Raw genomic sequence first — 84,030 nt, 5'->3', positions numbered from 1 at the left:
CTGAAGGGTTTTTGGCGATATAATCAAGAGCTTTTTGCCCATCATCGATTGATGTTACTTTGTATCCATGCTTATCTAAAACGGAACTGAGCAGTTGTTGATTAGTTGCCGAATCGTCTACACATACGATATGAAATGTTTTTTGATTAATATTGCTCATTTAATTATGCTTACTTAACTTTCATATATTGAGTTTTAAGGTAAATAAAAATGCCTAAAAATCGGTTTTGGAAATCATAAATTTACTCCACCAAAATAGACTTATTAACTATTATAACTTTGAAGTTAAAATATGTTGTTGTTAAATATAATTATAATACTAAAAGGTTTTAAAAGTGTTTTTACAAACTTAAATTTTGCATAAATTATATTTAATACTCAATTCGGATCTTATGAATGGAAAATGGATTCCACTCAATAATGGAAAAAGAGACTAGATTTAACAAACTATATAGAATAAATCTGAGTGAAAAGCAAAATAAAAAAATAGCCTTGAAAATATAAAGCTATAATTAAACATAATAAAGATAAAAATTAATCAATTATATTTTTATCTATTAATTATTTCTAAATATAAGAAAGGATTTGTATGAGTCATTTTCTAAATATCTCTCTTCTCTACGTCGAGGATGAAGAAGGGATCCGTAATTCAGTTGCCCGAACTCTTTCGATGATAACAGATAAGATAGCCACTGCAGAGAATGGTGTTCAAGCCTTGGAATATCTCAAATCCCATACGGTTGATCTTATTATCACCGATATACGGATGCCTGAAATGGACGGACTCAGCTTCATCGAAAAACTTCGACTGAAGGGGATCGATACACCGGTTATCATCACATCCGCATTTAATGAGATCGAATTTCTGAACAAAGCGATTGATCTCAAAGTGGAAAAATTTATCAATAAACCGATACGTGTTACTGATTTGATCGAAGTTATTAGCCGTATAGCCGAGATTATTGAGAATAAGCGGCAGCTTCGAATTCGTATACAAGAGCTTGAGCATTATCGTCAGGCTATCGATCAAACCAATTTTGTCATCCGTATTACAAATGATGGAACCATTATCGATATAAATAAAGACCTCAAAAACTATTTTAATAATCACTGCTGCATAAAGCACCCTTTGTTAACCATCAAAGATTTTTTTACTTCTGAAGTGAGTGAAGAGATACTAAAGTATTGCAATGATTATAAAGTATTGAGTAAAACGGTGTCACTTACAATGGATAATGAGCGTTATACCGTTTTATTTACCGCTTTTGCTTCTAGACTCGAAGAAAATAGTATCCAAGAAATCTCAATAATGATCAGTGATATTACCCCTGTTGTCAAAGAGAAAGAAGAGACGATCAATCGGCTCTATACTGACCCGCTGACAGGTCTTCCAAACCGTATCAAACTGTTTGAAGAGTTGGCCAAAAATGAATCGACTATGGCTCTTCTACTGATTGATATTGAAAATTTTTCTAATATTAATCATCTGTACGGTTTCGAAGCCGGAGATGAAATACTGCTGCACATGGCCCACATATTAAAAGATTATTGGCCGGATCAACGTCCTAGAACTCTTTATCGTACCGATACCGACCATTTTGTGATTCTAACCGAAAAAATGGCAAACTTTGAGCGCGATACGGCGGAAGATCTCGCACTCAAACTCATTAAACGGATCGAAAATGAGAATTTTGTCATTGCGAAGACTCTTAGCATCAATATCGGTGTCACCATGGCCGCCAGCTGTATCGGAGAACATGATCTTTTCAGTGAAGCATCGATGGCATTAACGGTTGCTAAGAGTCGCAAAGTACCGTTTATGTGTTTTGCCGACCTCAATGGAATTCGGGAGATGTTTAAATCCAATCTCATTATGCAGAATAAGATAAAAACCGCATTGAGTGAAGATCTGATTGTTAACTACTATCAGCCGATTGTAGATAGCAGTGGCTCGTTGGTTAAATACGAAGCGCTCGTACGTATGATAGATCCCGAAGAACCGAACAACATATTCACACCCTTTCATTTTCTGGATATAGCACGACAATCAAAAAACTATCCCTTATTAACCCGTAAAGTAATGACGAACGCATTTAGAGATTTTGGTGAGAGTTCTATTGATTTTAGTATTAATCTCTCTTTTGATGATATCGCCAATCCAGAAACCACAACTTGTTTAGAAGAGCTGTTTCAACGCTATCCCAAAGCCAATGTCACATTGGAGATTTTAGAAAGCGAAGGATTAAAAGATATTGATGAAACCCTCCGTTTTTTCAATTATATGAAAGGGTTTGGAGCCAAGATTGCTATCGATGACTTTGGAAGCGGATATTCCAATTTTGCCTATTTCTTCGACATGCCGCTGGATATCTTGAAAATTGACGGTTCTGTCGTCAAACGGATTCATGAATACCGGGGGTATCTTGCACTCGAGACGATTGTCAAGTTTGCCAACAACCTTGGCGTGAAAACCGTCGCAGAATTTGTCGAAGATGCGACAATTTTTGATAAACTGAAAACTCTGGGTGTTGATATGTTCCAAGGATACTATTTTGCTCAACCTAAACCTTTTGAGGCACTGTAAGGAAGCTGATGCGTAATTATCTTGCCCACTACCGTTTTAGTACAAAATTATTGCTGCTGATTGTTCCTCCTCTTCTTGTCATCGTCTATTTGACGATGGGCGATATCATGCGTCTATATGCCAAATACCACAAACTTGAAGAGATGGAACAATCGATCCAAATCTCAATCCAAGTTGCATCGCTTGTTCATGAAATACAGACTGAAAGAGGTATGTCAGCTGGTTATCTGGGATCAAACGGCGCACAATTTGCCAAGCAATTGAGTACACAACGCAAAAATGTAGATATTCAATATGATGCCCTTAAGGCACTGATGTCGCATTACAACAAAGCCGTATGCAATCCTAAAATAAGAGAAGCTTGCAACAAGCTCGATAAAATCGGAATGATACGCAACAAAATCAGCACCTACTCCATGAGTGTACAACAGGAACTGGATTTTTATACCCGTATTATTACCTTGTATTTAAATGACATATCCTCAATTTCCAAAGATTCCAACGACCCATTCCAAATGCGTGAAATTGCCGCATACGCAAGTTTCTTGAATGCAAAAGAGCGGTTGGGAATCATACGTGCCATCGGTGCCAATACTTTTGCACACCACCGGTTTGAACCGGGGATGCGTACCAAACTCACGATGACAGTCGCTGAAAAGAAGCTCTACCTTTCCTATTTTTCTACGTATGCAAGTAATAAATCGGTTGCTATTTTTAACCAGACCATGGAAACGCATTCTTTTAGGGAATTGAGTCTGTTGGAAGAGATGCTGATGGAAAGCAATAATGATGCTGTTTTTGACATCAATCCGGAAGTTTGGTTTGATCTCATTACTCAGAAGATGGATGTCATGAAAAATATTCAACAATCGCTTTCCATCCAAATGATCAATTATATCAATATGGAACGTTCCCAAATCTATCAGAATCTGTTAGTTACTTTTGCATTGTATATACTTATGTTTGGGGGAATTTTTGTCATTGCCGGGTACATTTCTAAAGAACTCTATGTAGAAAACAATGATCAGCAGAAAATTCTTTCTCAACAGAAGAAGATACTGCTGATGCATGAGATGATCGACAACAACGTTATTACATCACGCACTGATCTTCATGGGGTTATAACCGATGCTTCCGAAGCATTTTGCCAGATCAGCGGTTATAGCAAAGAAGAACTGATCGGGCAGAGTCACCGTATCATCCGCCATCCGGATATGCCGTCTTCACTTTATCAAGAGTTATGGGACACCATTCAAGTAGATCAAACATGGATAGGCGAGATCAAAAACCGCAAGAAAAACGGGGAGTTTTACTGGGTTAAGGCGGTGATCTCGCCGCTTTTTGACAACAATGGAATCAAGATCGGATATAGCGCTATTCGCCACGATATTACCGATGAAAAACTTCTTTCTGAGGAAGAGGAAAAGCTAAAAGTTTTTTCATTGCGGATGACTTTAGCGTTACAGGCAGGCAATGTCGGTATCTGGGAGTGGGATTATGCCAGTAACACGTTGATATGGGATGATAGAATGTATGAAATATATGGAATTGAACCATTACAAAAAAGCAATCCTTATACGATGTGGAGTAATGCGATAGATCACGATGATAAGCCTAAGGTTGAAGAAAATTTGAACAATGCAGTCAAAAATAACGGCGAATATTGTGCGGATTTTTGGATCACTACTCCTAATGGAGAGAGACGCTATATACGTGCACTGGGGAAAAATGAAGTCAATCAATCGGGTGTTGCTTATCGCATGGTTGGTATCAATATGGATATTACTGAACAAAAACATACGGAAGAGCATCTGAATGAATTGGTAAAAAGAGAGACTTCTAAACGTCTTGAACAGGAAAAGCTTCTTATCCAGCAATCTAAACTTGCCGCTATGGGGGAAATGATCAGCATGATCGCCCATCAATGGCGTCAGCCGTTAAACGCGGTGGGTGTGCTTTCACAGGAGATCCGGCTCAAATACCAGTTTAATGCTTTGGATCAAAAAGAACTCGATCTTCTCAGTGAAGAGATTCAGAAATATTTAGAGTATATGTCAAAAACAATTGATGATTTTCGAAACTTCTTCAAGCCATCCAAAGAAGTCAAATCCTTTGATGTCGTCAAGGCAATAAATGATTCGCTAAGTATTGTGGGGAAACAGCTTGAAAATCATAATATTGAAATTATGCTCGATGCAAAATGTACGGATAATTCTATGGATTCTTCTCAAGCGTATGTTCTAACCGGATATGAAAGTGAATTTAAACAAGTGATCATCAACATCATCAACAATGCACGTGATGCAATTGATGACCATGTAAAAAAAGCTCCTATACAGCATAAATTTATTCATATAAATGTGGTGCGTTCAACAAATGAGATAATTATCACTGTAACCGACAATGGAGGGGGTATTCCAACAGAAATGTTGGATACAATTTTTATTCCTTACATCTCTACTAAAGAAGAGCAGCAGGGAACAGGATTGGGCCTCTATATGTCCAAGCTTATTATCGAACGTAATATGCGCGGGCAATTAAGTGCACGAAACACACAGTTGGGTGCTGAATTTAAAATTGTTTTACATGTAAATTGATGCAGTCAGTAGGGGTCGGTTCAGGAAACGGAAAATATAGCACGCTAAGCTAAAGTGATATGTCTAAGCGGCCTGAATTTGCCTTCTTTGATTTTGATAATACACAAATCAAGTATTTTTCGCATATTCTATTCCTCTCATAAACAATAGACAAAGCAGTCATGTTAATATACGAAAAACACTGTCGAAATTATTTATATACGGAAACTAAAAAATTAGGTTTTCCGGCATAACGGATTTATCTTAAATACAGAAAAATAGATTATAAAGGCAAGGATTATAATATCTGAGATTCATACTTATGTATGTTTTCTATTGTAGTACTAAGTATTTATTAATTTACACATTGCAATATACTATTCTATTTCTTCACTCACACACCGCACATGCACCGATTCTTTTTTCGGTGCGGTTGCGATACCTCCGAGTTTGAATCCTACGACGTACGCTTCTTTGTCGTTCAAAAAATCGCTTGTCCAGTAATACCGCTGCATCATGACTCCGAAAAACTTCATATCGACCGTAGGGCGGGCAAACGCGTAATCGACGATACCGTAGAGTTCATCCGTAGTCGGCAGACGCCATGAACGCCCATAGAGGGTAAGATTGCTGCACATCTCTTTGGCATCATCATACGTATATTTGACCCGTTTATCGGTTGCGTCGAGAGGAAGCCACGTAATTCCGGAATACGGATCGACAACCCCTTCCGGTGTAATACGATACTCTCGTATTCGTTGAGCTTTTACTTCATTCGTACAGGCTGCTGAGATACGTTTCCAACCGGGAGAGAGGGTAATATTACGCTCTTTGGGATAAAAGCTGTACCCGAGCATCGGGATAATGCCGCCATCTCCCTGACTCCCGGTTCCGATCTCTGTGTTATCGGCAGCCGTTTGATCCGACGACCAATAACTGTATCCGGTATTAAACGGGGTGGTTTTTGGAAGATGATAAATCTCTTCAATACTCATCAAACGCCACCCGCTTCCAAGCGATCGACAATACTCTCCTGCAGCTTCTTGGGTAAAGTCTTCACTTGTAGACAAATGAATCTCTCCCCACACTGCCGGAGTGATTAAAATGAATGAAAGGAGCGCTTTAGAGAGTTTCACAATAACCAGCGAGAAGTCCGTCTCGAACTTTTTCATACGAAGCTTTTCCGACAAGTTTTTTCACAATGGCAAGCCCAAAGCAAATTGCCGTTCCCGGACCGCGTGAGGTCATCACGTTGGCACTCTCAACAACAGCATGCTTATCTCCCTGAAATCCGGATACTTCGATCTCTTCTTCAATGCCCGGATAGCAGGTATACCCCTCTTTAAGGACTCCGGCCGCATTCAGTGCAAACGGAGCGGCGCAGATAGCTCCGATATTTTTCCCTTTGGAATCCATCTCTTTGAGCAGGTTTTGAACCGTTGCATCGGAAGCCAACGCTTTTGTGCCGCCCCAACCTCCGGGCAGAACGATCATGTCGAGATCATCGGCACTTAGCCCTTTGATCGGACGGTCTGCCTGCATAATAACCCCATGTGCCCCTTTGACGGAAAGTCTTGCATCCAGTGACCCCATGATTACCTCTATCCCACCTCGACGCAAAATATCTATGATACAAATTGCTTCAATTTCTTCAAATCCTTCAGCTATAGGCACTAAAACTTTTGGCATAACAACTCCTTTTGATCACTGTTTTTAATTCAATTTATGTAATGTAAAACAACAGATAGAACTATATTTTTGTTTTAGAAACAATTAATACAATACTTAATACAATTAATTAAGTGCATAACTGTATTCTAATGCATTGTTCGTAAATATCCAAAGGAGAGATGATGAAAAAAGTATGTGAATATTCAAGATTGCTTTTTATCACGATGTTTTTGCTAACAAGTATTTCAGCTTTTGCAGCAATTGAAGAAAATCAAGGTTTATTTCACCAGCGGATAAAACTTTTTACCGGTTCTGAAGATGATCCCTACGTCGCCTATTTTCCTATAGAAGTAACACAGCCGGGACGAATCGATATCCGGGCAAAAATCACGAACTATGACAGCGATAAAGTTTATAAACTTGGGGACATTCCTTTCGAATGGGCGTTGGTGGATTCTCGGTTTTTCGATGGCAAAAAACCGATAAAACCTAATGAATTTCAACAATTCATTCAACAAGTAAATAAATATAATCCGGCCGAATATCTTGCCGGAGATGAGATACGTACCGTCGCAAAAATCGTAACAGATGCCCCAAAAGCTGTTAAAACAACTGTCAAATCACTTTTGGGATACAAAAAAAAGAAAAAACAGCCTCCTGTGTATTTGCATAAAATATCTGAAAATTTTGAATACGCGGATTTTGCTGAAAACCGCCGCATACCGTTTTTTCACGATGTCAATTTAAATGAATTGGGGGAAACCCAAGGGATGTATTTTTTAATCCTAAAAAATACCAGCCATTCTCTCACGCCCGAGTTTGAAATCACTGTTTCTTTTCCGGGGACCCAGCAATCTGTAGACGAAGAGTTCTTAAAATCCAAGGACCTCGGCATCACAAATATCAGCGTAAATGAAAACAATCAAATCACGGTTACGCTCAAAAATATAGGAGAAGGTGTAATACCAGAAACTATTTATAAATCTAAAGGCAAAAGTGCAGTTACCCTTTTACTGCAAATCGACGGCAAAAATTGGGGTGGACAGACATTGGAAGGATTAGATCCTGAGCGCAAATTAGCAAAATCCGGCGCTGAAGTGACAATGGTATCGAATGCCAAAATCACAAAACCGACCAAAGTAACTGCAACCTTAGTCATACCGTCCTTTAAAGACGCTAATCTTCAAAACAACACATTGAGTAAAACACTTGATATACAGCCGACAAAATTACAACCCGTATATCAAATGCGTCAATAACCCTAAAGGATGTATTATGAACTCTAAAATAATATCCGGTTTATTCCTGACAACGCTGTTAGGTTTGCAGTCTCTTCATGCCGAAACCACTATTCGGCCTGGAGTATGGGAATACACATCTACTATCAAAAGTCAAAGTGGCGAAATAGAAAAATCTATGGCTCAAATGAACCGGCAAATGGCATCACTCCCGCCTGAGCAACGTAAAATGATGGAAAAGATGATGGCTTCGCAGGGTGTTACACAAAATGCCAAAGGGACCACAGTGAGAGTCTGCGTCACAAAAGAAAATACCAAAGAAGGTTTAATACCGCCATCAGATGGACAATGCCAGCAAAAAGTTCTTCGCCGCAGCGGAAATACCGTTTGGTTCAAATTTACCTGCAAAGGAAATCCTCCGAGTACAGGAGAGGGGGAATTCACTTTTGTTGGGGATAATGCGTATAAAGGTAAAACAACTATACGGACAACGTCAGAAGGTAAAACAGAAGTTATACAAATGGATCAAACGGGGAAATGGATTTCAAACGATTGTAAAAAAGTCAGCAGTATTCCGACAAAGAATTGAATTTAAGCCGAAAAAAATAATTCCCCGTACAAAGCGGGGAAAAGATCTTTATTTTACTTTTTCCATGTATTCACCCTCAACGGTGTTAACACGAATAATATCACCCTCAAGGACATGATAAGGGACTTGAACCACTGCACCGGTTTCAAGCGTAGCCGGTTTTTTAGAAGCACTTGACGTATCGCCTTTGAAGTTCGGCGGAGTTTCAACGATTTTAAGTTCCATGATTTCAGGTGCTTCGACACTGATTGCATTGCCGTTATGAAAGATCATTTGAACATTGGTACCGTCTTTGATCCATTTCATTGCATCTTCGCATTGTTCGTACGTAAGACCGAGTTGTTCATAGCTCTCGTTATCCATAAACTGAAGCATTTCACCGTCATCATACAAAAATTGCATTGTTGAATGCACAAGATTCGGTACTTCGAATTTATCACCTGCATGAATGGTTTTTTCGATCACTTTACCGTTCAAAAAACTCTTTACTTTACAACGGACAAACGCCGCCCCTTTACCCGGTTTAACGTGTTGAAACTCGACGACTTTATACGGAACGCCCGTAATCTCCAAACGTACACCTTTTTTGATATCACCCATACCGACTGTTGCCATCAGGAAACCTTTTACTATCTTTATTTGTCCGAATTTTACCCGAAACTGCGTCAAATTTCAAACTTGATGTAACTTATGGTATTATCTTAACCATTAACACCTCCTTGTTTAAAGGGTTTTTAGCTCGGTTCAATTCGTTAAAGTGTATAATATTCCTTATATATTTAATTACAATCACAAATACATCACAAGGATTATGTTTATGACAGCCCTTTCACGTGTCTTCAGCGCATCGCTCTTGATCGGTTCATGCCATCTCATGGCTTCGGGCCTTTCGCTCCCTGCCGCGTTGGAAATTTTAGAAAACAACAACCTTGAAATCCGTTCTGCCAATCTCGACGTCCGAAGTGCTTCAAGTGATACGGCAATCGCAAAAGGCTACAATTACGGCTCACTCGATTTTACCGAGACAGCAAGCCGCTCAAATGATGCAGGAAATGTTTTTGGCTTTAAACTCAGTTCACGGGAAGCAACATTTAGAGATTTCAGTGCGGATGAGTTTATGGCAGGTATCGGATATGATACACCACCTAGTCGTTTAAATTATCCCGGCTACCAAAACTATTTTCAAAGCAAACTGACCTATATGCTTCCTCTTTACACAGGAGGCAAACTCAGCGCGTACAGTGATATCAGTGAAAAGATGGAAAAGATCAAAAAACTCGATGCAGAACAGATGAAAACTGAAAAACGCTATGAATTGCGCAAAAGCTATTACGATATGGCACTCCTTCAAAACAGTCTCGATCATATGAAAATAATCCATAAAAATATTACGACACTGGAACATACTACCGATATGATGATCCAAGAAGGGTATGCCAAAAAAGTCGATCTTCTCGAAGTAGAAGCCCGAAAGGCGAACGTTGAGCGCAGTATCACCGAAATGGAAGCGAATAAAAAGCTCCTTTACCATTACATCAGCTTCCTTTTGAATGAAAATGTCACTGAAATTGAACTCCCGAAAAAAGATTACCCCTCATCAGCCGTCAGTGAATCAGACGTATTGGCAAACAATACCGATTTGCAAAAAGCGTCTCAAGGGTTGGAAATCCGTGAAAAAATGGTTGATGTGGCCTATGCCCCTTTTCTCCCTCAAATCGGTGCATTTGCAGAAGCTTCCAGTGCAGATAATACATTCTTAGGAAATTTTAACGATCATAAAGCGTTTACGATCGGTGCAAAACTCAGTTGGAATCTCTTTAACGGTGCAATTGATAATAACAGCCTCGAAAAAGCCCGTATCGAAAAGCTTAAAACCGTGACACAGGTAGAACTCGCCAAAAAAGGGATTGCGCTACAATACGACAAAATCCGTACCGAAATCGAGAGCCTGAACTCTCAAATTACCAGTCTTGAAAAAGAGTTGGAACTTTCCGATCAAATCTACAAAAATTACGAGGGACGGTATCACGAGCACCTCGCATCGATGAGCGACGTGATCATCAAGCAATCACAGCAAATCGAAAAAGTATTAAATTTGCAAGCGGTTAAAAATAAACGTAACGAGCGTATTTTCGCTCTTGAAAAACTAAGTAACGGAGTTAAATAATGAAATTTTGGATTACCTCTCTCGCCCTCGCCTCAACACTCAGTGCAGCAGGACTCAGCCTCTCCGGAAGCGTTATCAGCGATAACCAAAAGATGATTACCAGCCGTAATATGGGCTTTGTCACCAGTGTTAATGTCTCAGAAGGTTCCCGTGTCACTAAGGGACAACTTTTGTACACTATCGATTCCAGAGAGATCGATTCGGCTAAAACGCAAGTAGAACTCGGCATTGCGCAAGCCGAACTTTCCCTCCAAATGTATCAAAATCAATATGCCAATTTGGAATTGAATTTGGAACGCAACAAACGTTTGCTTGCACAGGATATGGTCTCTAAATATGAGGTGGAAAACCTCGAACTTTCTAAAAAGAATCTCCAGAATATGATTGAAATCGGACAACGACAGGTCAATCAAGCCAGAGCACGGCTTAAAGAGGTCAACAATCAGTACAATTATTTGAATGTCACCGCTCCGAATAACGGTGTTGTCGTCGCCAAAAATATCAAAGTGGGTGAAATGGCAATGCCGGGGATGCCCGCAATCGTACTATCGGATTTAAATGCTCTCAAGATCGAAGTAGAAGTCGCTGAAAACAATTTACAGATGGTGCCGATCGGACAAAGAGTCAAAGTCACTATTCCGTCTGTAGGATTTGTAGGAATCGGAAAAGTAAGTGCCATAATACCGAGTTCAAACCCTATGACCCACTCCTTTAAAATCAAAGTATCGTTCAATGCTAAACAAACCGTTTATCCCGGAATGTACGCTACTGTCGATATCCAGTAGGAGTCCTGATGCACATCCCTCACTCTTACCAGCCTAAAGACTCTGCCGGAAAACTCGCAAAGGCTTTTTTACGCAACCCACTAACGCCGATTCTCGGGATATTTCTCCTTGTCATCGGATATATGGCGCTAATGTTGATGCCGCGCGAAGAGAATCCCCAAATGGTGGTCAGCGGTTCCACGGTTATCATTGCCCTCCCCGGAGCAACTGCCAGTGAAGTCGAAAACGTTATCGTAAAGCCGCTTGAGCGCAAACTCAAAGAGATCAAAGGGGTCGAACACATCTACGGTATGGCCATGGATAACGTCGCCGTTATCAACGCCGCATTCTTCATCGGTGAAGCCAAAGAAGACTCGAATCTCAAAATCTACGACAAAATCATGCAAAACATGAGCATTCTTCCCAAAGGGGCCATGCAGCCGATCATCAAACCGCTTGACATTGATGTCGATATCCCTATCGTGTCGGTCGCCTTTTATTCCAACAATCCGAAAATGGATCCGACCGTACTCTACGATCATGTCAAAGAGATTCAGCATCACATCAACGGTCTTCCCAACGTCGCCGTAACCGACATTAAGGGAGCAAAAAAACATCAGTACAATGTATTGGTCGATATGAACCGTTTAGCAGGTTACAACCTCTCTCTCGGTCAAATCGTTCAAGCAACCCAATCGTTGGCGTATAATGTTCCTGAAATCAAAGGAAAAACGCAAGACAATAAAATTGTGATGATCGGGGTTCGTAACGCAATAGAGAGCGTCGAAGACGTAGGCAACATTATTGTCGCCCAATACGGCGGTTCGGCAATCTATCTGCGTGATGTTGCAACCATTTCCAATGGTCAGGACATCCAAAACTTTAAATCAGCTCTTGTCAGCGTCAAAGGTGAAGACGGGAAATTCTCTCCGTTGAAAGATCAAGTAACATTGACGGTATCGAAACTTCAAGGGACCAATGCCGTTATTATCGCTGAAGCGGTCAAAACGGAACTCGAAAAATACAAAGAGCAAATGAAGAGTGAGGGGATCAGCTACGTCATCACACGAAATGATGGAGAACGTGCTAACGAAGCCGTTAACGAACTCGTATTCCATCTGATCCTCTCGATCGTGATTATCGCTATTTTGTTGGTATTCGTACTCGGCTGGCGCGAATCGTTGATCGTCACCTTTACCGTTCCGGCGATTTTGGCGATTACCCTCTTTATCGCCTATCTGACCGGGCAAACGATCAACCGGATCACCCTCTTTGCCTTTTTGCTCAGCCTCGGGCTTCTGGTCGATGCGGCGATTATCGTTATCGAAAATATTCACCGCCACTTCCATGCACCCGGTGCAGCGGATCGGGATGCCGATGAATTGATGATTGAAGCGACCGATGAGATCGGTGCTCCGACCAATATCGCGACTTTGGCGATTATCCTTACGATGGTTCCGATGGCGTTTGTCGGCCAAATGATGGGTCAATTTATGAAACCGATTCCTGCCAATGTTCCGGTAGCACTCGTGGCATCCTTGTTTGTTGCCTATATTTTTACCCCGTATTTGGCAATACGATTGCTGAAAAAACCCGAACACCACGGAGACTCTCACTGATGTATAAAAAATTTGAAAATTATTTGCTTCTTATTCTCAATACCCCATCCAAGAAAAAAATGGTGTTATTGGGAACCCTTTTGGCCTTTATTTTATCGGTAGCTCTCATACCGACTAAACTCGTATTGGCAAAAATGCTTCCGGGGAAAAATAACGATACCTACACCGTTTATATCGATCTAGCAAACGGCAGTTCTATCGAACAAACGCGCCAAGTGAGTGAATGCGTTGTCGGAGTATTACAACACGAAAAAGAGGCTTTGGATACCGAGGTATTTTTAGGAAGCGGTTCACCGCTGGATTTTGCCGGACTTATCAAAGGATCTCACTTTAAAAACAGTGAAAATGTCGCTGAAGTAGTTGTCAACCTGACCAAAAAACATAACCGAGATGAACCTTCCTATATGATGGTACAACGTCTACGCCCTGTTATCGTAAAGCAATGTGAAAACTTATATCCTCAAACCAATATCAAATTTATCGAACCGCCAGCCGGTCCTCCGACAATGGCGGCTATCGTAGCCGAAGTATACGGAAACAAAGCCGAAGGGATTCGTCACCTGAGTGAACGCATCGAGGGAGTTTTCCGTAAAACAGACGGCCTTGTCGATATCGATATTATGCAAGATGAAATTTACGATAAATTCGAAGTTCGTGTCAATACCGATAAAATTACAAAATCCGGATTAAATGTAAAACAAGTCAATGACATTCTCTATCTTGCATTCGAAGGAATGGGGATTGCTGTTAAAAACTCTCAGAGTGCAACCGATCAAATCCCTATTTTCTTGACCTTGACTCCTGAAGGGAAAAAATTTGCATCGCGTGATAAAACGTCGGTTGAAATGAAACTTGCTAGTCTCAAATTAATGAACCAGATGGGAATGATGGTTCCTATTACTGAGATTGTCGATATCGTACCGGTCAAATCCAATCCGATGATTATGACAAAAGATCTCCATCAGATGACAAACGTCGTTGCCGAAACCGATATGGTTTCACAGGTTTATCCTTTGATGGCGGCACGCAACGTTATCCTTGACACGTTTAACGACGAATATGAAATTACCAAAACAGGATTGTTCAACCTTCAGCTTATCGACAAAAAAACCAAAGATGTTTATGATCTTAAATGGGATGGCGAGATGAAAGTGACACTCGACACCTTCGTCGACCTGGGCGGTGCGTTTATTGCCGCATTGGTATTGATTTTCCTTCTGATGGTTGTATACTACAAAAGTTTTGTCATAAGCGGAATTGTATTATTAGGAAGTTTCCTCTCGATTATCGGAGTTATTTTCGGGCATTTTATCATGAATATTTTTACCGCCGATACGTTCTTTCTGACGGCAACATCACTGATCGGATTTATCGCACTGATCGGTATCAGTTCACGTAATTCTCTGTTGTTGATCGATTTTACCAAATCATTGATGCTGGATAAAGGGATGCATAAAAAGGAGGCAATTGCTTATGCTACCGCTACCAGAGCGAAACCTATTTTCCTCACTGCCGCTGCCATTATCCTCGCTTCGACACTGTTAGCAAGCGATGCGGTTTTCGGAGGGCTTGGCGTATCATTAATTTTTGGTACAATAGCGGCAGTCATCGCATCGCTCATTGTTGTACCGGTTCTAATCGATAACTCCGATTTGGAACGCCATTTTAACTTTCATGAGCGCAAAGCAGTATCAATATTGGAGCCTTAAGCCATCGTGAATACGCCTGTTATTCTAATATCAACCAATGTTATGAATGATTTGCTGAGCGTAGCAAAAGATCAGAGAATCCCTGCTGATGGACTTGATTTCGACCTTCTCTCCTACGAAACCTATTATAAAGGAACCGTAGATGAAGAGTGGCAGCATCTGATCGGAAATAATCTTTTAGAGAGTACGACCGAAGTCGAAATACGATCCAGTGTATTTTTACTTCGACAAGAGTACCAGATTCGTATTCGAAAATTAACACCTCATCCTTATCTGGATCTACGCTTCACTATCGCTACCGACAAACACAAAACCAAAGCGGTTGCCATCATCGATCCCCGTTCCACGATTCCCCTTAAAAAAGGGGTACAGGAGTGGATCAAAGATGCCATCATGCGAAAACAGCTTCGACATAGGTTAATGATCGGCATTTTTGATGTCAATATAGATCAGGAGATTAATCGTCTTCTCCTAAAAATTCAAAAAGAAGGCCCTCTAAAAGAGCCCTATCGTCTTCCGATATCCGAATGTTTTCCGCCTGTTCAACCTATCAGTGATAAAGTACTACTCCACTATAAAGAACTCAGCAAAACCAATACCCTTATACACGGGGTTCAACCGGGTGATTTGATTTTAGAATACATTTTTCCGAAACACGGGCGTGACGGACGCTCTTGCGACGGTGAACATATCGAGGTAGATGAACCGAGTGTCAAATATGCCAAATACATTGTGATCGATGAAAAAACCATTACCTCTCAAGAAGACTCCGCCAGTATCCGTTTTTATGCCAATGCCTCCGGGTATATTCAACGCCATAAAGGTATCTTTTCGATTTCGCATGAGCTTCAAATCGAATCTGCCAGCTTTAAAAAAACGGGGTCCATCGAAGCGGGAATCGACAAAGAAATTTCACTCAAAATCAAAAAGAAAGTTTCCAACGAAGACTCCATTGGATCAGGGGTCAATATCGATGTTCAAAAACTGGATGTCAGCGGTACGGTAGGAAGCAATTCGAATATTCAGGCTTGTGAAGTCAATATCGGTGCCCAAACCCATAAAAAATCGCAGATTAACGTCACTGAAGTCGCCACTATCCACCTTCATCGCGGCAATCTCAAAGCCAAAGAGGCGAATATTGACATTTTGGAAGCAGGGAAAATCGAAGCGGAAATTGTCCGTATCAAAACGATGGTAGGGGGGGAGATTGTCGCCCACAAAGTGTACATCGACACCCTCCATTCCAACGCCAAAATTACGGCACTGGAACTTATCGAAATACAACGTATCGAAGGGGGAGGAAACAACCTCATCATCAATCCGGACGGTATCGAGAGCTATCATGAAAAAATTGCATCCATGGAAATGAATATTCGGGATAAGACTTCTCGATTACAAGAACACAGTAAAGAATTTATTACAAAACAACTTTCTTTCAAAGAAAAAAACAGCCGTATAAAACAGTTCCAACTGCGGGTTCTCGAAGCTCAAAAAAATGGAAAGGAACCCACGAGAGGAGATGTTGTCCGTTTGATGCAGTACAAAGCAGAAGCCAATGCACTCAAAGAGTTTTCCGAAAAACTAAAAGAAGACGAACTTTCTCTTCATGCTTTGCGTGATGAACTCGAAAAAATCTATGCTGCCGATATTCATGCTGAAATCATCCATCATAATCTCTATAACGGGCATAACCGGGTTGTATTTATCGATCCAAAAACGCATCGTGAATATGCCATCTCACCTGAGGGAAAAGTGACCCATATACGATTGCGCCAAGTAGGGGACGAAAAAAAACTTCTCTTAGAATCCTAAAAAAAACAAACTCCTTTTAGAACACACCGTGGGTTTTAACTTCTTACGGTAAAACTCTTCTATGAAATTATCCAACCTAACCCTCAGCACCCCTTATTTAGCACTTGATCCAATCTTCTACCATGAAGTTGCACCTACTCCTCTGCATAATCCGCGTCTTGTCAGTTTTAATCCGGAAGCCGCCAAACTCTTAGGTCTTGATCCGGCTCACCTCAGTGATAAAGAACTCGAAAAGCTTCTCAACGGGACTTTATTGTTAGAAGGCTCACGCCCCTTTGCCATGTGCTATGCCGGTCATCAATTCGGCTACTACGTCCCGCGTCTCGGCGATGGCCGTGCCATCAATCTAGGATGTGCAAACGGATGGAACCTGCAGTTAAAAGGTTCTGGACAAACCCTCTATTCCCGTCAAGGAGACGGTCGAGCCGTATTACGCTCATCCATTCGCGAATATCTCATCAGTGAAGCGATGCACGCTCTTGGAATTCCTAGTAGTCGGGCACTGGCATTGATCAGTTCTGATGAAAAAGTAGCTCGGGAGAAATGGGAACGGGGTGCGATCGTATTGCGTTTGGCTCCGTCATGGATACGGTTTGGAAGCTTTGAATATTTTTTTCATACCAACAAATACAAAGAACTTGAAAATTTAGCCGACTTTTTACTCCAAGAATCGTTCCCGCAGTTTGTCGGAGTCGAAGACGGCTATCTCAAAATGTACGCTGAAATTGTCAAACGAACCGCAGAGATGATCGCACACTGGCAGTCGGTAGGATTTAACCACGGAGTCATGAATACCGATAATATGTCGGCCATCGGCATTACAATCGATTACGGTCCCTTTGCCTTTATGGATACTTTTGAAAGCGGATACATCTGCAACCATACCGATACGCAGGGACGATACAGCTACGATAATCAGCCCAATATCGGATACTGGAATCTTGAACGCCTCGCCCACGCCCTCTCGCCGCTCATACCTCATGCAAAACTCCAAACAGAGTTGGAGAAGTACGGCAGTTATTTCACGACCCGACTTATGGAACTTTTGCGTGCAAAACTAGGTCTGGATACACCTCAGGAAAGTGACGGCGACCTCTTACGAACACTCTTTTCCGTCATGGAAAACGGACGCATCGATATGACCCCGTTTTTTCGAATTCTAAGCCGTTATGGGGGTGACCGCGAAACTCTGCTGGCATTGACGCTTGCACCGAATCAGCTACATGAGTGGCTTGATACCTATGATATACGTCTTACACAGAACTCTCTCACTACCTACGAACGTCACACGCAAATGCTCCGTACCAATCCAAAATATATTCTCAAAAATTATATTCTCCAAGAAGCGATAGACGCTGCGGAAAAAGACGATTTTACCCTTGTCAATGACCTGCTCATTTTGGCGCAGAACCCTTTTGATGAACATGAAACGTTTGAACGCTATGCCGGAGTGACCCCTCGGCAACACATGAATCTAAAACTGAGCTGCTCCTCTTAGGGGGCAGTATTTCATCCCTTTCCAAGCAGTATATTAATTAAACAAACACTCCGTAATCAAAATGTAATTAAATAAATAGTGATTATTTTTTGATCAATACAGCTCCTGATTTTTTTCAATACCCCTTTATACTGTCACCGTTATTCAACCTAAATTATTTTGTGCAGGAACATTTATGCAGCGCAGTCATCTTATCGGTTATATGCCCGACGTCCAAAATTTTGAAAAAAATATGAATACCCTCTCAGGAAAATGGGATTTACTCACGCTTCTGGGATCAATGTCCAATATAGGTATGGACACGAGTGAAACACGCAAAGCGTTCGAAGACTTACTTGATGAGCCTCTAAAACGTCTGATCGAAGAGACCTTTAACAAAAGTCTCAATGAACTCGAATCCAAAGCACAAACAGCGATTGATATTCTGATCCGAAATCTTTTCGAGCGTACCGCCGATATCGGTTTTCTCGCTACCGATGATGATATCCGCGATTATCTCCTCTTTTTGCATTCGGCCGATATGACCGCCTCCGAAGAGATACGCGAAATCAAAATCAAGAAAAAAGAGGCACTTACGGAACGATTTGCGGAATACGTATCCAAATACAGTGTCTATGAAAACATCATTCTCCTCGATCTAAAAGGGAAAGTGCTTGTGCAACTCGACACGGCTAATCCTGTCACATTTTCAAAAGATCCTCTGATCCAAGAGTCACTGCGAACTCATCAAGGATATGTCGAAACCTATCGCTCAAGCGATCTTACCCACCATAAACCCTCCCTCATCTATTCTTATCGTGTCTGCAACCCGGATAATGATGAACCGTTGGGCGTATTGTGTCTGATTTTCCGATTTGAAAATGAGCTCAAAAGTATTTTTAACAAACTTACCCGTGATAATCCCTATATCGCACTCGAACTGCTCAATCCGTACGGAGAAGTCATCGCCTCATCATCAGCCCATCATGTTCCGGTCGGTTCACATCTGCCTCCTCGCAACAATGAAGATCAGCAGACCTATTATGCCGGCTTTGAATACCTCTACAAAGCCGTTAAAACCACAGGTTATCAGGGATACAACGGTTCGGGATGGATCGGACATGCAATGGTACCGCTGCACTTAGCGTTTCGCACCTCTTCGCGCTCCACATTTTTAAAAAATGATTTGTTCGATACCGTAGCCAATGCCAAAACCTATTACCCCCAAGAGCTCCAAGATATTTTGGCAAAAGCCAAAAAAATCCAAAGCGAACTCGATATTACGGTCTGGAACGGAAATGTCCAGATCGCTAATTCGGCCGGTCACGAAAGCCCCTTTACCAAAGCGCTCCTCTCAGAAATATCCAAAACCGGGGAAGAGACAAAACGGGTTTTCGATCATACCGTCGCCAACCTAAATACGGCAATGCTGATCCAACATCTTGAAGCGTTAAAATTTCAATCTTCTCTTGCAATCGACATTATGGACCGTAACCTGTATGAACGGGCGAATGATTGCCGATGGTGGGCATTGACAACCACCTTTCGCGAATCCCTCTCACATACACATCCGAGTCATGAAGAACGGGAAAAGATGAATACGATTTTAGAGTATATCAACGGTCTGTATACCGTGTACAGCAGTATGTTTATATACGATCGCGAAGGGACTATTATTGCGGCCTCCAATCCGTCTGATCATTCAATCATCGGGAAAAAAGTCGGCTATTCATGGGCACTTGAAACACTTGACCTTAAGACAACACAGGATTATGTCGTTTCAGCATTCGAGCCGAGCCCTTATTATGCCAACCGTTCCACCTATATCTATAATGCCTGCATCCGCAATTTCAATGAGGAAAATGTCGGAGGGATCGGAATCGTCTTTGATGCGGAATCTCAATTTGAAGCGATGCTGCACGACACTCTCCCAAAAGATGAAAATCATCTCATCCCGGAGGGGATGTTTGCCCTCTTTGTCGATCGCAGCGGGCGCGTCATCTCATCCACATCGTCAACCATCAACGTAGGAGAGGTTCTCCCTCTTCCGGTTTCCATCTTGGAACTGACTCCGGGACAAAGCGATGCACAGATACTCCCGTATAACGGGGTCTATTACGCACTCGGCGCAACCTGCTCAAACGGATATCGGGAATACAAACAAAGCGACGGCTACGATAACGATCTTATCGCACTTCTCTACCGTCCTATCGGTGAAATGCAAGTCCTTGTAACTGAAGCCCCTGCACAGCGTGTCTACACCTATCCAAAAGCAAACGGCACCGAAGAGACTACTGAAATCTCTACCTTTTTCGTCGATGGATCGCTCTTTGCAATCGAATCAAAAAATGTGGTCTGTTCACTTTCGCATCAAGAACTCACTTCAATCCTGCACGCCAGTGAATACAATCTCGGTGTCATCAGTTATGAGAAACGGATGATTAGCGTTATTTCACTTGCCAAATTGCTCGGAAAAGAGAAAAAATATGACAAAGAACGCGATACTGTCATTCTGGTAAAAACAGTGCTTGAGAAACAGGTCGTTTATCTGGGATTGGCCGTAGATGCTATTTACAGCAGTCCCGAAATCCCGATCCGCTCTATCAGCCACTACAGCAATATCTTGAAAAATGAAAATTCGCTGACCAAAGCGGTCATCATTCCCGATCGTGCTGAAGATTTCGGAAATGAGATGATTTCGATCCTAGACATTCCGAAAATTTATATGCAGCTTATACAGCCCTACTCGCACCCGATGCATAAAGTGATGGCGTAAACCTACCGTTCGGTATTTTCGCTGTAACTGAGTCTCAAACCGTCCTCGCCCATTACAAATCCATGGATGGAAATTTTTCCCTCATGGACGAGGCGATGGTGCTTGGCACACAACGGAATGAGGTTATAGCGGTGATTCATCCCGTAATGACCGATCGATCCGCCGTCATCCGCATTCGCCTGAGGGACGATATGATGTACCTCATCGACCGCTTCATCGCACAACGCACATTTGGTCAAAAAGAGTTTGTTGTTATAACGGCTTTTCTTTTCACGCTTCAACATAGACGCCTCATGCGTTTTATCGGTGATGCGTCCGCGAATCTCATACGCCTTTTTCAAAAAGGTCTCATCCATATGAAGCGATTTGGCAAATTCCAACCCGTACAGCGTTGAACCGCTTCCGCTTTTGAGCTTGCGGTCATAGACGAGTTTGTCGCTTGCCTCGTCGTAATAGACCCCCAAATGGAGCAATACGATCTCACGCGCTTTTTGGATTTCACTCAAGGAAGAGAGCTGATGCAAATGAGTCGCAAAGATAAACATACTCCCGATCTCACGGAGTTTGAGGATTGCACTCGCCACAATCGCCAGCGCCGACTCTGTCTCCGTTCCGTGGCTGATCTCATCACCGAGAATGAGGGTATTCTCCGTCGCACGGTTAAAGATGTTTCGCAGCTCCAGCATCTCGACCGCAAACGTCGATAGCCCTTTGTAAAGGTTGTCTTTGGAGACGATACGGGTGAGGAGTTTATCGACCGGAGAAAACCGCATCATGGCGCACGGGACGAAGAATCCCCCCTGCGCCATCACTACCGAGAGACCGATACTTTTCATCAACGACGACTTCCCGCTGGAATTGATCCCGTACAGTAAGACCCCTTTGACATCTTCACCGTTTTCGATCGTCGTATGTTCTTCATAGGTATGCTGATCGACCGCACCCAAGAAAAGATCGTTCGGAACAAAAATACCATTCTCTTCACGCGATTCGATCAGAGGATGACGCAGTCCAACCGTTTCAATAAATGCTTTAGGAGACGAAACAATCGTCGGTCTGACGTAGCGGTATTGTTTAGCGCATTTTGCACTGCTCAAGCTAACATCCACGATGGCAAGAAATGAGATTAAATGCTCGATTGCATGGGAAAAGCGCCGTTCAATCTCTTCGAGATGCTCCCGATAACGTTCTTTGACCTGCGCAACCATCCGTGATTTGGCGCCGGCATTTTCGATGGAAAGTTCATCCAAAAGGGTCGAAGAGAGTTTAACCGCTGTTTTGAGTTTGCGCACTTGAAAATCGCGGAAAAAGTAGTGCTGACCGTCCAGGGTAAAAAAACTGTTATGAAGTGCGTCTTCAACACTGACATAACGGTTACGGGTCATCAGCAGATGATACCCCTCGCTCTCCAGCCATCCGACCTGTGCATAAGAACCGCCCGATTCGAAAAAGGTATCGATATGTTCGATGATCGTATCCAGTTTTGAGAGGTTATTGCTCTGTAATTGTTCCAGTGCATCGATGGAAGGATCGATCCCCTCGTTAAAGAGATTTTCATCCACCTGATCGCGCCGAAATTTCGCACACGCTTCGATATTAAAGATCCGTCTTATCTCAGAGGCACATTGACGGCACTCCTGAGCACTCGATTTATCGTACCTGACGCCAAGTCTGTCCGCATCCACAAAGAGACTCTCTGCGGCACTGAGCGATGCATAAAAATAGGCCAATTCGAACGGATGAAGCTTTCCGAGTTTGAGACGGCGCAAGATCCTCTCCAGATCATATACTTCTTTGAGCTTCGTTTCAAAGGGGGCTATATGATCGCCCATCTTATCGATCAGATCATACCGCTCTTCGAGGAGCTTGACATCGCAGATCGGGTTCAAAAGCCGTTCGCGCAACAGCCGTTTTCCCATTGCAGTCGACGTTTTGTCGATGAGTTTGAGGAGCGTCATCTCATCATGATCGCGCGAAATGATCCCCAACTGTTCCGCCGCATTATTCCCCAGATACATGTATCGGTTGGTTCCCAGAAACGTCGGACGGTTCATTTTTTCGATAATCGCAGGATCGTGATCGATAATGACGTTGATAAGGATGCAGAGCGATTCGGAAGCATACGGATAACGTTCCAAATCAAGATACTCTATAGGGCTTAGAAGAGAACGTATCTGATAAATCCGTTCAAACAGTTCGTTTTGATAATCAATCCTTAGCCGTTTTTCGTTTTCAGATGTACGGTGATGATTTTTGATCTCCAGATAACGATTCACTTCATCCCGGTCGATATCCCCCGCACAAAACGTCACGACCACTTCAGAGGTTTGGTAGCTTTGAAGCAGTGTAAACACTTCATCCAATGCATACGTTTTATCTTCTCGTGTTCCGTGAATCTCATTAATAAGTGTTTTTCCCGTTCCGACATCGATAGCGGAATACCCTACAGAATAAACACCGTTGTTTTGATCGATCAACAGTGAAGCGATATAGTTCTCGCTTGCTTCGGCGATGTAATCGAAATTCGTACCCGGTGAAATGATATTGGAGATGTATCGGCGGATATGGGGAACTTCACCCTGTTGACGGACGAGAACAATAGTGTATTTTTTCGACTGCACCAAACGGCTGAGATACCGTTCGATCGATACCGTCGGAACACCTGCGAGGAGAGGGTTTTGGATGGAGTTTTCGAGAATCGTTTTGTTTTTACGGGTGAGCTGGATGTTGAGAAATTCGGCAACTTCTTTGGCTTTACCGATCTTCATCTCTTCGTTGTTGACCTCATAGACCTCGAAAAAAGAGCCTACTTCGATGATAACGAGGGTATCGGGACCGTACTTGGCTTCACATACTGATTGAAGCTCGAAATAGATTTCGGAAAGGAGCTTTTTTTTATCGTTTAGTATCGCCCCGATCTCTTCCGTAGTCATTAACGCTCCGAATCCTAAAAAGTGTTAAATTATAGCAAAGAGGGGCTAAAAGGAGAATTTCTCTTATCCAACAAACCGATACCCGATCCCTGTCTCAGTTATAATCCGCTTTGGGCGGGCAGAATCGATTTCAATCTTTTGACGCAATTGGTTAATGAATACCCGTAAATAGTGGGTCTCGTTTTGATATCCCACTCCCCAAATTTCTTTGAGTAGCCATGCGTGGGTGAGTACTTTACCACTGTTTTGCATTAGGACTTTTAAGAGGTCAAACTCTTTAGGTGTCAGTTTTAACTCTTCGTTATCCAACATCACCGTATGTGAAGCAATATCCATGGAGAGATTATTGCTAATGAGAGCGGAAGAAAAATCTCCGATATTTCTACCACTACGACGAAGTGCCGCTTTAATACGGGCAAGTAATTCTCCTGTTCCGAAGGGTTTAGTGAGATAATCATCACATCCGCCCTCCAACGCCGCTATTTTTTCACTCTCAACTGAGCGGGCAGAGAGGACGATTACGGGAGCTTGGCTCCATTCGCGAAAATGCATTAGGAATTCTTTGCCATCCATATCAGGTAGCCCAAGATCAAGCAATACCAGTGCAGGAGCATCGATTGCTGCACGATTGAGTGCTTCTTTACCCGTCGCGATACAAACGGGATGATACCCTGCCGCACTAAGTGAAACTTCAAGCAGTTTTCGAATTGCACTGTCATCATCGATAATTAAAATCGTCTCTTTCATACCTCGCCTCTTATTGGAAGTCTCATCGTTGCGCAAAATTGTATTCCATCACTCATCGTCTCCACACTCCCACCGTGCATTTTGGCGATTCGATATGCTACATATAACCCTAGTCCGATCCCCTCTTCTCCACGGACATTACTCAGTCTTGAAAATGCTCTCCATGCCATAGAAGCTTCATGCGCCGGTGGAATTGAACCCGTATTGCAGATACGGATCATAACCCCATCAGGATCATGTCCTATTGCAACAGTGACTGTATCGCCATATTTAAAAGCATTTTCCAGTAAATTAAAAAGTGCCTGCTCAATTAAAACAGCATCCCCGTAAATCGAAGAAATTTTCTTTTCGATATTTAACGTAGCCGGAAAAGTATTCTCAGTTTTAGAAAGTGCGCTTCCCAAAAGTTCACTAATATCGCACTCTTGTCTTTTGAGTTTTAACATACCACTTTGAAGTCGAGCGGTATCTAGGAGATTATCAATCAATCGTTGCATCCGATGCGCACCATTGTCAATCGTACTGTAAAGCTCTTTTTTTTGTTCCGGATTCAGATCCAGTTCTTCAGTTAGCAGCCCTGAAGATGCTCCCATAATTGCCGCAAGCGGTGTACGAATTTCATGCGATAAAGACCCTAGTAATGTCTCTTGCAGCCGCTCTGAAGTCTCAAGTTCTTTCGCAATTGCTGCACGTATACTTAGCCATGAGACGATTTGACCGACAGCAATCATAATCGTAAAGCTAAAGAGATATCGCATATCATGTACCGTAAACGTTAATGTTGGAGGGATAAAAAAGAAATTAAATGATAATACAGACGCGAGAGATACGATCAGAGTATCTCTACGTCCCAACCGCATTGCAGCATAGAGAATGGGAATTAGATGGATCATCCCTATGTTGACTAACTGTAGTTCATCACTAAAGAGCTTAGAGATAAAGCTAAGAACGATCAAAAGCAAAAATGGGGGAATAATTGCATACATTTTTTAATTATAAACCATCCATTGTTAAATCTCTGCCCGACGGGCAACCCCGATTAGTTTATCATGCGGGAAATGGTAGAAGCTAACAAAGTTAGGAGAAACATCTTTAATAAATGCGAAAACTTTCCATATTAGACTATCGGATACGATCTCTTCATCTCCGTAAAAAATTGTCCGTTCATTAATATTTTTTTCTCGCAATATTGCTTCGACATTTAGCGTTTCCATATATCCCGAACGGATACTAAGCAGATCTAGCCCTTCACCAATAGGGGAAAGTTCACTAGTGACACCATGTGGATCATACAATGGGTGTACCGTTACGATGATATTTCGCTCATACATAATACCGTTTTGAAACATCGTTTTCGAGATGTAGGCAGGAATCGAATCAGCATTTCGGGCAAAAAACAGAGCTGTTCCCTCGACATGATACCCTTGTGCATAGCGTTTGAGATATTCCGCTAAAAAGTGATCCTTATCAATCGGCACAAACGAGGCATAAAGCCGTTTTTGACCTTGAGTATATAGAATCACTATAAATAGTGGAACGGATGCAATGACGAGCGACCAATACCCACCATGCGGAATTTTGAGCCAGCAGGAGACGAAGAACACTAAACTCGTCAGTCCCGCTATAATGGAAACCCCCATTTTGAGATATTGTCGTTTATACATAAAAATCATACTCATTAATACACCCGTAATACTCATTGCCCCAGCAACAGATAATCCGTATGCCGCAGCCAATTTGCCCGATTCGCCAAAGATAAAAAGCATTGCGACCACACATAAGAATAAAAACCAGTTGATCGAACCGACATAGATTTGACTACGCAGTTCATTGGAAGTATAGTTAACATTAAAATGAGGGAAAATACGTGTTGTCATTGCCTGATACAAGACCGAAAAAATACCACTGATCATTGCCTGTGATGCGATCACAGTAGCGATAACACTTAATAATAGAAGTGGGACATACAATGTCGGAACAAGAGTATGATAGAGTTCAAAAAATGGAGCTTTAGCTGCTTCAGGATGAGAGAGCAAAAATGCCCCTTGTCCGTAATACGAGATCAGTAATGCCACTGAGGCAAATAGCCATCCCTTGAGTATCGGTAATCGACCCAAATGTCCCATATCGGCATATAACGCTTCACCGCCTGTAGCACACAAAAGCACATCAGCTAATACCACAAATGCAATATAAGGGTGTTGAACGATAAATTCAAGTGCATAAAACGGTGAAATCGCCTTTAACACTTCGGGGGATTGAAAGAGGTAATACCCGCCACCCAAGGCAAGTGCGAAAAACCATACAACCATGATAGGACCAAATGCACTGGCAACCTTTTCAACTCCTTTTTTCTGAACAGCAAAAAGGGCTAACGCAATACCTGCAGCAATAACAAGCAAAATGATTTTTGGAGTATCCTCAAGTCCTGGTATCAGTGTAATCCCTTCAACAGAGCTCAAAATACTGATAGCAGGCGTTATGACTCCATCACCTATCATTAATGAAATACCGATAAAACCCAATGCACTCACAATAGCAATAACACGTGTTCCTTTCAGGTAAGGGAGTAAAAGTTGTACCAATACGACAGTCCCACCCTCACCTCGTTTGGAAAGACTTGTGGCTAACCATGCATATTGAATGGTAACCAACATCAACATTGTCCAAAATACCATCGATAATATTTGGAAAATCGTCTCACTTGTAGGTTGAACCAGCAACAAAATAACCGCAAAAGTATAAATCGGACTAGTTCCTATATCTCCATACACAACACCAAGTGATTTGATTACCATCATTTCACTTTTAATACGTTCTTGCAACGTCATAACGTCCCTTTTGATTAGGATTTCTATGACATAGATTATAGATTGATTTTTATCAGTGAAGTATCAGGATAATAGTAAGAGAGATAAAGAAAGTATAAAGAAGTTTCCCCGAAGGGAAATAAGGTTAGATTCTTGCGTAAGAAACGCTGATACACGCTTTAAGCGCTGCAAGTTCTTTGAGGGTTTTATCGTTGACGACAGAATCGACAATGATAACGGCAAGCGCTTCACCGCTTTTATTACGTCCGAGACGGAAATCGGCGATGTTCACTTCATGTGCCGCAAGTAGTGTGCCCACTTGACCGATAACACCCGGTACATCGGTATTTTTGAAGAGAATCATATTCCCTTTCGGCTCAACATCGACACCGAAACCGTTGATATCAACGATACGCTGAACATCGTCATTGAACATCGTCGCACTAATTTCGATTACATTTTTATCGGTAGTGAGTTTAACAGTAACAAGATTTTTATACACAGGACTTGCAGGAAGTTCTTCCGTTTCGATCTTGATGCCACGCTCACTAGCAATGAAATCAGCATTGACGTAATTGATCGTATCACCTGAAATATCAGCCAAAGCTCCAACGGTAACAAAGGTTGCGAGTGAATTGACGTACTCTGCAATATCACCACGACCGCTTACTTTGATCGAGACAATCGGTGCTTTATTCATTTGAGATGCCAAGAAACCGATTTTTTGTCCCATTTCGAGGAACGGTTTGACAAATGAAGGGATTTTAGTCTCATCAATAGGCAGATTCAATGCATGCGGATACGCAATCCCTTTTGCCGCTTCAATCGCTTGCTGAGCTGCTTCCACACCGATATTGTATTGAGATTCGAATGTATTTGCCCCTAAGTGCGGAGAGACACAGATATTATCCAAATCAAGAAGTTTATTATCGGTTGCAGGTTCTTTGTTAAATACATCGATTCCGGCAAATCGGATTTTTCCTGATTTAAGACCTTCATAAAGGGCATCTTCATCGTATAAACCACCGCGAGCGCAGTTGATCAATACAACTCCGTCTTTCATTTTTGCGATTTCATCCGCACCGATCATACCGATAGTCTCTTTGTTTTTCGGAGTATGGATCGTAATGATGTCACATGCCAAAATATCATCAAAGTTTGTCGTATATTTAGCACCTAAATCGGTTGCTTTAGACGGGTGGATATACGGGTCATACGCGATTACATCCATCTCAAATGCTTTGGAGCGGATACCCACACGGCTACCGATGTTACCGAAACCGATGACACCGAGTTTTTTCCCTTTTAATTCATATCCGTACCATTTTTCACGTTTCCAGATGCGTTGATTTTTCAAATGATCGTGAGAATACGGGAACATACGCATACAAGAGAGCATATGAGTCATGGTTAATTCGACCGCAGCAATGGTATTTGCCGTAGGAACGTTCATAACAATGATCCCCTCTTTTGAACATCCCGGAATATCAACATTGTCAACACCGACACCGGCACGAACGATTGCTTTGAGTCCGCGTCCGGCTTGGATAAATTTATCATCTACATCGGTTGAACTGCGTGTAATTGCCACATCTGCATCTACAAGCATATCCAACAATGCAGTTTTATCCATATCGGCAGCAAAAATCATTTCGACTTTGTCATCACGACGAAGGATATTCAAACCCTCTTCATGAATATGATCACATACGACAATTTTAAATTTTTCCATTACTTTTCCTCTGTGTACGGCGATACTGTCGCCGTGATTTGGTAGGTTTTTAGTTTTGTTACAAGGGATGCAAGTTTATTTTGGTCAGTTGAATCAACCGTGAGGGACATCGCGTCGCCCTCTTCGTGTACAATATAGCGAAGTGCACTTTTGTTGAGCTCTTTTTTTACAAAAGAAAGTTCTTTCGCATTCTTAACCGGTGCGGTAAGCCGGTACACGCCTAAAACACTATTTTCTCCACCCGTATCGAGTTTTAAAGTTACTTCATTTACCGGATAAAAATAGTCTTTCTCCGTTGTAGTGGAGAATCGGTCAATCCAATTCCCGATTTCAGGATTAAGATGCAGCGAAACATCTTTTTCTCCTTCATCTGAACCCGCCTTTAATGCGGGAGCGGCAGGATTGATTTGAATCATAAATATGACGATAAAGACTGCAACAGCTGTGGCTATAAGAGGAAACAGCCAATATGCAGCTCGTCGCATTGTATTTATTTCAATTGGTCTTTAATCAAATCACCGAGGCTGTGTGAATCGTTATCGTTGATTTCATCCAACATTTTTTGATCTTTAATACGCTCAAGTTTTTTAACTGAAAGACGGATGCGGTCGCGTTTAGCATCGATAACCAAAATAGCTGCTTCGATTGTTTGACCGATTTCAAGTTCTTCAGGGATCAAAGGATAAAGGTCTTCATTACGGATAAGAGCATCAACTCCACCTTCCAATGAAACGAATACACCGAAATCTTTTACATCACGAACGGTCGCTTTTACCACTTCGTTCATTTTGTGATTGGTTGCGAATTGATCGATCGGAGACTCTTCAAGTGATTTGCGGTTCAATGAGATTTTTTCGTCATCCGCATTGATTTTTGCAATTTTCACTTCAATTTCATCACCGACTTTGAGAGTGTCTTTACATTTGACATTTTTGTCCCATGAAAGATCTTGATTGTGTAACAATCCCTCTACACCGCCGACTTTAACAAATGCACCGAAATCGGTCAATGATGTAACAGTCCCTTTTACAACATCACCCTCTTTGAATTTTTTGGTAAATTCTTCAAAAGGTTTTGGTTGAAGACGTTTGTATGACACACGCAATTTGTGTGTTTTAGAGTTGATTTCGATAACTTCAACATCGATCTCTTGACCGACTGTGAGGTAATCTTTCGGGTGTTTGATGTTTTTATCCCATGTGATTTCAGAGATATGCAAGAACCCTTCGATATCGTTCCCGAGGTCAACAAAAATACCGTACGGTTCGATGTTGCTGACGGTTACAGTGATAGTGTCACCTTCTTCCAACGCTTCTTCAACTTCTTGCCACGGATCGGATTGAACCGCTTTGATTGAAAGTGAAAGATGACGTTTGTCTTTATCGTATGCAATCGCTTTTACGTTAACGACATCACCCTCTTTGTAAAGTTTAGAAGGGTTAACCGGCCCTTTGTAGCTGATTTCATTGTAATGAACCAACCCGTCGATTCCGCCGACATCTACGAACATACCGTAACTTGTGATTTTTTTGACGGTACCTTGGATAACTTTATCCTCTTCCATCAATGCATCGATTACTTCTTTTTTACGTTTACGCTCGTCATTGAAAAGTTTGCGGCGAGATACGACGATTGACGCTTCAGCCGGGTCAACTTTGACCACTTGAGCTTTGATTGTTTTACCGACAACTTGATCGGTCTCTTTGAACGCAGCGAGTGAACGAGGAAGGAAGAAATGGACATCATCCGCTTCCAAAAGGTATCCACCTTTGTTTTTCTTGGTCACCAACGCTTCGATCACAACCGACTCGAAATCGTCTTTGTGTGCATTGATGAATGCGAGCGTTTTTTCTTGCTCAAGCACTTTTTTATACGAAATTTTTGGGCGCTCATTGTAGTGACCCATTACCATTACCATAATTTTATCGCCGACGTTAAAAAGAAGATTCCCCTGAGCATCACGGATTTCATCCAGTGAAAGGATCCCTTCGAGTTTTTCACCGACGCCTACCAACGCGCGGTTGTCACTCTCTTGGATCTCTACTACTTCACCTTCTGTAATGCGTGTAGATTCTTGCTCTTTGAAAGATGCCTCTAACATCTCAGCAAAATTTTCTTCTTCGAACGATTCGTTATCGAAAGCCATGCCTATTCCCTTGTAACTAAAAATTGGCTGATTATAGCGAAAAAATGCTTGTTTTAAGTTTAGGGTACAGAATTTAGGAGTTTGTCAAGGTCTTAATTTTAGCGATAACATCGTCTATTATCCAATCCGGTGTTGAAGCGCCGGCACTGATTCCACAAAAGTTTTTATCTTTGAACCACTCTTCTTTTAAATCATCTTGGCTCTCGATATGGTAGCTGTCGGGGCAAAATTCTTGTGATATTGAGTGAAGCTGTTTCGTATTGGAAGAGTTTTTTCCCCCTATAACGATCATAACATCGGCTTTCTGTGCTAATGTACGCACCGCATCCTGATTGTCAAAGGTTGCATTGCAGATCGTATTAAAAACACGTACCTCTTTATGGGTGGCCATCAATTTTCCGACAATTTGCTGATATTCTTCTATTTTACGGGTTGTTTGCGCTACCGTTGCCACTTTTTCGCGTAATCGGAGCGCGTCTATTTCATCCGGACTGTTGACAACATAAACATAATCGTTCGCATAACTTTTAACCCCTTTGATTTCAGGGTGTGTTTCGTCTCCGAAAATGACAATATCGTACCCTTGAGCAGACATCTCCTCGCAAATCTGCTGCGGTTTAGTCACATACGGACATGTCGCATCAACTACATTGACCTGACGCTCATGCAGCAAAGAAAGCTCTTGTTTCGGGATACCGTGCGTACGGATCACGGCAGTATCGCCTGATTTAAATGAATCCAAATTTTCGCTCAAAGCCACATTGAAATCATTTTTTAATCGGTCAATTTCATTTGCGTTATGAATTAAAGGGCCATACGTTGAAGCGTTTCGATTCTCTTCAGCAATTTTAATCGCCCGTTTTACACCGAAACAAAATCCATAACTTTCAGCTAATTCGATCTTCATTTTTCTACCTTGGTACACATCCCTAAAAGGTCAAAAAAGTTTGGAAACGATGTATTGATACATTCGACATCCTCCACTTCCATACCGCATTTCAACCCGGCGATCAGAAAACTCATTGCGATACGATGATCTCCGTAACTGTTTACTGTTGCACTTTTCATCTCTCCGCCGATTACGGCATATCCGTCAGGATATTCTTCGGTCAGAATTCCGCAAAGATTCAGATTATCGACTACCGTTTTAATCCGGTCAGACTCTTTGACCCTTAATTCTTCGGCATTTTTGATGATGCTTTTCCCTTCGGCACACGCCATCGCAATTGAAAGCGCTGGAAGTTCATCGATAAGCCACGCAATATTCTCTTCTACCGTTACAGCATGAAGAGGCGAACTTTTAATACTTATCATACCGATAGGCTCATACCGCTCATCCGTAATCGTGTAAGTGATGTCGGCACCCATCCGTTCTAACACTTTAAATGCTTCGATTCGGGTAGGATTGAGGGTCACCCCTTCAATCACTGCAGAAGCGCCAGGAATAATAGCTGCGGCTACCGCAAAGAAGAATGCGCTGGACGGGTCGGCAGGAACACGGATATCAAGAGGTTTAAGAAGCTGCTCAAGCGGCCAAATCTTCGTCTCAAGACCGATTACCTCAACGCGTGCCCCCATGCCTCTAAGCATCCGTTCCGTATGATCGCGACTGAGTTCCGGTTCTCGGAACGTACATACTCCGTCGGAACGGAGTGCGGCAAGCATCATCGCACTTTTGACTTGAGCAGAAGCGATCGGAGAGACGTAATCGAATGCTTTAAGCGACGCTCCGCGAATGGAAAGAGGAGCCAAATCGCCGTTTTTGCGTCCGTCAAGTTTTGCACCGATCGTTCTCAGCGGCTGAGTAACCCGTTTCATCGGACGACGTTTGAGATATTCATCACCCGTAAGGATAAAATGACCCTCTGCAGAAGACAATAGCCCGCAGAAGAGACGCATCCCTGTACCTGAGTTCCCGCAATCAAGAATTTCAGCAGTCTCTCGGATTCCATTTGAACGGATCATAATGACATTTCCGTCATCGTGAATCTCGGCACCGAGATGACCTACAATCTTGAGGGTATTTAGGGTGTCTTCAGCACGTAAAAAGTTTTCAATCCGACTCTCACCTTCCGCTAAGAGTGCGAACATTGCACAACGATGGGAAATCGATTTATCCGGAGCGATAGCATCGCTTTTAAAAGCAAAAGAAGAAGCAGCGAAAACTTTTGCACGCATCATCGCAAATTTACTCCCAGTTCTTCACGCAAGGTAGTCAATACTCCATCCATGGCGGCTGTAATATCCTCTTCTTCCAATGTTTTTTCATCAGATTGCAATACAAATCGCAACGTCAAACTCATTTGATCTCCCAAACTCTCAGAGACATAACGATCTACCGGATAAAACCGACGGATTTGGGCAGAAGCGCCTTTTTCAATAACGGCTTTAATACGTTCATACGTAAGCTCTTTTGAAACGAGAAGACTCAAATCCCTAAATGATGCCTGATATTTTGAATACGGCTGTGCTTCAATGAGTCCAAACGGAAGAGAATCGACGTTCAGCTCACACATAAAAGTTTGTGGTAAATCGAACTCTTCCTCCACCGACGGATGAAGGCGGAAAAGCTCACCTGCATCAACGCCGCCGATGACCACTTTGGCACATACATACGGATGAGCCAAAGTATGGGTTGGCGTATGCGACACCAGTTCAAATGAACCTGCAACGTCTGAAATCAATTTTGTAAATGAAGCAAAATCAACGACTGCAGGCTTTCCGGCATTCGCAATTTTTTCACTCTCCATAGCTCCTGAAACGATAAAAGCGATACGTTTGGACTCGTTACGCTCCGGATCGAAAACCATCCCCGTTTCAAACAAAGCGATCTTTTTTTGATTCACTTTCACATTAGCGGATGCCGAGTTTAACAGCCCGACAAGCAATGTCGGACGAAGCGTATCAAACGTTGCCGTAATAGGATTGAGCAATTCTTTGGATGCTTCTGTACAGACAAATCCGAATTTTTCTACCTGAACACGCTCGTTAAATACGAAATGGACACTCTCATAAAATCCGCTTTGAGCGGCACGATGACGGTACATCCGTGTTTTTTTGTACTCCGCCAAATCGTCACTCATTTGATTTGCTTCGGCAAACACAAGCGGTTTGGAAGGGATATTGTCAATCCCGACGATACGGACAATCTCTTCGATGATGTCTTGTTTATTCACAATATCATGACGAAATTTTGGAACCGAAATAGCAAAAGTAGACCCTTTCGGTGTACCGATATCCATCCCTAAGTTTTTGAAAATCTGCGTAATCGTCGTTTTATCAATTTTCAAACCGATAAACGATTCGAATTCTTCCTCAGCGATACTGATAATACGGGGCTCATACGACGAGAGAAGTTCTATATTTCCACCGTATACCTGCGAAGGCGAATATTTTTCAAATAATTCGGTAGCGTATCGAATACCCATCTCAATTTTCGGCTCGCTCCCGCGTGAAGAGCGATAGTAATGAGGACAGCTCGGAATTTTTTTATCTCCCATTTTTTTCGCAATGATGTCCGGAGCAATATAGCTCGCTTCAATGATTGCCAAACCGGATTCAGCCTTAAAGTGGGCATCTTTTTCTTGTGAAACACCGATTACACAAACTTTTTCTTTTCCATAAAGTGCAGCATATCCATTTTCATCATTTTCGAGGGTGATTACCCCTTTGGTATCCGGTTCACCGAATTTTTCAAACGGATAAGCTCGTAAAATCACTCCTGTACTTTGTGTCGAATACAACAGCAACGCATCAACGGCAGTATTATACGTCTCTTCAATGAGGGCTAAACGCAAAGCAATAGCAAAAGGAACTTTCAGCTCTTTTACCTCAACCGCTCCGAACAAAAGATCGGTATCAAAAGTTTCATTGTGATGGAGCTGCAAAATACGTCCGATGCCTAAACGTCCGTCTTGTTTTTCTTTATGATTGACTTCTCTAAGAGGCTTTGAAAGGGCTGCACGCAGATCACGTGCGATACCGTGTATACTTAAACAGTCACCGCGATTGGCCGTAAGTTCAATCTCGATTAGCTCGTCATTGAATGAACCGTATTCATTCAAATTTTTCCCCAGGACCAATTCACCGATACTTGAATCAAGGATCATGATCCCCTCACCCAAAGAAGGTAATCCGATCTCTTTAGCTGAACAAATCATTCCGTGCGATTCAACGCCTCGGAGTTTTGCTTCTTTGATTTTCAAGTTACCCGGAAGTTCTGCACCCACCGTTGCCAATGCGATATAAATACCGGCACGCACATTGGATGCTCCGCAAACGATCTGACGCATTTCGTTACCGACATTCACCTGAGTGACATTCAGTTTATCCGCATCGGGATGTTTTTCACATTGTTCTACATATCCGATAACAACTCCGTCCGGAACCCGGATCGTCTCATGACGATCGACTTCGAGACCGATAGCGTTAAATGTTTTGAGTAACGTTTCCGTACTCACACCTGATAGATCGATCCATTCATTTAACCAATTTTTTGTAACGATCATCTAAACTGCTCCAATAATCTCGTATCTCCCTCAAATAAAGAGCGTAAATCACCGATTCGGTGGATCAGCATTGCAAAACGCTCAACCCCTAAACCGAACGCATATCCGCTGACATTCTCATATCCGACTGCTTTAAAGACATTCGGATCGACAATACCGCACCCGAGTACTTCAAGCCAGCCGGTTTTTGAGCACACACGGCACCCGTCTCCACCGCAGAAAATACAGCTGATATCCACTTCAGCCGAAGGTTCCGTAAACGGGAAAAAGCTTGGACGGAAACGGACATTGACATCTCCGAACATCGTTTTCAAAAAGTCTTCCAAAATAAATTTGAGATTCGCAAACGATACTTTCCCCGCTTCTTCAACAACCAATCCCTCTACCTGATGAAACATCGGTGTATGCGTGATGTCATAATCACGACGGAATACGGATCCCGGTGCAATCATTCGGATAGGTGGCTTGGTGCTGAGCATCGTACGAATTTGTACCGGAGAGGTGTGAGTACGCAGAAGCTTTGCATCTTTAAAATAAAAAGTATCCTGCATATCACGTGCTGGATGATATTTAGGAAGATTCAATGCTTCGAAATTATGGAAATCATCTTCTACCATAGGGCCGGTTTGAACCGAAAAATTCATAGCAATAAAATAGTCTACGATGCGGTCCATTGTTTCCATCACAGGGTGGAGTGAACCGCGTTCCGTGGTCGTGGAGTAGAGACTGACATCAATCGCTTCCGCTTTCATTGTCTCTTTCAAATGCTCCATGGACAATACGAGCTTACGCTCTACCAGCAAAGCATTCAACCCCTCTTTATGGATGTTCAATTCTTTGGCGAACATCCCTTTTTCGGTGTCTGGAATATCTTTCATACGGGCGAACTCAGCGTTCATTACCCCTTTTTTTCCGAAAACGGCGATCCGAATCTCTTCGATTTTATCAATCGAGTCGGCCGATTTTATAGCGTCATACCACTCTTGCAAAATAGAGTCTCCATTGATGATTTTCTGAAAGCTAAAAACACATTATCATTATTTCTGAAAGGGCTTTCAATCTAGGGGATATTGTAGTCAAATCTCTTTTATAAATAGCTTCAAGGGATAAAGCATATGCTACAATAGCACTAAAAAAGAGGTTTATTATGTGTCTATTCTGTAAAATCGTTAGCAAAGAAATCCCATCCAATACTGTTGCCGAAAACGACGAGTTTTATGCTTTTCACGATATAAATCCCAAAGCTCCTGTCCATGTTTTGGCTATACCTAAAGCTCATTACGACAGTTTTAACGATATTCCGGGAGATGTAATGGGTAAAATGGGAATTTTTATGCAAGAAGTCGCCAAGACACTCGGAATCGATCAAAGCGGATACCGTATTATCAGTAACATCGGAGAAAACGGAGGACAAGAAGTGAAACATCTCCATTTTCACATTGTCGGCGGTGCAAAATTACATTGGGGACATTTTGCCGATGCCGATCCGAAAGATTTCTTTTAACTAAAACGCTGGCGGGGCAAAGCCCCACACAGCTAGGTTAACACTGTGTTTCCCTCGGAGGAAAGCCCACCTACACTTTTAATTTAAGCGTTACACCCTTGAAGCGATCCGAAATCAACACTGTTTCCGCCGCCGCTGATCATCTCTTCGTTTTCACGGATCGTATTACCGTTATGGAGTATCGTATAGGTGATTTTTGTCGTATCGCGGATCGTGTTGATCGTTGAACAATAGGTTTCAACACTTGCCATCACCCAACGTGCTGCAAGCGTATCGTCAGCATTAGAGTCAAAGCGGTATTCGAGATGAAGAGTATTAAATTTACGCGGGGCTTCCTCGTTGCGAACGACCTCTCCCGAAACCTCTAAATTTTTTACTTCATACCCCTGCTTTTGTGGAAGCATCACAATATCGGTCGCAGTACAGCCGATCAATCCGCTCAAAAAATATTCGATCGGTGAAATTTGGGGACAGTCGATAATAAAACTGCTTTTTTCGGTTTTTGCTTCAAAACGCATTGCGTCTAGGTGTGAAACGGTAATTTTCATAAATTTTTCCTTCTTTTAATGTTTAGAATCGATCATCATGAATCGGCGATTGAATCGTATCCATGTGCATTGAGATAATGATCAAAATAGAGTATTTGCTCCAACGTTCGCAGCTCAGCCGTTCCGCCTTGGGACGTTCGGGCATTCATCGAATGCTCGATTGCCAAATAAGCGATAACATCCTCTTTGATACGGCTGTCAATGGCATAAAGTTCATGGTACTCGATATCGCTCAAATCGATTCCCAACACTTCGGCACGGGCTACCGCTCGCCCCGTAATGTGGTGCGCTTCGCGGAACGGAACATCGCAATGTTCGACAAGATAATCGGCCAAATCGGTCGCACTCAAATGCCCAAGTTTACATGCCCGAGCCATATTTTGCGGTTTGACGGTCATTGTTTTCAATGCTTCCCGCAAGATTTCAAGGGAAATTTCTGCCGTTTCCACACTGTCAAACACCCCCTCTTTGTCTTCTTGAGTATCTTTGTTATAGGCGAGCGGCAGCCCTTTCATCACGGTTAAAAGGCCCATTAGATTACCGAATACTCTCCCTGTTTTTCCTCGTAGAAGTTCCGGGACATCGGGATTTTTCTTTTGCGGCATAATAGAACTTCCGGTCGAATAGGCATCGGAAAGTTCGACAAAACGGAACTCATAACTCGACCAAAGGATAATCTCTTCCGCAAGCCGTGAAATATGCATCATCAACGTCGAAATATTGAACAAAATTTCCAATGCAAAATCACGATCGCTTACCGTATCAAGACAATTAATACTCACCGCATCAAACCCGAGCAACTTAGCCGTCATTTCGCGATCGATATTATGAGGTGTCCCGGCAAGTGCTGCGCATCCGATAGGGGAGATATTGTTACGTGCGGCAGAACTCTCAAATCGTTCACAATCGCGTTTAAACATTGAAGCATACGCTAAGAGATGGAAAGCGAAGTTAATCGGCTGAGCATGCTGTAAATGCGTCATACCCGGCAATAAAGTTGTCGTATGTTCACGTGCGATATCAACTATCGCCCTCATGAGCGATTTGATTTGTTCGACTATTTCCCCGTTTTTACGAAGAACAAAGCGGCGAAAATCTAAGGCAACCTGATCGTTACGGCTGCGCGCGGTATGAAGTTTTTTTCCTGCTTCACCGATAATTGAAGTAAGGCGCTTTTCGATGGCCATGTGCAAATCTTCATCACCAATTTTCCATTCAAACGAACCTGATTCTATTTCGCTTAATACCTGAGCCATACCGCTCTCGATTGCAGTCAATTCCTCACGGCTCAAAATTCCTTGATGAGTTAGCATTTGTGCATGTGCGACAGAGCCTTCTATATCTTCACGATACAGTTTTTGATCAAACATGATCGAGGCGTTAAATTTTTCTAAAAGGGTTGACGCATCTTGCGTAAAACGTCCTGACCACATTTTTTCCATAATAGCTCCGATGAATAAAAAGTGGGGTATTTTAGCGAAGTTTGGATTAGAAGAAAATCATCCTTTAAAGGATGATGGATTGTTTAATTGCAGGCAGGAACGTTACCGCTGTCCCCGGCGTATTCGACCAGGAAATCTTCAAGATGACGTGCGTCTTTTGTAAAACCACGGTCATTAAAGTAAGCCCAAGAAGCTTCTGCTTTTTTGGAGGAAAGATGGATTTGGGCAAGTTTTTCACCTTTATTATCCATTATTTTAGACCAAACACGCTGTTTTTTAGATGCAGCTAACGCTTGACCGCCGCCGTGGCATGATTTACAAGATTCGATGTAAATTTTTTGCCCTTTATACGTGGCTGCATTAAGAAGGGTAGAACTGGCCAAAAGTGTAATCGCTACTGTAGCATAAAACTTGCGCATCTTAATTATCTTTCCCTATTAATTATTATTTAAATCGTCTATATTACATTACTAATTCTAATAAATTGCTTAATTCAATGCCCCTAAAAAAGGGGAAATAAAGCGTCAGAGCTGATATTTTTTCTCTAGTTTTGGATCTAAATCCCAGAGTGAAAGTGATTTAAGACGTTCCACAACCGATGGGGTACATTCGACATCACCCGGCCATTCACGTTCAAAAGAATCCACAACCGTTTTCGTAGTCCCGTCAATCGCAACGATCGACTCAGACCGGTACACGTCACGTGCGGCATCCATATTGTTCGTTACCCGCCAAAGAAGCATATAAGGGTTATGAATATCATTTTTTTCTTCATCCACAAAAATAACGATTCGGACAAACGATGCAAGTCTTTCCAACGCACTAAAACACTCTTTTAACGAACGTGTTTTACGAATACTTACCACCGTTATAGGGTTAGCGGTATGACGCATATATTGCGTAAGAGCTGTAACTTCCGGAATAAGATTTTGGAAATGTTCCGTCAATGCAGAGCTGTCGATTGATTCAGGAGCAATCGGTGAATGTGATGCAGTAAAGTCAATCCCCAATTTGCCTCCGACCAATGACTCGGGACTGGAATGGTCAAGTGCATCGGTAATCCCCTCTGAAATAAAAAGGCATTTTGGGATAAAGCGATTCAATGCATAGGTAATTAATGCTTCATAATTCGTAAGTTTCGGGGCATCTTCCCCGAAAAAGAGAGCATGTTTGACAAAACTCATCTGTCCTGAGCCCCAAAAAATATGCATAAACTGTTTCGCATGCCCTTTATACAACGGTTTCATTTTTGCCAAAATCAGATTATGAAAAACACCGTTCTCCGGCATATGATAATCGATCAGATCAGCTGCATTCGTTTTTAAAAGCGGCAAGAATACCCGTTCGGTTGCCCAACCCATGTATTTGTCTTCTAGAGGCGGTTTACCGACAACGGTCGCCAAATAATAGGGATTTTTGCGGCTCGTAATCGCGCTGACTTCCATGACGGGATAATGCTCCGCAAGCGTATAATAGCCCGTATGATCTCCAAAAGGTCCTTCAAGGACAAATTTTTCCGGATCAACCCACCCTTCGATGACAAAATCGACATCTTCGGGAATATACAAAGGTGTTGTAATCGATTCAACCAGTTTTGGAGACTCTTTTTTGATCAAACCATACAACAGCAATTCATTAACACCATACGGCAGAGGTGCCGTTGCACACCAGGTATAAAGCGGATCACCGCCGATTCCGATCGAAACAGGCATTTTTTTACCAGCACGCTGGTATTGGTCGAAAAAGTGTGATGAGTCTTTATGAATCTGCCAGTGCATTCCGAGATGATTTTTATCATACACCTGTAAACGATACATCCCCAGATTGACCACTGCACCGTCTAAACTCTGGGTATATACCTGTCCCATCGTAATAAAGGGTCCGCCGTCTTCTTCCCACGTAGTCAGAATCGGTAAATCGTACAAATTAACTTCATCGCCTTGTTTTACAACTTCTTGACAACTTCCGCGCTTTTTCAGCTTTTTCGGGAAAATATCTTTCATCGCAAACAGGTCACCGAGCATGCCGACTTTCTCTTTAAGTCCCTGCGGCGGCTTCATATGCAGAAGCTTTTCGATCTCTGCCGCTACCCCTTCGACTTCGCGGCCGAACAAAAGTTCGGTACGGCGAAACGAACCGAACAGATTCATCACGACAGGAATGTCAAATTTTTTGCCGGTAGCTTTGTCAACCGGATGGGTAAAGAGAAGGGCTTTGCCGCCGTTTTCTTTTTTTACTTCGGCATATGCCAAATGGGGAATTTCCAACGCTATATCAAGAGGTGTATCAATGATACGCAATTCATCTTTGGATTTTAATAGATCAATTGTTTTATGCAGTGTCACGGATTAAGCCTCGTTTGCCATAACTTCGGCACGATGTAATAATTCCATCGCTCCCTGAGCAATCAAACGCTCTGCCATCGCTTCACCCGCGCGAGATGTTTCATCCTGAGATAACGTCACCATTTCGCCCATCACTTCAGAAGCGTCAGGAAGTCCGAGAAGTGATCGTACGACAACACTGCCATCTTCCTGCACTCGGGCACTCACACCGATCGGTACTTGGCAACCGCCTTGCAGCGTATCGACAAATCCTCGCTCGATACTCGTCTCAATTCGGCTGTTTCGATCTTCCAAAAAGGCCGCAATTTCTAAAACCCACGGCTCATTTACGGTTTCAATCCCTAATGCGCCCTGTCCCATAGAGGGGATCATCTCTTCGAGAGAGATCGGATAAAAATAGGTCACGAGATGAGAAAAACCGAGGCGGTTAATCCCTGCAGCTGCGAGGATAATCGCATCAAATTCCCCCTCTATGAGCTTGCGGATTCGTGTATCGACGTTACCGCGCAAATCTTTGATGACCAAATCGGGACGCTGTTTCACCAACTGCATACGACGGCGCAAGGAAGAGGTACCGACAACAGCACCCTGCGGAAGCGATGCGATATCAGGATATTTTTCACTCAGCATTGCATCCCGTACATCCTCACGAGTTGTGATTGCAGATAAAAGAAGCCCTTCGGGCATAACTGTCGGAACGTCTTTAAGGGAATGAACCGCCATCTGCGCCTCGCCTCGAAGCATTGACTCTTCGATCTCTTTGAGAAACAACCCTTTACCGCCTATTTTTGCCAACGGCGCATCCAAAATTTTATCCCCGGAAGTGATAATAATTTTGAGTTCTACTTCCACATCACTAAAATTCGATTCAATTACCGATTTGATATGGTTGGACTGCCAAAGGGCGAGTTTGCTTCCGCGAGTTGCAATGGTGAGTTTTTTCATGAATTACTTAACCTTAATCTCTTTATATTTGTTTTTCGAAGGATCTTTTTGACCGTCAAAGAAAACCGTCGGTGTTCCCGCAACCATCATGGATTGGGCCACCTTTTGGTCAAATTCGAACTGTTTAACCACTGACGGGCGTCGAATATCGGCAACCGTTACTTTGGTTCCAAACGTTTTATTAAAGGCATCGAGAATTTTTTGTTCATCTCTTTCGTTAGGGTTAATATCTACTTTATAGAGCCCTAAAACCGCATTGTCTGTCCCGTTTTGATCGATCGCGATAGCAGCCTTGGTAAGAGCAACAGAGGCTGGATGCAATCCTGCTAAAGGGAAATGGTAATAATAGACGGCAAACGTTTTAGGATATTTTTCCATATAGGCTAGTGCATCCGGTACATATTTGCGGCAAAACGGACAAAGCGGATCAGAAAAAACCGCTACTTTATGAGGAGCATTGGCATCTCCGCTGATACGGTTCGCTTTAGTATAATACGCATTATTAAAATCAGGTGCAACAATATCATTGTATCGTTCTCCGGTTTTAATATTGACAAATTCCGGAGCTATTGTATTGCCATTGACAAAATAAGTGGCGTTTTGATTGATATGGCGAACATCGTTCCCCTGCTTCACGTCTGCTTCGATAGTGATAAAATAGGTCTGCCATCCGCTCACACCTGAGAGATTTTGTTTACCTGCTACATCAATCTGGAGATTAGAGATATTCGGATTTCCCCCTATCCCTTTTTTCAAAAATGAGACTACTTCGGCATCAGTAGCCGCCATCAAACTAGCGGAGAGTAGTAGAATCGTTGATAATTTCGGCATCAATGACATTGTCATCCTTTGATTTGGTTTGTGTGGGGTATTTTCGCGAAAAACGGTTAATGATAAGCGAACTGAAAAGAGAAAATTGCATCAAGATTCCGATAATGTCACTTAAAAATCCGGGGACGATCAAAAGAATCGCGCCTAAAAGTCCCGTCATATTCCGTTTGGTAAAACTCTCCATCGTGATTTGACGCGTTTGAAGCGCAAAAAGATTCTCACTGAGGGTATGACGAAAATTCATCAATAAAAAAATCCCCAAGAATGCACTCAAAACGATTTCGAGGAAAGTGGCAAGGCCACCGATACGGGAAGCAATCTCCACCGTTACGACCACCTCTAAAAAAAGGTAGATCAGAAAGTAGATCATCCTCGTAATTCCTGGATTTTTTCTAAGACATGTGCAGCTTCTACGGTAATGATCTCACGTGTGGCACGGATCATAATTTGTACCGAACCGTTTTCAAGCTCTTTACCGACAATGACCGTGAACGGGAATCCGATCAATTCGGCATCGGACATTTTAAATCCGAACCGCTCTTTGCGGTCATCCAAAATTGTTTCAATACCGCATTTTTGTAAAGAGGCATACAACTCTTCCGCATACGCCATGTGAGACTCTTCTTTGATATTCGAGACCATAACGTTCACCAGATACGGAGCCGTCGCATGGGTCCAGATACACCCTTTTTCATCATGATGCTGCTCGATAACGGCCGCGACAAGACGGCTGACACCCATACCGTAGGTTCCCATGATAAACGGCTGAGACCGTCCGTTTTCATCCAGATATTCCGCTTTCAGCGGTGCGGAATAAACGGTACCGAGTTTGAAAATATGTCCAACCTCTATCCCTTTGGTATGTTCCATTTTACCGCCGCAATGAGGACATCCGTCACCCACTTGAACCGTTACCAGATCCGCAAACGGTGCGTCGTTCATAACACTCAAATCTACACCGACGAAATGGTAATCCATTTCATTTGCACCGCAAATCATTGAGGCTGCATTGCGGGTGTCGTTGTCCATGACAAAACGGATTTTATCCTGATCCAACGGTCCGATAAAGCCAGGAACCAAACCGATTTCGACCAGTTCCGCTTCGGTAATATCCACCAAATCGATCGCACCGACGCTGTTACGGGCTTTTACTTCTTGGAGTTCATCGCATCCGCGGATAAAGAAACATACCGGTTCGCTCCCCTCCGTGTACACGGCACGCATTACGACCGCTTTGAGCGTGTAATACGGATCGACATGGAAAAAGTTGCTCAAATCCTCGATCGATTTGACATTCGGCGTTTTGAAACGGTTAAAATCAGCCTGAGGTGCTTCAGGGATCACACTGCGCGGTGCACGGCGTGCCGCTTCGACATTGGCACCGTATTCGCAGGTATCGCATACGGCAAGTGTATCTTCACCGCTATCCGCCAATACCATCAACTCTTTTGAACCTGTACCGCCGATTGCACCGCTGTCGGCTTCTACAATACGGAAATTCAGACCCAAACGTTCCAAAATACGTTTGTACGCCGCTTCCATTGCATCAAACTCACGATCCAAGTCCTCCGTCGAGGCATGAAAGCTGTAACCGTCTTTCATCACAAATTCACGTGCACGCATAAGACCGAATCGCGGACGGGCTTCGTCGCGGAATTTGGTTTTTACCTGATAGACATTGAGCGGAAGCTGTTTATAGCTCGTAACACGGTTACGGACGATACTCACCATCATCTCTTCATGGGTAGGCCCGAGGACAAAAAGGTTATCTTTGCGATCACGGAAACGGAGCAGCTCTTTACCGAATTTTTCAATCCGGCCGCTCTCCTGCCAGAGTTCTGCCGGAGTGACAAAGCTCAAATCCACTTCCAAAGCACCGCATGCAGCCATCTCTTCATTAATGATATTCTCAATTTTACGAAGCACCCGTTTTCCCAACGGCAAAAAGTTATACAGACCGCTCGCGACCTGTGCTACGAATCCCGCACGGGAAAGATAGATATGACTCGGGAGCTGGGCATCTTTCGGGGACTCTTTTGTCGTTGGGATATAGGCTTTTGAAAAACGCATTATTTTCCTTTAGGGTAATATTTACAGCTGGTTTGGCTCATCTCTTCGCCTTCATCTTGTTCCATCAAAAAACTCATTGATTCGATCAGGGCATCTACACGCATCGCATCCGAACCGTCACGCATACGCTGAGCAAACGGATGCAAAAAGCGTTTCAACGCTTGTTCGGTCGCTTTTTGAACCGCATCCGCATGCTCTTTTGGAATGTAGCCGTTTTCGATAACGCGTGCTGTCTCATTTGCTGCAGCACGATACGCTCTGACATACAAGCTTTTGATAAGCGGCTCAATCGAGAGTGTTTTCAGCCATTCAAAAAATCCGACGACGTGACGTCGAATAATCACATACGAGAGTTTTGCTTCATCTTCACGCAACGCAATATTTTCATTTACGATCTCTTTGAGGTCATCCACACTAAAGAGATGGATTCCCCAAATCTCAGGATCACATTCGATATCTCTCGGAACCGCCATGTCAAACCAATAGCGATCATACGAACACGGTTTCACCATCTCTTCGGTTATGATAGGCTGGAGCGAACCGGTCGCGGTAAACAAAAGCTCGTTTTCATTAATTGCATAAGCAAGCTCTTCATACGCTCTCACCCTTGCATTGCACTCTGCCGCAATCGCTTCGGCTTTCTCGAATGTACGGTTCATCAGGGTCACTTCAACCCCTTGGGCACTCAGGTGCTTGCATGTGATAACCGACATTTCACCTGAACCGATAACCAAGGCTTTTTTACCGTTTAAATCACCGACGCTCTCTTTGACTTTTGCAACGGCTACACTCGCTACGGAAACCGGTTTGGAAGAGATATTCGTCGCATTACGAACTTCTGCGGCACATTTAAATCCGTAATTCATGGCACGAGAAAGTTTTTGCGCCGAATAACCGTTTTCCTGCGAAAGTTTGAATGCATCTTTGAGCTGTCCCGCGATCTGGGTCTCACCCACAACCATCGAGTCCAGTGAACTCGCGACGCTGAAAAGGTGATGAATACACCCCTCATCATCGAAAATATCGGCACGGCTGTGCAGGTCTTCACGAGACATTCCCGAACGGCCGCATAACAGTTCAAATACCGCTTCACTGGCAGCGTCGGTATCGTTACAACTGCAGAATATCTCTACCCTGTTACAGGTAGAGAGGATCATCGATTCGCTGATAGCGGGAGAACTGTTGAGTTTTTCCATCGATTTGACTTGCTGGATCTCATCCACAAATGCGAGTTTTTCGCGTATGGCGATGGTAGAGTTTTTATGGGAAAAGCTGATAATCAAATAGTGCATTTAATGATTTCTCTGAATAACGGTTTCGATAATAGCGCGCAATGGCGCATTATCGCCGATTGCTTCGATCGCCTCGTCGCATAATGCACGGGCATAGCCGTATGAGCGTTCGATAATTTTAAATTCATCCATCTTGGATCGAATCCACACTTTTTCATCCTCATCCAAAACTTTGCAATGGCTGCCGACAAGACGTGTTTTCTCATCCTCGTTTAAACGTTCATACAGATCGATATACGGTAATGTCACTTTCCCTTCCGAAAAATCATTGAGAGAAGGTTTCCCGAGTGTCGCTTCATCTGCCGTAATATCTAAAATGTCATCGACGATCTGAAACGCCAATCCCAAATTTTTACCGTACGTTGCATACGCATCTGCATCTTCACCTGCCAAGACAGCCGCGCTGAATGCACACGATTCGATCAGTGTCGCCGTTTTGAGATAAAGCATTTTCAGATACAGATCGCGATCCGTATTGAAAGCCGTTGCCATTTCAACGTCCATCATCTCTCCTACAGAGAGTTTCGTAACCGATTCGGCGATAGTACGGGCGATGGAAGGGTCAAATGAGGTCAGTTCGCTGAAAGCTTTGGAGTAGAGGATATCGCCGAGCATGATTGCAATTTTACTCCCATGCGTGGCATTCACCGACGGCACGCCTCGGCGAAGCATCGCATCATCGATCACATCGTCATGGAGCAGACTTGCTGCATGGATCAACTCGACAATCGCACCGAGAAGCGGAGCGGTAGGAGCCGCAGGGGCAATTGTCAGAATCAAACGTGCACGAAGACGCTTACCGCCTGAAAGTGTAGCGAACAGCTCGCTCGCTTTGGCGTATCCGACTTCATCCACTAATTGTCCTATTATCGCTTCTACCCGTTCCAACATACCCTACTTTATACTCATTTCGTTAAATAATCCAATTTTACCTGTGTTTCTTTGTCAAACAGTAAAAAGTCAAACTGTACTGTTTGATTTACTTCATCGTATTTTTTAAATACAACAAGGACGTACGGTACGTCCGTTTCGCTGTATTTAGGAGGCAACAGACGCTTTCGAAAGCTGTCGTTATGCCCTTCATATAAAATATGCTGTCCCACGATCCGGTCAAACTTCTCATGCACTACCAAGGCTTTGTCCGTATAAAGCGTCCAACGAAAGCTCAAATTACGGTCCAACCCTGCAGTTTTGACCGACACGATAGCCGTTTGGTCTTTTTTAAGATTAAAATTTTTTAATTCTTTCCACGGAGCAGCGTGCAGATACCACCCGCTGCTCAGCAACAAAAATACAAAATATCTTTTCACCTACTGCTTACTCGTTTTGAGTTAAAACGTTTCCAACCGAAATGATGTAAAGATTTTTTGTCATCATATCGACTTCATCCGCACGCTCAAACTGCATCGTTTTAAGGATACGTTCAATTGCATCTTCGCCGTGTGCTTCTTGCAGCATAAGTTCCATAGCCGCCATACGCGTCATCAAACGCTCAAGTTCATTTTGAACCAAATCGCGATTTGCGTTGTAAACGATATCTAAAAACTTACTTTTCGGCGAACCTTGGAAAATATCGTCTTCGTCTTCAAACAAATTATACATCGTATCTCCAAAGTATCAATTTAAGAGGGCGATTATACCATCTGAATTCTTAGGTCTGTAAAAAAAGAGTTAGAGAAAAAAATATAGAAGAAAAAGATGAATGTTGAATGAATTTCAGGAGAGGTTGGATTTTAAAATAAAGGGGTTAAATCAGATCGACATCCCCAAACATCTTGGGAATGGAAAAGAAATATCTAGAATTCACCCAGTTTTTTCCAAATGTTGAGCTAAAAACATTTTCATAATTGCTTGTCGGGCAACACCAAGCCGTTTTGCTTCATAATCGAGTCTCTCAATCATCCATACAGGCAAATCAAGATTCACCCGTTTTTGCTCCAAATTAGGCCGACGTGATGCAGACCAATCCACAAACTCAGTTATATCTTCGCCATTATCAAATGCTTCGTCAAATTCTTTAGCTGTTTTCATAATATTCTACCTCCACTTGCCGTGATCGTCTCACGGAAATTATTCGAATCATTTCTGACCGATACGTTATAACAGCAGACCAGTGTTTTTCCCCGATTTTTCCTATACATATAAAACGCATTTCATCAGGAAAGTTCAAAGGAGCTTCAAGTAAATTTTCATCGAGCCATAGATGTTGTGCTTCATCGAAGTCAATCCCATGTTTTTCTCTATTTACTTTACTTTTGTTGCTATCATATTCAAATTTCATACTAATAGTATACCAAATTTAAAAATAAAATGAGTTATTGGGGATAGATTCCGTGTCGTAGCACGGAATGACGGGAGAGCAATCTAAAAGAGCGTATCCGAAATCTGACTTTTGTATTTCATTAATTCCACTTTAGCTTTGATAAGACGATTTTCTTCCATCAGAGAATCATGTTCATGCGTGAGTGTTGATATCTCACGGCTTTTAAAATAGATTTGGGTGTTGATAAAAATTTTAGGAAAAACGATCACTAACACCAAAAATATACCTACAAAAACATTCCGTAAAAAAATCGGCCCCATCGATTCATCGGGAGAGATGATATGCTGGGTCTCTTCTAAAATATCGTGCTTTTCGCTCATACTATTTTCCATTTTGAACAACAGAGGAATAAAATCCCTCTGTCTACGCTTGCCGCTAAGGCACTAAAGCTAGCCTCTTCGAGGCAGACATCTACTTTCATTCTGAAAGCCCTCTTCGGATCTCAAATATTCGTAATTTTGCGCTTCTACTTCGCGAATTGGCACGAAGTTCATCGTCCTGTGCCGTTAGCGGTTTTTTGGTGATCACTTTTCCGATGGAGTGATTGTTCCCACAGGTACATCGCATCGCATCATCGGGACAAATACAGTTTTTTGCCCATTTCGAAAAGCGGTTTTTGACGATCCGGTCTTCCAAAGAATGGAACGTAATAATCGCAACGCGCAAATGTTTGATCGATGATGTCTCTATAGCATCCAGCAATCGGGTCAATTCACCCAGCTCATCGTTGACTTCAATACGAATTGCCTGCATCACGAGGGTCGAAGGATGGATTTTTTTGCCCTTGGGCATCAAATGAAAAATCGCCTGAGAAAGCTCTTTTGCCGATGCGAACGGTCGGCGCTGAACAATCGTCTCCGCCACTTTTCGGGCATTGGTCACTTCGCCGTACTCGCGTAAAATGTTTTCCAATGCCCCTTGAGAATACTCATTGACAACCTCGGAAGCACTCAGTTCTGCATTCGGATTCATACGCATATCGAGGGTATCGCTCTCATACGAAAAGCCCCGTTCCCGCTGATCAAGCTGCAAAGAAGAAACCCCGATATCGGCTAAAATACCGCAAATTTTTTCCCCGTTTTCTTTCATTACCTCTGCCGCAACCTCTGAAAAACGCCCTTGACGTATCTCGACACGATCTCCATAAGGGGCAAGACGCTGTGATGAAAAAGCGATCGCCGTCGGATCTTGATCGATGCCGATCAAAGAGAGTGAGGGTTTGTTATCGAGCAATAACGACGAGTGTCCGCCGTATCCCATCGTACAGTCGACGAGTTTTCCTTTTTCACACGGAGCAAACGCGTCGATAACTTCGCGATAAAGGACGGGGATATGAGGCGTTTCCTGCACTGCGTAACCTTTGGTTTTATTGGCCGTTATGATAGCTTAAGCTCACTAACATATCGTTTAAAATCGCTGATAATACGGCTCATTTTCTTCTCCTGACGCCATACCATACGAAATTCTCTTTTAAAGCTATGGGCTTTAATACGGGCTTCAAACATTTTTCCCTCTTTGAGTTCTTCAACAATGCTGATACGAGGCAAACACGAAAGTGCATGCCGGTCATTGAGTAAATACCCTTTTATCGCCTCATTGTTTTCAAATTCCATATCGATGTTCAGCTCTTTATCGATCGGAGCGATGTGCGAGAGAAAGATTTCTCGGGTCCCGGATCCGCGTTCCCGTAAAATCCACCGTTTTCGGACCAATTCATCGATAAAATAGTCCCGTTCTGTAAGGGTGGGGTCATTTCCGACCACGACAAGTTCATCGGTCATCAACGACTCCGATACGAGTTCTCCATCACTAAAATGCCCCTCGATAAACCCTAAATCGCAGATCCCTTCACGTACCATATTGATAACCTCGGTACTGTTGGCGGTTTTGAGCGATACTCTAACCTGTTCATGCGTAGATCGAAAGTTACCAATCCATTTAGGAAGAAGATAGTTACTGATTGTGACACTCGCGGCGATATACAGATGTCCTCCGCTCGAATCGGCTCGGAAGTGCTCATACAACTGCTGTGAGCGTTCCAAAATCTCTTCGGAATTCTCAAAAAAATAGCGTCCGCGCTCATTGAGCATCAATCGTTTCCCTATCCGTTCAAACAGTACATCGCCCAGCTCTTTTTCTAGTTCACGCACCGCCATGGAAACGGCTGAGGGGCTCATGCCTAATTGCTCTGCGACATCAATAACGCGGGTCGATTGGGCCATTGCACCAAAAATTTCCAACTGACGTAATGTAAACATAGTTAGTTCTCCCTATGCGTTGCTAGCACAAATCATTCTCAAAGCACTTTCTATCGCATCAAAAACATGTTTTAGCTCTTCGGGAGAGATGATGTAAGGAGGCATCACATAGATGACACCCCCCAACGGACGGATCAAAACCCCTTTTTGCAGACAGTGTTGATGTATTTTCAAACCGATGCGCTCACCCGGTTCAAATCCTTGCAATTCAATCGCTCCGATCATACCGCATTGACGAATCTCTTTTACACATTCAAACACGCCAAACCGGCCCAGCTGTTCTCCCATATAGGCTATCGTTTCTTGATTTTTTACTATCACGTTATCGTTTTCAAAGAGATCCAATGTCGCGTTGGCAGCGGCACAGGCAAGTGCATTTCCGGTATAACTGTGTGAGTGTAGAAAAGAGCGTGCAGGATCATAATCGCAGTAAAAAGCACCATATATATCTTCTGTCGTTATAACAACCGAAAGCGGAAGATACCCTCCCGTAAGCCCTTTTGAAAGAATCAAAAAATCAGGGGTAATGTCCGCCTGTTCACACGCAAACATGCTTCCGGTCCGACCGAATCCGACCAATATTTCATCGGCAATAAAATGGACACCGAATTCTTGAGCGATTTTTTTGGCTTCCGAAAGAAACAGTGGGTGATACATTTTCATCCCCCCTGCCCCTTGGAGCAGCGGTTCAACGATCAATGCCGAAATTTCCGCTCCACGTTCCTGCAGCAGATTTCGAAATGCTTGTGCGGCTTCCAACGCCGCTTCCGGTGTCTGATCTTTGGGTGAAGGGGTTTGAATCGCACGAATCAATAACGGCTCATACGTCTCTTTATAGAGGGCTACATCTCCGACAGAAAGAGCACCTAGCGTCTCCCCGTGATAACTGTCGCTGAGAGATACGAATAGACTTCGGTCATCTCCCCGATTTTTATGGGCATGATAACTCATTTTTAAAGCCACTTCGATCGCACTTGAACCGTTATCCGCATAAAAACAACGCGTTAGCCCCTCCGGTGCAAGAGCGACAAGACGCTCCGAAAGACGGATGACACTCTCATGGGTAAAACCTGCCAAAATGACATGTTCGAGTCTGGAAAGCTGCTCGATAATTTTTCCGTTGATATACGGATTGCAATGCCCGAAGAGATTGACCCACCAACTGCTGATGGCATCGATATAACGGTTTCCGTCAAAATCGTGTAAATATATACCATCCCCTTTTGAAATGGGGACAAGCGGGATCGTTTCATGATCTTTCATTTGCGTGCATGGATGCCATAAAACGTTTAAATCACGGCTTGACATCTCTAAATTATTCATCCGAAACCTCTTCAATTGAGTTATAATATGATAACATGTGTTAGTCGTCTACTATTTTCATCCAAGTTTAATGGTAAACTGAATAGAATATCTGAATTTTACAATAGGATCGTTTAATATGATTACTTGGATGCAACGCCACCGAAAATACCTGGTCATTACGATCTGGATCTCCACCATTGCCTTTATCGGAGCCGGATTCGTCGGATGGGGGCAATACAGTTACGGAAACAAGTCCGGCGCTGTTGCCAAAGTAGGAGATGTTTCCATCACTGCTGCAGAACTGCAAAGAAGCTATTCGAATATCTTTAACCAATACAATCAGCTTTTCCAAGGAAAATTTGACGAAAAACAGGCCAAACAATTCGGTCTTCAACGCCAAGCACTTCATCAACTTGTCAATCAGGCTCTCATTCTCAATCTTGCCAACAGTTACGGACTCATCGTCACCGATACGGAACTTTTGAACGTTATCAAGTCTCAGCCTAGTTTTGGGAAAGACGGCACGTTTAGCAAAAGTATCTATGAAGAGACGTTAAAGCAAAATCATTTAACGATCAAAGAATACGAAGAGTTGATGAGAAAAGATCTTTTGATTCAAAAAACACTCTATCTTCTTGCATCCGGTACGAAACCGATCGAAGAAAAAACTTTTGAAAGTGCCTTGGGCGTTTCAGATAAAATCAACTATAAAGTTCTCACACCTAATATGATCACCCTCACTGCAAATGATGCGGAGCTCAAAGCATTCTGGGAAAAACACCAAAAAGAGTTCAAAACAGAACCGAGCTATGAGGTTGCTTATGTAACGCAAGCACATCAATCCGTATCACCGAGTGAAAAAGAGATCAGTGATTATTATGATATGAACCGCCAGCTGCTAAAAGACACTTCCGGCAAAGTCCTTTCTCTCGCCGATGCCAAAGGACAAATTATTGCCGCATTAAGCGACAAAGCAACGGAAAAAGAATCTCTCCGTCTTTACATTGATTACAAAAAAGGTGCATTGAAATCCGGAATCGTTGCGCAAAAAGCCACTATCACAGCATCTTCATCACCGTTTAGCCCTGAGCTCACCAAAGAGATTCTTACCCTGGATGATCAAAAACCGTATCTTAAACCGCGTAAAAACGGAAACGAATACATCATCGTCAAACTTGAAAAAATGAATCCTGCCCGCACCAAAACATTTGAAGAGGCGAAAACAGATGTTAGTGCACTCTATCTTAACGAAGCGAAAAAAACCAAACTTCAAGAGTTAGCTCAAAACAGTTATAAAACATTCACAGGGACTACCAGTGATTTCGTCACCCATGCGGATGGTGCTAAATTAGCCGGATTGAGCAGCACCGAGGGATCAGAGTTCCTCACAAAACTCTTTACATCCAAACAAAAACAAGGTTTTGTTACCCTTGAAAGCGGAAATGTTATAATCTATAACGTTTTGGAACAAAAGTTGCTTCAAGACAAAACAATAGCGGATGAAAACACCGTGCTCAAGCTCAAAGGGAGCTTGTTGGATCAAGGGCTGATCAAAGCACTTGAGAGCAAGTACCCAGTTGAAATCTATGTAGAGGGGATTTGATTTGAAACGAACCGTTTTAGCCATTGATATCGGCTCAACAAAAGTTTGTGCGCTCATCGCGGAAATCGATGACGATAACGTTGCACAAATAATCGGAGCCGGTATCTCAAAAGCACAAGGTCTTCGCAAAGGAAGCATCACCAATATCGAGCTTGCATCCAAATCGATCAAGAGCGCGTTGAATGATGCTAAACGGGTTGCGGGAACTGAGCTTCGCAGTGCTGTCGTAACTATTTCCGGCGCCTACACCAAAAGTCTCAATTCCAGCGGTATCGTCAATATCCCAAACAAAGAGATCACTCTTAATGAGATTCAACGTGTCATGCACACGTCACTCTACAATGCCAATATCCCTAACGAATTTGAAGTACTGCATGCCCTCCCGTACAACTTCAAAGTCGATGACCAAGATTTCATTGAAGACCCATTGGGGATGAATGCTTCACGTCTTGAAGTTGAAACCCATATTATTACAACACAAAAATCGAATCTCAACAATTTGCGCAAAGCGGTCAAAGCTGCCGGTGTCGATGTCGAGAGCGTTGTACTCAGCGGCTACGCATCTGCTATCGCCGTTCTCAATAATGATGAAAAAGAACTCGGAGCGGCAGTTGTCGATATGGGTGGAAATACGAGCAACATCGTTATCCACTCCGGACACGCTATCCGCTACAACGACTTCCTCGGTGTCGGTTCAAACCATATCACCAACGATTTATCGATGGCATTGCATACACCGCTTCATACAGCGGACAATGTCAAAATCAGCTACGGTTCACTCTATGCTCCTAGCAATGATTTGATCGAACTTCCGGTTATCGGCGATGAGACTTCTACCCATGAAGTTTCTCTTGAAGTCGTCCATAACGTTATCTATGCTCGGGTAGAAGAGACCTTGATGATTATCGCTCAGTCGATTGAGAAAAGCGGACTCAAAGATCATATGGGAGCCGGTGTTGTTCTAACCGGTGGTTTTACCAAAATTGAAGGTCTTCGCGAACTTGCCGTAGCGATATTGGACAACATGCCGGTACGTTTGGCAAAACCGACCGATGTCGGCGGTCTTTTTGATACCCTCAGAGATCCTTCCTATTCGGGAGCGGTCGGACTGGTCAAATACATGGCCGGTAACTATACTCCGTACGAGATAGACGTTAACCGTCGTATGCGCCATACCGGCGAAGAGCCGCAGGCTGCTCAAGCTCACTATCCAATCCACGAAGAGGCGCCAAAATTTGAGCACCCTGCTTCAGCTTCTACTCCATCACCGGCGGCAGCAACACCGCCTCCTGTGAGGGAAGAGAAGAAGGCGGAAACTCAAAAAATGGTTAACATCGGGTCGAATAAACCTGTCCAAACCGAACAACCAAACCCAATTTCCAAGTTTTGGAATTGGGCAACTCAACTATTTTAATCACGTCAAGGAGCAAGCATGGAACCATTTTCAATTGAAGAATCAACAACTCTCACGGGAGCACGCATTGTAGCAGTAGGTGTCGGCGGCGGCGGTGGAAATATGATCGGCTATATGCTTAAAGAGGCAATTCCGGGTATCGAGTTGATCATAGCAAATACGGATGCTCAGGTTTTGGAACAAGGCAGTGCTGCAACCAAAATCCAATTGGGTGCAAAACTGACTAAAGGTTTGGGTGCAGGGATGAAGCCCGAAGTGGGTAAAGAATCGGCGCTTGAAAGTTATGAAGACCTTGCTCGTGCATTAGCGGGTGCGGACATCGTATTCGTGGCAGCCGGTCTCGGCGGCGGAACCGGAACGGGTGCAGCTCCGATCATTGCGAAAATCGCTAAAGAAGTGGGTGCGCTAACGATTGCTGTCGTGACTAAACCGTTCTCATTCGAAGGTAAAAAACGTCTTAAACTTGCGGAAGACGGTTTGCAAGAGCTTAAAAACGAATCCGATTGTATCGTTGTTATCCCGAATGACAAACTTCTCTCTATCATCGATCCGAAACTCGGTATCAAAGAGAGTTTCCGCATTGTTGACAGTGTTCTTGCACGTGCCGTCAGCGGTACATCAGGTGTTATCCTCGCCAGCGGTGACAATGACATCAACCTCGACTTCGCCGACTTGAAAACCGTTATGAGCCACCGTGGTTTGGCTCTTATGGGTGTGGGTGAATACAAAGGTGAAAACGCGGCATACGAAGCGATCAAAAATGCGATCGAATCTCCATTGCTCGACAACATGTCAGTTAACGGCGCACTCGGTGTATTGGTACACTTCAGTATGCATCCTGAGTTTCCGTTTATGGAACTCTCTGCTGCGATGGACGTCGTCCATAACAGTGTTGATGAATCAGCAGACGTTATCTTCGGTACGACTACCGATGCTAACTTGGATAAAGACTTTATCCGTATCACGTTGGTTGCTACCGGTTTTGATAAAAAAGCCGCGATGGGAATTAACAACAGCGAATTTGAAAACAAAGAAGTTCTTGCCGCAGCCGCAGCAAAACCTCGTGTCGTTATCCGCCCTGCAATGGTAGCCAATGGTGATTACAGCGAAGATTTCTTGGATGTACCGACGTTTATGCGTCAACAAAAAGACTAATTCCCACTCTCCATGCTCTCTTTTGACTCCCTTATGAAGGCCAAAACGCTCCTTGGCCTTCACGACAAATCCACCCTCTTCGATATCAAATCCCGATACAAAGCCATGATGCAGCAATGGCATCCCGACAAACACCCTGATGATCCCGAAACCGCTCACGCGATGAGTACGCAAATCAATGAAGCTTACGCCACAATGCTCGAATACTGTTCCAACTATGAATATAATCTCGAAGAAAGCTTTTTAAAAGAGCAGACCCTCACCCCGCAAGAGTGGTGGGCAAAGAAGTTTGGGGGAAGATAAAAATGTTTTATTTTCTTAAGTAAATGCTATTCTAGCTTCGTCCTCTTTTTTCGATATCCTAAAAATTTAAGATTGAATAGCTGACCCCTATCTCAAGGCATGACCCTATTTTTTTATTTTTATTTTCCAGCATTTTGATTGATGCTTGTAACCCTAGGCTCTTTAAAATCTTCAACTTTGATTATACATGGATGCTGATATCCACTCCCAGCATTTTCTGACAAACACAAAACATTTCTATTAATATTGTTTAAAATTTGTTTGACCTTACTTGCTCTATCTTTGACTAGTTTCGGTTTTTCTTCTCCCCATGATAAAACAATATTATTTGATCTTTTACATATTGCTTCAATCATCTCATCATTCTTTTCTCCAATTGGATTTTGATTGATTAACATTAGTTTTTTCTCGGTAGACCTAAAAGCAAATAGATTTAAAAGGTAGAATCCTCCCCAATCCCATTGTAGAGCTAAATTAGTAATATTACAAATAGTTTGATCACACTTTAATTCGGTAGCTTTTGATGGGTTAAGTGCTATAAATACACCAATTTCTTTATCTTCATCCCACACTCTTTTTAGCCAATATCTATAAAGTTTATCATCAGAAAATTCTGCTGATGCATAAATGATTTCTTCTTTTATCATACTTATGCCTTTATTCCTCTAACATTTAAAATGAGCCAATAAATTGCCCAAAGTGTAATTTATTGGCTCCAGTGATTTATTATGCATTTTTTCGCTTGAATACAGAAAATACTTTCTTGAGGTCAACACCAACACCAGCGAAATTTGGTTCAAGTATTAAAGAATCAACAAGTGCACCTCCAACGCCAGCTTTTTGCTCTCTTTTAACTTGAAAATTCTTAATTTCTTTTTTTTCTTTGATATCTGTAAATATCTGTTCAATAATTTTTAGAACATCAGTAGGTTGATTACAAATTCCTTTTAATTGAATAAATACAATTTCATCTTTTGGCAGTGAACCGCTTCGAACAGTTTGATTGTCTCTTTCTAAAAAGTATTGTGGATGGATTGAAGTAATCATTATTGCTGGAAGAATATCTTCAGGCTTCATACCATTAAGGCTTTCCCAAGATAATAACTCTGAAAAGAAATGACTCTCTCCAACAGGCTGTATTACTACAGCATCATTTTTTGAAGCAAATTCTGCCATACGGTCAAAATTAGAACGAAGAGTATTACCTATTGGTTCATCCCAATTGTAGTAATCAAGCACATATAAATAGTAGCTTCTTGATACGTTTTCTGGAATTTCTGCAATTGAGTGAATTTTTAATCCCATATATTTTCCTTATTGTCTATATTCATAACGTTCCATCGTTCCCAATGTCCTCATTTATAGACTCCAAAGTTGGAGCTTAGGAGCTAGAAAGGCTTTTACCACTACACCAAATTATAATTATTTAAATGATCCTTCACTAGGTTGGCAATAAAAGGCTTAGCATTACGTTCAATTGTTTTACGGCCTTGTGTTCGATGCCATATATCTCCGTTCATCATGGATTCAGATAGTTTTTGTAAAATTTTAACAGGTCGTTGAAAACAACCGTAAGAAACAAAAAAATCTTCGGACACATAACCAGTGACTTTACACAGAAAGACTTCACCAAGTTTATTTCTAGCAAATACAATATCATCAATTTTCATTCTTGAAAGCCAATAGATAATTGCAAGATCACAGCGTTGTTTACCAAGCTGCGTTTCATTAAAAGCACCATTTTCTATGAGAGTATTCTTGATTGACAGTATTTTCTTAGACAAACTTTGCTCACTAATTGAAAGTTTGGGAAAAATATCATCTTTATACTCCAATGCAAGTGCTATGTCCCCACAGCTACCATGCATACTGTGAATGAATGGTGTTTCAAAAGTGAGATTAAGATCATTCCAGTTATCTTTATCCATTCTTATGAACCAGATATTTTTCACTATTTACTCTTCCTTCTTTTTCAGATTACACCACACTGGATACCTAACTATTATATTTAATGGACATTATATATTTCAGAACTTGAATTTAACTATATAAATAAACACCAAATCTGTTTATATGTTAAAAGATAATAGTGATTTATTGCTTTAGGGGGGATAAAAGGAGGATGGATTCCGTGTCGTGGCACGGAATGACGGGATAGGTAGATTCCCGATCAGGTCGGGAATGACGAGGATGTTAATGAAACTCTATCGGCCCTTTGGCACGTGCGTGGATAAACTGCTGAACTACTTCATTGGATGAATTTTGAAACGACTCTTTATCTCCTGATTCAACAATGACGCCATCAAAGAGCATTGCGTAATTATCCCCTGCTTTGAAACTCTCAGCGATATCATGACTGATGAGGATAGAGGTCATACCGATATCATCACGCAGACCGTTGATCATCTGCGTGATAAAGTCACTCGTCACCGGATCGAGCCCTGACGTCGGTTCATCGTATAAAATGACTTCCGGCTCCAGCGCGAGGGTGCGGGCTAGCCCTACCCGTTTACGCATCCCGCCGCTGAGTTCTTCAGGATAGAGCGATTTGACGATTTTAGGATCAAGTCCGACCATCGTAAGCTTTTCGTCAATCTTTCGTTCTAACTCTTTTGGGGTTAATTTTTGATGTTCAAGCATCGGGAATGCGACATTTTCTCGAATGTTCATACTGTCGAAGAGCGCACCGCTTTGAAATAAAAACCCTACTTTCGTCCGGATTGCTCGTAATGTCGTCTCATCGGCATTGTCGACACGGATACCGTCAACCGTGATCGTACCGCTATCAGGTTTTAACAGCCCCACGATATGTTTGATAATCGTAGACTTCCCTCCGCCGGAGACACCGAAGATGACAGTGGTCTTGCCCTTCTCGATCTCCAGAGTGACCCCTTTTAGGATCTCCCGCTTTCCGAAGCTTTTGGTTACATTTTCAAAGCGGATCATTTTTTCACCGCCAAAATATAGGCTCTGCGGATAAACAGGATCAATAGCATCACAAGGAGAATTTTAAAATCGATCTCACTCGCTTTGTGCAATGATTCAAAAGAGTTTTGCATCATCACCGCTTCACCTTGCGTTTGGTATTCCAAAATTTTAGGAGTATAGACGGCACTGAATAACAGGAGGGTTCCGATAGAACCCAAAGCACTTAATATCGATATTTTGTCGATTTGCATCACTTTGTATCGGGAGACTTCATAGATTGCAATCACAGCCGTCATAAAATAAGCCCAGTAGGTGAAACGGCGAAAGATTTCCCCCATAATTTTTCCCTCTTCGTATCGAGAAAGAAGCGGCAGTGTCAAATACATCTCAGAGTGAAAGACGACTGCGGCAACGAATGCGCCCAAGATTAGAACGGCTCCTGCCGTCATTGCGATCAATAAAAGATAGATTACATCCACTAACGCTTTTTTATTCATGATGTGCCTTTAATACAAATCCTCGGTCAAACGAGGCTAAATCGGTATAAAAATCTAACGATTTTACCGCAAAACGTCTAAGATATTCTTGGACTTTTAACCGTTGATCGTATCCCATCTCACAAACAAAGAGAGGAATACGGCGATTATAAACCTCATCAAGCAAACGGCGGATAATCTCATCCCCTATTTCCCCTCCGAAAAGGGCATTTTGAGGCTCATAAGAAAGGTTGCTTTCCAATGGGGCATCCTGAGCGATATAGGGGGGATTGGAGACAAGCAAATCGATTTGTTCGGTGATAGCGTCTAAAAGATCGCCCTCACGCAGTTCAATCCGATCACTCAATCCAAATGCCTCTATATTGCGTCGTGCGACCGCCAATGCACGAGGCGAAATATCAACGGCGATAAAACGGGCATTCGGGAGATGTAAGGCCAAAAGGATCGAAATAATACCGCTCCCTACCCCTACTTCGACAACGGTTATCGCTTCATCAGCTGAAACACGTGCCAGTACTTCATCGATAAGATGCTCTGTTTCAGGTCGGGGAATAAGTGCACCCTCATCGATATAAAATTCACGGCTGTAAAAACTGACCCGATTCGTAAGGTATTCGAGAGGGACATTGCGGCTGCGTTTTTCGATCCACTCTAAAAGCAAAGGCGCTTGATCATCGATCTCATCATCTTGACGGGTGATAAAATAGAGTTGATCTTTTTTAAGATAAGCCATCAACAAAAGTTCCGCTTCACGACGGGGAGATTCTACAACCCCTTCCAGTCGTGCCGTCACATCGGCATGGAGCTCTTTTAGTCTTTTGGACATGGATCGGCGTATCCTGAGTCAGTGTGAACATATATATCTGCACCCAAAGCACGAAGACGTTCAACGACAGGAGGATGGGTCGTATGAAAAAAGCGGTATAGAGGATGCGACAGCGGGAAGCTTTTGTTTTCACTCACCAGTTTTTTCAGCGCATTGACGAGATGTTCCGCACCGCCGAGTTCTGCACCGCTTCGATCTGCTTCGTACTCATTATGTCGGCTTACCAATCCCATGAGCGGCATCATGACAAAACTGACGACCGGGAGGAGAAGGATAAAGAGCACCATAATAATCTGAGGGCTTTGGGCAACACCAAGCTCCATATAAAGCGTTTCAGGGAGGTTCCCGAAAAGCGCAAACATTGCAAACAGCATGGCCCCTACCATCGCGATATTTTTGTATAAATCGCCATGGGCGAAATGCCCCAGTTCATGACCTAAAACAGCAATCAGTTCCGAAGGAGTGAGTTTTTGGATCAGCGTATCGAACAATACGACCCGTTTTGATTTACCGAGTCCTCCGAAATACGCGTTCAACCGAGCATCCCGTTTACTCGCGTCACTGATGAAAACTCCGCTGCTGACAAAGCCCGTTTTAGCCATCAGTGCCTCAATCTGCTCCCGTAACTCAGGATTTTCCAATGGGGTTACTTTGTCAAAAAAGAGTGCACGGATCGTCGGAAAGAACATATTGATAGCGATCACGACCGCAAAAATAAATACGAACGTCCAAAGCCACCACAGTGTACTCGAAGTGATAATCATCGAAACAATCCATACGATAAGGCTTCCGATAATAATCGTCAAAAGAGAACTGATCAACGTATCTTTGACAAACTGCGCAACCGTTGAGCGGTTAAAGCCGTATTGGGCATCGATTTTGAATTTTGCAATCCAGCCGAAAGGGAGTTGAACCAAAGAATTGATCACAATCATTCCCATGACAACGATAATGGCGTGAACGCTCTGGCTTTGTACCGCAAATGCTTCATCCAGCCAGCGCATCAAACCGCCGATCCAGATTAAAAACAGACCGAATTCGACAAACGTTTCAACCATTCCGAGTTTTTCTTTTGCGACAGCATAATTTGCAGCATCCAGATATTCGCGCTCACCCATGAGCACTGCACCTCTGCGCTTGATCTGATTGATATACCCGATCTGCATTACGCTGACATAAAGTCGAACAAGAATATAAAAAGTATAAATTCCGATAATTGATGAAACCATTCGATCCCTTAGATTCTGCCTCATTTGAGGCAAGCTTTAGTGCCATAGCGGCCAGCGTAGACTAACGGGGTTTTACTCCGTTAGCGTTCAAAAAATTAAAAGGAGAATTTTACCATCATTTTACGGGTACTTTACCGATTGAATCCTGTACCGGGATTGAATCATTCACATTGCCGAAATAACTCTTGGCTCCCCAGAAAATCAACCCGATCAATAATCCGCTGATAATAACCGTCCAAACTATCGTTTTTTTTGGCCCTTTTAGGTTGTCGTAGTCCTCAATTGAACTTAATGTCGGCTCGTTGTCTACCATAGGTATCTCCTCGTGATTGTAGTGTAAGAATAGTAACCATATTAGCCTAGAATCGGTTAATGAATCCCCCCTAAAATGACGTTTTAAGGTTGGATATTGGTTTATTTTATCGTCAATTACCAACGCCCTTCAAGCGAGAGCAAAATTTGCGGCGATGAATGTTCTTTATCGATTTGAGTTTCGATTAACGTTCCTGACGTATCGTAATATTTTGAGGTGGATGCAATCGTATTTGACGTAATGTTCTTCAGATTTAACCCCAATTTAAACGTCGAATTAAGACGTTTGGTCGCATACAGATCAAATACGCCATACCCTTTTTGCGACTCGGAAAAACCATTTTCATCAATAGGATCGTCATATCCGCCGACATAGCGATAGGCGGCACCGTACGTTAATCTATACGCTTTGAGTGTATGATCGACACCGACGTTATAAAGAAAATTTGAGGTCTGTTTGATCGGACGCGTTACTCCGTTGGCCGTAATGCTGGAGTCTTGATACGTTGCGTTGGCAAAAATCCCCAAACCCTCTGCCAGTGCATCAAGGGACTTCTTCAGTTCAAATTCGCTGCCCCAGAGCTGCCCATTGCCGGCATTGTACGGCCGGGCAAGATATCTGCCGCTTCCGCTGTCAAATGTCGTCGTCGTTTCAATCTTATCGGTGATATTTCTATAAAAACCGCCGATACTGACAATCCCGTTCTCCCCGAAAAAATGTTCTCCCCTAAGCTCATAGCTGAGAGCCTGCTCTTCTTTCAGATCCGGATTTCCGATGTGATCGGGGTGATGAATATCATTTTGATAGAGTGAGCTTACCAAGGTCGCGGCTAAATCGTTTAATCTCGGCAATCTAACCGTTTTAGCGATGCTTGCGCGGATATTATCATTCGATGTCAGTTTATACAGCAGATGAAAGGACGGAGCCACATAATCGATCTTCGATGTCGTTCCAAAATCACGCGATACATTCTCATATCGAATGCCCGGAGTTATAACCAGGTTGTCGCCGCTGCTGATCTCATCCTGGATATAGACAGCCCCCCGGTTTTCACTCAATGTTAATTCACTTACGGATACGGTTCCCGTATTGAGCCTCACTTCATTGTCTTGGTATACGTGTTTTAACTCAATACCCGTTTTTATAAAATGATCGTCCTTGGCAACCGAATAATCGGTACTAGCCCCGTAAAAACGCAATAACGTAGTGTCATTTTGAGTCGCTAAGCTCGGTGTCGGCGTTATCTCCTCGGAAGAGTTCTCCCCTTTTTCGTTATTTTGATGAAATTTGAGTTTCCATTCCAGTAATTCACTGCCTGATAGATGGTATTCACCCCCTAGCTTGGACCAGATCATCACATCATTGGCTTTATCGGTATTTTTGCGAACCGTGTTTGTTGACGCAGACGTACTATCATCCGTATCGGTTTGAGTATTTCTAAGAGACAACGTACCGTCGTAGGTATATTTTTCTTTTGACGATGGGGTATAAATCAGTTTTGTCGTCACATTGAGCATCTTGTCATGCGACTTATCATCACGGACTTCATGCTGTGCCGATGCCGTATAGGTATCGATATTTTCCGTATCCGTTTTTTTATTGTCCGTTACAGTCGCATTGACAATATATGAAAAGGTATCTATCTTTCCTTCTCTTTGGGCATACAGTGTCGCTAAAGGCCGATCTTTATAGGATCCTACGGTCAGTTTAGCTTTCGTCGCACCTTTCGATTTTGGTTTTTTAAGGACGATATTGACGATCCCACCCATCGCTTCAGCCGTATATTCTGCCGAACCGTTGGTCATTATTTCGATACGTTCAATCATATCCGGAGATATTTGTTCCAAAGGATTTGGGCTCCGTTTTGAACCGGTTGAGGCTTCCTCTCCGTCTATGAGGACAACCGTATACCCTTTACCCGGAGCCCCTTTTTTCGTTTTTCCTTCCGGAATCGTCACACCGGGCGTCCTTTTGAGAATTTCAAGGGCATTTTGATCACCGTATTGGGTCAGTTCTTCACCGCGGATAATCCGTTTGGCGATCGAGTTTTCTTTGCGTTCTTCGAGAGTTTGAACCGTGTCTTGAACTTCGATTTTATCCAGTTGCAGAATCTCTTGGGCACATACACTTGAAAAGCTCATACCGGATGTGAGTAAGATGGGAAATAGTAAACGATGTTTCACAGTCTTTCCTGAAAGTTATAAGAGATATAAAATGTTTGTATTTTATCCAATAAATTATAGAAGAGTCGTATCGGTTAATACCCCATTAATTTTTAGATACGATTTAAATTCCATTAACATAAATGTTACCTAGATGTTACTCAAATTGGACTACAATAGGATCATGAAAAATCGATTTACACTTCCTATTATCACCACCGTGTTACTGGTTATATCTGCAAATGCAGATGATATGTCACTTCTCTCACCGGAGAAGCAGCGTATGTATGAACAGCAACAGCAGCAAATTGATTCAGGATACGAAAAGCTCCGGTACGACTGGCTCGCTCCCATCAATCTGAAAGCTTCAAATACCTATGAAAAATCAGCCTCAACGTCGATGCATGATACCCGGCAAAACGTATCGGCAGGAATTGCACAGGATATCTTCCGTTCGGGAGGTATTACCTATTCGATTGATTATGCGGAAAGTAAAAAAGATGCCGATACGATCAGTATGCATAAAGATATTGCAGGAGTCAATCAGCAGCTGATTACCAATGTGCTGAATTTCCGAAAAAACACCCTGTTGCTCGAACAAAGCGAACTTAAACTCAAAAACGGCAAAATTGAAATTTATCTCAAACGAAAGCAATATGAAGCGGGAGATATCGATATCACTTTGCTCAATAATGCCTTGATGAACCAAAGCAGTGAGCTCAAAAACAATACAGCTATCCGATTTACCCTTTCTCAATTGCGTCTCGAAATACTAAAACTAAGTGACCGCCCTATTGAAAGTATCCATTTGCCAACCTTCACCCTCATGCAGAAAAACGATTTTTTGGATGAAGGTTGGAACTTTCGCTATGCTCAGGCACAAAGCAGAAGCAGTGCTCAGCAATACGGTCAGATAAAAACTTCTTATCTCCCAAAACTGACCCTCTCTGCCGATGCCGGATTACAACGCTTTAATTCGAATGATCTCCCCTCAGCCAACTATAACGGAGGTTTTTACGATATGGGATTACAGCTGTCAATGCCGCTGGCGTATAATGCATCCGCCGCCACCCAAGAAGCACAAAGCCTTTATCTCAAACAGCAGGCTGAAGCGGCCGATATCAAACGACAAATGGACGGGCAATACGAACAATCGATCGAACATATATCGAGCTATCAACGTGTTATTGCCATCACCAAAGACAATCTCACCTCTTACGCAGAGTTGATTAATGCGACTAAAGCGGCTGTCGATGCCGGGTACAAAGCCGGCTATGATTTGCAAACCATTCAAAACACCAAAGCCATTGAAGAACTCGAGATCAGTATCAATGAAATCAATATTCAAATCGAATTAGCAACTCTCTACACCATGACACGCCATTCTCAGGAGCTACAGTTATGACCAAAAATTCTGATACCATCGAAAAGACACTCGGACTGGGAGAGAACCCCGCTCCGAAGAAATGGAAAAAAATCTTTATTGCCCTCTTCTTGCTTCTGGTGATCGGTGCTGCAATCGTAATCGAAATGAAGCGAAACAAAAAAGATGACGTTGCTTTTATCACTGTCCCTTACAAAACTCAGGATCTTACTACATCAGTCTCCGCTACCGGTAATTTAGAGCCGACGAATACCGTAGATGTCGGGATTGAGGTTTCCGGAACCATTAGCGAGGTACTGGTAGACTACAATGACCGTGTACATGTCAACCAACCAATGGCAAGGCTGGATACGACCAAACTTATGGCGGTTGAAACCAGTTCTAAATCCAACTGGATGAAATTTCAGGCTAATGAACAAAGTGCCAAAGCTACTTTGGATAATGCAGTCATCGAAAACGATCGGGTGCAAAAAATGTATGCATCCACTCAGGGGAATTATCCTTCCCGTAAAGATATGCAATCTGCCTTAACTGCCCTCGAACAGGCGAAAGCCGGACTTGCTGCCGCCAAAGCACAGGTTGCCCAATCGTTCGCCCAGCTTAAAACCGATCAAGATAATCTCAAAAAAGCGGTCGTGGTTTCTCCGATCGAGGGGATCGTTCTCAGCCGAAAAATAGAACCAGGACAAACCGTCGTCGCATCGATGCAGACTCCGGTCTTGTTTACACTTGCCGAAGACCTAACGAAGATGAAAGCGATCGTCAGTGTTGATGAAGCTGATATCGGCGGTGTCAAAGAGAATCAGGAAGTGCAATTCAGTGTCGATGCCTATCCTAATCGGGTGTTCGAAGGTAAAATTACTCAATTGCGGATGAACTCTGAAATCGTCAACGGTGTCGTCACGTATGAAGCGGTCGTGGAAGTTCAAAATAATGATCTTCTTTTACGTCCCGGAATGACTGCCAATGCGTCTATTATTACCGGCCTATTTAAAAATGTTCCGGTAGTCCCTAATGCGGCATTGCGGTTTACCCCTCCCGCCACTGACAAAAATGATAAGAAAAAACATGCTACGAATGGAGACGACAAAGGAAACTATGTTTGGATATTAAAAAACAAAACTCCTGTAAAAATCAAAGTCGATATCGGACAATCCAACGGAATCATGAGTATTGTTAAGAGTTCATCGTTGAAAATCGGAGATCAAATCATCACCGGAGTTGAAGAATAACCATGACACACTCTGATACTCCGGTCATCGAACTTAGAGGAACCAAAAAATATTACGGAACGGGGGACGCCACTGCCTATGCTCTGCGCGGAGTGGATCTGAAAATATATCAGGGTGAGTTTGTAGCGATCATGGGGCCAAGCGGGTCGGGAAAATCGACAGCCATGAACATCATAGGATGCCTCGATACTCCGAGCGAGGGGCAATACCTTTTTGAAGGGATAGACGTCGGTTCACTCAGCCGTGATCAGAGGGCGATATTGCGACGCAACTACATCGGATTTATCTTTCAAGGTTTCAATTTATTGGGCAAAACGTCCGCTATTGAAAATGTGGAGCTTCCGCTTCTGTATCGGGGGGTTCCCGCGTCAGAACGCCGTAAAACGGGTATGGAGGCACTTCTCAGTGTCGGGCTTGAAAAAGTTGCTCATCATACTCCCGGAGAACTCTCCGGCGGGCAGCAGCAGCGTGTTGCCATCGCTCGGGCTATTGTTACCAATCCGTTGGTATTGCTTGCAGATGAGCCGACCGGTAATCTCGATACGGCGAAAAGTATAGAGGTGATGGAACTGCTGAGTTCGTTTAACCGCGATCACGGCATTACGGTCATCATGGTAACCCATGAAAGCGACATGGCCGCCTATGCAACCCGTACGATCCACTTTCGAGACGGTGTTATCGACAATACCGAACATAAGGCAATCCCATGATTTGGAATGCCTTTATTTTAGCACTTCGTGAAATCCGCCGCAGCGTCATGCGCTCCGTCTTGACAACACTGGGGATAGTAATCGGGGTTGCATCGGTTATCGCGATGGTCATGTTGGGAGATGCCACAACGGCCTACGTCACCAACAGTATTTCCAAACTCGGCAGCAACATGCTCATCATCCGCCCCGGACAAGACCGTCACGGACCGGGCGGCGGAGATGCTACGGCAAAACGGTTTACCCATGATGATGTTACGGCAATTTCTCGTGAAATCGGCGGGCTAAAAGGGGTAGCTCCCGTCTCTTCAAAAGGGATGCAGGTCGTATATGGGAATCAAAACTATTCTACCTCCATCGACGGTAGCAACAACGACTATTTTATCGTTAAAGATTGGACGTTTGAATCGGGACGAAATTTTACTGCCGCCGAACTTCAGGGGGGAAAAGCCGTTTGTGTAATCGGAGAAACGATCCGAAAAGAACTTTTCGGTGATCAAAATCCTCTGGATGCTTCGATCCGTCTTGAAAACTTTTCATGTCAGGTCGTCGGACTGCTCCACCCTAAAGGAGCCTCTATGTTCGGATCGGATCAAGATGATGTCATCGTCGTCCCGATCCGAATGTTTCAACGCCGTATCAGCGGTAATCAGGAAATTGCGACCATCATGCTTTCCGCCAAAAATGCTTCCAGTGTTGAAAATATAAAAAACGGTGTTACAGCCTTGATACGGGAACGTCGTCACATACATTTAGGAGATGAAGATGATTTCAATGTCCGAGATCTCCGTGAAGTAGTCCAAACTCTCTCATCCACAACCAAAATGCTCACCTTATTACTCGGTGCCGTCGCAGCAATCAGTCTGCTCGTCGGAGGGATCGGGATTATGAATATTATGCTCGTTTCCGTTACCGAACGAACACGTGAAATCGGGATACGGCTCGCAATCGGTGCATTGGAGCATGAGGTATTGCTTCAATTTTTGGTAGAAGCGGTCGTACTCTCTTCACTGGGAGGAATCATCGGTATGATATTAGGGATAGGCATCGGAATCGGCATCAACCTCTATTTTGACCTGCCGTTCGTCTTTAATACCTCAATTGTCATTATCGCTTTTTTCTTTTCGACAATTGTCGGAATCGTATTCGGCTATTTTCCTGCCCGTAAAGCGGCGCGCCTAAATCCGATCGATGCTTTACGTCATGAGTGATTTGCCGATATAGTTATATACACTCCAAAAGGAGCATTTATGCAAATCGGAACATCACAATCCACTATCAATCCGTACACACAAAGCGGTGTGACACTCACTGAAACCGATAAAGCGGATTTCAAAGAGAAAGTAAAAAGCGGCGAAATATCCGCAAAAGCACTCTCTCAGGCGTACCTGGTCCAATTCAGCCAAACAGTTGAAACCTACTCCGCCGGGAATTTAGAGGCACAAAGCGCCCCATTTGATCTGAACAAGATTAAAGATATTTTGAAATCGATTGATTACAACGCCATCGGATATACCGGGAAAGCCATTTCGGATATGACACCGGATGAAGCAAAAGCATTGGTAAGTGAAGATGGGTATTTCGGCATCACACAAACCTCTGCACGGCTCAGTGATTTTGTCCTAAACGGCGGTGGAGACAACGTTGATAAACTCAAAGCCGGACGAGAAGGGATTATAAACGGGTTTAATGAAGCTGAAAAAATGTGGGGAGGAAAGCTGCCTGATATCTCCTATCAGACTCTCGATAAAGCTCTGGCTAAAATCGATGAAAAAATTACCGCTTTAGGCGGCAGTATACTAGACACTACCGCTTAAACAAACCCTGTTTACTGCGCACTTTTGCAGTAAGGGCAGGTTTTTGCCGCGAGAGGAATTTCCATCGCACATTCTGCGCATACTTTTGTCGTCGGTGCAGCCGGTTCCGCTTCCGGTTCGGCAGCTTTGAGTTTATTGTAGGCTTTTACCATCATAAACATGACAAAACCTAGAATGGTAAACGAAATGGCATCATTGAAAAAAACGCCCAGCTTGATTGCCGGAGCACCGGCCGCATCCAAAGCCGATAATGACGGGTATTCTTTACCGTCAAGTGCGATAAACAACGATGAAAAATCGACACCGCCCATCAACAGTCCGACCGGCGGCATGATCACATTACTGACTAATGATTTAACAACCGTTGCAAAGGCTGCCCCAAAGATAAACCCGACCGCCATATCGACCACATTTCCCGAGATAAGAAATTTTTTGAATTCGCTAAGCATATGATGCTCCTTTCGATCTAATTCCTATACTATACCCTGAAAATGTTCGTGAAACGTTAAAAATTCACATTTTTAATCTCGATCATGTCCGTAACGATATCCATAATGTTCTCTGTGATGTCTTCTATGTTCATCCTGATAATAGTACCGATTATTTACCCTTGAGGGTTCCTTGCTGCTGCCGAGAGCTGCTCCGAGAGCACCTCCTACACCTCCGCCGATGATTGCACCGTCTTTACCTCCGGCAGATGAACCCACGGCAGAGCCTACACCTGCACCTAGCATACTTCCCAGTACCGCATTGCCGTCAATTTGCCCGGCTTCCGCACCCGCGTTTATAAATACTACAGCAATACATGAGAGTAATAGTTTGTTCGACATTTCAGTTCCTTACTTTTTAGCAGAATAGTAGCGCTGAAAGTATTAACGCATAAACAATGAACCTCTTTTCAAAGTCATAATTCAATATGATTATTTTTTAATCAATATATTGATTGTTTTATTTCACAAGAGTGCTACAATTATTTCAGATAAAAAAATCCTAAATGGAGTGAAGATGAAATTCGGTGAATTAAAAAAAGAGGGGCACTGGCCGTCGCTGCTGGCTGCCTTTTTGTATTTCGACTTTAGTTTTATGATGTGGACGATGCTCGGTCCATTGGCAACAGAGATTAATGAGACCCTTAGTGCTGCAGGCAATGCTCTTAATGATGCTCAGATTGCAACCTTGCTTGCCCTTCCTATCTTATCCGGTGCATTGCTTCGGATTCTTCTCGGATTTTTCGTGGACAAATTCGGACCGAAGAAGACGGCTCTCGGCTCACAGCTGATCGTCATTTTTACCCTCTTTTTCGCATTTTTCCAATCCGATGCAATTACCTATAATCAGTTGCTTCTGGTAGCGCTCGGTCTCGGATTCGGCGGTGCGTCGTTTGCCGTTGCTCTTCCGCAAGCAGGACAGTGGTATCCACCGCGATTGCAAGGGGTTGTTTTGGGTATTGCGGGTGCGGGAAATATCGGTGTCGTCATCGACTTTTTGTTTGCACCGAAAATCGCACAAGTCTGGGGATGGCCGTCGGTCTTTCTGGTCGGCGGGATTCTATCGACAATTATTTTCATCGCCTATGTGTTCTTGGCGAAAGATGCACCCTTAAGCGTCTATAGACCGAATCCGAAAAAATTCAAAGATTATATGAAGTTGCTTCGCGATAAAGACACATGGTGGTTTAACCTCTTTTATGCCGTCTCATTCGGAGGGTTTGTCGGATTTGCCAACTATATGAAAGTCTATCTGATGAACACCTATCAAAGCGATATGTCCGCAATCGGTCTGGATATGTTAAATGAAGATAATGTCAAAGTAATGGCAGGATATTTCGGAGCACTTTGCATCTTTGCCGGTGCAGTACTTCGTCCGGTCGGCGGAGCTATCGCCGATAAAATGGGAGGCATTAAATCCCTCTACGTATTTTATGGTAGTATTGTATTACTATCACTTATCACGGCATTGATCCATTTGCCGTTTTGGGCAGCGATTACGGTCATGTTTTTGATCATGGCAAATCTCGGGATGGCAAACGGATCGGTATTCCAGCTCGTCCCGCAACGGTTCGGTAAAGATATCGGTATCATGACGGGGCTCATCGGTGCGGCAGGCGGCTTGGGCGGATCGGCATTGATCAAAACGTTCGGTTGGTCGCAGGGTGCATTTGATGGCTACGCTGCCGGATTTTTGATTTTTGCCGGATTCGTCATGCTGGCGATATCAGGGATCTCCTTGGTCAAAACCCGCTGGAGAACAACATGGGGTGCGACTGCAGGTGCCCGGATTTAATTCATTATCCGATCCAACACACTCAATGAGCAAAGCCCATTGAGTGCTAAGGTCAACTATCCAATCAAGGGTTTTCATGCTGCAACTGCAATCAAGTGAACATATTCTTCCGAAAGACGGTTCCACCGGGGATGACGCATGTGCCTATACCATCATCGATAATTCGGTTTTAGTATCGGTACTGTGCGACGGTGTAGGCAGTGCCAAACGCGGCGGTACTGCAGCAAGACAGACCGTAAAATTTTTCATTGATCAGTTTAAGTCCCGTCCGAAAGCGTGGGATATCCCAAAAATAATGGAAGTTTTTACCCGTCACATCAACGGTCTTCTCTTCAAAGAGTCGATTGCACAATACGGACAAATCGAGTTATTGACGACCCTTTGCCTCGCTGTAATCGAAGGTGAGACGCTTTATACTCTCAACCTCGGAGATTCCCGAATCTATCTCTTGAAACCCGAGGGAGATTTTCAACGTCTCAGCACCGATCATACGATGGATGATGAGTATATGTCTCATGTCCTGACCCAAGCCTGCGGTCTGAGTGAAAACATCGACTTGCACGTCGTATCTACCCCTGTAGCCATTGGAGATACACTGGTTCTATGCAGTGACGGTGTCTACAATCTGATCGATGAAAAGAGTTTCAGTGATCTGGTACACCAAGGTCTGGGTGCCGGTACCATTATCAATCATGCTTCACAAAACGGTAAACTGCACGATCGGGATGATATGAGTCTGCAGATTTTTCGGATCGAAGGGCTCGATCCGCTGCACGCCATTAAAAACATCCCTTTGCTGATTCCGGAATCACTCTATGAGGGTGACGTTATCGACGGTTATACGCTCCTCTCACCCATGATGGAGCACCGACGTATCTGGAAAGTGTCAAAAGATGGACAGCTCTTTGTGATGAAATTTCCGATGCGTACCGACGATGAGCAGGCATTGGACGAATTCGTACGTGAAGCGTGGACGGCAAAACAAATCTCACATAAAGCGTTCGGTCATGCATGGGTTCCTAATGAACGCAGCATGCGCTATTACATGATGGATCTCGTGGAGGGGATCAATTTAAACGATTACGTCAAAAATCGCCCTCTTTCGGTCGATAATGCGATTGAATTAGGAAAATTTCTCCACCGTGCCGAAGCCCATTTACTCCATTTAGGTCTGGTTCACGGAGATATTAAACCTGAAAATATCCTCGTAAACACAAAAGAGGGTGAATCGGGAGTCACTTTTAAAATGGTCGATTTCGGATCAATCGTCGAGATCTTTTCGACCAATTCCCGTGCCGGTACTCCCTCCTATTTGGCTCCGGAACGCTTTAGCGGAAGCATCATCAACGAATCGACCGAAATCTTTTCGATCGGAGTCACCCTCTACTGGGCGCTCACGGGCAAACTGCCCTACGGTGAAATCGAACCGTTTCAAACCCCGACGTTTAAAACCGCCAAACGCCCGGTCAAACTCAATAGTAATATTCCACTTTGGCTCGACTCCATCATTATGCGCTCTATTGCCATCACACCCGATCAGCGCTATGGACATTATTCCGAGTTTTTTTACGAGCTGAAGGCACCTGAAAAAGTCAAACCCTTCTTTAGCAAAGAGACACCTCTCATCGAACGCTCTCCTGTCTTGTTTTATAAAATCGGATTTTTTATCCTCCTTGCATTGGAAATAGCCACATTCATACTGTATGTATCTAAATAATTATTAGTTTTTTCTGCAAACAGGTTTTAAAAAAACGGTGTTATAATAGTTGTTAATACGAATGCGGCTAAAGGGAAGTAGAGTAATGGGGATTTCTTTATATCGGAAAAAAGGGTGGAGTGCAGGGATATTTATATTCCTCATTAGCGCCTTTGTATCGATAGCAATAATTTGGAAAATTGAAGATACCCGTTTTCAACAAAAGCGGGCCATTACAAAAGAAGTAGCCATTGCAAAAGCGAATCAGTTTGAAAAAACAATCGAGCGCAGACTCGCATTGACGTACCCTTTTGCCGCCATGATCCAACAAATGGGGAGTGTTCCGAATTTCAAATTGATTTGTGAAGAGTTGATCGTCAATTATCCTCTGATCTCTGAAATCGCGCTTGCACCGAATGGAGTCATTTCACAAGTCGCACCTCTTTCAGGGAATGAAAAAGCGATAGGTTTTAATCTGTTAACTGACCCCATACAGAAAAATGAGGCTCTCCTCGCACTAAAAACCAGAAAGATAACATTGGCCGGACCTCTCAATCTTGTGCAAGGGGGAAAAGGACTTGTCGGCAGACTTCCCGTTTATACCGGCGAAGAAAAAAAGTTTTGGGGCTTTGTCATTATCGTTATCCGTTTCCCGGAAATTCTTGAATTTACCGTTTTGAACAAAGAGGGGTATGACTACGTGCTCACCCGAATTCATCCGCAAACACGGCTGCCTCAAGTTATTGCCCAATCCAAAACTGGAACATTGGACCAGCCGATTGAAACCACCATCCATGTCCCGAATGCCCAATGGAAGCTTGCTATCACCCCTACAAACGGATGGTACAATAAATGGATTATTTCCATTGAAGCCGCATTAGGAATTTTCATCTCTCTGCTCTTCGGATACATTGCCAAACAATACACTGAACTGAAAAGTTACCGACATTATCTCGAACAGAGGGTCAAAGAACGTACCTTTGAAATTGCAAAAACCAAAAATGAACTCCATACGCTTCTCAATACCATCCCCGATCTTATATGGCTAAAAGATATCAATGGCGTCTACTTACTCTGCAATCCTATGTTTGAACGCTTTTTCGGGGCAAAAGAGGATGAGATCGTCGGCAAAAGCGATTACGATTTCGTCAATGCGGAGCTGGCAGATTTCTTCCGTGAAAAAGACCGTTTGGCAATGGAAAAAAATGGTCTGAGTATCAATGAAGAGTGGGTAACCTTTGCCGACGACGGCCATCGTGCACTGCTCGAAACAATCAAAACTCCGATGCGTGACGAAACAGGAACGCTCCTCGGAATTCTGGGAATTGCACGTGATATTACCGTCCACTATAACCATGAAATGCGTAATCAACAGCTCTCGAATCTGTATGGGGCCCTCAGCCATTGTAATAAAACAATTGTCCGTGCCGAAACTCCGGAAGAACTTTTCATAGAAGTATGTAAAGGGATCGTTTCGGATAACGGTATCGTTATGGCATGGATCGCTCTCATCGATTCAAGCGGTGAGTATGTCCGAGTAGCCGCTTCCTATGGAGATACCCATCATTATCTGGAGGGTATTGAGATATCCATTCTTGCCGATATTCCATCCGGTAAAGGGCCGACCGGGACGGCGATACGTGAAAACCGTCCCTATTGGTGTCAGGATTTTTTAAACGATCCCGTTACCGAACCGTGGCATGAACGTGGTGCCAATGCAGGATGGAAGGGCTCTGCCGCATTGCCGATTCATCTGAATGGGAAAGTGATAGGGGCATTTACCGTCTATGCGGATAAACCTGATGCTTTTGATCAATCCAGTCAGGAACTGCTAACCGAGATGGCGATGGATATCAGCTTTGCGATGGAAAATTTTGATCGTGAAACAAAACGGAAAAAAGCCAATGCCGATTTACTCAAAACAGAAAAACTCCTGGAGGAGATGAGTTCCGCAGCCCATATCGGCGGATGGAAAATCAACCTTAAAAATGGACTCGGTATCTGGACAAAAGAGGCGTCTCTTATTTATGACTTAGAGCCTTCCGATGAAGTTACATTAGCGACAGGGCTGAGTATTTTTCATGGACCATGGCGAGAAAAAGCACAGACGGCTCTGGATACAATCATTCGTGATGGAGTTTCACGCGAGCTGGAACTCCAAATGACGACCCAAAAAGGGAACCAAAAATGGGTTAGAATGATCGCATCAGCGATCCGGGAAAGTGGAGAAATCACCCAGATTCAAGGTTCTGTCCAAGACATTACAGCCCAAAAATTGGCTGAAGAGAAAGTGCAATGGCTGGCCCATTATGATTCCCTCACCGAACTGCCGAACCGTACTCTCCTCAATGATCGAGTGAAATATGCCATCAGTATTGCTTACCGTGCACAGGAACCTGTAGCCCTGCTCTTTTTGGATCTGGATCATTTTAAAAACATCAACGATTCTCTGGGGCATTCTATCGGTGATGATTTACTCATCCAAGTCTCAAAACGTATACAGTCCATTGTGCGTGATGAAGACACCTTGTCCCGACAAGGAGGAGATGAATTTGTCATCCTCCTCCCGGGTACCGATGCTGACGGAGCGGCCCACGTTGCTGAAAAAATTATCGATGTCATATCAGAACCGTATTATATTCAGCAGCATGAACTTACCATTACCCCCTCTATCGGGATTGCGCTCTACCCAATCGACGGAAAGAATGCAGAATTACTGTTCCAATCTGCCGATGCCGCAATGTATCGGGCCAAACACGATGGACGAAATTGCTATCGGTTCGTCACACCTGAAATCCAGGCACGTTCTACTCGCAATCTTGAACTCGAAAATGCCCTTCGCAATGCTGTTAAACGAGATGAGCTGGAACTCTATTATCAGCCTCAAATATCGATTGAGACAGGGGGAATTGTCGGGGCAGAAGCTCTTTTACGATGGAATCATCCGATATTTGGAATGATCTCACCCGTAGAATTCATACCGATTGCCGAAGAGAGCGGACAAATCGTCACGATCGGAGAATGGGTTCTTCGTCGTGCACTCGGACAATTAAAATCGTGGATTTCTGAGGGAATAGAGCCCTTTCTAATGGCCGTCAATCTCTCCGCTATCCAGTTCCGTCATCCCCAACTCGTTTCATTGATCTTAAGTATCCTCGATGAGCTTCAGCTGCCGACACACTATCTGGAACTCGAATTGACAGAAGGAATCGCAATGGAGAATCCGCTTCATGCTATCGAGTTGATGAAGGAGCTTGACAGTCATGGAATACGGATGTCGATCGATGATTTCGGAACCGGGTACTCTTCACTCAACTACCTCAAAAAATTCCGGGTCTATAAACTCAAAATCGATCAATCTTTCATCCATGACATAACTGAAAATTCAGAAGATAAAAGCATTGTACAAACGATCATCAATATGGCGAATAGTCTCAATATGATTACGATTGCAGAGGGAGTCGAAACCGCTGAACAGCTTTCACTGCTGCGTGAAAACGGTTGTAAAGAAGTGCAGGGATATTATTTTAGCAAACCGCTCCCCGCACAGGAATTTAAAGCATATGTATTAAATCCGACGCTGCCGTAATCTTATTTTTCCAAAATATAAAGATTATTGCTCGGATGGCACTCAGCGACAAACCGCTCTTTCAATTCACGGTCAAACGTCATCAGATAGGCATTTGCATTGCGGAGTGAAAGCTTTTGAAAGTGTCCCAGTAAAATATCATCGGCTACGTTTTTGCCGTGATCGCATTTGGTGAAATTAAACGACTGAAGCGTCTTTTTATAGTCGTACAAATCCGCTTCCCATTGGCTTTTATACAAATAGAGCGAGTCGGGATTAGCTGCAACATAAATACGGTTATCGGGAATATCGAATTTCTCGATGACGTCATTAAAAAGTGATCCGATATTCGAAAAGTTTTCAATATCCCAAAACAGATAATCTCCTCTGTTCTGAGTCGCTTTTACTTTGTTGATCAACGTGAGACGTTTCGAAATATTGTAGTGGTTATGGGCAATATCGTTGATCAGTTCGATCTTGTTTTTGAGCTTTTCGGCATCGGCGGTGTCAAATTTCAACACTTTTCCCAGAGCGATATAGAGATCGATATCGGCGAGTTCCTGTCTCGCTCCCCCTTTTTGGTAATTTTCCAATGCTTTGAGCTTGTACTGAGGAAAAATAAGTCCGATTTCCATCGTTTTTCCTGCACCGAAAGCATTTTTGACTTTGGATAAAACGCGTTTCGCTTCATCATTTTCTTCGATTTCAATGGAACCGTAATATTTTTGATTGATAATAATTTTTTGCATGATTCGCATTTTACTGATCACAACTTAGTTCTCTCTTCGATATTATTCCTATCTCTTACCCAAAATTTCTTTTTATATGTCACAATTACCCTCCAAAACAGTTTAAAGGTTTTCAATGCTCTCTTCCGCTTGTCAAGATACGATCCGAGCCGCAGTATGGCTCTCAACCAAACCGGCAGGAGAATTCCATCGAATACAAGTGATCAGTGACGCGCTCGATCTTCCCTTCCCTTTTTTGGCAAAATCGCTTCAGAAACTGGTCCATGCACATCTTCTAATCTCTCAACGCGGTGCGACAGGCGGTGTCACGCTCGCACGCGAAGCTTCGGAAATTACACTCTTATCCATTATAGAAGCCGTGGACGGAACCACCTTTTTTGATGCCTGCGTTTTGGGGATCGGAGATTGTGAAGCGGAAAAACCGTGTGCCCTGCATGCCCAATGGGATATATGGAGACAAGAGATGCTGGAGATGTATGCAGCAATGCGCTTAAGTGATATTACGGATGACGTCACTTTACGAAAAGTAAAACGGATTTAAAACAACCTAACTGCTAGACTCGCTATCAACTCTTATTTTTGCTCGACTCTATTACGCCCATTCATTTTGGCCGAATACAATGCATTATCAACACGGGCCAAAGCAGTATCAAAATTACTGTCCTCATACGACAATACTGTCAGGCCGATACTCACCGTAAAAATTATTTTCTCCCTACCATACTTTACCGTATGATTGGATACTTCTTCTCGAATCCGGTTGGCTAAGACAACTGCTCTGTCTATTGTCGTATCAGGTAAAATCACAGCAAACTCTTCTCCTCCGATTCTACCTGAAATATCCGTTTTACGTAAATTTCTTTTTAAAATACTCGTGAATCTTTTTAATACTTCATCACCGGCCAGATGTCCGAAAGTATCATTGATATTTTTGAATTTATCTAAGTCCAGCATCATTAAAGCGGTAGCATTATTTTTATTACGCTGTACTCTAAAAATTTCTTCTTCCAAACGGCCAGTAAAATATCTTCGATTAAACAATCCGGTCAAATAATCCGTAGAAGCTTGCTCTTCGAGCTGATGCTGAAGCTTTTTTTCACTTGTAATATCTAAAATACTCCATACAATCCCTACACTTTGTTTCTCAAGCTCTATTGGTGCACCAAAAAACTCGCAATCAATATATTTCTGATCTTTTCTTTTGAGTGTATATTCAAGTTTTAGTGACAGATTATTGTGCGCTACGCTAAATTTTTCTTTGACGGTTTCATACGATTCCTGAGTAATATGAATAAGCTGTGTATTCTGCCCTAACAATTCATCCTTTGAATATCCGATAATGTCGCAAAAACGTCTATTCGCCATCATGATCTGACCACTGTTATTAACCACAAAAATACCGGAAGCATTATTTTCAAAGATCATTTCAAACCGTTTTTTGGCAAAATACAATTCATCGAGTGCGAACTTCCGCTCCAAAAAAGATCCAGCCCATCGTGCTAATAACCGCATAAATTCATAATCGATTTCATCGTATTCCAAATATCTGCCGTTCGGTGAAGAAAAATTGATTGTTCCGTATATTTCAGAATTCACTCTGACGGGCGCACCGATATAAGATACGAGAGCAAATTCTTTATGACATGGATGACCGACATATTGTGACTTTGTAACATCGGTAATGGCGAGAACGTCATCTATTTCCAATGTCGTTTTACAATATGTAGAACCAAGTGCGAACAGTTGCCCGTCATACAGGGTATCTGTCGGCGACGATTGAACTTCAACTGTATAATTTTCACCGACAATATGACTGACAATAGCAAACTCCAGACCGAAATACTCTTTCCCGACAATGAGTGCTTGAAGTAATGTCTCCTTCGGATCCAGGTTGGATATAGCGGCAATTTCATTAAGTTTTTGGAGAGCATTATTTTGCCGTTCAACAATTTCATATTTATGGAACAAAACACTCTCCTTCTCGTTTTGACATATTTTTATTTTCTATAATCTATCCCTGCATGTTTAAATTATAACTTAACTTGTATGCAGAGATGGGTTAAATCACAGCAATATCCGCTGATAGAAATACAAAACAATAAAACTATAAATAATAATCATACTATTGTTTATTTTTTAAACAATAGACTGCATTCTATTTCGGACTTTTTACTCTACAATTATTTCAGACAAAATAGTCTTAATAAGGAGTTCGATATGAAATGCTTGAATGTTTTAGGAAAAGGTGCTTTGCTACTCTCCATCGCCGCTTCTATTGCGATGGCTGCACCGGAAAAAACAAATCTGAAAATCGGTTTCATCGCCCTAACCGATTGTGCGCCGATCGTTATTGCAAAAGAGAAAGGATTCTTTGCCAAACACGGTTTGAACGTTGACGTTGTAAAAGAAGGCGGCGGCTGGGCCGGCATTCAGCAAAAAGTGATCAGCGGCGAATACGACTATTCCCACGCACTTGCGGGAATGCCGTTAGCAGCGACACTCGGCATCAGCGGAAATACACCGATGTATGCCCTCCTCTCCCTCGATTACAACGGTAATGCGATCACTTTCGGAAACGATGTCATCACACAAATGGAAAAATACGGTTTGGATGCGGTCAAGCGCCCAGTTACCTCTGCTTCGCTCAAAAAACTGATCGATGCCAAGCATGCCGCTGAAGGCGCAAAATATAAACCGCTTGAATTCGGTATGGTATTCCCTGTCTCTACCCATAACTATGAAATCCGCTACTGGATGGCTATGAGCGGGATTGATCCGGATGCCGATACCACCTTGAAAGTTGTTCCGCCGCCTCAGATGGTAGCAAACCTCCAAGCCGGAAATATCGACGGATATTGTGTCGGTGAACCGTGGAATGAACGGGCGGTTATGGCAAATCTCGGGTCTTCTTTGGTAACCAACTATGACATTTGGAATAACAAACCCGAAAAAGTTTTGATGTCGACCAAATCGTTTGCCGACAAAAATCCGGAAACTACCCAAGCCGTCATGCAGTCGATCATCGAGGCGCAAAAATGGCTCGATGCTTCATGGGATAACCGAAAAGAGGCTTCCGCCATCCTCTCTAAAAAAGAGTACGTCAATGCACCCAAAGACATTATCGACAACTCCATGACCGGAACATTTCAGTTCCTAAAAGGCAAACCAAGCGAACCGAATCCGATGTTTAACGTCTTTGCCAACGATTATGCGGCATATCCGTTCTACAGCCATGGAATGTGGTATTTGACCCAAATGATCCGCTGGGGACAAATCGATAAGCCAATCGATATGAAAAAAACAGTCGAAGCGGTTTACCGTCCCGATTTGTTTGCCAAAGCGGCAAAAAGCGTTGGATATTCTCTGCCGGCTTCTCCGTGGAAAATCGACGGTAAAGACCAATATAACAAGTTCATTGACGGCAAAGTGTTTGACCCCAATCATGCCGTGGATTATATCTATGACACCAAAGTCAATCATGCCAAAGTTTCCAAAACCGCTTTAGCCAAAGCCAATACGTGGAAAGTCAAAACACTCCAGCCTGCATACGTATGCCCATACGGTCCGGCAGGATGTGCCAATCCTAAATACATCAAATAAGGGCTGAGTCATGAATTCAAAAGCGTTTGAATTGGGCAAGAGGATCGTTCTTCCTCTGCTCGTACTCGTACTCATCATCGCGGGATGGTCGGCACTGGCAAGCCATGTCGAACAGTTTCCGACTCCGAGTGAAACCTACGATGTCGCGAAAGAGGTATTTGCCGATCCGTTTTATATCAACAATGAGGATGACAAAGGGATAGGCTGGCAGGTACTCAACTCTCTTGAGCGGGTATTCGGCGGATTCGCTCTGGCAATTCTTGTCGGAGTACCTTTAGGTCTATTGATCGGGATGAGCAAAAATGCGTTTATCGCATTCAACCCGTTTATTCAGATACTTAAGCCGGTTTCACCGTTGGCATGGCTGCCATTGCTTCTTTTTGTGTTCAAAGATATTAACCTGACTGCAATCACAACCATTTTTATCACCTCGATCTGGCCGATTATCATCAACACGGCACTTGGGGTGAGAAGTGTAAGCGAGGATTATCTCAACGTTGCAAAAGTGTTGCAGCTGACGCCGTTTGAGAAAGTATTTCAGATCATCCTCCCGGTTGCGGTTCCGTTTATTTTTACGGGAATGCGGCTCTCACTGGGGATTGCATGGCTCGTTATTGTCGCAGCTGAAATGCTCACCGGCGGTATAGGAATCGGGTTTTGGATCTGGGATGAATACAACAACCTAAACTATCACTCGATCATCATCGGAATTGCGATCGTCGGGGTGATAGGGCTGATTTTGGATGGCATCATGGGTGTGATTGCCGATTTCTTTGATTATCGAAAGCGAGGACGGGCATGAGTGTAAAACCATTTTTAAAAATCGATCATGTCGATAAAATCTTCCCTTTGGGCGGAGGAAAAGAGTATGTCGCACTTCGGGATGTCAAACTCGAGATTAAAGAAAATGAAATCGTTTCGATTATCGGGCACTCTGGCTGCGGAAAATCGACGATTCTCAATCTGATAGCCGGCTTGGATACGATCAGTAACGGAACCATACTGTTGGAAGACAAACATATTACGGCACCCGGACCGGAACGTGCCGTGGTCTTTCAAAACCATTCGCTCCTCCCGTGGCTCAGTGTCTATCAAAATATCGAGATGGCCGTACGAAAAGTGTTGGGCAAAGATCTCAGCAACAGCGAAATCCGCGATCACGTGATGAAATATATCCAAATGGTCAATCTCGACCATGCCAAAGACAAATTCCCCGGTGAGATCAGCGGCGGGATGAAACAGCGTGTCGGAATCGCCAGAGCCCTCGCCATCGAGCCGAAAGTGCTGTTGATGGATGAGCCGTTCGGAGCGCTCGATTCGCTCACACGCGCCAATCTGCAAGATCATTTGATGCGGATTCAGATGCAAACAGGCAATACCGTCATCATCATCACTCACGATGTCGATGAAGCGGTCCTTCTGAGCGACCGCGTCATCATGATGACCAACGGCCCCGAAGCGACGATCGGAGAAGTGCTGGAAGTCAATCTTCCGCGTCCCCGCAATCGTTTGGAATTACAGCATAACGAAGAGTATCTTCGATGCCGTGGCGCGATTATCGAGTTTCTCTATTCGAAATTTGCAAAAGAAGATGAATAAAATGCACGCTTGCGTGCATGGGCATTGCGCCGAGCAAAACTCAGCGTTAGCGTAACAAAGCGGGGCTTTGCTCCGTTTGTGTAATAAACTATACTAAGGATTCATATATGAAAAAAGTCACACTATCAGCAGTAGCTGTATTAACCTTGTTGCCGAATGTACTGAGTGCAGACGGTTTTACCCTCTTTAGCGATGCAAAAGTGAATGGGGAAGTTCGTCCTCGTTATGAGAGTGTGGATGATCA

73 protein-coding genes are annotated in these 84,030 nt (G+C 43.1%); 28 read left to right on the top strand and 45 right to left on the bottom strand.

Going from position 1 to position 84,030, the window contains the following annotated elements:
• Nucleotides 1-589: 589 nt before the first annotated feature.
• Complete coding sequence (locus tag PHE37_RS09125; RefSeq protein WP_299995385.1) at nt 590-2,584, top strand: EAL domain-containing protein; 1,995 nt, start codon at nt 590-592, stop codon at nt 2,582-2,584.
• An 8-nt stretch (nt 2,585-2,592) separates the two neighbouring features.
• On the top strand, nt 2,593-5,181 hold the full coding sequence (locus tag PHE37_RS09120) for a nitrate- and nitrite sensing domain-containing protein (protein WP_299995386.1): 2,589 nt from the start codon (nt 2,593-2,595) through the stop codon (nt 5,179-5,181).
• Between the two features lie 356 nt (nt 5,182-5,537).
• Here the strand turns inward: PHE37_RS09120 and PHE37_RS09115 are convergent, their stop codons facing one another.
• Both PHE37_RS09115 and PHE37_RS09110 read right to left on the bottom strand, forming a co-directional pair.
• Nucleotides 5,538-6,332 (bottom strand): DUF1566 domain-containing protein, encoded by a 795-nt coding sequence (locus PHE37_RS09115; protein WP_299995388.1) that lies wholly within the window; start codon nt 6,330-6,332, stop codon nt 5,538-5,540.
• A complete protein-coding gene (locus tag PHE37_RS09110) occupies nt 6,283-6,849 on the bottom strand; it encodes a DJ-1 family glyoxalase III (protein WP_299995389.1) in 567 nt (188 codons plus the stop codon). The genes PHE37_RS09115 and PHE37_RS09110 overlap by 50 nt, the downstream gene beginning before the upstream one ends.
• Nucleotides 6,850-7,013: 164 nt before the next feature.
• On the opposite strand from PHE37_RS09110, the gene PHE37_RS09105 reads away from it, so the two are divergent.
• Entirely contained in the window at nt 7,014-8,090 is a 1,077-nt protein-coding gene (locus PHE37_RS09105; RefSeq protein WP_300008455.1) for a hypothetical protein, read from the top strand.
• A 16-nt stretch (nt 8,091-8,106) separates the two neighbouring features.
• Nucleotides 8,107-8,658 carry a DUF3617 domain-containing protein gene (locus PHE37_RS09100; RefSeq protein ID WP_299995393.1) on the top strand — a complete coding sequence of 184 codons (552 nt, stop codon included), beginning with the start codon at nt 8,107-8,109 and terminating at the stop codon, nt 8,656-8,658.
• 48 nt (nt 8,659-8,706) lie between these two features.
• Here PHE37_RS09100 and efp read toward each other — a convergent pair whose 3' ends face one another.
• Complete coding sequence (gene efp, locus PHE37_RS09095; protein ID WP_299995395.1) at nt 8,707-9,273, bottom strand: elongation factor P; 567 nt, start codon at nt 9,271-9,273, stop codon at nt 8,707-8,709.
• A 202-nt stretch (nt 9,274-9,475) separates the two neighbouring features.
• Here efp and PHE37_RS09090 point away from each other — a divergent pair, with 202 nt between their 5' ends.
• The 7 genes from PHE37_RS09090 (at nt 9,476) to PHE37_RS09060 (ending at nt 20,982) form a co-directional block, all read left to right on the top strand.
• Nucleotides 9,476-10,825 (top strand): TolC family protein, encoded by a 1,350-nt coding sequence (locus PHE37_RS09090; protein ID WP_299995397.1) that lies wholly within the window; start codon nt 9,476-9,478, stop codon nt 10,823-10,825.
• The gene (locus PHE37_RS09085; protein ID WP_299995398.1) at nt 10,825-11,610 is read left to right on the top strand and encodes an efflux RND transporter periplasmic adaptor subunit; all 786 of its coding nucleotides are present in this window, start codon (nt 10,825-10,827) and stop codon (nt 11,608-11,610) included. The genes PHE37_RS09090 and PHE37_RS09085 overlap by 1 nt, the downstream gene beginning before the upstream one ends.
• Nucleotides 11,611-11,618: 8 nt before the next feature.
• Entirely contained in the window at nt 11,619-13,208 is a 1,590-nt protein-coding gene (locus PHE37_RS09080) for an efflux RND transporter permease subunit (RefSeq protein ID WP_299995400.1), read from the top strand.
• On the top strand, nt 13,208-14,917 hold the full coding sequence (locus tag PHE37_RS09075) for an efflux RND transporter permease subunit (protein ID WP_299995402.1): 1,710 nt from the start codon (nt 13,208-13,210) through the stop codon (nt 14,915-14,917). Before PHE37_RS09080 ends, PHE37_RS09075 begins: the two co-directional genes overlap by 1 nt.
• 6 nt (nt 14,918-14,923) lie before the next feature.
• The gene (locus PHE37_RS09070; protein WP_299995404.1) at nt 14,924-16,729 is read left to right on the top strand and encodes a flagellar assembly protein A; all 1,806 of its coding nucleotides are present in this window, start codon (nt 14,924-14,926) and stop codon (nt 16,727-16,729) included.
• A 61-nt stretch (nt 16,730-16,790) separates the two neighbouring features.
• Nucleotides 16,791-18,227, top strand: a complete 1,437-nt coding sequence (locus tag PHE37_RS09065) for a protein adenylyltransferase SelO (protein WP_299995406.1) — start codon at nt 16,791-16,793, stop codon at nt 18,225-18,227.
• Between the two features lie 175 nt (nt 18,228-18,402).
• On the top strand, nt 18,403-20,982 hold the full coding sequence (locus tag PHE37_RS09060) for a chemotaxis protein CheW (RefSeq protein WP_300008453.1): 2,580 nt from the start codon (nt 18,403-18,405) through the stop codon (nt 20,980-20,982).
• 2 nt (nt 20,983-20,984) lie between these two features.
• On the opposite strand, the gene PHE37_RS09055 is transcribed toward PHE37_RS09060, so the two are convergent.
• From PHE37_RS09055 to pheS, 11 genes are all read right to left on the bottom strand, one after another.
• Nucleotides 20,985-23,915: an HNH endonuclease gene (locus PHE37_RS09055; protein WP_300008451.1), complete on the bottom strand. Its 2,931-nt coding sequence runs from the start codon at nt 23,913-23,915 to the stop codon at nt 20,985-20,987.
• Nucleotides 23,916-23,978: 63 nt separating this feature from the next.
• Entirely contained in the window at nt 23,979-24,662 is a 684-nt protein-coding gene (locus PHE37_RS09050) for a response regulator (RefSeq protein WP_299995436.1), read from the bottom strand.
• Nucleotides 24,659-25,648 (bottom strand): DUF4118 domain-containing protein, encoded by a 990-nt coding sequence (locus tag PHE37_RS09045; RefSeq protein ID WP_299995435.1) that lies wholly within the window; start codon nt 25,646-25,648, stop codon nt 24,659-24,661. Before PHE37_RS09045 ends, PHE37_RS09050 begins: the two co-directional genes overlap by 4 nt.
• A gap of 24 nt (nt 25,649-25,672) precedes the next feature.
• The gene (locus PHE37_RS09040; protein ID WP_299995433.1) at nt 25,673-27,493 is read right to left on the bottom strand and encodes a KUP/HAK/KT family potassium transporter; all 1,821 of its coding nucleotides are present in this window, start codon (nt 27,491-27,493) and stop codon (nt 25,673-25,675) included.
• A gap of 124 nt (nt 27,494-27,617) precedes the next feature.
• Nucleotides 27,618-29,204 (bottom strand): phosphoglycerate dehydrogenase, encoded by a 1,587-nt coding sequence (serA, locus tag PHE37_RS09035; RefSeq protein WP_299995431.1) that lies wholly within the window; start codon nt 29,202-29,204, stop codon nt 27,618-27,620.
• The gene (locus PHE37_RS09030; RefSeq protein WP_299995430.1) at nt 29,204-29,689 is read right to left on the bottom strand and encodes a hypothetical protein; all 486 of its coding nucleotides are present in this window, start codon (nt 29,687-29,689) and stop codon (nt 29,204-29,206) included. The genes serA and PHE37_RS09030 overlap by 1 nt, the downstream gene beginning before the upstream one ends.
• A 5-nt stretch (nt 29,690-29,694) precedes the next feature.
• Nucleotides 29,695-31,350 carry a 30S ribosomal protein S1 gene (locus tag PHE37_RS09025; RefSeq protein ID WP_299995428.1) on the bottom strand — a complete coding sequence of 552 codons (1,656 nt, stop codon included), beginning with the start codon at nt 31,348-31,350 and terminating at the stop codon, nt 29,695-29,697.
• Between the two features lie 73 nt (nt 31,351-31,423).
• A complete protein-coding gene (locus tag PHE37_RS09020) occupies nt 31,424-32,257 on the bottom strand; it encodes a 4-hydroxy-3-methylbut-2-enyl diphosphate reductase (protein ID WP_299995426.1) in 834 nt (277 codons plus the stop codon).
• The gene (gene aroA, locus PHE37_RS09015; RefSeq protein WP_299995424.1) at nt 32,254-33,531 is read right to left on the bottom strand and encodes a 3-phosphoshikimate 1-carboxyvinyltransferase; all 1,278 of its coding nucleotides are present in this window, start codon (nt 33,529-33,531) and stop codon (nt 32,254-32,256) included. Before aroA ends, PHE37_RS09020 begins: the two co-directional genes overlap by 4 nt.
• Nucleotides 33,528-35,858 (bottom strand): phenylalanine--tRNA ligase subunit beta, encoded by a 2,331-nt coding sequence (pheT, locus tag PHE37_RS09010; RefSeq protein ID WP_299995423.1) that lies wholly within the window; start codon nt 35,856-35,858, stop codon nt 33,528-33,530. The genes aroA and pheT overlap by 4 nt, the downstream gene beginning before the upstream one ends.
• A complete protein-coding gene (gene pheS / locus PHE37_RS09005; RefSeq protein WP_299995421.1) occupies nt 35,855-36,847 on the bottom strand; it encodes a phenylalanine--tRNA ligase subunit alpha in 993 nt (330 codons plus the stop codon). Before pheS ends, pheT begins: the two co-directional genes overlap by 4 nt.
• 158 nt (nt 36,848-37,005) lie before the next feature.
• On the opposite strand from pheS, the gene PHE37_RS09000 reads away from it, so the two are divergent.
• Entirely contained in the window at nt 37,006-37,362 is a 357-nt protein-coding gene (locus PHE37_RS09000) for a histidine triad nucleotide-binding protein (protein ID WP_299995419.1), read from the top strand.
• An 83-nt stretch (nt 37,363-37,445) separates the two neighbouring features.
• Here PHE37_RS09000 and PHE37_RS08995 read toward each other — a convergent pair whose 3' ends face one another.
• From PHE37_RS08995 to PHE37_RS08910, 18 genes are all read right to left on the bottom strand, one after another.
• Nucleotides 37,446-37,910, bottom strand: a complete 465-nt coding sequence (locus PHE37_RS08995; protein WP_299995417.1) for an OsmC family protein — start codon at nt 37,908-37,910, stop codon at nt 37,446-37,448.
• Between the two features lie 35 nt (nt 37,911-37,945).
• Complete coding sequence (gene argH, locus PHE37_RS08990; protein ID WP_299995415.1) at nt 37,946-39,352, bottom strand: argininosuccinate lyase; 1,407 nt, start codon at nt 39,350-39,352, stop codon at nt 37,946-37,948.
• An 83-nt stretch (nt 39,353-39,435) separates the two neighbouring features.
• Nucleotides 39,436-39,771: a cytochrome C gene (locus PHE37_RS08985; RefSeq protein ID WP_299995413.1), complete on the bottom strand. Its 336-nt coding sequence runs from the start codon at nt 39,769-39,771 to the stop codon at nt 39,436-39,438.
• 105 nt (nt 39,772-39,876) lie between these two features.
• Nucleotides 39,877-41,691: a menaquinone biosynthesis decarboxylase gene (locus tag PHE37_RS08980; RefSeq protein WP_299995438.1), complete on the bottom strand. Its 1,815-nt coding sequence runs from the start codon at nt 41,689-41,691 to the stop codon at nt 39,877-39,879.
• Between the two features lie 9 nt (nt 41,692-41,700).
• Nucleotides 41,701-42,642, bottom strand: coding sequence for a hydroxymethylbilane synthase (hemC, locus tag PHE37_RS08975; protein ID WP_299995411.1), 942 nt, complete (start codon nt 42,640-42,642; stop codon nt 41,701-41,703).
• A gap of 3 nt (nt 42,643-42,645) precedes the next feature.
• Nucleotides 42,646-43,482 (bottom strand): DsbA family protein, encoded by an 837-nt coding sequence (locus PHE37_RS08970; protein ID WP_300008449.1) that lies wholly within the window; start codon nt 43,480-43,482, stop codon nt 42,646-42,648.
• Entirely contained in the window at nt 43,436-43,843 is a 408-nt protein-coding gene (locus tag PHE37_RS08965) for an FxsA family protein (RefSeq protein WP_299996620.1), read from the bottom strand. Before PHE37_RS08965 ends, PHE37_RS08970 begins: the two co-directional genes overlap by 47 nt.
• The gene (locus PHE37_RS08960; protein WP_299996623.1) at nt 43,840-45,543 is read right to left on the bottom strand and encodes a proline--tRNA ligase; all 1,704 of its coding nucleotides are present in this window, start codon (nt 45,541-45,543) and stop codon (nt 43,840-43,842) included. Before PHE37_RS08960 ends, PHE37_RS08965 begins: the two co-directional genes overlap by 4 nt.
• On the bottom strand, nt 45,543-46,835 hold the full coding sequence (gene hemA / locus PHE37_RS08955) for a glutamyl-tRNA reductase (protein ID WP_299996626.1): 1,293 nt from the start codon (nt 46,833-46,835) through the stop codon (nt 45,543-45,545). The genes PHE37_RS08960 and hemA overlap by 1 nt, the downstream gene beginning before the upstream one ends.
• Nucleotides 46,836-47,726: a polyprenyl synthetase family protein gene (locus PHE37_RS08950; RefSeq protein WP_299996629.1), complete on the bottom strand. Its 891-nt coding sequence runs from the start codon at nt 47,724-47,726 to the stop codon at nt 46,836-46,838. It abuts the gene before it with no gap.
• A gap of 14 nt (nt 47,727-47,740) precedes the next feature.
• On the bottom strand, nt 47,741-48,145 hold the full coding sequence (locus tag PHE37_RS08945; RefSeq protein ID WP_299996632.1) for a hypothetical protein: 405 nt from the start codon (nt 48,143-48,145) through the stop codon (nt 47,741-47,743).
• Between the two features lie 7 nt (nt 48,146-48,152).
• Nucleotides 48,153-48,437 (bottom strand): DUF2018 family protein, encoded by a 285-nt coding sequence (locus PHE37_RS08940; protein WP_299996635.1) that lies wholly within the window; start codon nt 48,435-48,437, stop codon nt 48,153-48,155.
• A gap of 201 nt (nt 48,438-48,638) precedes the next feature.
• Nucleotides 48,639-48,866 carry a CopG family antitoxin gene (locus PHE37_RS08935; protein WP_299996638.1) on the bottom strand — a complete coding sequence of 76 codons (228 nt, stop codon included), beginning with the start codon at nt 48,864-48,866 and terminating at the stop codon, nt 48,639-48,641.
• Nucleotides 48,853-49,116: a BrnT family toxin gene (locus PHE37_RS08930; protein WP_299996641.1), complete on the bottom strand. Its 264-nt coding sequence runs from the start codon at nt 49,114-49,116 to the stop codon at nt 48,853-48,855. The genes PHE37_RS08935 and PHE37_RS08930 overlap by 14 nt, the downstream gene beginning before the upstream one ends.
• 83 nt (nt 49,117-49,199) lie before the next feature.
• Complete coding sequence (locus PHE37_RS08925) at nt 49,200-49,478, bottom strand: hypothetical protein (protein WP_299996644.1); 279 nt, start codon at nt 49,476-49,478, stop codon at nt 49,200-49,202.
• A gap of 97 nt (nt 49,479-49,575) precedes the next feature.
• Nucleotides 49,576-50,508 carry a 16S rRNA (cytosine(1402)-N(4))-methyltransferase RsmH gene (gene rsmH / locus PHE37_RS08920; protein WP_299996647.1) on the bottom strand — a complete coding sequence of 311 codons (933 nt, stop codon included), beginning with the start codon at nt 50,506-50,508 and terminating at the stop codon, nt 49,576-49,578.
• A gap of 26 nt (nt 50,509-50,534) precedes the next feature.
• Entirely contained in the window at nt 50,535-51,416 is an 882-nt protein-coding gene (locus tag PHE37_RS08915; RefSeq protein ID WP_299996650.1) for a LysR substrate-binding domain-containing protein, read from the bottom strand.
• Nucleotides 51,417-51,428: 12 nt separating this feature from the next.
• Nucleotides 51,429-52,739 (bottom strand): adenosylmethionine--8-amino-7-oxononanoate transaminase, encoded by a 1,311-nt coding sequence (locus tag PHE37_RS08910; protein WP_299996652.1) that lies wholly within the window; start codon nt 52,737-52,739, stop codon nt 51,429-51,431.
• 118 nt (nt 52,740-52,857) lie between these two features.
• On the opposite strand from PHE37_RS08910, the gene PHE37_RS08905 reads away from it, so the two are divergent.
• From PHE37_RS08905 to PHE37_RS08890, 4 genes are read left to right on the top strand one after another with little or no spacing between them, the layout of a single operon-like run.
• Nucleotides 52,858-54,324, top strand: a complete 1,467-nt coding sequence (locus PHE37_RS08905) for a peptidylprolyl isomerase (protein WP_299996654.1) — start codon at nt 52,858-52,860, stop codon at nt 54,322-54,324.
• 1 nt (nt 54,325) lies between these two features.
• Nucleotides 54,326-55,738: a cell division protein FtsA gene (gene ftsA, locus PHE37_RS08900; RefSeq protein WP_299996658.1), complete on the top strand. Its 1,413-nt coding sequence runs from the start codon at nt 54,326-54,328 to the stop codon at nt 55,736-55,738.
• An 18-nt stretch (nt 55,739-55,756) separates the two neighbouring features.
• A complete protein-coding gene (gene ftsZ, locus PHE37_RS08895) occupies nt 55,757-56,893 on the top strand; it encodes a cell division protein FtsZ (RefSeq protein WP_299994593.1) in 1,137 nt (378 codons plus the stop codon).
• Between the two features lie 33 nt (nt 56,894-56,926).
• The gene (locus PHE37_RS08890; protein WP_299994595.1) at nt 56,927-57,196 is read left to right on the top strand and encodes a J domain-containing protein; all 270 of its coding nucleotides are present in this window, start codon (nt 56,927-56,929) and stop codon (nt 57,194-57,196) included.
• A gap of 119 nt (nt 57,197-57,315) precedes the next feature.
• Here PHE37_RS08890 and PHE37_RS08885 read toward each other — a convergent pair whose 3' ends face one another.
• The 9 genes from PHE37_RS08885 to PHE37_RS08845 form a co-directional block, all read right to left on the bottom strand.
• On the bottom strand, nt 57,316-57,843 hold the full coding sequence (locus PHE37_RS08885; RefSeq protein ID WP_299994597.1) for a DUF1643 domain-containing protein: 528 nt from the start codon (nt 57,841-57,843) through the stop codon (nt 57,316-57,318).
• A 79-nt stretch (nt 57,844-57,922) separates the two neighbouring features.
• Nucleotides 57,923-58,501: a hypothetical protein gene (locus PHE37_RS08880; RefSeq protein WP_299994599.1), complete on the bottom strand. Its 579-nt coding sequence runs from the start codon at nt 58,499-58,501 to the stop codon at nt 57,923-57,925.
• Nucleotides 58,502-58,602: 101 nt separating this feature from the next.
• On the bottom strand, nt 58,603-59,148 hold the full coding sequence (locus PHE37_RS08875; RefSeq protein ID WP_299994601.1) for a hypothetical protein: 546 nt from the start codon (nt 59,146-59,148) through the stop codon (nt 58,603-58,605).
• A 241-nt stretch (nt 59,149-59,389) separates the two neighbouring features.
• Nucleotides 59,390-60,142 carry an ABC transporter ATP-binding protein gene (locus PHE37_RS08870; RefSeq protein ID WP_299994603.1) on the bottom strand — a complete coding sequence of 251 codons (753 nt, stop codon included), beginning with the start codon at nt 60,140-60,142 and terminating at the stop codon, nt 59,390-59,392.
• Nucleotides 60,139-60,621 carry a DUF4149 domain-containing protein gene (locus PHE37_RS08865; protein WP_299928456.1) on the bottom strand — a complete coding sequence of 161 codons (483 nt, stop codon included), beginning with the start codon at nt 60,619-60,621 and terminating at the stop codon, nt 60,139-60,141. Before PHE37_RS08865 ends, PHE37_RS08870 begins: the two co-directional genes overlap by 4 nt.
• The gene (gene prmC, locus PHE37_RS08860; RefSeq protein ID WP_299994605.1) at nt 60,614-61,447 is read right to left on the bottom strand and encodes a peptide chain release factor N(5)-glutamine methyltransferase; all 834 of its coding nucleotides are present in this window, start codon (nt 61,445-61,447) and stop codon (nt 60,614-60,616) included. The genes PHE37_RS08865 and prmC overlap by 8 nt, the downstream gene beginning before the upstream one ends.
• Complete coding sequence (locus PHE37_RS08855; protein WP_300008447.1) at nt 61,432-62,676, bottom strand: M48 family metallopeptidase; 1,245 nt, start codon at nt 62,674-62,676, stop codon at nt 61,432-61,434. The genes prmC and PHE37_RS08855 overlap by 16 nt, the downstream gene beginning before the upstream one ends.
• A gap of 115 nt (nt 62,677-62,791) precedes the next feature.
• Complete coding sequence (locus PHE37_RS08850; protein ID WP_299994609.1) at nt 62,792-62,989, bottom strand: hypothetical protein; 198 nt, start codon at nt 62,987-62,989, stop codon at nt 62,792-62,794.
• A 116-nt stretch (nt 62,990-63,105) separates the two neighbouring features.
• Nucleotides 63,106-65,172 carry a TonB-dependent receptor gene (locus PHE37_RS08845; protein ID WP_299994611.1) on the bottom strand — a complete coding sequence of 689 codons (2,067 nt, stop codon included), beginning with the start codon at nt 65,170-65,172 and terminating at the stop codon, nt 63,106-63,108.
• A gap of 163 nt (nt 65,173-65,335) precedes the next feature.
• Between PHE37_RS08845 and PHE37_RS08840 the strand changes: the two genes are divergently transcribed.
• The 5 genes from PHE37_RS08840 to PHE37_RS08820 are packed head-to-tail and all read left to right on the top strand — an operon-like array spanning nt 65,336 to nt 70,291.
• Entirely contained in the window at nt 65,336-66,556 is a 1,221-nt protein-coding gene (locus PHE37_RS08840) for a TolC family protein (RefSeq protein ID WP_299994613.1), read from the top strand.
• Entirely contained in the window at nt 66,553-67,767 is a 1,215-nt protein-coding gene (locus PHE37_RS08835; protein ID WP_300008445.1) for an efflux RND transporter periplasmic adaptor subunit, read from the top strand. The genes PHE37_RS08840 and PHE37_RS08835 overlap by 4 nt, the downstream gene beginning before the upstream one ends.
• 2 nt (nt 67,768-67,769) lie before the next feature.
• Complete coding sequence (locus PHE37_RS08830; protein ID WP_299994617.1) at nt 67,770-68,477, top strand: ABC transporter ATP-binding protein; 708 nt, start codon at nt 67,770-67,772, stop codon at nt 68,475-68,477.
• Nucleotides 68,474-69,685: an ABC transporter permease gene (locus PHE37_RS08825; protein ID WP_299994619.1), complete on the top strand. Its 1,212-nt coding sequence runs from the start codon at nt 68,474-68,476 to the stop codon at nt 69,683-69,685. The genes PHE37_RS08830 and PHE37_RS08825 overlap by 4 nt, the downstream gene beginning before the upstream one ends.
• Nucleotides 69,686-69,724: 39 nt before the next feature.
• Nucleotides 69,725-70,291, top strand: coding sequence for a hydrogenase-4 component G (locus tag PHE37_RS08820; protein WP_299994621.1), 567 nt, complete (start codon nt 69,725-69,727; stop codon nt 70,289-70,291).
• Between the two features lie 11 nt (nt 70,292-70,302).
• Here the strand turns inward: PHE37_RS08820 and mscL are convergent, their stop codons facing one another.
• Both mscL and PHE37_RS08810 read right to left on the bottom strand, forming a co-directional pair.
• Nucleotides 70,303-70,740, bottom strand: a complete 438-nt coding sequence (gene mscL, locus PHE37_RS08815) for a large conductance mechanosensitive channel protein MscL (RefSeq protein ID WP_299994623.1) — start codon at nt 70,738-70,740, stop codon at nt 70,303-70,305.
• Nucleotides 70,741-70,812: 72 nt separating this feature from the next.
• Entirely contained in the window at nt 70,813-71,121 is a 309-nt protein-coding gene (locus PHE37_RS08810) for a glycine zipper domain-containing protein (RefSeq protein WP_299994625.1), read from the bottom strand.
• 175 nt (nt 71,122-71,296) lie between these two features.
• Between PHE37_RS08810 and PHE37_RS08805 the strand changes: the two genes are divergently transcribed.
• The 3 genes from PHE37_RS08805 to PHE37_RS08795 all read left to right on the top strand — a co-directional run bounded on the left by PHE37_RS08805 (nt 71,297) and on the right by PHE37_RS08795 (nt 77,859).
• A complete protein-coding gene (locus PHE37_RS08805) occupies nt 71,297-72,574 on the top strand; it encodes an MFS transporter (protein WP_299994627.1) in 1,278 nt (425 codons plus the stop codon).
• A gap of 76 nt (nt 72,575-72,650) precedes the next feature.
• Nucleotides 72,651-74,291, top strand: coding sequence for a bifunctional protein-serine/threonine kinase/phosphatase (locus tag PHE37_RS08800; protein WP_299994629.1), 1,641 nt, complete (start codon nt 72,651-72,653; stop codon nt 74,289-74,291).
• Nucleotides 74,292-74,376: 85 nt separating this feature from the next.
• Nucleotides 74,377-77,859 carry an EAL domain-containing protein gene (locus PHE37_RS08795; RefSeq protein ID WP_299994631.1) on the top strand — a complete coding sequence of 1,161 codons (3,483 nt, stop codon included), beginning with the start codon at nt 74,377-74,379 and terminating at the stop codon, nt 77,857-77,859.
• A 2-nt stretch (nt 77,860-77,861) separates the two neighbouring features.
• Here PHE37_RS08795 and PHE37_RS08790 read toward each other — a convergent pair whose 3' ends face one another.
• Nucleotides 77,862-78,587 carry a hypothetical protein gene (locus PHE37_RS08790; RefSeq protein WP_299994633.1) on the bottom strand — a complete coding sequence of 242 codons (726 nt, stop codon included), beginning with the start codon at nt 78,585-78,587 and terminating at the stop codon, nt 77,862-77,864.
• Between the two features lie 115 nt (nt 78,588-78,702).
• Between PHE37_RS08790 and PHE37_RS08785 the strand changes: the two genes are divergently transcribed.
• A complete protein-coding gene (locus tag PHE37_RS08785; protein WP_299994635.1) occupies nt 78,703-79,128 on the top strand; it encodes an Rrf2 family transcriptional regulator in 426 nt (141 codons plus the stop codon).
• A 32-nt stretch (nt 79,129-79,160) separates the two neighbouring features.
• Here the strand turns inward: PHE37_RS08785 and PHE37_RS08780 are convergent, their stop codons facing one another.
• Nucleotides 79,161-80,555 carry a diguanylate cyclase gene (locus PHE37_RS08780; protein ID WP_299994637.1) on the bottom strand — a complete coding sequence of 465 codons (1,395 nt, stop codon included), beginning with the start codon at nt 80,553-80,555 and terminating at the stop codon, nt 79,161-79,163.
• Nucleotides 80,556-80,804: 249 nt separating this feature from the next.
• On the opposite strand from PHE37_RS08780, the gene PHE37_RS08775 reads away from it, so the two are divergent.
• From PHE37_RS08775 to PHE37_RS08765, 3 genes are read left to right on the top strand one after another with little or no spacing between them, the layout of a single operon-like run.
• Nucleotides 80,805-82,187: a CmpA/NrtA family ABC transporter substrate-binding protein gene (locus PHE37_RS08775; protein ID WP_299994639.1), complete on the top strand. Its 1,383-nt coding sequence runs from the start codon at nt 80,805-80,807 to the stop codon at nt 82,185-82,187.
• 10 nt (nt 82,188-82,197) lie between these two features.
• Nucleotides 82,198-82,989 (top strand): nitrate ABC transporter permease, encoded by a 792-nt coding sequence (gene ntrB, locus PHE37_RS08770; protein WP_299994641.1) that lies wholly within the window; start codon nt 82,198-82,200, stop codon nt 82,987-82,989.
• A complete protein-coding gene (locus PHE37_RS08765; protein WP_300008443.1) occupies nt 82,986-83,786 on the top strand; it encodes an ABC transporter ATP-binding protein in 801 nt (266 codons plus the stop codon). The genes ntrB and PHE37_RS08765 overlap by 4 nt, the downstream gene beginning before the upstream one ends.
• Nucleotides 83,787-84,030 lie beyond the last annotated feature (244 nt).

The sequence above is a fragment of the Sulfuricurvum sp. genome (genome assembly GCF_028681615.1).
GTDB lineage: Bacteria > Campylobacterota > Campylobacteria > Campylobacterales > Sulfurimonadaceae > Sulfuricurvum.
This window is presented reverse-complemented; position numbering and strand designations above follow the sequence as displayed.

Bases quoted from the DNA above. Each gene is read 5' to 3' on its own strand.
- PHE37_RS09125 (WP_299995385.1), top strand. From the start codon at position 590: ATGAGTCATTTTCTAAATATCTCTCTTCTCTACGTCGAGGATGAAGAA.
- PHE37_RS09120 (WP_299995386.1), top strand. From the start codon at position 2,593: ATGCGTAATTATCTTGCCCACTACCGTTTTAGTACAAAATTATTGCTG.
- PHE37_RS09115 (WP_299995388.1), bottom strand. From the start codon at position 6,332: ATGAAAAAGTTCGAGACGGACTTCTCGCTGGTTATTGTGAAACTCTCT.
- PHE37_RS09110 (WP_299995389.1), bottom strand. From the start codon at position 6,849: ATGCCAAAAGTTTTAGTGCCTATAGCTGAAGGATTTGAAGAAATTGAA.
- PHE37_RS09105 (WP_300008455.1), top strand. From the start codon at position 7,014: ATGAAAAAAGTATGTGAATATTCAAGATTGCTTTTTATCACGATGTTT.
- PHE37_RS09100 (WP_299995393.1), top strand. From the start codon at position 8,107: ATGAACTCTAAAATAATATCCGGTTTATTCCTGACAACGCTGTTAGGT.
- efp (WP_299995395.1), bottom strand. From the start codon at position 9,273: ATGGCAACAGTCGGTATGGGTGATATCAAAAAAGGTGTACGTTTGGAG.
- PHE37_RS09090 (WP_299995397.1), top strand. From the start codon at position 9,476: ATGACAGCCCTTTCACGTGTCTTCAGCGCATCGCTCTTGATCGGTTCA.
- PHE37_RS09085 (WP_299995398.1), top strand. From the start codon at position 10,825: ATGAAATTTTGGATTACCTCTCTCGCCCTCGCCTCAACACTCAGTGCA.
- PHE37_RS09080 (WP_299995400.1), top strand. From the start codon at position 11,619: ATGCACATCCCTCACTCTTACCAGCCTAAAGACTCTGCCGGAAAACTC.
- PHE37_RS09075 (WP_299995402.1), top strand. From the start codon at position 13,208: ATGTATAAAAAATTTGAAAATTATTTGCTTCTTATTCTCAATACCCCA.
- PHE37_RS09065 (WP_299995406.1), top strand. From the start codon at position 16,791: ATGAAATTATCCAACCTAACCCTCAGCACCCCTTATTTAGCACTTGAT.
- PHE37_RS09060 (WP_300008453.1), top strand. From the start codon at position 18,403: ATGCAGCGCAGTCATCTTATCGGTTATATGCCCGACGTCCAAAATTTT.
- PHE37_RS09055 (WP_300008451.1), bottom strand. From the start codon at position 23,915: ATGACTACGGAAGAGATCGGGGCGATACTAAACGATAAAAAAAAGCTC.
- PHE37_RS09050 (WP_299995436.1), bottom strand. From the start codon at position 24,662: ATGAAAGAGACGATTTTAATTATCGATGATGACAGTGCAATTCGAAAA.
- PHE37_RS09045 (WP_299995435.1), bottom strand. From the start codon at position 25,648: ATGTATGCAATTATTCCCCCATTTTTGCTTTTGATCGTTCTTAGCTTT.
- PHE37_RS09040 (WP_299995433.1), bottom strand. From the start codon at position 27,493: ATGACGTTGCAAGAACGTATTAAAAGTGAAATGATGGTAATCAAATCA.
- serA (WP_299995431.1), bottom strand. From the start codon at position 29,204: ATGGAAAAATTTAAAATTGTCGTATGTGATCATATTCATGAAGAGGGT.
- PHE37_RS09030 (WP_299995430.1), bottom strand. From the start codon at position 29,689: ATGCGACGAGCTGCATATTGGCTGTTTCCTCTTATAGCCACAGCTGTT.
- PHE37_RS09025 (WP_299995428.1), bottom strand. From the start codon at position 31,350: ATGGCTTTCGATAACGAATCGTTCGAAGAAGAAAATTTTGCTGAGATG.
- PHE37_RS09020 (WP_299995426.1), bottom strand. From the start codon at position 32,257: ATGAAGATCGAATTAGCTGAAAGTTATGGATTTTGTTTCGGTGTAAAA.
- aroA (WP_299995424.1), bottom strand. From the start codon at position 33,531: ATGATGCGTGCAAAAGTTTTCGCTGCTTCTTCTTTTGCTTTTAAAAGC.
- pheT (WP_299995423.1), bottom strand. From the start codon at position 35,858: ATGATCGTTACAAAAAATTGGTTAAATGAATGGATCGATCTATCAGGT.
- PHE37_RS09000 (WP_299995419.1), top strand. From the start codon at position 37,006: ATGTGTCTATTCTGTAAAATCGTTAGCAAAGAAATCCCATCCAATACT.
- PHE37_RS08995 (WP_299995417.1), bottom strand. From the start codon at position 37,910: ATGAAAATTACCGTTTCACACCTAGACGCAATGCGTTTTGAAGCAAAA.
- argH (WP_299995415.1), bottom strand. From the start codon at position 39,352: ATGGAAAAAATGTGGTCAGGACGTTTTACGCAAGATGCGTCAACCCTT.
- PHE37_RS08985 (WP_299995413.1), bottom strand. From the start codon at position 39,771: ATGCGCAAGTTTTATGCTACAGTAGCGATTACACTTTTGGCCAGTTCT.
- hemC (WP_299995411.1), bottom strand. From the start codon at position 42,642: ATGAAAAAACTCACCATTGCAACTCGCGGAAGCAAACTCGCCCTTTGG.
- PHE37_RS08970 (WP_300008449.1), bottom strand. From the start codon at position 43,482: ATGTCATTGATGCCGAAATTATCAACGATTCTACTACTCTCCGCTAGT.
- PHE37_RS08965 (WP_299996620.1), bottom strand. From the start codon at position 43,843: ATGATCTACTTTCTGATCTACCTTTTTTTAGAGGTGGTCGTAACGGTG.
- PHE37_RS08960 (WP_299996623.1), bottom strand. From the start codon at position 45,543: ATGCGTTTTTCAAAAGCCTATATCCCAACGACAAAAGAGTCCCCGAAA.
- hemA (WP_299996626.1), bottom strand. From the start codon at position 46,835: ATGCACTATTTGATTATCAGCTTTTCCCATAAAAACTCTACCATCGCC.
- PHE37_RS08950 (WP_299996629.1), bottom strand. From the start codon at position 47,726: ATGTTGGAACGGGTAGAAGCGATAATAGGACAATTAGTGGATGAAGTC.
- PHE37_RS08940 (WP_299996635.1), bottom strand. From the start codon at position 48,437: ATGTATAATTTGTTTGAAGACGAAGACGATATTTTCCAAGGTTCGCCG.
- PHE37_RS08935 (WP_299996638.1), bottom strand. From the start codon at position 48,866: ATGAAAACAGCTAAAGAATTTGACGAAGCATTTGATAATGGCGAAGAT.
- PHE37_RS08930 (WP_299996641.1), bottom strand. From the start codon at position 49,116: ATGAAATTTGAATATGATAGCAACAAAAGTAAAGTAAATAGAGAAAAA.
- PHE37_RS08925 (WP_299996644.1), bottom strand. From the start codon at position 49,478: ATGAGCGAAAAGCACGATATTTTAGAAGAGACCCAGCATATCATCTCT.
- PHE37_RS08915 (WP_299996650.1), bottom strand. From the start codon at position 51,416: ATGTTTACATTACGTCAGTTGGAAATTTTTGGTGCAATGGCCCAATCG.
- PHE37_RS08910 (WP_299996652.1), bottom strand. From the start codon at position 52,739: ATGAATAATTTAGAGATGTCAAGCCGTGATTTAAACGTTTTATGGCAT.
- PHE37_RS08905 (WP_299996654.1), top strand. From the start codon at position 52,858: ATGATTACTTGGATGCAACGCCACCGAAAATACCTGGTCATTACGATC.
- ftsZ (WP_299994593.1), top strand. From the start codon at position 55,757: ATGGAACCATTTTCAATTGAAGAATCAACAACTCTCACGGGAGCACGC.
- PHE37_RS08890 (WP_299994595.1), top strand. From the start codon at position 56,927: ATGAAGGCCAAAACGCTCCTTGGCCTTCACGACAAATCCACCCTCTTC.
- PHE37_RS08885 (WP_299994597.1), bottom strand. From the start codon at position 57,843: ATGATAAAAGAAGAAATCATTTATGCATCAGCAGAATTTTCTGATGAT.
- PHE37_RS08880 (WP_299994599.1), bottom strand. From the start codon at position 58,501: ATGGGATTAAAAATTCACTCAATTGCAGAAATTCCAGAAAACGTATCA.
- PHE37_RS08870 (WP_299994603.1), bottom strand. From the start codon at position 60,142: ATGATCCGCTTTGAAAATGTAACCAAAAGCTTCGGAAAGCGGGAGATC.
- PHE37_RS08865 (WP_299928456.1), bottom strand. From the start codon at position 60,621: ATGAATAAAAAAGCGTTAGTGGATGTAATCTATCTTTTATTGATCGCA.
- prmC (WP_299994605.1), bottom strand. From the start codon at position 61,447: ATGTCCAAAAGACTAAAAGAGCTCCATGCCGATGTGACGGCACGACTG.
- PHE37_RS08855 (WP_300008447.1), bottom strand. From the start codon at position 62,676: ATGGTTTCATCAATTATCGGAATTTATACTTTTTATATTCTTGTTCGA.
- PHE37_RS08850 (WP_299994609.1), bottom strand. From the start codon at position 62,989: ATGGTAGACAACGAGCCGACATTAAGTTCAATTGAGGACTACGACAAC.
- PHE37_RS08840 (WP_299994613.1), top strand. From the start codon at position 65,336: ATGAAAAATCGATTTACACTTCCTATTATCACCACCGTGTTACTGGTT.
- PHE37_RS08835 (WP_300008445.1), top strand. From the start codon at position 66,553: ATGACCAAAAATTCTGATACCATCGAAAAGACACTCGGACTGGGAGAG.
- PHE37_RS08830 (WP_299994617.1), top strand. From the start codon at position 67,770: ATGACACACTCTGATACTCCGGTCATCGAACTTAGAGGAACCAAAAAA.
- PHE37_RS08825 (WP_299994619.1), top strand. From the start codon at position 68,474: ATGATTTGGAATGCCTTTATTTTAGCACTTCGTGAAATCCGCCGCAGC.
- PHE37_RS08820 (WP_299994621.1), top strand. From the start codon at position 69,725: ATGCAAATCGGAACATCACAATCCACTATCAATCCGTACACACAAAGC.
- mscL (WP_299994623.1), bottom strand. From the start codon at position 70,740: ATGCTTAGCGAATTCAAAAAATTTCTTATCTCGGGAAATGTGGTCGAT.
- PHE37_RS08810 (WP_299994625.1), bottom strand. From the start codon at position 71,121: ATGTCGAACAAACTATTACTCTCATGTATTGCTGTAGTATTTATAAAC.
- PHE37_RS08805 (WP_299994627.1), top strand. From the start codon at position 71,297: ATGAAATTCGGTGAATTAAAAAAAGAGGGGCACTGGCCGTCGCTGCTG.
- PHE37_RS08800 (WP_299994629.1), top strand. From the start codon at position 72,651: ATGCTGCAACTGCAATCAAGTGAACATATTCTTCCGAAAGACGGTTCC.
- PHE37_RS08795 (WP_299994631.1), top strand. From the start codon at position 74,377: ATGGGGATTTCTTTATATCGGAAAAAAGGGTGGAGTGCAGGGATATTT.
- PHE37_RS08790 (WP_299994633.1), bottom strand. From the start codon at position 78,587: ATGCAAAAAATTATTATCAATCAAAAATATTACGGTTCCATTGAAATC.
- PHE37_RS08785 (WP_299994635.1), top strand. From the start codon at position 78,703: ATGCTCTCTTCCGCTTGTCAAGATACGATCCGAGCCGCAGTATGGCTC.
- PHE37_RS08775 (WP_299994639.1), top strand. From the start codon at position 80,805: ATGAAATGCTTGAATGTTTTAGGAAAAGGTGCTTTGCTACTCTCCATC.
- ntrB (WP_299994641.1), top strand. From the start codon at position 82,198: ATGAATTCAAAAGCGTTTGAATTGGGCAAGAGGATCGTTCTTCCTCTG.
- PHE37_RS08765 (WP_300008443.1), top strand. From the start codon at position 82,986: ATGAGTGTAAAACCATTTTTAAAAATCGATCATGTCGATAAAATCTTC.